Origin of the sequence: Nonomuraea sp. B5E05 (genome assembly GCF_039880665.1) — a bacterium.
GTDB lineage: Bacteria > Actinomycetota > Actinomycetes > Streptosporangiales > Streptosporangiaceae > Nonomuraea.
On record NZ_JBDPMJ010000028.1, the window covers coordinates 1 to 106,277 of the forward strand.

Consider the following 106,277-nt stretch of genomic DNA (forward strand, 5'->3'; position numbering starts at 1 on the left):
GAACGATTGACGCTCACGTTGTCGCCGGGCACGAACCAGGCCAACCCCAAGACCAGCCCTGAAGATCATGGACATCATCCATGTCGCCCATCAGGCCCTACGTGCTCAGAAAGAACGTCGTCCTACAGTCAGGGGCGATACGGCAGGTGCTGGACGAGCTGATCGCCACAGGTGAACTCCCCGCGGTCTGGAACCGGTAGCCGAGCAATACACGTCTTTCCGGCTCACGACGCATCTGCTGGCGGCCGGGATCGACATGCGGGCGAGCCGGCGCGAGGAAGCATTCCGACAGCTGGTCGAGGACTGGGTACGGAAGGGAGGGCCTGGCCTGGCTCCCTGGTTCGCGGTACGCCTGCGTGCTCTCGCCGGCAAGGTCAGCGGCACGACCCGAGAGTGGGTCACATCGGTGATACCGCAGCCGGAACGGGATTCCGAGGTGGACGGAGGGGCAGCCTCCGACCTGCCTGCGGAGGCCGAGTTGCGGCTGGTCCAATACGTAGCAGCGCACACTCGGTATGAGCGTCCAAACGTCGGCTCTGCCCTGGTCCAGTTGGCTGTGCCGCCTCATCCCGAAGCCGGGCAGAATGAACCTTGGAACTTGTGTGGATGGGAGTTCACGAGCCCTCATCATTTGCAGTTGAGCGACACAGTCTTCCACGGCGCCACTAACCCACAGCTGATAGGAGCCCCGAGGGTGGTCCCCTCCCTCAGCCTGAACAGCGGCGACCTCGCTGTGTCCGCCGACGAGGTTAGAAAGTGTTCATGAACGTCCTTCGCCGGAAAGGCGACGAGCCGCAGGCAGGACATCAGCAAGGTGCGTGATCCGCTCTCACATGAGCATCCGATCGAGTGATCTTGCTACCGCCCTTGCACCGCCGGGTCAATCGGCCAGTATCTGGTAGGTGCGGTTGGCGTTCTCGTGCAGGCCTAGTTGTGACGAACAGATCGTGAACCGACATCGGCAAGGCGAACGCAGTTGATCAGCTCTACGTCCGTCTCTTGCAGCCGCTTTCCGACCTTGGCCAGCGCCGGGCTATGTTGGTCGGGTGGGGACCTACGAGGATCTACCGGCGGAGCTGGTGACCGACCGGCTGCGGTTGCGGCGGTGGGTGCCGTCGGATGCCGAGGAGTATCGCAGGTTATGGCTTGAGCGGGATCCACGAGTGCCGCCGGCACGGCGGATCGACGCCGAGGGACGCCCGACGGTCGAGGACATCCGCGGCTGGCTCCTCGGCAATCCGCTGGCGGCGGATCCGGGGCTCGGGTTGCTGCCGATCGAGGTGCGAGACACCGGTGAGTTCATTGGGTACTGCGGATTGACCGTCGGTCAGGGATCTTTCGACGAACCTGAGATCGCGTACGAGCTGGCTCAACGAGCTCACGGTCATGGTTACGCGACAGAAGCCGCCCGTGCGGTCATGGAAGCCGCGACTCGAACAGGACGTCGACGACTCTGGGCGACCGTGTGGGAGTGGAACGCACCCTCGTTCCGTGTCCTCGAGAAGCTCGGTTTCCACCGGAGCGACCGCATCACCGAGGACGCCGAACGCGGCAACACGATCTGGATGACGCGCGTACTCGACCCGTGGTAGAGACGTGAGCACCGGCCGCGATCGGCTCCCCGAAGAGCACCCTTTTGGGTGATCTTGCTAACGCGGTTGCTGACAACGACCTCGAACAGCCTTGGACGCCGGTGGACAGGGATCTTGACGCACAGGCCACTGACCAGGGTTGGAGGGACGGCAGTGGACGCCGTTGGCACACAGGCGTATGAAGCGGGGCCGTTCGCGTATGGCCCGGGCACGCGGCCGGTGGTTGGGTGTGCGTACATGATCGACCATTCGACGAGCGACGAAGAGACGGGCCGGGTGCTGCGCGCACACGCCGAGAAGGCGGACCACAACGGTCGCGTGGCCCCCGAGAGCCTGCAGGCGGTCAGCGCGAGCGGGGTTTCGCGCTGGGTACGCCGCGGGCGTACGGGGGCGCCGGGGCCGGTGCGGAGACCATGGCCCGGCGCCTGGCCTCGCTGGGGCGGGCCTGCCCGTCCACGGCCTGGATCACCGGAACGGCGATGATCTTCCTCTCTCGCCGTGGGTCGATGGAGGTCCTCGGAAAACCAGCGGGAGCGTGAGGCGTTGGCCGATCATTGTGCGGAGGAGGTCTCGTGCGAAGAATGATCGCGTGCCTGTCCTTGGTGCTGCTCCTGTCCGCCTGCGGCGGGGACCATGAGGCCTCGCCCGGCGGGTCCCAGGGCGCCTCGTCGGACAGGTTCGAGGCGCGTGCTCGGGAGGTGGCGGAGCGCTGGCAGGGCTCGGCCGACGACCACGCCTGGCGCAGGGGGTTCGTCGCGCTGGAAGTCCTGAACCCGCACGGATGGAACCACGTTGGCCGCATCCCGGCCTGGGTGAACGCAAGCTCGCACAACGGCGCCTGGCGGCTGGCCGCCCAGCTGCCTGCCGATCCCCCGGGCGATGCCGACGTGCGATGGCCGGACGGCGAGGTCTCGCGGGTGCCGCTCATCTCGGCGGCGAGCGCGTACGCGGGGTTCAGCAAGCCGGCCGACCTCGTCGAAGAGGAGTGCCCGGCCAGGAGATGCCGCCCGCTTCGGGTGACCGGCGTGAAACTGGGCAAGGTCCCGCTGGAGACCAGTCGCGGCACGATCCAGGTGCCCGCCTGGAAGTTCACCGTAGAGGGGGTCGAGCAGAAGAAGATCCACGTGGCGGTAGACCCCTCGGCCGTCACCGCCCGTCCCGAACGGATACAGGGAGGCGTCGAAGAGGTGATGGCGTTCGACCTCGTCGCCGGCAAGCCTGAGGAGTTGCTTCTCCGCTACGGGTTCGGCGCCTGCGACACCGTTCACGGGCCGCGCGCTTACGAGACCGACCAACTGGTGGTGGTCGACATGGACGAGGAGGACTCCAGCTCTGGCAAGGCTTGCCCGGCGATTCTCCATACGGCGACGACCACCGTCACGCTCGCCCGGCCGCTCGGCGACCGCCTCGTACTTGACTCGGGGACGGGGCTGCCGGTGCTGCGGGGACTAGACAGGCACTGACGGCCCGGCGACCACATGCAGCCAGATCGGACAGTTCACTTCCGCTAAGTGGACGTATGCGTCCACTACGGTCCGGATCGTAGCTGAGCACAGGGAGACGCTGATGCGTGCGGTAGTGATTGAGCGGTTCGGTGGCCCGTCCGGGATGGCGGTACGTGAGGTCGCCGATCCGGTTCCAGCCGTTGGCCAGGTCCTGGTCAGGGCTGAGGCGATCGGGGTCGGCGGGGTCGATGCCGTGATCCGTCGCGGAACCCTCGGTGACTATGGGTTCGCCGAGGGACTGATTCCGGGCAGCGAGGTTGCCGGCGTGGTCACCGCGGTCGGGGACGGCATCGATCCGTCATGGCTCGGGCGGCGCGTATGGGCGTTCACCGGGACGAGCGGAGGCTACGCCGAGCAGGCCACGGCTCACATCGATGATGTCACCGCCCTCCCCGACGGGCTCTCGTCGGTCGACGCCGTAACGCTCGGCAGCGCGGGCCCCGTCGCACACTTCGCGCTTGCGCACGCACACTTCAACGCTGGTGACGCGGGGAACGGCTTCGGGAACTGGGTGCGACGCTCGTGCTCGACCGTGCGGGGCAAGGTGACCATGACGGACCGGGCACGTTCGACGTGATCATCGACATCGTCGGCGGGAACGACCTGCCTGCGTTCATCGACCGGCTCGCGCCCAACGGCCGCATGGTCGTCGTCGGCGTCGTCGCGGGGATGCCGCCGGCAGACTTCGGGATGCACCTCATGCGGTCCTTCCAGCAGTCACGCTCGTTCGCGACGTGCAGCCTCAATACGGTCCCCGTCGTCGCGCGCAACACCGTTCGCTCCGAGCAGTTCGACGCGGCCGCGAAGGGGCGCCTGCACCCTGTCGTACACGTGGTGTTGAAGCTCGATCAGGCTGCCGAGGCGCATCGTCAGATGGACAACGGAACCGTGTTCGGTCGTATCGTCCTCACCCCGTGACCGTGCCGATGACGCCGTGCACGATGTTTCGCGGCCGCTTCAGAAGCGAGTCGTCGCATCGACGAAGGCTTGGCGTCGTACGTCTTGTTCCGTCAGGCCGGAGACCGCGCTCAGGTTCGCGCCGGTCAGGTGTGCGCCGGTCAGGTTGGCGTTGGTCAGGTTCGCGCCGCTCAGGTCCGTGCCGCGTAGGTTCGCGCCGAGCAGGTCGGCGTTGGTCAGGTCCGCGCCGCGCAGGTCGGTGCTGAACAGGTTCGCGCTCCGCAAGTTCGCGCCGCTCAGATCCGCGCCGCTCAGGCCCGCGAGGCTCAGGTTCGCGCCGCTCAGATCCGCGCCGGGCAGGTCCGCGTCGTTCAGACCGGCGCTGGTCAGGTCCGCGCCGTCCAGGGTCGCGCCGCGCAGGTCGGCGCCGAGCAGGCTGGCGCTGGTCAGGTCCGCGTCGGTCAGGGTCGCCTCGGCGAGCTTCGCCTCGAACAGGCCCGCGTCGGTCAGCGTCGCCTCGGTGAGGTCCGCGTCGGTGAGGGTCGCCTCGGTGAGGTTCGCGTAGGTCATGTTCGTCGCGGTGAGGTCTGTGTCGGCGAGGTTCGCGTTGGTCAGGGTCGCTCTGGTGAGGTTCGCGTTGGCCAGGGTCGCGCCGGCCAGGTTCGTTCCGGCCAGGTTGGTCTGGGTCAGGTTCGCCTTCAGCAGGTCCGCGTTGGTCAGGGTCGCGTTGTTCAGGTCGCCGTCGCTCAGGTTCGCGCCGGCCAGTTTTGCACCGGACATGCGGATCTCCATCAGGTTGACGGCGCCGGCATCCAGCCGGACCTCCCGGCGGCCGACTGCGGTCAGCGCGGCCTGGATGTCAGTGGCCGGTCTCGCAGGGAGCTTCGCCGTACGTGCGGGGTCGTGTTCGCGGACGAACGCCGTCAGGACGTCGTAGACATTCTGATGGTCGCGGGGCGAATCCCTGGCGACGCGCTCGAGGGCGTAGACGCCCCCGAGCCGTACATCGAGCTTGTTGGAGCCGAGTTGGTCGACGGCTTTCGTGTAACGGTCGGTGAACTGTGCCTGGCGCGTGGTGTCGAGGGTCTGCGCGGTATACGACAGGCCTTGTGCGGTGAACACGACGCCGCCGATCACGACCAGCCCGGTCGCGGCCTGGATGAGGGTGTGCCTGGCGGCATTGACCGCTTCGACTCGCTCGCTCGCGGTCATCTCCCGCCGCTCGGCAGCGGTGAGGACGGCGCGCTCACCGGCCAGGCGGTGGGCTGCCGGGCCGAGCAGGAAGGCGATGACCAGGCAGGACGCTCCGGCCAGGGCGACTCCGGCGAGCGTCCATCGGGCCCAGTCCGGGAGGGATTGGGTCGCGGCCGCTACGGCGCCGGCCACGATCAGGGCCGCAACCGGAAGAAGCCAGAGGCGCCTCCGTGGAGGCGCTTGTGGCGCCTCGGCCTCTGCCGGCGGCGGCGTCTGCTCAGGCTCGGCGGCACGTGCTGCGGCGCGGGTGGCGCGGCGGGCTTTGGCCGCTGCCGCCGCAGCGATGATCTCCCGGGCCGGGACTCGGGGGTGGCTGCGCTTCATCCCTCAATTGCAGCGCTTCGTCGAGCCCGATGAAGCGCGCTATAGATCACGATTCCTCACCGGTCCGGCGCTAGGGGTTGTGGTGATCGATGTACCTTTGGCAGGATAGCTAGCGTTGCTAGAGTTGCGTCGTGTCCGTCATCAGAGAGCGCCGTGAACGTGAGCGCGCCCAACGCCATCAGCTGATCATCACAGCCGCCCGCGAACTCGCCGAGGCCGAAGGCTGGGAGGCGGTGACCACGCGAAGGCTCGCTGAGCGTGTCGAGTACAGCCAGCCGGTGCTCTACAGCCACTTCAGCGGCAAGGACGCCATCGTGCGCGCCGTCGCGATCGACGCCTTCGGCGAGCTCGCCGCCCACCTGCGCCGGGCCCGGTCGGCCGGCCCCGAGCCGCGGCAGGCCCTGCACGCCGTCTGCCGCGCCTACCTGGAGTTCGCCACCGAGCGGCCCGCCCTCTACCAGGCCATGTTCGTCATGCCGACCGACGTGAAGTTCGCGCACGCCGAGACGCCGCCCCCGCTGCGCGCCGCCTTCGGCGAATTCGTCGCCTGCTTCCGTCCGGACAACGCGCGACGCGAACTGTTCGCCGAGGTCATCTGGAGCGCGTTGCACGGCATGGCCGTCCTGGCGGACAGCGGCCGGATCCCTCCGGACGGTCAGGAGGAGCGCCTCGACTTCCTGGTCGCCCAGCTCGCCGACACCCCGAACTGACCGGCCCACGCCATGAAGGGCCACGGGAAGGCCGATGATTCACTGTGCCGCTCGACGATCTGCAGGACCGGCTGCCGGCGTGGTGTCTGGACCATCTCGGTGACCAGCCCGCCGAGGTGCTGTTCCGCCAACAGTCGATGTCGACGGTGTTCGGTCTCCGGCTGGCCGGCGGTGAAGACGTCGTGGTCAAGGCCCGCGGCGACGACGGCCGGGCGGGGTCATGTGTGACAGCGCAGGCCCGGCTGGCCGGGAACGGGTTTCCGTGCGCCGCCCGCTCACGCCGGTCGTCGGTGTCGGTGCCCTGGCCGTGCACGCGGAGGAGTTCCGCCCTGGGGAGAGGTGTTGCGCGGAGACGCGCCGGACATCGCCGTGCGCTACGCGGAGGTCTTCGCCCGGTCGCGTGGGCGGCCGGCCCGTGGCCGGCAGCCCACGCGACCGGGGGGAAGCACTCCACGGCTACCTGGCGCTATTCGCCGGGGTAGCGCACCCCGATTTGCTCGCGTATGGCGTCCATCGTGGCCATCACCGCGACCGACTGCTCGTGGGTCATCAGCGGACTCTCCACCTCGCCCTCAGCGATCAGTCGCTCGGCTTCCGCGGCCTGGTACTGCATGCCTCTGCCGGTCACCGGCTCGTCGAACCGTTCCAGCTCCTGCCCCGCCGCGTTCTTCACGGTGACCGCCGCAGGGAAGTACCAGACCGAGCCGATCTCGATCCGGCCCTCGGTCCCGAGCACCACGGCGGTGTTGGGGCCTCTGGTCTCCATGGAGGAGTACGTCGTCGAGACGGCATCGTTCTGGTGACGCATGACCGTCGCCACACAGACATCGACGCCGGTGTCCCTCAGGGTGCCGCGCCCGGTGACCTCCAGAGGATCGCCGAGGATGTCGTGGGCGAAGGACACCGGGTAGACGCCGACGTCCAGCAGGCAGCCGCCGGCGAGGTCGAGGTTGTTGAGCCGGTGGGCGGGGTCTGACGGGAGCCGCTGCGTGTGGTCCGCGTGCAGCGAACGGACCTCGCCCACGAGGCCGCGTTCGATGACCGACCTCACGTACGCCATATGGGGGAGGAAGCGCGTCCACATGGCCTCCATGACGAGGAGCCCTTTGCTGCGACCGAGCTCGAACACGGCGCGAGCTTCGGCGGCGTTGACGGTGAACGCCTTCTCGACCAGCACATGCTTGCCATTCTCGAGGGCGGCCGTCGCGTTGGCGGCGTGGAAGTTGTGCGGGGTCGCCACGTAGACGATGTCGACGTCAGGGTCGGCCACGAGCTCGTCGTACGAACCGTGAGCGTGCTCGATGCCCCACTTCTCGGCGAAGGCACGCGCGTTGTCCACCGACCGCGACCCGACCGCGGCGACGCGGTGGCCGTGCGCGACAAGGTCGCGGGTGAAGGCGTTGGCGATGCCCCCGGTCGCGAGGATGCCCCAGCCCACCTCGCCCTTGGACATGGGAGAAGGTCGTACGTCAGTCATGCGGTCTCTCTGTAGTCGAGGACGACCTGAAGGGCGTCCTGAGGCGTCTTGTCCAGCATGTCGAAGGCGTCCGACGCCCTCTTGGCGGGGAAGACGTGGGTGACGAGGTCGTCCAGGGCGAGCTTGCCGTCATGCGCCAGCGACAGGACCGTGCGCGACATGCGCAGGTCGCTCCAGCGGTGCTGGAGGTGCGCCGCCACCCCCGAGATCTGCGAGCAGATGATGGCGACCCGGTTGTGGTGGAACTCCTCACCCAGTTTCAGGGGAGTCGCCGGACCCTGGAAGAACCCGCTGGCGACCACGCGGGAGTTGTAGCCGACGGTGCGGACGGCTTCCTGGAGCGCCTGGTACGCGCCACTCATCTCTATCACGACGTCCGCTCCCCGGTTGTCGGTGGCGGCGCGAACCGCGGCGGCGACGTCGTCACTGGTCGGGTCCAGCGTCTTGTCGGCGCCGAGCCGCTCGGCGAGGGCGCGCCGCGTCGGAACCGGGTCGACGACCGTGACCCGCGCGCCGTTGAGGCGGGCCAGCTGGGCGACGATCTGGCCGGGTACGCCGGCTCCGAAAACGACCACCGACTCGCCGAGGTGGATGTCGGCGTCGAGGATCGCGTTGAAGGCGATCGCGCCGATCCGCCCGAAGACGCCCATCATCGGCTCGACGCCGGGCAGGAGCCTCTCCCTGGCGTACTCGACCGGGCGCACGACCGTCGACCGGTGTCCCCACGATCCCCAGACCAGCCTGCCGACCAGGTCCTCGTCGGTTGCGGATCCGACCGCGGCCACCCGGCCGACTTCTTCGTAACCCCAGGCGTCGATCGGGTAGGACATGGTCGAGCTGCCCGGGACGAACAGCTTGCGGGCCGGGTCCCACTCACTCGCCAGGTAGGGGTTCGTGCCCCGGTAGGCCGTCAGCTCGGTGCCGGCGGAGATCCCGGAGTACGCCGTCTCCAGCAGGACCTCCCCGGGACCCGGTGACGGGTCCTCGACCTCGATCACGTCGACCGTGCCTGGCGAGGAGAAACGTACAAGGTGTCCCACGGGCTTTCAGCTCCTCTTCAGTGTGGGTTGATCGGCGGCCAGGCGGAAGACGAGCGCCTGTTCGGGGTACAGCATGGGTCCCTGCAGCCCGACGGCCTCCAGCGCCCTGCCGGAGATGACGGGACGGTCGAGCCACCAGGAGGGTTGCCCGCTGCGGGTGCGCACGAGGGCGCCGGCCGAGAGCGGCACGGACTCGACGCGGTAGGACAAGTCCGGGTCCAGGGCCGGCAGCCTGATCCGGCCCGGCTGCGCGGCCGCGGACGTGTCGAGCGCCACGAAGGTGAAGAGTGCTCGCGTCCGGTCCCGGCTCACCACACCATGGGCCCAGTAGGCGTCGTCGGGGTAGTCGCAGTGCACCGCGGTGCCGCTGTGCAGCAGCTCGCGCTCCTGCTTGTACAGCGCCACCCACTCGCCGAGCTCCTCCAACTCCTCGGGAGAGGCGTTGCGCAGGTCCCACTCGATGCCGAAGTGGCCGAACAGGGCCGTGGCCGCCCGGAAGGCCAGGGAGTGCGTGCGGTCGGTCGTGTGGGCGGTCGGGGCGCCGACGTGGCTGCCGACCATCTCGGTCGGCAGCAGGAGACCGGTCCATCGCTGGATTCGCTGCCGTTCCAGCGGGTCGATGCAGTCGCTCGCCCACACCCGGTCGGTGCGCTGGAGCACCTCGAGGTCGACCCGGCCTCCGCCGGAGGAGCAGGACTCGATCTCGAGCCCGGGATGCCGACGGCGCAGCTCGTCCATCAGGGCGTACGCCGCCAGAGTCTGTGCGTGCACCTTCGCCTCGCCGGTACGGCGGTCGCCGGCTTCGACCAGGTCGCGGTTGTGGTCCCACTTGATGTAGTCGATCCGGTACTCAGCGATGAGCGCGCTGATCGACTCGAGCACGTGGTCGAAGGCGTCCGGAATGGCGAGGTTGAGCACGTGCTGGTGGCGGCCCGTGAGGGGGAGGCGTCCGTCGCCCGGTGCCAGGATCCACTCGGGATGCGCGCGGGCGAGCTCCGAGTCATCGTTGACCATCTCCGGCTCGAACCAGAGCCCGAACTGCATGCCCAGGCTCCGGACGGCCTCGGCCAGGGAGTGGAGGCCCTTCGGCCAGATGGCGGGATCGACCTGCCAGTCACCGAGCCCCTTCCGGTCATCACGGCGGCCGAGGAACCAGCCGTCGTCGAGGACGAAGCGTTCGGCTCCCACCTTGCTGCCAAGCGTCGCCAGTTCGATCAGAGTGTCCACATCGTGGTCGAAGTAGACCGCTTCCCAGGTGTTGAGGACGACGGGCCTCGGCGAGGCCGGATGGGTGGCCCGCGCCCGGAGATGCTGGTGGAAGGCGGCGGCGACCGCATCGAGCCCGTTGCCGTGGACGGCGTACAGCCAGGGTGTCGTGTAGGTGTTGCCAGGCTCGAGGGTCACCTCACCGGGAAGGAGGACCTCGCCGCCGCCGAGAAGGCGTAGCCCGTTGAGGCCGAGCTCCGCGAACGTGACGTGGTTGCCGCTCCAGGCGGTGTGAACGGCCCACACTTCTCCACGCCGGAAGCCGAAGTCGGTCGTTCCCGCCACGAGCAGGAAGCTCGCGTCGGAGCCCGTGCGGCCGCGGCGGCCCTCGCGTACGTGTGTGCCGGCGTGGAAGGGATGCCGCTGAGGGGAGCGCTCTCGCAGGTGGCGCCCGGTGAAGTCGAGAATCTCCTGCGCCTCAGCAGGGACCGGGAGCACCAGGCGCATGGCATCAACCGTGAAGGTCCCGCTCTCCGCGGTGTTGGTCAAGGCCGCCCGCAGGCGCGCGACTCCTTCGGCGGACAACTCGATGGTCGTCGTCAGGGCGAGTTGTACGGCCTCGTCGACCGCCCGGCTCACGAGCACCTGACCTTGGTCCGGCCGGCCGGACAGCTCGTGTCCCGTGGCGACGAACTGCGTGCTGAAGGCGGTCCCGTTCCGATGTCCCTCCAGGCCAGGGGTGCCCATCCAGCCGGCCGACTGCTCGGGCAGCACGGCGGGGTGCCGGTGCTGCCCGAGCAGTCCGTCCGCTCCGAACTGCGCCTCGCTCAGGGTGGCGAGGAACCGTTCGTGGGCGGGGTTGTCGTCCAGCCGCGCCCCCCAGTGCAGAACCCGCGGCACGCCCGAGCTGACGTCGACCACGAGGGACGTGGCCGCGGCGGTCAGCGTGTGAACCCGGACGGACCCGGCCGTCGACATACTCATGTGCGCTCCAGTTATAATTTCACTGCGAAACTATAAATGGACAGCATGCCACACGGATCGCCGGTGGACGACCCCCTGTTCCGGGGCGGTCGGACCAGGCCTCGGATCAGGAGGATCAATGCGCCCGGACCTGCCTGCCGCGTCGAAGGCGGTCGCCATCGACGTTCTCGTGCACGGTGCCCAATCCCGGGCCCAGCTCGCGAAGAAGACCGGTCTGTCGGCGCCGACGCTGACCCGCCTTGTGCGGCCGCTGCTCGAGGCGGGTGTCCTGGTGGAGTCCGAGTCCGTGCGCACGACCGGTCGCGGGCGGTCGTCGGTCCTCCTCGATGTCGTCGCTGACGACCACCGGTACGTCGGCGTGAAGCTCACCAGGGAGTCGATCTACGCGGTGCTCACGAACCTCCGGGCCGAGGTGCTGGCCAGCGAGACGTTGCCCGAGCCGTCGCTGAACGTGCCGGACGTCGTGTCCTCCGTCGCCGGCGTCGTCTCCCGGATGGAGGAGAAAGCCGGCCGGCCCGTGAGGGGCGTCGGCGTGACCGTGGGTGGCCGGGTGGCCAAGGGCGAGACCGTGGCTGACTCGCCGTTCCTGGACTGGCACGAGGTGCCGTTCCGTACGTTGCTCGCCGAGCGGGTCGACGCCCCATTGTTCCTGGCCAACGACGTGGTGGGTCTCACGATGGCGCAGCAGTGGTTCGGCTATGGGCGCACGTATCCGGACTTCGCCTTGCTGACGGTCGGTGCCGGTGTGGGGTACGGGCTCGTGATCAACCACGAACTCGTCCCGACCTTAGTCAGCCCGATCGGCCACCTGCCCGTCGATCCGCATGGGCCGCTGTGCCCCGCCGGCCATCGCGGCTGCATGACGGCCCTCGTGACCTCTGGTGCGATGGCCCACACCGTCTCCCTCGCGCGCGGGCGGCTCACCACCTACGACGAGGTGCTCGAGCTCGCCGAAGCCGGTGACCCGGCGGCTGCGCGCGTCGTCGCCGAGGCGGCACACGCTGTCGGCCGCGCGACGGCAGCCATCACCGCGCTGACCGGAGTCGACCGCATCATCCTGTCCGGAGAAGGCGTGCGGCTTGTCGAGATCGCGCCTGACAGCCTGCGCGCCGGCCGCGCCGAATACGCCGACGAGCAGGTCAGCGTGTTGGATCCGGTGATCCGGTCGATGGACTTCCTGGAATGGGCTCGGGGAGCGGCAGTAGTTGCGATCAAAGCCAGCTTTCCCTGAGGTTTGATGAGCGCCCTCTTGACTCCATAATTTCGCGATGAAATTATGTCGGCCCGGATCGCGTCCTATGTGACATAACAGGGCACGCTTACCGAGAGGCTCACGCATGCACATCCCACCCCTTAGGATTCTGGCCGCCGCCGCGGCGTGCCTTCTGGCGGCCGCGTGCACCGGAGGGGTTTCCCCCTCCTCCGACGACAACGACTCCAAGTCGCTCAAGTACCTCATCGAGGAGCCGGAGGACGCGGAAGCTCTGAAGGCCCTCAAGGAGACCATCGCTGGCTTCGAGAAGAAGTCGGGCATCGACGTGAAGGTCACCACGCTGCCCTTCGACAACATGCGCACGGTCCTGCAGACCCAGCTCCGTTCCGGTGAAGGGCCCGACGTGTTCAGCTGGGGCTCAGGGCCGAGCTTCGGCGGGGCGCTCGTCAAGGCCGGTCTGGTGCAGGATCTGACCGCCGCATACAAGAAGTACGACTGGAAAACCTTCGACTTCGCCAAGGAGCGAGTCACCTACGACGGGAAGGTCTACGGGATCCCGGGGGAGCTCGAGACCATCGGTCTCTTCTACAACAAGAAGATCTTCGCCGATCTCAGGCTCGCCCAGCCGCAGAACCTGGATGACCTCAAGAAGGCCGCGGAGAAGATCCGCGTGGCCGGCAAGGTGCCGATGGCTGTCGGCGACAAGGAAGCCTGGGAGGGCGGACACCTCCTCAGCATGGCCCTTTCGAGCGCGATCGGCGGGGACGGGATGGAGGCCCTGTTCAGCGGCAAGAAGTCCTGGGACTCCCCGGAGGTCACGGCGGCGCTGCAACTGTGGGCGGACTTCAACAAGGCGGGGTATCTTCCCAAGTCACCCACCTCGGTGGACTACGACACCTCGACCGCGATGTTCTTCTCCGGTGAAGCCGCCATGATCCCTACCGGCAGCTGGCTGGTCGGCGAAATCGACGACCAGGCGGACTTCGAGGTCGGGTACATCCCCTTCCCTGCACCCGATGGTCCCGGAATCTTCACCGGTGGCCTGGGCTCCGGGCCCTGGATCTCCGCGACCGCGTCGAACAAGGAAGCCGCGGAGAAGTTCCTCACCTTCCTCCAGTCCGAAGAGCACGGCCGCTGGACGGTCGAGAACCTGCACACGATCCCCCCGAGGCCCATGGACACCGCCGACCTCAACGTCTCGCCCTTGTTGACCCAGGTGCTGGACGACACCGCCAAGGTGGGCGCAGGCGGCGACTTCGGCCACAACATCGACGTGATGGTCTCCGACACTCTCAGTGAGGCGATGTACGACGGTGTGCAGGCTGTCCTCACCGGTCAGCAGACCGCTGAGGAAGTCGCCGCGAGTCTCAAGGCAGCGGCAGAGCAGTGAACACAGGCGCTTCGACCAAGGCGACAGCTCCAGCACCGACGACGGCGCCGGAACGGGGGACGCCGACCCGTCGCCGGCCCTGGCGAACCATCAAGGCGGACACTCCGCGCGTCACCCGCAGGGCGCAGGCGCGGCTGGGTGTCTTCATGGTGGCTCCGCTGATCGCCATGGTGGCAGTCTTTCTGCTGCTGCCCATGGCGAGCGCGATCTACTACGTCTTCGTCGACTTCAATGGCTTCGACCCCACCCCGCCATGGATCGGATTGTCCAACTTCACCGAGCTGGCGCAGGACCCGGACGTATGGGCCGCGTTCAAGAACAACGTCATCTGGATCGTCATCGGAACGTCCTCTCCCATCGTGTTCGGGCTGGGACTCGCCGTGCTGGTATGGAACGTCCGACGAGCGAGCGTGCTCTACCGGATCGCGTTCTTCCTGCCGTTCGTGCTGCCACAGGTGGCCGTCGGTGTCGTCTGGGGCTGGATCTACGAACCCTCGCGAGGCTGGCTCAACCGTGTCCTCGAGACGGTGGGGCTGGGGTCGCTCGCCAAGGGGTGGCTCGGTGACCCGGACACCGCGCTGTACGCCGTACTCGGCACCGCGATCTGGGCCACCGTCGGCTTCGTCTTCATCATCTTCCTGTCGGCGTTGCGGAACGTCGACATCGACCTCGTCGACGCCGCCCGCCTTGACGGGGCGAACGGCTTCCAGCGGCTGCGCCACATCATTCTTCCGCAGATCATGCCGGTGTTCCTCATGGTCACCACCATCACTCTGCTGGGTGGTTTCAGCGTCTTCGACATCATCTTCGTCATGACCGGCGGCGGTCCGGCCGGTGCCACGGAGGTGCTCGGGACCTACGCCTACAGCAGCGCATTCCAGCTCAACCGGATCTCCTACGGCACCACGCTCGCGCTGGTCATCACGGTGATATCCATCCCGTTCGCCGTCTGGATGAACCGGTTGCAACGCAAGCTCTCACTCCAAGGAATGGGCGCATGAGCTACCACTCCGCTGGATCCAGCACGCGCGGTCGCCTCCTGCTGACCGGCAAGCACCTTCTCCTGCTCGGCCTGTCCGCGCTGATGCTCTTCCCCCTGGTGTTGACGGTCTCCACGGCGCTGAAGACCGGCCACGACGTGAAGGTGAACCCCTTCGGTCTGTTCTCGTCGTTCTCCACCGAGAACATCGAGAAGGCCTGGACGGTCGGGGACTTCGGCAGCTACGTGGTCAACAGCTTCCTGCTGTCGGTGCCGAGCACGCTTCTCGTCGTGGTGCTCTCGACGATGGCCGGATACGCGTTCGCGCGACTGCCGTTCCCAGGGCGAAGCCTCCTGTTCTACCTGGTGGTCCTGGGCCTGCTCGTGCCGTTCTTCACTTACATGATCCCGCTGTACTTCCAGCTCCGCAGCATGGGACTGCTGGACAGCCTGCTCGGGGTCAACCTGGTGCTGGCCAGCACGGGCCTGTCATTCGGCACGTTCTTCATGCGCGCGTTCTTCTCCGACCTCCCTGTCGAGCTGGACCAGGCCGCGCGCATGGACGGTGCCTCCGAGTGGCAGATCTTCCTGAAGGTGATTCTCCCTCTGGTCAGTTCGGGAATCGGCGCACTCGCCGTGTTCACTTTCCTGCAGAACTGGAACAACTTTTTGGTGCCGCTGCTGTACATCCCCAGCGGTGAGTACCGGCCGCTGACGACGGGCCTGTACCTCTTCCTCGGGGGGCGCTCCATCGACATCGGGCCGCTGGCGGCGGGCACGCTGATCACCATTTTGCCCGTCGTAGTGCTCTTCGTCGCGATGCAGAAGCAGGTCACCCAGGGCTTCCTGTCCGGGGCCATCAAGGGCTGACCCGACCCCTCCCCATTCCTTCGAGCTAGGACGCAACGTGCACGACGTACTTGACCCGCGCGACCTCGTCCCCGACGAGGCCGAGCAGCTTGCCCTCAGCGGGTACCAGGTCGGTGGCCTGGGGGCCGCTGCCCGCGAAGCGGCGACCGAGGGCGACCTCGCCGGGCTGGCCGAGGTGCGGACGCGGTTGGCGGAGCTCGAACGGGACCCCGGCTGGGACTTCGAGGAGCCGGAAGACGACCGCGTGCTGCTGGAGCAGGCCGCCACAGTATCGCCGGTCGAAGCCGACCGAGAGCTACTGCCGGGCCGGATCCACGGTGCCTGGCTGGGCCGCGCGGTGGGCAACACGCTCGGCAAGCCGGTGGAAGGCCTGACCCGCGCCGAGATCGCGACCTACCTTCGCGCCGCGGGGCAGTGGCCGCAGACCGGGTACCTCCCCCTGCTGAACCCGTTGCCCGAAGGAGTCGGCGCGTTGCATCCGTCCGCGCCGGTCGCGACGGCCGGTCGCTTCGTCGACGTGCCCCGCGACGACGACATCGACTGGACGATTCTGGCCCTGCACGTCCTGGAGACACACGGAGTCGGCTTCACCACGGAGCAGGTCGCGGCCACGTGGCTGGACAGGGTGCCGTTCACCCAGACCTACACCGCCGAGCGGGCGGCGTACCGCAACCTGATCGGTGGTCTGCGCCCGCCCGCCACCGCGACCACCGACAATCCGTACCGGGAGTGGATCGGGGCGCTCATCCGGGGCGACGCCTTCGGCTACGTCTCGCCAGGCGATCCCGCGGGCGCGGCTCGCCTGGCGCTCGTGGACGCCCGGCTGAGCCACACGGCCAACGGCAAGTACGGCGAGATGTGGGCGGCCGCGCTCGTTGCCGCGGCGCTCGCCGTCGACAGCGTTCAGCAGGCTTTTCGCCACGCGCTGTCTGTGGTGCCGCCCCGGTCCAGGCTCCATTCCGCCCTCGCTCATGTGCTCTCGCTGCGTGAGCAGGGTGCCGGGCGAGAGGAGGCGCTTGACTGGGTGGACGAGGCACTGGGCGACTACCCCTGGGTGCACACGGTCAACAACGCGGCGCTCATCTCGATCGGCCTGCTGTGGGGTGGGCACTTCATGGACGCGATCGGCATCACCATCTCGGGCGGTCGTGACACCGACTCCAATGCCGCGACGGTCGGTAGCGTCTACGGTGCCTTGCACGGGCGGGACGGCATCCCGCCGGAGCTGGTCGGGACCACGCATGTTCACGTCCGAAGCGCCGTACGCGACTTCGACCGCATCACTATCGCCGAGTTGGCCGCCCGGACTGCGCGGCTCGCGAGCACATTCGCGCCGCAGTGAAAGCCGGATCGCCTATGTCGTCCGGATGTGCTCAGACCGTCAGGAGAGGTCGATGCGGCTCAGCTCACGCCGGGAGCGGACGCCGAGCTTGCGGAAGGCGCGGTAGAGATGGTGCTCGACCGTGCGCGGGCTGAGGAAGAGCTGTGCGGCTATCTCCCGGCTGGTGTCGCCGTCGGCTGCCAGGCGGACGACCTGGTGCTCTTGTGAGGTGAGCCGCTCCACGGGGTTGGCGGCCGTGGGCTCGGCTCGCGTCAGAGTCTCCCCGGTCGCGTGCAGTTCCGCCCGCGCCCGTTCGGCCCACGGCGTGGCGTGCAGCCGTTCGAAGACGGTCAGAGCCGAGCGCAGCGGCGCCCGGGCGTCGCTGCGCCGCTTGGCCCTTCGCAGCCATTCGCCGTAGAGCAGCCGGGTGCGTGCCTGTTCGAACGGCCGGCCCGCTTCCTCGTGTGCCTCGAGCGCGCGCAGGTAGTGGGCCTCGTCGTCGGTGACCAGGGCCCGGCAGCGGGCGCTCACCGCCTGTGCCCACCGCTGTTCTCCGGCGAGCGCCCATGCTTCCAGGCGGCGCAGGGGCTCGGCCGCCCGTTCGGGCTCGCCGAGCCGGACGGCCGCCTCCACCTGGTCGGCGCCGGCGCTGATCAGGCCGGAGGCGTGCCGCAGCGGGCCGCGGGCGGCCGCCTCCAGACGGTCGAGCGCCGCGGCATGGCGGCCCAGCCCGAGGTCGAGCAGGCTCAGCGCGGTGGTGCCCGCCATGCCGCCGGTGTTGGGCTCGTCCCCGGCCAGCCGGAGGCAGCGCTCCTCGTCGCCCTCGATGGCGGCGACCCGCGCCAGCACGGAGTTGAGCCTCGGTACGCGGTGCTCCAGCCCGATGTCGCGGACCAGCTGGACGGCTTCGGCGACGGACGCCTCGGCCTCGCGGTGCCGGCCCTCCTGCACCTGCACCCCGGCGAGGTCCTGGAGCACCTGCGGCAGCGCGCCGACGAGGCCGTGCCGGCGGCAGCGGGCCACCTCGGCCTGTGCCAGCTCCGTGGCGGCGGCGTCCGCGCCGATGATCATCGCGCAGAACGCGCCCCAGGCCATCGTCAGGACCTCGTCATCGGGCCGCCACCGGTGCGCGCCCGAAGGGAGGTCCCGCGCCGCTCGCCACGCGTCCGGCGCCGCCTGCCGCGCGCCGGCCACGAACTCCGCGAGCAACGGCAACCCCTGTGCGTAGTCCTCCCGCACGAGAGCCGCCATCCCGGACACCATCGGGTCGTGCCGCCCCAGCGCGCACAGCCGCTCGGCCGCGTCGAGAATGGCCTGCCGGTCGCCGCAGAACCACCCGTAACCGGCGCCGGCGCGCAACATCAGCGCGGCCTGCTCCGGGCCGGCGTCCGACGAACGTTCGACCAGCACCCGGGCCGCCAGCCGCCGTTCGCCCAGCTCGAACTCCACCGCCGCCCGTACCGGTGCCAGCACCGCCGGTGACTTCGGGCCGGCGACCAGCCACTCGGCCTGTCCGACCAGGTCCGCGGCCTGGGGGGCGTGTCCCGCGGACAGCGCCAGCCAGGCCGCCTCGCCCAGCCGGGCCGCCCGTACTCGCGGTTCCGGGGTGAGCTGCGCGGCCTGCTCGTACAGGCCGGCCGCGGCGGCGTACGCGGTGCGGCCGCGGGCGCGCTCAGCCGCGCGAGTGATCTCTTCGGCGACCTTCTCGTCCGGGGACGTCGTGGCGGCGGCGAGATGCCGGGCCCGGCAGTCGTCGTCGGTGGCCGCGCGCGCCAGTGCCTCGTGTACGAGGATCCGCTGCGCCAGCGGCGCTCCCTGGTATGCGGCGGTGCTGATCAGCGGATGCCGGAACGTCACGACCGCGGCGGTGACGTCGACCAGCCCGGCCTGCTCGGCCTCCGCCAGGTCGTCCAGGCCGACGCCCAACGTCTCGGCCGCGCTCAGCAGGGTGGGCAGATGCCCGCGCGCCTCGGCGGCGGCCGTCAGCATCATCAGGCGGGTCCTGTCCGGGAGGACGGCGATCCGCGACCGGTACGCGGCCAGCACCCGGTCCGGCACGGGCATCGGCCCGGCCGCGGAGTGGTAGGGCCGCTGGGCCGCCGAGAACTCCATCAACGCCAGCGGGTTGCCCGCCGACTCCTCGATCACCTGCTCCCGTACGGCCGGTGTGAGCCCCCGGTCCGCCAGCAACGATGCCGCGTCCGCCGGGGACAGGCGCGAGAGTGGCGTCTCGGGCAGCCCGGTCGCGGTGAAGCCATCCTCCCGCGCGGCGAACAGGATCGCCACACCCTCGGCGCTGAGGCGGCGGGCGGCGAAGCGCAGCGCGTCGGCGCTGGCCTGGTCGAGCCACTGCGCGTCGTCCACCAGGCAGAGCAGCGGGCCCTCCTCGGCCACCTCCGCGAGGAGGGTCAGCACGGCCAGCCCGGACAGGAACCGGTCCGGTGCTCCCTGCCGTCCGTCGTCCAGCGCGAGAACCGCGCGCAGCGCGTCGGCCTGAGGGCCGGGCAACGTGCCGATCCGGTCCTGCATGGGCCACAGGAACTGCACCAGGCCGGCGAAGGCCAGGTCGGCCTCGGCCTCGATGCCGGTGACCCGCAACGTCCGCAGGCCCGCTCGCTGCGCGTAGCCGGCGGCCCAGTCCAGGAGCGCGGATTTGCCGATCCCGGGCTCTCCGCGCAACACGTGGCCACCGCTGCGTCCGGCGCGCGCGGCATCGACGAGGGCCTGGATGGAGGCCTGCTCGACCGCCCTGCCGTACAGCACCAAGCGCCCCCGATCCGTACGTACGTACGCCGACCACCCGTACGTAATCACGGTAACCTTACCGATTCGGCCCGTAAGCGCTCGTTCCTACCGTCGAGGCATGAACGAACTGCTGCAACCTGTGACCGTAGGCCGGCTGGACCTGTCCAACCGCCTTCTCATGGCCCCGATGACCCGCAGCCGCGCCTTCCGCGACGGCCTGGTGGACGAGCTGACCGCGGAATACTACGGCCAGCGCGCCGGCGCCGGACTGATCATCACCGAGGGCACGCAGCCCTGCGTGCTCGGACAGGGGTACATCGACACGCCGGGCCTGCACACGCCGGAGCAGGCTGAGGCCTGGCGGCGGGTCACCGACGAGGTGCACCGGCGTGGTGGGCGGATCTTCGTGCAGCTCATGAACGCGGGGCGGATCGGGCACCCCTACCTGTACCCGGGAGGCGAGCTGCCGCTGGCGCCGTCGCCGGTCCCCTCCGGTGAGCGGCTCTACACCCCCGGCGGGCTGCTCGACCTGCCCACCCCGCGAGAGATGACCATGGAGGACATCGCCCGCGCCATCGAGGAGTTCGCGGCCTCGGCCAGGTACGCGATGGCCGCCGGGTTCGACGGGGTCGAGCTGCACGGGGCGAGCGGATACCTCATCCACCAGTTCCTGTCGGACAACACCAACCGGCGTACCGACGCCTACGGCGGATCTGTGGAGCGCCGCATCAGGTTCGCCGAGGAGGTCGTACGCGCGGTGAGCGACGCCATCGGCCCGGCCCGCACCGGGATCCGCGTCTCGCCCGGCATCACCTACAACGGCATGGACGAGAGCGACTCCGACGTGCTCTACACCGAGCTGGCCCGCGCGCTGGCTCCCTATGGTCTGGCCTACCTGCACGTCTCGGAGAACGACACGCGCGACATCACCAAGCTGCTACGCGCCGAGTGGCCGGGGACGCTCGTGCTCAACCCCCATCCCAGAGACGGTGACGGGGCCGCGACCGTCGAGGACGGGACGGATGCGCTGCGCTCCGGGCTCGCCGACGCGATCTCGTTCGGCAGGCTCTGGCTGGCCAACCCCGACCTGCACGTACGTGTCGCCGCCGGCGGACCGTACAACGAGGCCGACCCCGCCACCTTCTACGGCGGCGACCACCGCGGGTACACGGACTACCCGGCGCTCACCGCGTCGGTCGCCCCATGAGCGCGCACCCGGCGACCGGCGACCTCCGTCCCGCCGCCTCGCACCCGGCCCGCGGGATTCCTGGAGCGTGGCTGGCGATGATGGCCGGCCCGTTGTCCTTCGGGATCGCCGGGCCCAGCCTGATCCTGGCCGACACGGCGTACGACCTGGGTGTCACGATCGGCGCGGTGACCTGGATCGTCACCGCCTTCGGGTGGGCGATCGCGGTGGGGACCCCGCTGATGGCCGGCCTGCAGCGCCGCCGGGGCGCTCGTACGGCGCTGCTCGCGGGCGCCGCGCTCGTGCTGCTGGGCGCGGCGCTGGTGGTGGTGGCCCCGGCGCTGCCGTTCCTCGTGGCCGGTAGCGCGCTGCAGGGACTGGGCACCGCCGGCCTCACCACCATCGCGATGAGCATCGCCGGCTCGCCGCGCACGATGGGGCTGGTCGCGGCGTCGCTGGCGACAGTGGGGGCGGCCTCCCCGCTCGCCGGTGACGTGGTCGCGGGCACGCTCGGCTGGAGGGCTACGCTGGCGCTCCCGGCGCTCAGCGTGATCGCCGTGCCGCTCGTGTTGCGCCGGCGGCCGGTCACGCCGCTGTCCGGTACGACGTTCGACCTGGCCGGGGCCGTGCTGCTGACCGCTCTGGTCACGGCGCTGGTGTTCGTGCCGCACGCGTGGTTGCCCGCGGGCGGCGCGGCGGTGGCCGCCGGGGTGCTGCTCGCGCTGCGCCTGCGCGCCCGGCCGGACGGGTTCGTGCCGGTCGAGGTCGTGCGAACTCCGACGTTCCTGGTCGCGGCCGGGCTGGCGTTCCTGCTGGCGGTCGTCAACTTCGGGATGATGTACGCGCTGCCGCCGCTGTTCGTCCAGAACGCGGGCTGGAGCAGCGGGCAGGTGGGGCTGGCCATCACCTGGCCGCTGCTGTTCGGCGGCCTCGCGTCCTACCTGATGATCATGGTCACGGCCCGCAGCGGACTGATGGTTCCTGTCGTGGTGTTCGCCGCGCTGAGCGCGACGGGCGTGGTGCTGGCCGCCGTGAGCGGCGCCTGGGCTCTGCTCCTCGCCGCCCAGGCGCTGGCGTCACTCGCGGCGGCCTCCGGGCAGGGGGCTTTCGCGACCCGGGCCGCCGCGGCCGTGTCCGATGGGGAGCGGTCCACGGCCATGGGCCTGTTCAACCTGCTCTACCTGCTCGGCGCCGCCTTCGGCCCGGCCATCGCCACGCTGCTGGTCGGCTGACATCCCGAACGGGAGGGCACGCGGCGGCACGGTCAGTGCGGGTAGCGGTGCACGGTCTCCGGGTGGATGACGATGCGGACAAGGTCGCCGGACAGCATCACGGCGAGATCGTCGGCCCGGGTCGGGTCGTCGAGGTCCCAGTAGCGGGCGGCGAGGCGGGCACCGAGGTCGCGCGCCCCTTCGGCCTCCACCGTGGCGCGGCCGGCCACGGACACCCAGCGCTCGCGCTCACCCACCGGGGCCGCGACGACGATCGAGGCCCGGGGGTCGCGGCGCAGGCGCCGTACCTTCAGGGAGTCCGGCTCCGTGAAGAGCTGGATCGTCCCCTCCTCTGTGGCCTCGAACCACACGGGCCGGGGTTGTGGCGGCTGCGTTCCCCCGGCCACGGTCAGGAACCCGTGCAGGGGGCGTACGAGAAGTTCGAGGTCTTCGGCGGTCAGCCGGCTGGTGGCGGTGCTCATGGCGGGCCTTTCTGAATCGTGATGGTGGAGGGGTCAGGGCCGCCAGGCTCCCGATGCCGCGGCCCGTACGACGTAGTCCTCGAAGGTCCGGGGAGCGCGCCCCAGCACGGCGGCGACGTCGTCCGTCGGTTCAGCCAACTGCCCGCGTTCCATCAGGACGAACATCTCGGCGACGTGGCGGGCGTCGTCCACGCCCCAGCCCTCCTCGACCAGCGCCGCGGTGTACTCCGCGGGGGAGACCTGCTTGTAGGTGATGGGCAGCCCGGACGCCCGGGAGATCAGCTCGGCCGCCTCGGCGAAGGTCAGCGCGCGCGGCCCGGTCAGCTCGTAGGTCCGGCCGGCGTGCCGGCCGGGCTGGGCCAGCACCGCGGCCGCGGCGTCGGCGACGTCCTCCACGTCGATGAACGGCTCGGGGACCGCACCGGCCGGAAGTGCCAGCTCGCCGGCGACCAGCGGGGCGTGGAAGAGGTCCTCGTCGAAGTTCTGGTCGAAGTTCGACGCCCGCAGGATCGTCCATTCCAGCGCCGAGCCGCGTACGGCGTCCTCGGCCGAGCGCATGTCCAGCCCGAACGTGGACTCGCCCCAGGTGTCGGCGCCGCGCCCGGACAACAGGACCAGGCGCCGTACGCCGGCGGCCACGGCCCGCGCCACGAACTCGTGCACCGGTCCGGGCACGGGCGGAGGCACCACGTACGCGGCGGTGACGTCCTGCAGGGCCGGACCCCAGCCGCCGGGGTCGGACCAGTCGAAGCGCGTCGCGCTGGATCGTGAGGCGGTGCGCACCTGCGTGCCGTGGAGCCGCAACCGGGCGGCGACCCGCCGGCCGGTCTTGCCGGTGGCGCCGAGAACGAGGGTGGTGTCGTTGCTCATGACAACGATTCAACGGCGTCCGCTCGGACGAATCCATGGGTAAGAAGCCGGATCGCATGTGTCATCGTCTAACCTCGGTGAGGTGGACGCCTTCAGTGACCTCTTCCGCGGGATGCGGGCCCAGGGCTCGTTGTTCGGCAGTTCGGCCCTTTCGCCGCCCTGGGCGCTGCACTTCGTGGACGGCGCTCCGCTCACGTTGTGCACCGTTCTCGGCGGGGCGGGCTGGATCGTGCCGGAGCACCGCCCGCCCGAACAGCTCCGCGCCGGCGAGACGGTCATCGTACGGGGTCCCGAGCCGTTCACCTTCGTCGACGAGGTCGGCACCCGGGCCGAACCGATCGCGTGCGGCGAGCACTGCGCGACGCCCGAGCAGGGTGGGACCCGGCACCGGCTCGGCTGGAACGACAGTTGCGGCGACTCCGGTGACGGCGCGACGACATTGATCGTCGGCGCCTACCCGGTGCGCGGCGAGATCAGCCGCAGGCTGCTGGACGCGCTGCCCGTCGTGCTGCGCGTGGCCTCCGGCGGCGGGGCGGACGCCGTGCTCGACCATCTCGCCGCCGAGGTCGCCGCCGACACTCCGGGCCAGCAGGTGGTCCTGGACCGGTTGCTGGACTGGCTGCTGGTCTGCGCGCTGCGCGACTACTTCGACCGGCCCGGCGGCGGGTCGCCGGCCTGGTACACCGCCCAGCGGGACTCGGTGGTCGGCGACGCGCTGCGCCTGCTGCACGCCGAACCGGCGGCGCCCTGGACGGTCTCCTCGCTGGCCGACAGGGCCGGGGTGTCGCGTTCCACCCTGGCGAAGCGGTTCGCCGACCTGGTGGGCGAACCGCCGCTGACCTACCTCACCCGCTGGCGCATGACGCTCGCGGCGGACCTGCTGGCCGAGCGCGAGGCGGCGACCGTCGCCGAGGTCGCCCACGCCGTGGGCTACTCCGACGCGTTCGCGTTCAGCGCGGCGTTCAAGCGGACCCGAGGCGTCAGCCCGAGCGAGTTCCGGCGCACCGGCACGGTCGTTCCCGAGCCGGCCGGCCCGCCCCCGTGACCTGCGGTCGCCGAGCGCATGCTGACCGGCGATGTCGTCGACGTGCGGAACGTCATCACGTAGACGACCTCTTCAGGGCGGTCAGTCCACACGCGCCCAGAAGTCGTACGGGTCTCGCCCGGGGCGGAACCCGTGAGCCCGCGCCATGTCCGCCGCGTCCCGGAACCCGAGGGCGACGGCTGCGGGGTCGTGGGCGTCGCTGCCGAACGTGACCGCTTCCCCGCCTTCTTCGTGCCACCACGTGAGGATGGCCGAGTGCAGCGGAATGCGCGTGTTGATCTCGAGCGCCCTGCCCGACCGGGCGGTCATCCGCAGCGCGTGCCGGAACTCCTCTTCGAACATCGGCAGATCAAAGGGCCCGGCCTCCCGCGCCGGCCAGTAACGCAGCGGGTAGTCGATGTGGGCCAGCACGGAGAACGCGTCGCTGCCGGTGACGAGGCCGACGATCTCGGCCAGGTATTGCCGTATGACGTCGGCCGCGGCCCGGCGCTCGTACAGGCCCGGTGGTTCGGCGAAGCCGTCGCCGGCGGGGAGGCAGTGCAGGGAGCCGAGCACCCGGTCGAACGGTCCGGCTCCGAGCACCTTCGCGACGGCGGAGGCGTGCCAGTGGGGTTCGCCCAGTTCCAGGCCGCTCAGGATGCGAAGAGCCGGGAACCGTTCCCGGCACCGCTCGATCGCCTCCAGGTATCCGTTGGCGTCGAAGGCCGGAGGTGTCAGCAGCCCCTCCTGCGTGGCCAGGGTCGCGAGGTGGTCGTCCGGAGCGAGGGCATCAAGCGTGACCGTCCAGACCGTGTGGTCGACGTGCTCGGTGAAGGCGATCGCCGGCAGCCCGAGCTCCACCGCCCGCGTGCAGGAGCGCTCCATCGACCCTGACGGGGCGTCCCAGGACCACTCGCTGTGGGTGTGGCTGTCCGCAGGCAACATCGTGAATCTCACCGCTCTTTGACCCGTCACGTCCAGTGCCCACGGATTCAGCCGGGCGTTGATCTGGAGTCGTCCTGTTGGTCCGGCCCGGCCGCGGTCTCGTCGGTTATCGCCTTCAGCGCTCGTCGCAGTTGCGCGTAGGCGGGCTCGCCGATCGTGCCGGCGTGCCGGCGCTCGATGTCGGCGATGATCTCATCCGCGTGACGTTGCTCGTCGAGCCCGCGTTCGGTCGGCACCACGAGCTTCGCGCGGCGATCGGCCGGATCAGGCCGGCGCTCCACATAACCGAGCGCCTCCAGCTCGTCGACCAGCCGGCCGACGATCTGCTTGTGCCGGCCCGAGAGCCGCGCCAGCTCCGTCGCGCGGACGCCGCCCGCGTCGAGGTAGGCCAGGATCGCCCCGTGGCGCGGGCTCACCTCGCCGTGCCCCCTCTCCGCGAGCCGCGCGAAGACCTCCCGCTGCAACGAGAACAACAACCGCGCGGCGAGGATCCCCAGGTCGGGATCCTGCGTGATCATCCGGCTGCGTTCGCCTTCGGGAGCGTGCGTCACGCCCGTATAGTACCACTCTGTGCTAGTCACATCTTGTGATAGTCACATATCGGGACTATCGTGCATCCGAGACCCTGACCCGCACGGGCAGGGAACCCTTCGCGAAAGGACGGACGATGAGCCGCACAGTCCTCATCACCGGGGCGACCGGCAGCGTGTCGAGCGGACTGCTCGATGCCCTCCAAGGCTCCGCCCTCGCCCTCCGGGCGCTGGTCCGCGACCGGTCCAAGGCCGGCGCGCTGGAACGACGCGGCGTCGAGGTCGTCGTCGGGGACCTGGGCGACCCCAGCACACTGCCGCCCGCCTTCAAGGGGGTCAACGACCTGTGGCTGCTGACCGCGATGGACCCCCGAGCGCCCGAGAACAGCATGAACGCGGTGTGGGCCGCCCGCCAGGCCGGCGTGGAACGAGTCGTGCGCCTGTCGGCGATCGGCGCCGCCTACGACGCTCCCACCCGCAACGGGCGCCTGCACGCCCTGTCCGACCACGAACTGCAGGCGTCCGGCCTGCGCTGGACGATCCTGCGCCCGCACGCCTTCATGCAGAACCTGCTCTGGCAGGCCGGCCGCATCGCCCACGACGCGACCTTCTCCCTCAACATGGCGCACGGCCGGCTCGGCATGATCGACCTGCGTGACGTCGCCGACGTCGCCGCCCAGATCCTGCGCGCGGAGCCAGAACGCCACCACGGCAGGATCTACACGCCGTCCGGGCCCGAGACGCTGTCCTACGCCGAGGCGGCCGAACAACTCGGGCAGGTGCTCGGCAGGACGATCCACTACGTCGCCGCCGGCGCGGAAGACGCCCACGCCGGCATGGTCGCCGGCGGCATCCCCCACTGGCTCGCCGGCATGCTCGTCGAGTACGGGCAGGCGCTCGGCTCCGGCTTCGGCGACTTCACGACGACCGATGTCGAGGAAGTCGTCGGCCGCCCGCCCCGGCGCTTCGCCGACTTCGCCCGCGACCACGTGGCGGCGTTCGCCGCGTAGCGCGCCCAGGTGATCACGGGGCCCGCTGCGCGGCCTGCTTCACGTGAGCTCTGCCAGCACGGCTGCCACGGCGTCGTACGAGTCCCCGACCCCGCCGGGGTTGCCGAGACGGTGGCGCTCCAGCCGGACGGCCCCGAGGTGGCGAATCTCATAGATCAGCGACCGCCACACCGCCGCGGGGTACGCAGCCCTTCGGCGGCAGGAACGCCGTCGAGCAGGGTCTGCACCATGTAGTCCCTGCCGACGAACTCGTGCGTCCAGTCGGCCGCGATGACGCGTGGCATCAACGGGGCGATCTTCGCGAGGTGGGGCACCGTGGCGTACTCGTTGCGCATGAGCTCCCGCTCGGAGACGAACCGTGCGTGTGCGGCGTCGATGCCCGTGCGGGGTGCTCGCCGCCGTGGTGGCGCAGCCCTGTTCGGGGAGCCGGCACAGGTCATGGGGTGAGACGTGGCGCGGCTTGGAGGTCGTCATCGGGCGCCGCGGAAAATCGGGTGACATTTTGTGGCACTTGTCGGAATGTTGGGCGCGGTCGATGAGTTTTGTCGGTGGCGCAGGTCAATCTGTGTATGACCACAACTTCTTGTGAGACCCGAGGCTGGGATGCCAGCCGCGACGATGTCACTCCCGACAACCCCGATCGAGGTATCGTGCCCGGCCCACTGCTCGACTCACCCGCCACCTCCGCGACCGCCGTCAAGGGTCGCACCCCGCCCGTGATCCGGCTGCTGGTGCTGGCCACGTTCGTGGTCATCCTCAACGAGACGATCATGATCAACGCGATCCCGCAGTTGATGAGCGCGTTGCACATCACCGAGCAGACCGCGCAGTGGCTTTCGACCGCCTTCATGCTGACCATGGCCGCGGTGATCCCGATCACCGGATGGTTCCTGCAGCGGGTGTCCACCCGCAGCGCCTATACCGTCGCGATGGGCCTGTTCCTGGCCGGCACGGCGCTGGCCGCCGTCGCGCCGTCGTTCGAGGTGCTGCTTGCCGCCCGCATCATCCAGGCGTCCGGGACGGCCGTGATGATGCCGCTGCTGATGACCACGTTGATGCAGGTGGTGCCCGAGGAGGATAGGGGCCGGGTGATGGGCAACGTCAGCCTGGCCATCTCGGTGGCGCCCGCGATGGGCCCGACGGTCTCCGGGGTGATCCTCCAGTTCGGGTCGTGGCGGCTGCTGTTCGCCGTGGTGCTCCCCATCGCCGCCGTGGTCACGTGGAGCGGGTTGAGGCAGCTCAAGAACGTCGGGGAGCCCCGGTTCGGCACCGTCGACTGGCTGAGCGTGGTGACCGCGGCCGCGGGCTTCGGCGGGCTGGTCTACGGGCTCAGCCGGTTCGAGGGCGGTGACGTGCGCGTCGCGGCCGCGATCGTGGTCGCGGGCCTGGCGTCCATCGCCGTGTTCGTCGTCCGGCAGCTGTCGTTGCAGAAGCGGGGCGTGCCGCTGCTCGACCTGCGCACCCTGCGCCACCGCACCTACACGGTCGCACTGATCATGATGTCGGTGTCGTTCATGGCGATGCTCGGCTCGATGATCCTGCTGCCGCTCTACCTCCAGAACGTCCGCCAGCTCAGCGCCCTGGAGACCGGGCTTCTCGTCATGCCGGGCGGCCTGGCGATGGGGCTGCTCGGTCCGACCGTCGGCCGTCTGTTCGACCGGTTCGGCGGCCGGGTCCTGGTCATCCCCGGCGCGGTCGGGATCATGTTCGCGCTCATCGGCTTCACCCAGGTCACGATGACCATGCCGATCTGGCAGCTCCTCGGCCTGCACGCGCTGTTGATGGTGAGCCTGGCCGCGACCTTCACCCCGGTGTTCACCCTCGGCCTCGGCGCGGTTCCGCCGTCGCTCTACTCCCACGCCAGCTCGATCCTGAGCACGCTGCAGCAGGTCGCCGCCGCCATGGGGACCGCGCTTGTGATCACCGTGATGAGCGCGCGTGCCGAGGCCCTGCGGTCCGAGGGGGTCACGGAGGTGCTCGCCAACCTCGGCGGCATGCGGCTGGCCTTCATCATCGGCGCGGTGCTGTCCGTGCTCGTGGTGGTCACCGCCCTGCTTCTCCCGGCCCGAGCCGAGGCCCGAGACGAGGCCCGAGACGACAACGCCGGCGAGATCGAGGAGCCCAGCCGATCGCAGGCCTGAGCCGGGTGCCGGCCTGTTCCGCTGGCGTCCGGAGCGCCGTTACGACGTCGTCTTTTCGGGTTCTGGCTGTCGCACGTTCTGCCGGAACGTTTCGTGTCCTTCTGGTCGCTGGTGGCCGACTGCCTGAAGCCGGACGGGCGGGTGTTCTTCGTCGACGACAGTTACCGGACCGCCGACGAGCTGATCGAGGGCGAGCAGTCCGTGACCATCCAGCGCCGGCTCATGGACGGGACCGCCTACCTCTGGGCCGCTGTTCTGGGGAGCGGGAAAGCGGGCCTGACACCAGGAGAACTGTGCCGTCCGGGGAACCCGACGGGGTGACGCGCGGGGCGGGGCGTTCTTCGCGGGTACGCGGCGCGTCAGCGTTCGACCTGCGCGAGAAAGATCCGCCACGTCGACTTGGTGATGTCGGCGGCCTCGGCGCAGATCTCCTGTGCCTCGGCGCGTAGCGGCGGCGGGGGTGGTCAGACGGCCAGCGCGTCCAGGAGTGACTGCAGGCGGGCGGTCTCGCGGTCGGGGCGGACGAGGGTGAAGATGCTGCGGCTGGTGTTCAGCCATGGCACGTCGGCGACCACGATGTCCCGGCCGTGATCGCGCAGCGCGAGGTCGGGGACGAGCGCCGCGCCCAGCCCCGCCTCGGCCATGGCCAGTGTGATCTTGAAGTCGTCGGAGTGGCAGGTCACCCTCGGATGCAACCGCCAGCGCGCGAACACGCCGTCGAAGAAGGACGCGTCGCTGCTCGCCGGATGGTGCACGATCCACGGCAGGTCGACGAACTGCTCCACCCGGTACGGCGCCAGGTCGGGCCAGCCGCGCGGCAGGACGACCTTGTAGCGGTCCTCGGCGACCCACCGCCGGCCCAGCGATGACGGCCACGACAGGCCGGAGTTGCCCACCTGGTAGACGATGGCCGCGTCCAGTTCGCCGCCTGCGCCCAGGCGCGGGATGAGTTGTGAGGGTTCGGCCACGGAGAGCCGGATGGCGGCGCGGTCGGCGGGCTCCATGTCGCGCAGGACGCCGGTCAGCACGTCGGCGAAGCTCGGGAAGATGCCCAGGCGGATCTGCCGCTCGCTGTTCCTGTGCACCTCCTGGACGGTGGAGATCATGCGCTCTATGTCGATGAGCACGACCTCCGCGTGCCTGGCCAGCACCTCGGCGGCGCTGGTGGGCAGCACGCTGTGGGCGAAGCGCTCGAACAGCGTCACGCCCATCTCCCGCTCCAGGGCGGCCATCTGCTGGGAGACGGCGGAGGGGGTGTACCCGAGCCGGTTGGCGGCGGCCGCGAACGATCCCCGCTGCACGACCTCACGGAGAGTGCGCAGGTGCTCCGGCTTCAGCATCAGCAGCCCTTACCCTCAGAAGCGCTAAATGTCGTGTTTGTAGCACTTCCACCTGCAATTAGCTACTCCTACAGTGAGGCCCATCACATTTCCGACCCGCTGAGAGTCCCATGAGCATCCGCGTGTACCGCAACGCCGCCATCCGCACCGGAGCCGGCGAGAACCCGTTGGCCCAGGCCATGGCCGTGAAGGGCCAGACGTTGCTGGCCGTCGGCAGCGAGGCGGACGTGCGCGGGGCGGCGGGGCCGGGTGCGGAGCTGATCGACCTGGAGGGCGCCGCCGTCCTGCCCGGCCTCTACGACGCCCACATCCACACCGCCCAGTACGCCCTGAGCCTGGACGCGGTCGACCTGCGCGACGTGCGCTCCCTGGACGAGGCCCTGGCCAGGGTGGCCGCGCACGCCGCCCGGCTGCGACCGGGCGCCTGGTTGTTCGGCGGCCGCTGGAACAGCAACACCTGGGACCCGCCCGTCCAGCCGGACAGGTACGCCCTGGACTCGGTCTGCCCCAGCCTGCCGGTCGCGCTGCCCAGCGTCGACGGCCACACGGTCTGGGCCAACTCCGCGGCCCTGCGCCTGGTCGGCATCGACGCCGGCACCCCCGACCCGGTTGGCGGCGAGATCGTCAGGGACGCCGACGGGGAGCCGACCGGCATCCTGCGCGAGTCGGCGTCGTACCCGCTGCGCCACCTCATGGTCTCCGCCGACCTGACCGACCGGCTCCGCGCCGCCCAGGAGGAACTGCTCGGGCTCGGCCTGACCAGCGTGCACGACATCGACGGCGAGGACTGCCGGGCGGCCTACCTGGAGCTGCGCGAGACAGGCCGGCTGAAGCTGCGCGTGCACAAGGCGATCCCGGCGACCCACCTGGAGGCCGCCATCGAGGAGGGGCGCCGCACCGGGCAGGGCGACGACTGGATCCGCACGGGACCAGTGAAGATCTTCAGCGACGGCGCGCTCGGCTCGCACACCTGCCACATGAGCGAACCCTTCGCCGGCGATCAGGGCAACGCCGGCATCGCGGTCACGCCGTACGACGACCTCGTCAAGCTGTTCGGCAGGGCCGCGGGCGCAGGCATCGCGGTGGCCACGCACGCGATCGGCGACCGGGCCAACCGCCTGGTCATCGACGCCTACGAGGCCATCGGCCGCACGCCCGGCCTGCGGCACCGCATCGAGCACGCCCAGCACCTGCGGCCCGCGGACCTGGCGAGGATGGCCCGGCTGGGCATCGCCGCCTCCATGCAGCCCGTGCACTGCACCAGCGACATCGACCTGGTCGACTCGCTGCTGGCCGGTCACGGGGTGGCGTCCTACGCCTGGCGCGGGATGCTGAACGTCGGCGTCGCCCTGGCCTTCGGCTCCGACGCCCCCGTGGAGCATCCCAACCCGTTCGCCGCACTTCACGCCGCCGCCACCCGTACCCGCCCCGACGGCACGCCACCCGGCGGCTGGCAGCCCGAGCAGCGGCTGAGCATGGCCGAGGCCATCACCGCTCACACCCTGGGCGCGGCCTACGCGGCGGGCGAGGAAGAGCGCAAGGGCACGCTCGCACCCGGCAAGCTCGCCGACTTCATCGCGGTGGACACCGACCCCTACCGGGAGTCACCGGACGCGGTGCTGCGCACCAAGGTCATGACCACCGTCGTCGGCGGCGAAGTCCGCTGGCAGCGAAGCTGAAGGAGAACCCCCCAGTGAACACCCGGATCCGTACGTTGCTCGCTGCTGGTGCGCTGCTCGTCGCCGCCACGGCCTGCGGCGCCGAGCCCCTCGACTCCGGCGCGGAGGCCGAGCAGTCGGCCGCGCCCGTCGTGCTCGACCAGGCCCCCGCCGAGGACAAGGCGGCCGACGTGATCAACGCGATCACCCCGGACCAGGCGCTCGCCGCCAAGGTGCCCGCCCGGCTGAAGACCGACGGGTTGAAGGTCGTCTCCTCCCTCGGCTACCCGCCGATGGAGTTGTACGCCTCCGACGGCAAGACCGCGATCGGGCTCGACCCCTCGCTGACCCGGGCCATCGCGAGGAAGCTCGGCGTCAAGGTGACCATCACCGACGAGGAGTTCAACTCGCAGATCCCCGGCGTGCTCACCGGCCGCTACGACTTCGTCATCTCCTCGATGACCGACAACGCCGAACGCCAGGGCAAGCTCTCGTTCGTCGACTACGTACGGGCGGGCGCGGGACTCCTGGTCAAGAAGGGCAACCCGGCGGGCATCTCGGGGCCTGACGACCTGTGCGGCGAGACGGTCTCCGTCGTCGACAACGGCTCCTCGCTCGCGCTGGCCGAACAGTACGACGCCGACTGCGAGAAGGCCGGCAAGGGCGGCCTGACCATCCTGAAGTTCCCCGGCGACCAGGAGGCCCTGCTCCAGGTCGGCGGCGGTCGCGCGCAGGCCAGCATCACCGACTACGTGGTGACGACCTACAAGGCCGCCGACCCCAAGCTCGGCGTGGAGGGGATCGCGCTCGAAGGCACGGAGAGCCTGTGGGGCATCGGCATGAAGCCGGACGACAAGGAGTTGATCGAGTCCGTCAAGGGCGCACTGAACTCCCTCATTGAGAGCGGCGAGTACGGCAAGGTGCTCAAGGCGTGGAACCTGGAGAAGCTGGCCGTCGAGTCCGCCACGGTCAACGGCGGTAAGTGACCGTGCGGACCGAGCCGATCCCCGACGGGACGGGCACCCCCGTACCCGTCGCGCGCACCCTGCACTGGGGCCGCTGGGTGGGCGCCGCCGCCGCGCTGGCGGTCGCGGGCTGGCTGGCCTACCTGGTCGTCGTCAACCCTCGCCTCGACTGGAGCAAGGTCGCCGAATATCTGCTCGACGACCGCATCCTGGCCGGGGTCTGGGTCACCATCGAGATCTCGGTGGTGGCGACGGTTCTCGGGCTGGTGCTGGGCGTGCTGATCGCGATCATGCGGCTGTCGTACAACCCGGTGCTGAGCGGGCTGGCCGGCGGCTACATCTGGTTCTTCCGCGGCACGCCCGTCCTGGTGCAGCTCATCTTCTGGTACAACCTGGCCTACCTGTTCCCCGAGCTGGTGCTGAAGATCCCGTTCACCATGATCGGCCTCAAGTGGGACACCAACGAGGTGATGACCGGCTTCACCTCCGCCATGCTGGGCCTGGGGCTGAACCTGGCGGCCTATTTCGCCGAGACCGTGCGCGCCGGCATCCAGGCCGTCGACAAGGGGCAGACAGAGGCGGCGTACGCACTGGGCATGACCCCCGGCAAGCGGATGCGGGTCATCGTGCTCCCGCAGGCGCTGCGCATCATCATCCCGCCGACGGGCAACGAGTTCATCTCCATGCTGAAGACCACCTCGCTGGTGTACGTGGTCGCCGGGCACGACCTGATGACCAACGCCAGCCAGATCTACAAGGCCAACAACCTGATCATGGAGCTGCTGATCGTGGCGAGCCTGTGGTACATGCTCATGACCGCCGTGGCGACCTACCTGCAGGGGAGGCTGGAGCGCCGGTTCGGTTCCGACGCCGTACGTCTTGTCCGCGGCGGCGGCCTGGCGGCCAGGGTCCTGCCGAAGGCGGCGGCGTGACCGCGCCGGGGACGCAGGTTGTGCAGGCCACCGGCGTCCGGATGAGCTACGGCGACGTGCAGGTGCTCAACGGCGTGGACTTCACCGTGTCCGCGGGCGAGGTGAGCTGTGTCATCGGCCCGTCGGGGTCAGGCAAGTCCACGTTCCTGCGCTGCGTCAACGGTCTCGAGCCGGTGCTCGGCGGCAGCCTGCGGGTGCTCGGGGAGGAGGTCGGCCACACCCTGCGCGACGGCAGGTACCACCCCTGGACGCCCAAGGAGTTCGCCGCCTTCCGACGGAACATCGGCATGGTGTTCCAGCGCTTCAACCTGTTCGCCCACCAGAGTGCGCTGGAGAACGTGGCCTGCGGGCCCGTCCACGTGCTGGGCAGCCCGGCGGACAAGGCGCGAGGGCTGGCGATGGAGCACCTGGAGCGGGTGGGACTGGCCGACCACGCTCACAAGCGACCCCACCAGCTCTCGGGCGGCCAGCAGCAGCGGGTGGCCATCGCCAGGGCGCTGGCGATGAACCCGGCGCTGATGTTGTTCGACGAGCCGACGTCCGCCCTGGACCCGGAGCTGGTGGACGAGGTTCTGGAGGTCATGAAGGGGCTGGCCGCCGACGGGATGACGATGGTCGTGGTGACCCACGAGATCGCCTTCGCCAGGGAGGTCGGCGACTGGCTGACCTTCTTCGACGACGGCGTGGCCGTCGAGCGGGGCCGGCCCGGCGAGCTCGTGGCCGCTCCGGGCCAGGCGCGTACCAGAGCGTTCCTGTCCAGCGTGCTCGGCCCCAAGGAGGGCCTACGGTAGAGGGCGTCCGTCTGCACAGCGTCATGACCGTTTTAAGAGACGGCTATTTTTCTGCATAGAGATAAATGGCGGGCCGTGCGCGGACAAGGCCTTTTTTGTTCGTGCAGGGCCAGGGCGCAGACCTTGACACGGCGAATCTTCTAGAGGTTTTCTGGAGATATCGGCATTACGCCGCACGCGGGGTAGCGCCGTGAAAAGAATCCCGATCTTTTACGGGGATGTCCATGGCAACGTACGCGTACCGCTGTCTGGATTGCGGGCAATTCGAGGTGCGCCTGCCGATAGGGACCGCCGAGGCGGTCCGTGAGTGTCCGGTGTGCCGCTCTCCGGCCCGCCGCTTCTTCACCGTCCCGAACCTCACCCGGCTTTCCCCGGCGACGTCCGCCGCCCTGACCCGAGAGGAGCAGAGCAGGGAAGCGCCCGAGGTGGTCACGCGCGTGCCTCCGGGGCGGCGGTGGCAACCGCCGTCGCACCCGGCACTGTCGCGTCTTCCTCGGCCTTGAAACAGCCAGCAGACGTCGCGTTCGCCGGCGGCGTGGCATCCGGCGGACGCGACCACCCGTACTGACACGAGGAGGTGCCGGATATGGGAGCCGTCGGACTGCTTTACGTAGGGGCGGTACTCTTCCTCAACGGTCTGATGCTCCTGGGAAAGGTCGAACCGAAAGCGGCCGGAGTGTTCAACCTGTTCGTCGGAGCGCTGCAGGTGATCACGCCCACCGTGCTGGTCATCCTCAATCCCGCCGACGCGGCCGTGGTGCTCGGCGCGTCGGGCATCTACCTGTTCGGATTCACCTATCTCTATGTGGGCATCAACCTGCTCGGCGGCTTCGACAGCACAGGGGTCGGCTATTTCTCGCTCTTCGTGGCCGTCATGGCGCTCGGCTATTCCTTCGCCAACTTCCGGATCCTCGGCGATCCCGCCTTCGGCGTCATCTGGCTCTACTGGTCGTTCCTGTGGGCGCTGTTCTTCGTGCTGCTCGGACTGAAACGTACGCGGATCACGAGGTACACCGGCTGGGTCACGGCGATCCAGGGCTGGGTCACGGCGGCGATCCCCGCCTACATGACCCTGGCCGGCTACTGGCGCGACACCAGGCTCTTCGCGATCATCCTCGCCGTGTTCGGCGTGGTGGTGTTCGCCGGCCTGTGGCCGCTGACGCGGCACGGGGAGCCGGCCGGCGCGGCGCCCGACGAGGCGGAGGAGCGGTCGAGGCCGGAGGGCGAGCGCCGGCATCGCCCGCGATGGACCTGACGGAGCCCGCCGAGGCGGAAGAGAGGTGAGGCCCACGCCCAGCCAGGAAGGAGCCATCCGCGAGAAGAAGGGCATGCATCATGCCGAAGGTAATCTTCAAGATCGACCAGTCGAAGCCGATGCGCGACCAGGAGGTCCCGGGGCACAACCGCTGGCACCCGGACATTCCGGTGGTGGAGATGGTACGCCCCGGAGACGAGTTCCGGATGGAATGCCGGGAATGGACCGACGCCCAGATCGGCAACAACGACTCCGCGAACGACGTACGCGATGTCGACCTGACCCTCGCGCACATGCTGAGCGGGCCCATCGGGGTGGAGGGCGCCGAACCCGGAGACCTGCTCGTCGTGGACATCCTCGACCTCGGCCCGGTTCCCCAGCAGGTAGGGGAGGCGCCAGGACAGGGATGGGGGTACACCGGCGTCTTCGCCAAGGCGAACGGCGGCGGATTCCTGACCGACTACTTCCCCGACGCCTACAAGGCGATCTGGGATTTCCACGGTCAGGTCGCGACCTCCCGCCACCTGCCGGGGGTTCGCTTCACCGGCATCACCCACCCGGGACTGTTCGGCACGGCGCCATCGGCCGACCTGCTGAGCAGCTGGAACCGCCGGGAGCAGACGCTCATCGACACCGACCCGCAGCGCGTTCCGCCGCTCGGCCTGCCACCGCTGAGCGACAACGTCGTGGCCGGCACGGCGACCGGCGACGTGGCCCAGCGGATCGCCGCCGAAGGAGCGCGTACCGTGCCCGCCAGGGAGAACGGCGGCAACCACGACATCAAGAACTTCACCCGCGGAGCCCGGGTCTTCTACCCGGTCCACGTGCCCGACGCCAAGCTGTCGGGAGGTGACCTGCACTTCAGCCAGGGTGACGGGGAGATCACCTTCTGCGGGGCGATCGAGATGGGAGGTTACATCGACTTCCACGTCGACCTCATCAAGGGCGGCATGGAGAAGTACGGGGTCACCACCAATCCGCTCTTCATGCCGGGAAACGTGGAGCCGAGATATTCGGAGTTCCTGTCGTTCATCGGCATCTCGGTGGACCACGACACCGACACCAACTACTACCTCGACGCGACGGTGGCCTACCGCAGGGCCTGCCTCAACGCCGTCGAGTATCTCAAGAGGTGGGGTTACAGCGGCGAACAGGCCTATCTGCTCCTCGGCGCGGCACCGATCGAGGGGCGGGTCAGCGGGATCGTCGACATCCCGAACGCGTGCTGCTCGCTCTACCTGCCCACCGCGATCTTCGACTTCGACGTACGCCCGAACGCGAAAGGACCCGCCAGCCAGGATCGCGGGAAGTGCGCCGTGACGAGTTGACCGCCATGACGCGCGGGGGTGGCCTCCGGGATATCGCCCGGGGGCCGCTCCTTAATAATGCGGCAAAAATCGTACAAAGATTTCCCCGCATGGTGGCGGCCTGCCTCCGCCTGCGCCACGCGGCCGGATCGGCCGACGTGGAGGGCATTTCTCCTTCACGTGGACCGTTGCGAAGAAGGTCAACCCGGTGACTCTGCCACGGAAAGTCCGGTAAAAGGCGCGTTATCCTTCGGCGTATCCCCCAGAACAGTTGTGAGCGCTCTGCGCTGTGAAAGGTTGATCAATGCAAGACGACGCCGTGTGGGTCCGAGGCGTTACCGGCATTCAGTTGCACCACACCACCGACCTCCAGGACGCCACACGATTCCTGAGCAACGCGGCGATGGCGCTGCGGGCCGCGCACGTGCGCACCGGGGACGACCAGTATTCCGCCATCGCCGCACAGCTCAGCACCATGGTGGAAGAGACGCGGACGCTGGAGGGCGCGGCGCGCGCACGCATGCAAGGGCTGCACGCGTCCGACCCCGAGCGGTTCGTACGCTGCCGCGAAGGGCACGAGCCGTGGCCCGACGAGATCCAGGCGGGCTTCGTGCCGCGGCACACCTGCAGAGACCAGTGCCTCTACCACGACCACGACGTTCTCGACGCCATCATGCAGTGCACCTGCGGCCAGCCCCCGTGCCGCGCCTGCGCCATCGGCGGCGCTCCGTAGAAGCGGCGGCGGTCCGCTGACGCGCGAGCGGGCCCGCACAGGTTGAACGTGACCGTGAGGGATGCTTGCCTCGCCCACCGGTCTCATGAATATCGCTGCCGCCGCCGGGGGGCGTGCTGGTAGGGGTGTAGGCATGATCTTTATGACGCGGACGGTCAGAGTCGTCGTGCTGGCTCTGCTGGCCATCCCGATCACCGCTGTCCTCGCGACCCCGCATGCGGCGGCGGATGCCCGCAAGCGATCCCAGGCCGAGGCCGGCGCGCTCGCCCGCAAGATGCTGGCCCAGCTGAAGGTGTCCAAGCCCTTATCGATCCGCGGCTACAGCCACCGCCGCTTCCAGCCCCGATGGGAGAAGCACAAGGGCAGGTGCAACACTCGTGAGGTGGTTCTGGCGCGTGACGGCCGGCGCGTGCGCAAGAACGCGGCCTGCCATCCGGTCAAGGGTGTCTGGTACAGCCCGTACGACGGCAAGAAGCTGAAGAGCGAGAGGCTGGTCGACGTCGACCACGTCGTGCCGCTGGCGTACGCGTGGCGTTCGGGGGCGAGCAGGTGGAGCCCGGCGCGCAGGCGCGCGTTCGCCAACGACCTCAAGCGGCCCGAACTCGTCACGGTCAGCCACTCCGCCAACATCGCCAAGGGCGCCAAGGGCCCGCAGAGTTGGCGCCCGTCGCGCCGCGCCCACTGGTGCCGTTATGCCGTTTCCTGGATCACCGTGAAGCGCCACTACCGGCTTTTCGTCACGCGGAACGAGAAGGTGGCCCTGCTCAACATGCTCCGTAAGTGTTAATGCGGAAAAGGTGCGGGTGATGTGACACGAGGTGCGGATTGTGGCGAGGGTGCAGTTTGCCAACGGGTGTAGGCCGCACACCGACATCGCCACAATCCGCGGCTCTCGTGGGAATGGATTACCACCAGTCCCAGTCGTCGCCCCAGGGGCCGCCCCAGCCGCCCCACCAGCGCCTACGACGGCAACGACGGCGACGCCACCAACGGCGCCTACGGCCGCAGCCTCCTCCGTGCTGGAAGTCGAACGTCATTGTTCCTCCCCCGTTGATCGCATTCCTTAATTCGGACGCTAGCACTCATATCGCCATATTTCGGGGCATATCCGGCAATTTCAGGGATGCTTGACGGTGAATTCACTACGTAAAGGCCGCCGATCTCGCGTGGCCTGGGGGAGCCGCATGAACACCTGACCCGCCCTCTCAGGCGGAAGCGCGCCGCATGATCTCCTGTTCGGTGAGCGGGTCGGCAGGATGGTGACTCAGGCACTGAGGAGTGCGGACCAGCGTCTCGGGGATGCCGTCGCTCGCGGTGTAGAACTGCCCGACCTCCAGCCGCCCGACCCGGTCGGCCCGGCCGCCGCGGGCCCTGGCCAGCGTCTGGACCACGGAGATCTGCGTCGGGCTGTTCATCCTGCCGATGAACTGGGTGGTGGCGTTGCCGGCGATCTGGTTGTGCAGGCCGCGCGGCGCCTGCGTGGCGAAGACGAGGCCGAGGCCGTACTTACGGGCCTGCGACGCGAGGGTCAGCGTGCTGGCCAGCGCCTCGGTCCTGGGAGTGGCGGGCACGAGGGCCTGGGCCTCGTCCATCACGTACAGGCCGTTCAGCGGGCGGCCGCGCGCCGGGTTCCGCTTGATCCAGGAGAACAGGGCCATCTGGAGCTGGCCGACGAACCCGGGCCTCGCGTCCTCTTTAGCCCGATGAAGCTGATGACCGACACGCGGGCCCGTTTGCCCGCCGACGGGGTCAGCAGCTGCTCGGGGTCGGCCGGCTCGCCGTTGCCGGCGAAGAGCGGGTCGTTGATCGTCGCGGCGGTCAGGAGCTGCCCCAGCTCGGCGGCGATCTGGTCCGCCCGGTCGATCTGACTGACCTCCATCGGCAGGTCGGCGAGCATGCCCAGGAACGCGGTGAAGTCGCCGCCGCCCGAGCGCGCGAAGTGCTCGAGCGCCTGGCGGAGCACGGCCTTGCCCTTGCGCGCTGCTGAGGAGTTCGGTGCCGCTCGCCGGACGCCGGGCCCGCAACCACGTGTCGAACTCCGGATCCTGATCGGCGGCCATCCGGCGCAGCGCCTCGAACACGCGCAGGTCGTCACCGTGCAGCGTGAGCGCCTTCCCGCCGCAGTCCTTGAGGTGAGCCACCCTGGCCTGGGTCGCGGGACCGTCCGACCACGCCTGGTTGCGCAGCACGACGAAACACCGGTCGGGCGTCTCAGGGCCGATCCCCGACGCCTTGATGCCGTCGTTCAGCCGTTTGAGCGCCGCGATCGGATGCGGTGCCCCGATCATCCGGAACGTCCAGTGCCGCTGCTCCTCCGAGTCGGGGTCGAGTTCCTGGCGCAGCCGAGCGTGGAGGTTCGGCCTGCGGCCAGGCGGCGGGTCGACGGAGAAGGGGCGGCCGGACTCGCCCTGCTCCGTGATCCACGCGTTGAGTCCGGCGGCGAGCAGCGGGGGAGCGAGCTCGTCCTCGTGGTCGGGATCGTACGCGTCCGAGGTCTCCGCCTGCTCGCGCAGGCCGGCGAAGCGGGCGTCGAGCCGCGCGAGGTCCGTCTCGGAGACGGCGGGCGCGGCGCCGGCGACGGGCGCGACCGGGTGCTCCCCGGCGAGCGATCGTGCCGCGGTGTCCCCGGCGAGCGGCCGGCCCGGGTGGTTCCCGGTGGAGGAGGCGGCCGGGTGGTCCTGGTGGAAGCGCTCCAGCAGCGTGACCTTGCCCTCCACCCGGCACGTCTCGACGTGCGCGCTGATGCGCCGGAGCAGGGTCCTCGGCGTGAGACCCGGCGCGGTCGCGAACGCGGCCGGCGCGATCGGCCAGACAGGATCGGGCGGCGTGCCGCCCGCGTTCTCGAAGGCGACGGCGAAACGCCGTTCGACCAGGGTGCGGGCGAGGTCGGCGCTCGCGAGCGTGGTGAGGATGAGCGACGTCCTGAAGCGGTCCTGCACCGTGCCGATGGCTCGCTCCTTGATCAGGTTCCAGGATCTGGTCCACCGCGATGACGCTGGGGCCGGTCAGCGCGAGGATCGTGGACAGCTCGATCGCGATGTCGTGATGGGTCTTGCTCCCCTTGCCCATGCCCCACGCCTGGCGATCACCTTCCTCGGCCTCCCCCGTCGACGTCAGGTGATGGGAAGGTACGGGCCGAAATGGTCGGCGACGATATCCGCGATCGCCTCGGCGTCACGGGAGCCGTCGACCTCGAGCACGCGGATGCCGAGCCGGCGGGCGCCGCGGACGGCGTCGTCCGCGACCAGCTGGTCCCGGGCGAGGCGGTTGGCCTGCGCGCGGGCCGGGTCGCTGACGGCCTGGCCGAGCGCGCCGGCCCGGGGCAGCGTACGCACCTGGTGCCGGCGAAACTCGGGCGCGGGAACCATGACGATCATGCGCTGTGGAGAGTCGAGGAGGGGCGAGACGAGTTCGGGGCGGAGCCCCCAGCCTTCGGCGATGACGGGGCGCCCGGAGACGAGCCCGCGCAGGTCGTCGAGCGCCCAGGCGAACCGGTCAGGAAATCCGGCCAGGGTCGCCTTCGCCATGTCCTCCGGAGTGGTGTCGACCCACATGGCGTCGAGGTCGGGTTCGGTGACGGGCTCGCCGAGAGCGACGCGGCGGGCGATCCGGCGATCATTGTGGCCGCGGGCGTCGTGGTAGTCGTAGTGGTAGGCGGTGACGCCGTGTCGTGCGGCCAGGATCCGGGCCACGGTCGACTTGCCGGCCCACTGACCACCCCCGATCCACAACGCGCGACGCAACGTGCCGAAGGGGTCCCACGCTTCTTGCTCGGCCACCTGACATCCTCCTGAGTCCTCGAACCGTGCCGGTCCAAAGTCTCCACCGTCACGGCGCCGCGCGACGAGCCGTCCACCGGGGACGGCCGCGCATACGTGTTCGTCGCCCGCCGGCGGGCGTGACGGCTCCGTGTCACAGGTCGGCGGCGATGATCCGCTCGATGTTGCGCTCGGCGAGCGCGGTGATGGTGACGAACGGGTTGACGGTCGTGTTGCCCGGGATCAGCGCCCCGTCGATGACGTACAGGCCGGGATGCCCGTGCAGGCGGCCGTAGTTGTCCGTGGCCCTGTTGAGGACCGCGCCCCCGAGCGGGTGGTACGTGAGGTGGTCGCCCCAGATCTTGTACACGCCGAACAGGTCGGTACGGTAGATCGTCCCCTCCCTGGCGTTGATCCTGTCGAAGATCGTCTTGGCCATGTCGATGGAGGGCTGCTTCCACGCGGTCTGCCAGTCGAGCTCCACCCTGCCCGCCGCCCCGTTCCAGGTGAACTGCGCGCGGTGCGGATTATTGGTGATCGACAGGTAGAAGGACGCCCACGTCTCGATGCCGGTGGGCAGCGGTGCGACCTCCGCGAACGCGCCCCCGGCCGACCAGTTGTCGATGCCGCAGCAGGGGATGGCCGACTGGAGACTGCCGGTCGGGTCCCAGAGATGATTGGCCCGGCCGCACATGACGTTGCCGTTGTCGCCCCAGCCCTTGCCGATCTCGCCGTTCAGGCCGGGTAGGACGCCGGTGGCCTTCAGCCGTACCAGGAGTTTGCTGGTGCCGACGCTGCCGGCGGCGAAGAACACCTTGTCGGCGGTCACCGTCTTGGTCGCGGTGACGCCGCCGGCGGTGTCGAGCTGCTCGATGACGGCGGTGTACGCGCCGCCGGACCCCGGGGCGACCGAGGCGACCCGGTGCAGCGGGGAGATCGACACCCTGCCGGTGGCCGTGGCCTGGGCGAGATAGGTCCGCTGCAGCGACTTCTTGCCGTGGTTGTTGCCGTAGAGGATCTCGCCGGCCAGCGCGGACTTGGGCACGGTGCCGGCCGCCTCCTGCCGCATGTAGTCCCAGTCGTACACGTCGGGCACGAACACGAACGGGAACGACGAGCGCTGGGCGTGCTTGCGGCCCACGCGCGAATACTGGTAGCAGTCGGCCGACTCGAACCAGCCGGGGTCGATGGTGGCGACGCCGAGCCCGGCGTTGGCCCGCGGATAGTAGGTGGCGTACATCTCGTCGGGATTCACCGAGGGCAGCACGGCGGCGAAGTTCGCGCGTTTGGGCACGACCGCCATGCCGCCGTTGACGAGCGAGCCCCCGCCGACGCCGCGGCCCTGGTAGACCGTGATGCCGCCGAACTCCTCGGCGTCCAGGATGCCTGTGTAGCGGGGAATGTCCCGGTCGATGGGGAAGCCGAGGAAGTTGCTGAGCGGCGCCTTCGTCCTGGTCCGCAGCCAGTACGAGCGGTAGTCGGGCTCCCGCGTGTTGCAGAAGATCTTGCCGTCGGTTCCCGGGGTGTCCCAGGCCATGCCCATCTCGACCATGTGCACGTCGACGCCCGCCTGGGCGAGGCGGAGCGCGGCCACCGACCCGCCGTAGCCGGTGCCGATCACCAGGACGGCGACGCGGGCGCCGTCGGCGATCGGGGCGGACGCGGCGGCCGGCCGCGCGTGGACGCCCAGGGCGGCCAGCCCCAGGGCGGAGCCGGTCCCGGCGATGAATCCGCGGCGGGAGACGCTGGCACGGGCAGGCGGGTGTTCGTCCATGGATCCTCGCTGGGTGGGGTGCGACGAGGGCGGGTGGTGCTGGTCATCGGCCGGGGGCGGGGGTGCGGCCGCTGGGCAGGGTGCACACGGTGTCGAGCCCGAGGACGTGGTTGAGGCGGCCGAACGCCAGCCAGGAGCCCAGGCACATGGTCAGCTCCACGATCTCCAGCTGGCTGTAGTGCGCGGTCATCCGCGTCCAGAACGCGTCGTCGAGGCCGTGGTGGTCGAGGGCGTAACGTTCGGCGTACTCGGCGGCCAGGCGGGTGCGCTCGTCGAAGGCGGCGGTGGTGCGCCACTCGCTGACCGCGTCGGCGAACGACTCCTCGACCTTCTCCCCGTCCCGTTCCGTCCGCCAGTCGAGGCAGAAGGCACATCCGTTGAGCTGCGCGATCCGCAACCGCGCGGCCTCGAACTCGCGCAGCCCCAGGGTCGTGTGGGCGTAGACCGCCAGCGAGAACTTCGTGGCGGCCATCCCGATGCCGGGCACCATCTCGCCCCACACGTACTCGATGGCGTCCTTGCCCTCCGGAATGTCGATCTTCACGGCCGTCTCCTTCCCAGCTTGCCGGCGGGGGCGGGCCGCAGCGGCACGTCGAGCGCGTCGTAGAGCCCGGGTTCGGCGGCCACGAGCCAGTCGATGGCGCCCACCAGCCGGCCGGCCGCGGTGGCGTTGCCGCCGGCGGAGCGGTTGCCGTCCTCGTCGGTGGCCTCGATCGTGACCTCGATGCGCGGGCGGCCCTCGATGATCACGCGGTGCGCCCCGACGCCGTCGGGCGCGACCGGCCAGTCCGGCGCGCAGGAGGGGTGGATGCGGGTGACGTGCTCGACGACGATGCGGGGCACGCCGTCGACGACGCCCTGCACCTCGAAACGGACCGCCCCCTGGGTGCCCGTCTCGAAGTCGCCCATGGATCTGGTGGTCACCGTCGTGTCGAGAGGGCGCCGGTCCAGGGTCTCGCGGATCTCGTCGAGCTCGACGCCGAGTGCCCTGGCCATGAGCCGTACCTGTCCGCCCCACACCATGGACGGCACGGTGGGCGCGATCATCGGCGGCTCGTAGTCCAGGGGATGGCCCATGCCGACCAGGTGGCGGACGGCGTCGGGCTGGTCGTAGGTGGAGTAGTCGAAGATCTCCTGGCAGCGGATCGCGTCGACGGTGGTGGCGAGCCCGCTGAGGAGCAGCGGCAGCACGTCGTTGCCCCAGCCGGGGTCGACGCCGGAGACGAACAGCGAGCCTCCTCCGCCGGCGATGGCGGCCAGCACGGGCTCGCGCAACTCCGGCGGCGCGTTGCGCTGGTCGTAGAGGGCGTACAGGGACGGGGTGACGACCACGGCGCCGGCCCGGACGGCCCGGACGATGTCGGCCAGGGCGTCGTCGGGCCGGAGGTCGCCGGAGGCCGCGTAGACCACGGCCCTGGGGCGGGCCGCCAGCACGGCGTCGACGTCGCCGGTCGCCGTGACGCCCAGATCGTGGCCGAGTCCGGCGAGGTCGCCCGCGTCACAGCCGATCTTGGCGGGGTCGTGGACGAGCACGGCCGCGAGCTTGAGCGTCGGGTGGGCCTCGACGGCCCGGATGGCGGCGCGGCCGATGTTGCCGGTGCCCCAGACGATCGTGGACGTCATGGGCGGAGCGTAGCAAGCGCTTGGTTAAGTGTATAGGGCTCACTTCGCCACGCGGCAGAGGTACTCCGCGTGGGTGGGGCTGATGGGGTCGTGGGTGACGATCTCGAAGCCGGCCCGCTCGAGCAGGCCCTCCATGATCCAGGTGTACGTGGAGAACTCCTCGCGTACGTGTGCCTCGAAATCCGCCCTGGTGAACCCCTCGCCCTCGGCGCGCCCCGCGCTCTCGATCCAGTGACGCAGGTGGATGTCGGCGGCGTCAGGCGGGAAGCTGAAGATGACGTCCCGCAGGTGGAACGTGCCGCCAGGCCGGAGCATCGCGGCCGCGTTGCGCAGGGCCTGCTGCTTCCAAAAGTCCGGCAGCTGGTGGAGCGCGGATCCGGTGGTGACCACGTCGGCGGGGGCGTCGTGCGGGTGCGCGTAGTCGAGGAAGCCCGCCTGGTGCCAGTGGGGCTCGACCTCGAACCGCTCGGCACGCGCCTGGGCGTATTTCAGCATCTCCGCGGAGACGTCGACGCCGTGCGCCTCCGCCCCGCGCCGGGCCGCCTGCACGACGAGCGAGCCGGTTCCGCACGCCAGATCGACCAGGCGGGTGCCCTCCGTGACGCCCAGCCGGTCGAGCAGGGCGTCGTCGGCGGCGGGGTCGGTGCCCTGGTTCCTGTCGTACGCGGCGACGGCGTCCGGGCTGCCGAGATCGACGCCGACGGGTGCGTACTCGGGGAACCACCAGGCGGGGCGGGGGCGGCGAGTGTCATATCGTGGCATGTCTCTTATGTAGACAGCTGGACGATCCGATGGCAACGGCGCTCACGGGTCGGGGCTCACGGGTCGGGGCTTACGGGTCGGGGCTCACAGGTTGGGGCTCACAGGTCGGGGCTCAGGGGCGGTTTCGTGTGGCGGGCGGGAAGCCGCCACCATTGGTCGCCGACGACGGGGTGAACGGTATTCTTCACGTCTTTTCTCCCGATTCGCGTGGCGACGGCGATCTTGTCTTCCGTGTCGTACACGGTGCGGATGGTGGAGATCGACATTCCCGCCGCCTCGGCGAGCGCCCGCAGCCGGTACGGCTCCGGCCGTACGAATTCGCGTGCATATGCTGTGATAAGTCGTATTTGTCGTTGTATCTCGCGCCTCTGTGCGGCGAGTTCCCCGAGTCGCGCCAGCACCGGATCCTCGGCCGGCGATGCTCCTGCCGCCATCGTAAGCTCCCCGACCAGGGTGTTCCTCGCCTCGCTCGCGGCCGTCGCGCGTGCCGCATAGTCGGCGGGCTCCTCGTCCTCGCCCTTGACCGGCTCGGGGATCAGCACCTTCGCGAGTTCCTCGGTGATTTCCTTCATGCGTGGCATCCTGCGGCAGGTCGTGCGGAAAATGAAAAAACGTGCGGAACCTGCGGTATCGCTTGAGTGCCTTGACGTGCAACGTCCCCACATCCGCGTAGAAGAAATCTCTACCTCGGACTCGCACGTATGCCAATTTGAGGAGAAAAAGCGTCATTTCTCAGGCGAATCTTGTGTCACTCTCATGAATGACAGCGAGCGGCCTCTCTGTGCTCCCAGAAAGGCCGCTCTAGCGGTGTCAGTCCACATCTGTCAGGAAAGGAAACCGCTGTTATGAGATTAATCAGACGACGCCCTCAGCCGGAAGAGCCCGCTCCGGCCCGCGAGCCGGAGCGCATCCCGCAACGCTGGGTGCTGATCCTGATCACCGCCTTGCTGGGCGGGCTGACCGTCGGCGGCCTGTCCGGGTGGGCCGGGGCGGGGGTCGCCACGGCCGTCGGCCTCGTCGGGCTGCTGCACCGGATCATGAACTAGCCGCGTACGCCGCACAGCAGCCGGTTGTTGCCACGCTGCCACAGCGTGCCGATCTCCGTGAAGCCCGCCTCTTCGAGGGCCTTGACGTGATCCGACAGGAGGCGGGACTCCGAGCCGCGGTGGTCGGCCCCGGCGGTGGTGCGGGCCTCGTTGAGCTCGGCGAGGGCGGGGTCGGCCTCGATCGCGTCCCACCAGGCCCGCCATGCCTCCGGCCGGTTCTCGCCGAAGGTCCGTTCGGTCTCGCGCTCGTGCACGGCGTGCTCCAGGCGGGACAGCGCCGGCGTGGCGTCCTCGGTGTCCATGTGGTCGCCGTTGAGCAGCAGCCCGCCGGGACGCAGCACGGTCGCCAGTTCCGCGTAGACGTTCTTCAGCTCGGGGCCGGAGATCCAGTGCAGGGCCGTCGTGCTGACCGCGGCGTCGGCGGGTCCGTCGAGCTCGAGCAACTCCGTCCAGCCGGCCCTGCGCAAGTCCGCGGACACGAAGCGCAACCCCGGGTACGCGGCCCGTCCCAGCCCGATCAGCAGCGGATCGGCGTCGACGCAGACGACCCGGGCCTCGGGCAGCCGCTCCAGCAGCCGCGCCGACAACGAGCCGGGGCCGCAGCCGAGGTCGATGACCACCGGGTCGGGCCGCCCCAGGGCCTCCACGGCGTCGATCAGCACCGTGAACCGCTCCTCCCGGTCGGGAAGGTAGCCCTCCTGCTGGCGGTCCCAGCGCGCCATCCACTCCATGGCGGCATCGTGGGTGAGCATGAACGTCTCCTTGTGACCGTCGTCTAAGATTACAACGGTCACACGTTAACTCGCGAAGGTGTAACCGGTCAATTGGATTACAACAGTCACACGGACGGGGTGGTCCGGGTCACGGTGGCGCTCGTCAACGCCCTCACCCCCGGCGAACGACGAGGCCGCCCCTGCCCCGCTTCGGCCGATCCCGCGGCCGCCGCGGTCGAGGCCCTGCGTACGGTCTATCCGGCGTACCGCGAGGTCACCGCTGACGAGGGCGCCGAGCTGGCCGAGGTCGCGGCCCGCCTGCGCGAGGTCTTCGCCGCCGTCGCCGCGGACGACGCCGACACCGCGGCCACGCGGGTCAACACGCTGCTGGCGGAGACCGGCGCCCGGCCGGTGCTGGACAGGCACGACGGGGAGCCGTGGCACCTGCACTTCCACGGACACCGTGACACCCTGGCCGACGGCTGGGCGGCGAGCTGTGCCACGGGCCTGGCGATCGTGCTGGGCAGCGAGTTCGCCGACCGCCTCGGCGTCTGCACCGCGCCCCACTGCGACCGCGTCTATGTGGACGTGTCGCGCAACGGCACCCGCAGGTTCTGCTCCACCGCCTGCCAGAACCGCGTCAAGACGGCGGCCTTCAGGGCCAGGGGCAGATCGGGCTGAAGGGCGGCCCCCTGCTCCAGCTCCCCGGGGCGGCCGGGGAGCTGGAGCCCGTTCATCCGGAGGCCGGCCGTTCCGCCTCTTCGTGCGGCGCCGGATCGTGCGCCGCGAGACCGTCGAGGGCGCGCATGGCGGGCCTTCCTCAAATGAGGAGACGCTCGGCCCGCCGCGATGGTTCACGCGTTATGTCTCGCTTTTGAAACGTTCCCACGCCGACTGCCTGGTCATGCCGAGCGACGTGCCGATGCGTTCCCAGCTGACGTCCCTGGTGCGCAGGTGTGCCACCCAGTCGCGCAGGTTGTCGTCGACCTGTGCCTGCACGGCGACGATCTTGGGGAGATGGTCGAGGATCTGTTCGTCGGTCATGGACTCCCACAGGGGGAGTCGCGGCTCGGGTGACGGCTCGCGGCGGTCCTGCTCGATGATGTCGTTGCACAGGCCGACGCACTCGTCGCAGATGTGCACACCAGGTCCGGCGATGACCTTGCGCACGTCCGCGCTCTTCTTGTGGCAGAACGAGCAGCGGATCTTCTCTTTCCAGTCAGGCATGACCTGACAGTAGTTCGTCAGGCAACGCCTGACAAGCCTGACCGGCGATCCAGTTCGACCTGCGCCCGGATGATGGCCTGCCGCTCCTCGGTGATCTTGCCGCAGATCGCCACGTACGCGTCCAGCACCTTGGCGTACGACCGGCGCGCCTGGTCGAGTTGCTCGCGAAGGGCGCGAACGCGGTCGGCGTGGCCGTGCCGCTCCGCCTCGGCGAGCAGCGTGCGGGCCTCGTCCACGATGTCCGCCGCCCGCATCCTCGTGCGGCGGAGCAGGGCCGAGCATTCGTGCAGCTCTCCCAGCCGAGCCGAGGAGACGATGGACTCTGCGGCGTGCACGGCCGAACCGTCGCCCGTGCGCCTGCGGAGATCTGATGCCATGTCGCGCCACCTCCCGGTCAAGGATGCCTAACTGTAGACGCGCAACCCGGCCGAGAGGATCACTCGCGCCGCCGGGGGGTGCCTCAATGCTCCCCGCGGAGAGGTTTCTTCCTCCCGGAGGGAAAACCTCGTCCCTGAATACGATTCGGCGCGGGGAGAATGAGGCATTCGGCGGCCTTTGCCGGCACCAATTGGAGAAATGCCGCGAACCTCCGGTGTAAGCAAAAGACGGGGTTCAAGACCTCCGATCGCCCCCCGCGCGCAGGGCCGTTCGTCACATACTGAAACCGAACGGCGGCGCAACGTGAGGTAGTGGTGATGTCGGATACGGAGAACGGCGGCGACCCGGTCGACGTCAGCGTCGTCATCCCGGTGCACAACTGCCGGGCCTACCTCGACCGCTGCCTCACCGCGGCGCTCGTCCAGCGGGTGAAGAAGGAGTTGATCGTCGTCGACGACGGCTCCACCGACGGCAGCGGCGAGCTCCTCGACCTCTACGCCGCCTACCACCCGTCCAAGGTCAAGGTGGTCCACATCGAGGGCAGCGGCGGCGCGGGCCGGCCGCGCAACGTCGGGCTCGAGCACGCCACCGGCCGGTACGTCTTCTTCTGCGACGCCGACGACCACCTCGGACCCGAGGCGCTGGAACGCATGGTCGCCATGGCCGACAGGAACGACTCCGACATCGTGCTCGGCAAGATCGTGGGGCACGGCCGGAGGGCGCCCGTGTCGATGTTCCAGCAGAGCGCCGACCAGGTGGAGCTGGGCGACAGCTGCGTCTACAACAGCCTGTGCTGTTTCAAGCTCTTCAGAAGGGACATGCTCGATCGCCACCGGATCAGGTTCGGGGAGGGCATGCTCGTCGGCGAGGACATCCTCTTCACCGTCCACGCCTACTGCCACGCCGAGGTGATCTCCGTGGTGGCCGACTACGAGTGCTACCACCTGATGGCCAGGCCCGACGGCACCAGCATCATGCAGCAGGCGGGCAGCAGAGACCCGCTCGCCTGGCTGGCCATGATCAGGGAGCCGATGCGGATCATGACCGAGCACGTCGAGCCGGGTCCGCTCCGTGACCACCTGCTCCGCAGGCACTTCAGGCTCGACGTGTTCACCCAGCTCGGAGCCGTGTTCGTGGAGAGCGACGGCGTGCGCCGCAAGGACATCGCGCGCGAGGTGGCGGCGCTCTGCGACGAGTGGTACACGCCGGGCGTGCACGAGCGGCTCAACAGCATCGACCGGCAGCGGGCGACCGCGCTCGACGACATCGAGCGCCTCGTGCGCCTGGCCCGCATCGAGAGCGCCACCGTGCGGCGGCGGCTGACCGGGGTGTGCTGGGACGGCGACCACCTGGTGGTGACGGGCTCCGCCGGGCTGCACGGCATCGCCAGGGACCACGGTCTGGCCGTGGTGCTGCGCTCGCGGCACGACCCGGCCGCCGAGGTGGTCATCCCCGCCGAGCGCAAGGGCGGCGAGTTCACCGTGCGGGTGGACGTGTCCGCGCTCGCCTCCGGGATCTGGGACCTGCGGGTGGCGGTCGAGATCGAGGGGGCGCTGCGGTTCGGCCGGCTGGGTGCGGACCGCGAGATCGGCGTCAACCGGCCGATGCCCCGGATGATCGGCGGCGTCGTGGTCCTTCCCTACTTCACCAGGGACAACGGCAACCTCAGCATCGACGTCGGCGGCCACGTGGTCGTCGTGCCGGGCGGTGCGAGGCTCATCAGGACGCGGTGGGGTCTGGGGCAGCGGCTGCTCGTCGACGGCGAGATCAGCGTCGTCGACACCGCGCCCAGGGCGGCGGCGATCCGGCGGATCGTCTGGCGGGAGCGGCGCAGCGGGCGCGAGCGGGCCGAGCCGGTGACGGCGCTGCCCGGGGGCGGGTTCGCGGCCGGGCTGGCGGTGGGCCGGCTCGCTCCGGGCACCTGGGACGCGTACCTGGAGCTCGACCTGGGCGGGCCGGCCGCGCGGTTCAAGATCGAGGCGGGCGCGGGCACGGTCGTGGGACCGCGCAGGTGGTGGCGGGCGGCCCTGCTCAGGAGCGTGCGGCCGTACGCGACGCGGGGGCGGCTGAGCGCGGTGGTGCGGCGGTTGACGGCCCGGGCGGTCATCAGAAGAATCATCCGCTAATTGCCATCTATGTGCAGGTGCAAGACCATGTCCTAAAGTGGGAACGTTGGTCCGATCCCGCCTGGGAGGCAGTGCCGTGCACGTACCTGATGGCTTCTTCAACGCAGTGACGTCGATCTCGGCCGGAGTCGTCGCGGCCGCGGGGGTCGCGGTCTGCCTGCGGGGGGCACGGCGCGAGCTCGACGACAGGACCGCGCCCATGGCCGGGCTCGTCGCCGCGTTCGTCTTCGCCGTCCAGATGCTCAACTTCCCCGTCGCCGCGGGCACCAGCGGCCACCTGCTGGGCGGCGCGCTGGCAGCGATCCTCGTCGGGCCCTATACGGGCGTGTTGTGCATGGCCGTGGTCCTGCTCGTGCAGGGGGTGTTCTTCGCCGACGGAGGGCTGACGGCGCTCGGCGTCAACGTCACGCTCATGGGCCTCGTCACCGTGCTGGCCGGCTGGGGCGTCTTCAAACTGGTCACGGGGCTGGCCAGAGGCCAGGTGGTGGTGGCCGCGTTCCTGGCCGCGCTGGTCTCCGTGCCGGTCTCCGCGCTGGCGTTCACGCTGCTGTTCTGGATCGGCGGGACCGCGCCGATCGACGTGGGCACGGTGGCCGCCGCGATGGGCGGCGTGCACCTGCTGATCGGCATCGGCGAGGGCCTGATCACCGCCGCGACCGTCGGCGCCGTGCTCGCCGTGCGGCCCGACCTCGTGTACGGCGCCGGCGGCCTGGCCAAGCCGCTGGTCCTGCGCGGAGCCGACGGCGGTGACACCACCGTGGGCCAGCCCGAGCCGGCCGCGGCGGCCCCTGGCGCGCTCAGGCCGTTCCTGCTGGGCGGGGTCGGCGTGACGCTCGTGCTGGCCGGGCTCGTGTCGTTCTTCGCCTCCTCCTCGCCCGACGGGCTGGAGGCGGTCGCCGAGGACAAGGGCTTCATCGACCAGGCGGCCGACCACCTGTTCGGCTCGTGGGCGCTGGCCGACTACGGTGAGGTGGGCGGCATCCCCGTCGGCGTCGCCGGCGTCATCGGCGTCGGCCTGGTGCTGGTGCTCACCGGGGCGGTGGCCTACGCGGCGCGGAGCCGTAACCAGGTCAAGGTGTGACACATGGGTGCCGGGCATCATCACCAGCTCTATCTGCCAGGTGGCTCGGCGGTGCACCGGCTGCCGCCGCAGTGCAAGCTGCTGGCGGTCCTCGCCTTCGCCCTCGTCGTGGTGGCCACGCCGCGCGAGCGGTTCTGGGCCTTCGCCGCCTACGCGGCGCTGCTCGGCGGTGTCGCGCTGGCCGCGCGGGTGCCGGTGGCGCACCTGGCGCGGCGGATGGTGATCGAGGTGCCCTTCGTGCTGTTCGCCCTCCTCATTCCGGTCATCGGGCTGGGCGAGCGGATCACCGTGCTGGGGCTCTCGCTGAGCGTGCCCGGGCTCTGGGCGGCCTGGAACATCCTGGCCAAGGCGACGCTCGGCGTGGCCGCCTCGGTCCTGCTGGCGGCCACCACCGAGCCGCGGGAGGTGCTGATCGGGGCGCAGCGGCTCAGGTTGCCGAGCCTGCTGGTGCAGATCGCCATGTTCATGCTGAGATACCTGGACGTGATCATGGATGAGATGCGGCGGATGCGGGTGGCGCGGGAGTCTCGCGGGTTTGAGGCGCGAAATATCCGGCAGATCCCGGTGGTCGCCCGATCTGCCGGGGCGCTGTTCATCCGGTCGTACGAACGGGGGGAGCGGGTGCATCTCGCGATGCTCAGTCGGGGATACTCGGGGCGGATGCCGATGATTCGTGATATTTCGGCATCTGTAGGCCAGTGGGGCGCGGCACTCGCCCTGCCCGCCGCGGCCCTCGCAGTGTTGGGACTGTCCTTGTGAACTCTCTGGAAGTCAGGCAACTCGCCTATGCCTACCCCGACGGCACACAGGCGTTGTTCGGCGTCGACCTGTCGATCGCCCGCGGCGAGCGGGTGGCCCTGCTCGGCCCGAACGGCGCCGGCAAGACCACGCTCGTCATGCACCTCAACGGCATTCTCGCCGCCGGTCACGGCAGCGTCACCGTGGCGGGCACCCCCGTACGCAAAGACACCCTCGCCGAGGTCAGGCAGCGCGTCGGCCTGGTCTTCCAGGACCCGGACGACCAGCTCTTCATGCCCACGGTCAGGGACGACGTGGCCTTCGGCCCGGCGAACGCGGGCCTGCGGGGCGAAGACCTCGACCGCGTGGTCAAGGACGCGCTGGAGCGGGTCGGCATGCTGGACGCCGCCGACCGGCCGCCGCACCACCTGTCGTTCGGGCAACGACGCCGGGTGGCGGTCGCGACGGTGCTCGCCATGGAGCCGGAGATCCTCGTGCTCGACGAGCCCTCGTCCAACCTCGACCCGGCCGCCCGCAGGGAGCTGGCGGAGATCCTGCGCTCCCTGGACGTGACGGTGCTCATGGTCACGCACGACCTGCCGTACGCGCTGGAGTTGTGCGAGCGCGCGCTCATCCTCTCCGACGGGGTGATCGCCGCCGACGGTCCCACGCGTACGCTGCTCTCCGACGCCGAACTGCTGGCCAGGCACCGCCTGGAGCTCCCGTACGGCTTCGCCGTCCCTGTTGTGTGAGCTGGTTTGACGGTCGAAGCCCGTCTGTATCCGGCTCTTCGTAGTTTGTGCATGCCCGGTCTCCGGGGATGTCGAAGTACAGTGGCTCATCGAGGAGGGGCCAAATGAAGCTGCGGCTTGCACGACACGCCCTGGGCGATGCCGTGGTGGTGGCCGTTGAGGGTGAGCTCGACTTGTTCACCGCGCCGTTTCTGCGCGATGAGGTGCGTGACGCCATCAAACAGGACGGCGCCAGGCTCGTGCTCGACCTGCAGCAGCTGTCGTTCATGGATTCGAGCGGCCTGTCGGTGCTGATCGAGGCATGGCGGCTGGCGACGGGGGAGGGCGGTGGCGTGTCCCTTGCGGCGCCGCAGGCGCCGGTGGCGCGCATCCTCCGCACGACCGGCCTCGACCGGCGGATCAAGGTGTACGCCGACGTCGACACGGCTGTGGGAGCAATTTAGCGGCCCCGAGTAGAACTTCATTCGGTCGGCGCGTTAGGGTCCGGGATATGGACGTGAACGGATCTGCAGCAATCATCTCCGGCGGCGCCAGCGGCCTCGGCGAGGCCACCGCCCGCGAGCTGGCCCGGGCCGGCGCGACCGTGGTGGTCGCCGACCTCAACGAGGAGCGCGGCAAGGCCGTCGCCGACGAGATCGGCGGCGTCTTCGCCAGGACCGACGTGTCGGACGACGCCCAGGTGCAGGCGGCCGTGGACGCCGCCGTGGCGACCGGCAAGCCGCTGCGCGTCATCGTCAACAGCGCCGGCATCGGCTGGGCGGAGCGCACGGTCAACCGCGAAGGCAACCCGCACAACCCGGCCTCCTACCGCAAGGTCATCGAGGTCAACCTGATCGGCACGTTCAACCTCATGCGCATCGGCGCCGCCGCCGTCGCCAGGACCGAGCCGGCCGACGCCGACGGGCAGCGCGGCGTGGTGATCAACACGGCCTCCGTGGCGGCGCTTGAGGGGCAGACCGGGCAGCTGGCGTACTCCGCTTCCAAGGGCGGCATCGTGGGCATGACGGTGCCCGCCGCGCGCGACCTGGCCGCGATCGGCGTACGCGTCAACACGATCTGCCCCGGCATCATCGACACGCCCATCTACGGCTTCAACGACAACGCCGAGGCGTTCAAGGCCAAGCTGGTGGCGCCGGTGGTGTTCCCCAAGCGCATGGGCCAGGCCGGCGAGTTCGCGCACCTCGTGCGGTCGCTGATCGAGAACGACTACATGAACGCCGAGGTCATCCGCTTCGACGGCGGCATCCGCTTCCAGCCCAAGTAACCCCGTCGGAAGGGTTGTCATGTCTGACGAAGTGCTCGTCGAGGAGTCCGGGAACGTCGCGATCCTCACGATCAACCGGCCGAAGGCGCGCAACGCCGTCAACGGGGCGGTGGCGCGGGGGATCGCGGCCGCCCTGGACGAGCTGGACGCCCGTCCTGAAATTTCGGCGTACGTGCTGACCGGTGCCGGTGGCACCTTCTGCGCGGGGATGGACCTGAAGGGGTTCCTGTCCGGCGACTTCCCCGTGGTGGAAGGGCGCGGGTTCGGCGGGCTGACCGAGTCGCCGCCGAAGAAGCCGCTGGTGGCCGCGGTCGAGGGCTACGCGCTCGCGGGCGGGTTCGAGATGGCGCTGGCGTGCGACGTCATCGTGGCGTCGTCGGCGGCCACGTTCGGGCTGCCCGAGCCCAAGCGCGGGCTGGTCGCCGGCGCGGGCGGCATCATGCGCCTGCCCCGCAGGATCCCCTACCACGTGGCCATGGAGATCGCCCTGACCGGCGACCACTACCCGGCCTCCCGCCTGTACGAGCTCGGCCTGGTCAACCGCGTCACCGAGCCCGGCGCGGCGCTGGAGGGCGCACTCGAACTCGCCGGCAAGATCGCCGGCAACGCCCCGCTGGCACTCACCGCGACCAAGCAGGTGATCATCGAGTCGCAGGACTGGCCGCGCGAGGAGATGTTCAAGAAGCAGGGCGCGATCATCAACCCGGTGTTCGGCTCGAAGGACGCCATGGAGGGCGCCGCCGCCTTCGCGGAGAAGCGCGCGCCCCAGTGGAAGGGCGAATAGCCGCGCCCCTCCCGCGCCCCTCCCGCGCCCAGGGGACGGGAGGGGCCTCTTCAACGCGCGCGTAGCTCTTCCTGGTTACGGTAAAGAAAGAGGGCAACGACTCCGGGAGAGACGCATGAGCGACTATTCGGGTTCACGGTTCGATTCGGCCAGACGCGGCGCCGGCGCTCTCCTGTCCGGGGCGCTGAGCATGCTGATCGTCATGGTCGCCCTGCTCGCCGCGATGTGGATCCTCGAGGGCGTCGACGTCGTCCTCAACGGCTCGCTCGACCAGTACGGCATCGTCGGCTGGGACCCTGACGGCCTGGTCGGCATCCTGCTCGCGCCGTTCCTGCACGGCGGCTTCGGCCACCTCATGGCCAACTCGCTGCCCCTGCTGATCCTCGGTTTCCTGGCCGGGCTGCGGAACGTCGGGAAGTTCCTCTGGGCCAGCCTGATCATCATCCTGATCGGCGGCCTGGGCACCTGGGTGACCAGCCCCGGCGTGGTCACGATCGGGGCCAGCGGCCTGGTGTTCGGCTATTTCGGCTTCATCCTGGCGCGCGGCGTGTTCGACCGCAGGCTGCTCGACCTCGCCATCGCGATCGGCGTGGGCGTCGCCTACTGGGGCATCCTGGCCGGCCTGCTGCCCAACCAGCCGGGCATCTCCTGGCAGGGCCACCTGTTCGGGCTGATCGGCGGTGTGGTGGCCGCCTGGGTGCTGCGCCGCAAGCGCGAGATCACCGCGAGCCCTTACTGACGCGACCGCCCTCCCGCCCGGGCGAGCAGGGCAGGAGGGCGGTCGCGGCGCGGGTTAGAGGCGCTCGACGACGTGGTCGACGCAGACCGTCAGCGCCTCGATGTCGGCCGGGTCGATGGCCGGGAACATCGCGATGCGCAGCTGGTTGCGGCCGAGCTTGCGGTAGGGCTCGGTGTCGACGATGCCGTTGGCGCGTAGCACCTTGGCCACGGCGGCGGCGTCGACGTCGTCGGAGAAGTCGATCGTGCCGACCACCTGCGAGCGGAACTCGGGAGCGGCGAACGGCGTGGCGTAGGACGACTTCTCCGCCCACGTGTAGAGACGCGAGCTGGACTCGGCCGTCCGGGCGGTGGTCCAGGCCAGGCCGCCGTTGCCGTTCATCCAGTCGAGCTGCTCGGCCAGCAGGAACAGCGTGGCCACGGCCGGGGTGTTGTAGGTCTGGTCTTTCGCGGAGTTGTCGATCGCGACCGGCAGGCTGAAGAACTCCGGCACGTAGCGGCCGGAGGCGGCGATCTCCTCGACCCTGGCCAGGGCGCGCGGCGACATGATCGCGATCCACAGGCCGCCGTCGGAGGCGAAGCTCTTCTGCGGCGCGAAGTAGTAGATGTCGGTCTCGGCGAGGTCGACGGGCAGGCCGCCGGCGCCCGAGGTGGCGTCGACCAGCACCAGCGCGTCGCCGGAGCCCACGCGCTCGATCGGCATCGCGACGCCGGTCGAGGTCTCGTTGTGGGTGAGCGCGTAGGCGTCGACGCCGTCCTCGGCGACCGCGGCGGGGTGGGAGCCGACCTCGGAGGTGATGACGCTCGGCTCGCCCAGCCAGGGAGCCTTCTTCGTGACGGCGGCGAACTTCGAGGAGAACTCACCGAACGACAGGTGTTGTGACCGGTCACGGATCAGCCCGAAGGCGGCGATGTCCCAGAACGCGGTGGTGCCGCCGTTGCCGAGGACGACCTGGTAGCCCTCGGGCAGCGAGAACAGGTCGGCGAGCCCGGAGCGCACGCGGCCGACGAGGCCCTTGACCGGCTTCTGGCGGTGGGAGGTGCCCATGAGGCTCGCGCCGGAGGCGGCGAGCGCGGCCAGCTGCTCGGTGCGAACCTTCGATGGCCCGCAGCCGAAGCGGCCGTCGGCGGGCTTGATGTCAGCGGGAATCACGATGTCAGCCACGTAGTGGAGCCTACCGAGCGCCGGAGAATGCCCTGGACCGGGGCCCGGATAGTGAGACATGATGAACCCCCCTCATTGATCGTTCGTTAGCTGAGCACGACGGCGGCACCGGCTGGAGGAGCGCCCAGATGGCCGATCTGCGCAGTGTCATCGAGAGGTTGATCCGCCGGCGTGCGCTCCTGCGCGCCGATCCGCCCCTGCCGACCGTGCTGGTGGTCGGTGAGCAGGCGCTCGCGGCGGTCGACCGGCTCGCCAAGCCGTTCGAGACCGCCGTCCCCTACGCCCGCGTCACGGACGGCGCGCACGAGTCGGTGCTCGACCTGGTGAGCTCGCTGGCGGGCGACGAGGACCACACCGGCAAGGCCCGCACTGACCGTGGCCGCCTGGGCAAGCCGGTGGGCGGGTCGCTGCTGCCGCCGCCGCGTTTCCCGCTCGCGCAGTTCGTGTTGTGGGCACGGGACAGGCCGGACGGCCGCGTCCCCGATCCGCAGTCGCACACCGACTACCAGGCCTACAAGAAGCGCCTGAAGGACTGGCGGCGCGGCATGGCGGGTGGTGGCGGCGACGACGTCAAGACGTCGGCCGACTTCCTGGCGCGCGCCGCCACGACCTGGGTGCCGGTGGGCACCCTGGCCGTCTGGTGGGCCGGTGGCGCGGCCGACCTGGTCGGGGTCATCCCCTGGCTGCTCGGCCTCCTGGTGGCCCTGGGCGGCACCGCGGCACAGGGCATGTTGTCGATCAGAGGCTCGCTCTTCACCGGCTGGTTCAGCAGCGAGCCGAGCCTGAAGAGGCGGCGGTTCGAGCGGCTGCCCCAATACGCGTTGCGCCTGGCGGCCGCGCCGGACGACGACATCGAGGAGCTGCTGGTCCACGCCCTGATGCAGGACCTGCACGAGGCGTACAAGAAGTGGATCATTCCGTGGCCGAGCTGGGGGAGGGGCCAGTACTGCCTCCTGGTCCTCCAGATCACCGATCCCGGCGGCGCCAACGCGCGGTTCCTGCGGCTGATGGAGGAGATCACCAAGAAGACCGGCCTGTTCGTGCCGATGCTCGTGCTGGCGGCCGTGCCCGGCGGCGCGCCCCCGGCGCAGGCGGCGCCGAAGCCGCTGCGCGACCTGGAGAAGGCGGTCGCGCAGTGGCGTAACGCGGCCAGGCTGGGCGTTCCCGAGCTGCGGCTGACCGTCGAGGCGACGGCCGTGCCCGCGGAGCCGCAGGACGATCCGTCGCCGCCGCGCCGCAGGCGGGCCATGGCCTACTGGACGGTGATGGCGCTGCTGGTGGTCGTTCCGCTCTCGCTCGTCTATGTGATCCAGCGCGACAGGGAAGGGCACTGCGGCGGCCTGCCGTGGGTCGAGCGGATCGAGGAGGAATGCGTCGGCATCGTCAACGCGACGAGGGAAACGCCCGAGACCCTGTTCAACGGCGACGTGAAAACGCTGGTCAAGAAGATCGACGAGAACAACCGCTACGCGATCGACTCCGGCCGGTACATCAGCGTGGTCCTGTTCGGGGAGTTCTCGATCAAGAAGACGGCGCAGGACGACACCCGGCTCGCCGCCGCGGTCTCCGAGCTCACCGCGGTCGAGGAATATCAGCGTACGGTCACCAGCACCCCCCGGTTACACGTGCTGATCGCGAACGCGGGCGACAACTTCGACCACGGGCGCAGGACGGCCCAGCTCATCATCGACATGGCCGCGCAGGACCGGCACGTGATGGGGGTGGTGGGACTGCCGCGCAGCGTGGCCGGTATCAGCGAGGCGATCAGGGAGCTGCACCTGGCGAAGATCCCGATGGTGTCGAGCACGGCGACGGCGGACCGGTTCGGCTACATCAGTAACCCCGGGCTGCCCGACCAGCCGGGCGAGCCCTCCCCCTACTACTTCCAGGTGGGGCCGACCAACGTCCGCCAGGCGGCGTTGGGCGCCCGGTTCGCCCGGCGGACCCTCCTGAAGGGCGTGGACGAACCGGCCGCGGTCATCGTCGAGGACCGCTCGCAGGGTGACGTGTACACCCTGAACCTGGCGGACGACTTCGAGAAGGCCCTGACGGACGAGGGCGCCGACGTGGAGCGGATCTCGTACACGGTCCAGCAGGGCGGCATCTCCTCGGCGGCGGGGAAGGCGTGCGCGCTCGACCCCGACGTCCTCGTCTACGCCGGGCGGGCGTCCGAGTTCCGCGCCTTCCTGACGGCGGTCGAGGGCAACGCCTGCGGCGAGGTGAAGGTGATCGCGGGCGACGACGTCGTCAAGGTGGTGTCCGACCACGGCGACGAGATCGCGAACACGAAGCAGGCCGAGGTCTACTACCTGGCGCTGGCGCACAGGGCGTTGTGGCCGCGCTCGTCGGCCACCGCGTTCGTCAGCAAGCTGCAGGACAAGGGGCACCCGACGGCCTCCGACGACAACCTCATCCTCACCTACGACGCCGCCGACGTGGTCTACCGCGCCGCCAACGCCGCCTACCAGGCGGCCGGCATGGCGGGAGGGGAGGGGGACGTGCAGTTGCCGAGCCGGGGCGACATCCTCTACCGGCTGGCCAGGACGTCGGGGAACGCCTCCTGGGCCGGATCGGGCGGGGTGGTGGGATTCGACCTCACGGAGCGGCACACGCCCATCGACAAGGCCATCGCGATCATGAAGGTGGAGAAGTCGGAATGGGGCTACAGCCGCCCCGTGAAGCGCTGCGGTCGGCTGGACACGAACGAACCGCCCACGAAGGACCCCTTGTGCGTGGACCTGCCGGACAAGTGACCTGAAGTACGGCTGCCGCAGTCCGCGCGGCAGCCGTACGGACCGTGGTCAGTAGTTGCCGATCACCTCGTCGGCGCCCGGCACGTCGCTGAGTGGGCGCGACGAGGGCCCCGTGTAGGTGGCGCTCGGGCGGACGAGCCTGCCCGTCTTCTTCTGCTCCAGGATGTGCGCGGCCCAGCCGGCCGTGCGGGCGCAGGTGAACATCGAGGTGAACATGTGGGAGGGCACCTCGGCGAAGTCCAGCACCACGGCCGCCCAATATTCCACGTTGGTGGCGAGCACCCGGTCGGGCTTGCGTGCGTGCAGCTCGTCGAGCGCGGCCTGCTCCAGCGCCACGGCGACCTCGTAGCGGGGGGCGTCCAGCTCCTGGGCGGTGCGGCGCAGCACGCGGGCGCGCGGGTCCTCGGCGCGGTAGACGCGGTGGCCGAAGCCCATGAGCCGGTTGCCCTTGTCGAGCTCGCTCTGGACGTACTTCTTGGCGTCGCCGAGCTGCTCGACGCCCTCGATCATGTGCAGCACGCGGGCCGGGGCCCCGCCGTGCAGCGGGCCGGACATGGCGCCGACCGCACCGGAGAGCGCGGCGGCAACGTCGGCGCCGGTGGAGGCGATGACGCGGGCGGTGAACGTGGAAGCGTTCATGCCGTGCTCGGCCGCCGAGGTCCAGTAAGCGTCGATGGCCTTGACGTGCTTGGGATCAGGCTCACCGCGCCAGCGGATCATGAAACGCTCGACGATGGTCTTGGCCTCGTCCACCCGGCTCTGCGGCACCATCGGCAGGCCCAGGCCGCGCGCGGACTGCGCGACGAAGGAGAGTGCCATCACGGAGGCGCGGGCGAGCTGGTCGCGTGCCTCCTGGTCGCTGACGTCGAGCAGAGGCTTGAAGCCATAGGCGGGAGCCAGCATGGCCAGCGCGCTCTGCACGTCGACGCGGATGTCACCCGAGTGGACGGGAATGGGATAGGGCTCCGCCGGCGGCAGGCCCGGCTGGAACTTGTTGTCGACCAGCAGGCCCCAAACGTGCCCGAACGGGACACGGCCCACCAGGTCCTCGATGTCGACGCCCCGGTAACGAAGGGCGCCCCCTTCTTTGTCCGGTTCCGCGATCTCGGTCTCGAAAGCCACGACGCCTTCGAGGCCGGGTTTGAAGTCGGACATGCTTGGCCGCCTCCCTTTCTTGCCATGTCACGGCAATGCTCTGCTTACGGTCGTGGCCGCTTCGGGGCTCGTTGGCTTCGTGGCCTCGCTCTCTCGCCCCGAGCTCCACCGCTCTGTTGATGTCGAGATACCGGCGGGTCAATTTAACCCCCTCCCAGCTCACGGTCGGTCTCGGGACCCGCCGTAAGGCCAAAGGCGCTGGTGGGAGGGTCGCGTGGGATCCTCAGGAGGAGCGCGCAAGAATATCGTCCTGTGGATGCCACCCCGCGCCCGCCCGTACTGGCCGGGCTACGCCGCACGTACGAAGGCGAGCCGCTGCTCGAGTCCGATGTCGCGCCCGACCCGATCGCGCAGTTCACCGTCTGGTTCCAGAACGCGCTCGACGCCGGGCTGCCCGAGCCCAACGCGATGATCCTGGCCACCGCCTCCGCGGGCGGCCGGCCGAGCGCCAGGACGGTCCTGCTGAAGGGCTACGACGAACGCGGCTTCGTCTTCTACACCAACTACGAGTCCCGCAAGGGCCGCGACCTGACCGAGAACGCCCGCGCGTCCCTGCTGTTCCCCTGGCACCCCATACGCCGCCAGGTGCGGGTCGAGGGCACCGTGACCCGGATCCCGCACGAGGAGTCGGCCGCATACTTCCGGTCCCGCCCGTACGGCTCGCGCATCGGCGCGTGGGCCTCGCGGCAGTCGGCGGTCGTGCGCTCCAGGGAGGAGCTGGACGCCCGCTACGAGGAGCTGGCGGCACGCTGGCCGGAGGATCCGCCGGTGCCCGACTTCTGGGGAGGTTTCCGGGTGGTCCCGGTGGAGGTGGAGTTCTGGCAGGGGCAGCTCGACCGGATGCACGACCGGCTCCGCTACCGGCGCACGCCACCCCGGTGGGTTCTGGAGAGACTGGCCCCTTAAGGTTCCCTAAGTGGCATTCGGGGAGCTGGTCAAACGTCATGTGGTGGACACCCGGCCGCTGGGCGTGCCGGCCTACCGGCGGATCTGGCTCGGCCAGACCGTCTCGCACGTCGGCGTCGGCGCGACCGTCGTGGCCGTCGGCCAGCAGGTGTGGGAGCTGACCCACTCCTCGTTCCACGTGGGGCTGCTCGGCATGGCCAACTTCGTGCCGCTGATCGTCTTCGGCCTGTGGGGCGGGGCGGTGGCCGACGCCGTCGACCGGCGCAAGCTGCTCATCGTCGGCTCGGTCATCGCCTGGGCGGCGACCCTGCTCATCCTCGTGCAGGCGCTGCTCGACCTGCGCGACCTCTGGCTCATCTTCGCCGCGGTCGCGCTCAACGCCACCGGGTTCGCGATCACCGGGCCGACCAGGGGCGCGATCATCCCCCGGATCCTCGACCGCGAGCTGGTGCCGGCCGCCAACGCGCTCAACTCGCTGGTGTACAGCATCGGCGCCGTGGCGGGCCCGATGGTCGGCGCGATGGTGCTGACGTCGGCAGGGTTCGCCGCGGCGTACGCGGTCGACGCCCTGCTGTTCGCGGGGAGCCTCTACGCGGCGCTCAGGCTGCCCTCACTGCCTCCGCTGGGCGAAGTGACCCGTCCGGGTGCCAGGGCCGTCCTGGAGGGCCTCAGCTTCATCGCCAGGAGCCCGGTGCTGCTGATGTCGTTCGTCGTCGACATCATCGCGATGGTGTTCGCCATGCCGCGGGCCCTCTTCCCCGAGCTGACCGCCGACCGGTTCGGCGGCTCCATGATCGCGCTCGGCTGGATGACCTCGGCCATGGCCATCGGGTCCGTCGCCGGCGCGCTGTTCTCCGGCTGGGTGGGCCGGGTCTCGCGGCAGGGGGTGGCCCTCGTCGTCGTCATCGCCGTGTGGGGGCTCGCCGTCGCGGCCGCCGGGCTCGTGCACGAGCTCTGGCTGGTGGTCACGTTCATGGCCGTCGGAGGGGTGGCCGACGTGATCTCGTCGGTGTGGCGGCAGTCCATCCTGCAGTTGTACGCGCCCGACGAGATGCGGGGGCGGCTGCAGGGCGCGTTCATGGTGGTGGTGGCCGGCGGGCCGCGCCTGGGCGAGCTGCGGGCCGGGGCCACCGCGGCGGCGTTCGGGCTGAGCGGCGCCTGGGTGGGCGGCGGCATCGCCTGCATGGTGACCGTGCTGGTCGTCGGGCTGTCGGTGGCGGGCTTCAGGAACTTCCGCGCCCAGCAGACCGCCCAGGACACCGGTAAGGCGGCGCCGGGCACCGACCAGACGGCGCCGGAGACCGGCTAGGCGGCACCCGGAGACCGTTTCAGGCGCCCAGGACGCCGGTCAGGCGGCGCCGGCCGCGGCCCGCAGGTCCGCCAGGAAACCCTCGTACGCGTCGTCCCTGTCGGGCGCGCGCAGCACCGCCGACGGATGGACGGTGGCCACCGCGAGCGCGTCGCCGAGCGGCACCGGCTCGCCCCGGCGCCTGGTCACCCGGAACTCCCGGCCCAGCAGCGCCCTGGCCGCCGTCGCGCCGAGCACCACGACCACCCTGGGGCGTACCACGGCCAGTTCGGCGTCGAGCCACGGCCGGCACGCGTCGATCTCGGCGGCCGTCGGCTTCTGGTGGATCCGCCGCTTGCCCCTCGGCGTGAAGGAGAAGTGTTTGACGGCGTTGGTGAGGTAGACGGAGTCCCGCTCGATCCCGGCTTCCTGCAGCCCTCTGTCCAGGACGCGGCCCGCAGGGCCCACGAAGGGGTGGCCCTGCCGGTCCTCCTGGTCGCCCGGCTCCTCGCCGACCAGCATGAACGCCGCCCGCCTCGGCCCCTCGCCGAACACGGTCCGGGTGGCGGCGCGATAGAGGCCGCAGCCCTCGCAGCGGGCCGCGGCCTCGCGCAGGGCCTCGAGGTCGAGCCGCTCGGGAAGGAACCGGGCAGCTCCGGTGTTGCCGTCCATAACCATCGTCGGTCGTTCTCCCAATAGGCTTCTCGTGATTCCTGTGCCCGCTGCGGACGGGCCCAGTCCCCGCCACGACCGGCGTAGCATTCAGTTGGGAGGACTGCCTTGACCGCACACGGCCTGATCGACACCACGGAGATGTATCTCCGCACGATTTACGAGCTCGAGGAGGAGGGCATCGTCCCGCTCCGTGCCCGCATCGCGGAGCGCCTCCAGCAGAGCGGCCCCACCGTGAGCCAGACCGTCGCGCGCATGGAGCGTGACGGCCTCGTTCGCGTCGAGGGCGACCGGCACCTGTCCATGACCGAGCTGGGGCGCACGCTGGCCACCCGGGTGATGCGCAAGCACCGCCTCGCCGAGTGCCTGCTCACCCAGGTGATCGGGCTCCCGTGGGAAGAGGTGCACATCGAGGCGTGCCGCTGGGAGCACGTCATGTCGGAGTCGGTGGAGTCGCGCCTGGTGACGCTGCTCGACAACCCCACGGTCTGCCCGCACGGCAACCCCATCCCGGGGCTGGGCGAGCTGGGCGCCAGAGAGGCATCCGAGTCCGGCGACAGCGCGCTGACCACGATGTGCGATGTCGCGGGGACCAGGGAGACGCCCGTCGTCATCCGCCGAATTAGCGAACAAGTGCAAAGCGATCCCGCTGTGATGCTTAAACTCAAGCAAGTTGGGATACAACCCGGACGCGAGGTGACGCTCGCGGCGAGCGACGATGGTGTGCGGGTGACAGGTGACGGTGACAGTGACGACACTCCCGCGGAGCTTCCGCGTGATGTCGCCGCGCACGTTTTTGTCTCCAAGCGCTGACGCGCGCGCGGCTGCTTGGTTGAATCCCACCTGGGAGGCCCTCCACTCTCCCCTGGCCAAGACTGTTGCAGGAGCGCCCGTGGTCCGCTTTGCAGACACGCCACCCCGAGAGGTGGTCGCCGGATGAAGCGATGGGGGGATCTGTCACAGGAAACGGCTGATCACCTTGGCGCCGGGTCCGTGCTCGACCACGCTGAGATGGCGGTGGTCGTCACCGACCGTTTCAGCAACCTGCTCTACTGGAACCCGTTCGCCGAGAAGCTCTTCGGCCACACGGTCGCGACGTCGGCGCGTGACACCTCCGTCCTGTCCCTCGGGATCATGGAGAAGGACCACCCGCTCGCCATCGAGCTGGCCAAGCACGTGCTCAAGGGCGGCGTGTGGGAGGGCACGTTCGACGTCAGGCGCGGCGACGGCACCATCGTCTACGTCCGCGCCCAGGCCGTGCCGCTGCGCCACGAGTCGGGCTCTGTGACGGGCATCGTCATCCTCGCCCGCGAGGCGCTGCGCAGCAACGAGCGCGAGAAGGACCGGTTCGGGCTGCTGGAGCGCATCGGCGAGCGGCTGGCCGGCTCCCTCTACGTCGAAGAGACACTCAAGCGCGTGGCCGAGATGCTGGTCCCGCAGTTCGCCGACCACTGCTTCATCGAGTTGACGGAGGGCGACCGGCTCGTCCGCCGGGTCTCGCAGCACGTGCAGGGGTGGGCGCCTCCGTTGGGCACATGGAAGCCGGTGGGCGCGGAGATCCGCTACCCCTCCGGCCACTACGCCGACACCGCGCTGCGCCGCCAGGAGACCATCCTGGTCGAAGACTTCTCCAACAGCAGTTTCCCCGCCCCCACCGAGAGCAGCGCGCGGTTGTGCGGCGAGATCGGCATGACCTCGGCCATCGTCGCCCCCCTGACGGTGCGCGGCGAGACGCTGGGGCTGATGTACCTCGGCCTGTCCAACCTGACCGACCGGCGCAGCCCTCACTACGACGCCTTCGACCGTGATTTCGTGGGCGCCATCGCCACCAGGGTCGCGCTCGCGATCGACAACGCGCTGCTGTTCGAGGAGGAGCGCCACACCGCGGAGTCGTTCCAGAAACACCTGCTGCCCAGGGCGTTGCCGCAGCTCGACGGCCTGCAGATCGCGGTGCGCTACTATCCTGCTGCCCCGCTGGCCTCCCACGGGCAGGGCATCCAGACCCAGGTGGGCGGCGACTGGTACGACGTGATCCCGCTGTCGGCCGGCCGCGTCGGCATCGTGATCGGCGACGTCGAGGGCAGGGGCGCCAAGGCGGCGGCCGTCATGGGGCAGCTCAGGGCCGCCCTGCGGGCGTTCGCGCAGGACGACAAGTCGCCCGCCGACATCCTGGCCAGGCTCGACGAGTGGACCCGCATCATCGCCACGCCCGAGCAGGACGACAGCGGCGCCGACATCAGCATCCCGCCCATCGTGACCTGCCAATACCTCGTCTACGACGCCTGGTCGCGCCAGCTGTCCTTCGCCAACGCCGGCCACGCGCCGCCGCTGCTGCTCGTCGACGGCCAGTGCGTGGAGCTCGACATCGAGGAGGTCGGCCAGCCGCTCGGGGTGCGCGCCAAGGGCCTGCACGCCGACCTGGTCTACAAGGAGGAGACCCGCACGCTCCCGCCGGGTGCGGCGCTGCTCCTCTACACCGACGGCCTCGTCGACCGCCGCCCCGGCCGCGACGGGCATCCGCCGAGCGAGGAGGAAACGCTCGGGGTGCTCTGCGAGGCGCTGACCAAGGTGTCCGGAGCCGAGGCCGAGCGCATCGCCGACGTCGCCACGGTCGCGGTGCCCGGCGAGATCGACGACGACATGGCGATCCTCGTGGTCCGCTCCAGCGACGTCGATCTCGACGTCGAGGAGCGCACGTTCCCCGCCCAGCCCATCATGGTGGGCGATGCGCGGCGCATGGCGTCGGAGGCGTTCGCGGGCTGGAACGTCCCTGAGGAGCGCGCTGAGCTGGCCTGTCTGCTCGTCTCCGAGGTCGTGACCAACGTCGTGCTGCACGCTGCCACCTCCAGCGTGCCGCGCAGGGAGCTGGTCGTGGAGGGCCCGCCGCTGCCGTTCGAGGAGTCGTGGGACGTGCCGGGTCTCGACGACGAGGTGGTCGGCGACAAGGAGTTCACGCTGCGGCTGCGAAGGGGCGAGGAGTCGGTCTGGGTCGAGGTGTTCGACCAGGACCTCCGCCTGCCCCGCATCCGCAGCGCGGGCGAGAACGACGAGGGCGGGCGCGGCCTTTACCTGGTCGATCAGCTGGCCAGACGCTGGGGGTCGCGACCTACCAGGGAAGGCAAAGCCGTCTGGTTCGAGATTCCCACGCGCAGCAGGTGAGTGATTCACTGGGCGAATGGAGCTGGCCTTCGAACGACGGGGCGCCGGCGCGCCGCTGATCCTCATCCACGGCATCGGTCACCACTGGCAGGCGTGGACGCCGGTGATCGACAGGCTGGCCGCCGCCCGCACGGTGATCGCGCTCGACCTGCCCGGCTTCGGCGCCTCGCCGGGGCTGCCCGAGGGCATCCCCTACACCGCCGAGTCGCTGGCCGACGCGGTCGAGTCGTTCTGCGCGCTGCTCGGCGTGCGCGAGCCGCACGTGGCGGGCAACTCGCTCGGCGGCTACATCGCGCTCGAGCTGGCCTCGCGCGGCGTCGTACGCACGGCCACCGCGTTGTCGCCGGCGGGTTTCTGGTCGCGTGCTGAGCTGGTCTACTGCCAGTCGGTGCTGCGTGCCCTGCGGGCCTCGGCCAGGGCGATGCCGCAGGGGCAGGTCGTCAGGACGGCGGAGAACCCGGTGCTGCGGGCCGTGTCGGCCGGCGTGCTGGTCGCCCATCCGTCGCGGCTGTCGCCGACGGCGCTGATCGCGGCCACGCAGGCGCTGGGCCGGGCGAGCGGCTTCGACGAGACGCTGGAGTCGTTCTCCGGGCTGATGCCGCCCGCGCCGCCGAAGTCGCCCATCTCGATCGCGTGGGGCGAGCACGACCGGCTCCTGCTGCGCCGCCAGGCGGTGCGGGCGGCCCGCTGGTCGGGGCAGCGGGTCAAGCTGCTGAAGGGGTGTGGCCATGTGCCGATGAGCGACGACCCCGGCCTCGTGGCCCGCGTCATCCTGGAGGCGTAAGGAACTACACCTTGGTCTGGCCCCAGACGAGCAGCATGGCGATGATGAAGACGATCATGACGCCGGCGTAGCCGACCGGCCCCAGGCGGAACGCCCGGCGCACGCGGTTGAGGCCCCACGCGACCAGCAGTGCCAGGAAGACCAGGAGGATCAGGCCGCCGTCCATGTCGTCCAGTATGCGGCGTGGACGGGCTTCCCGCGCGGTGACAGGTCAGAATCCGAAGGACCGGCCGATGATCTCCTTCATGATCTCGGTGGTGCCGCCGTAGATGGTCTGGACCCGGCTGTCCATCCAGGCCTTGGCGACGGGATATTCCGTCATGTAGCCGTACCCGCCGTGAAGCTGGAGGCACCGGTCGATGACCTTGGTCTGCACCTCGGTGGTCCACCACTTGGCCTTGGCCGCGTCGACCGCGGTGAGCTGCCCGGCGTTGAGCGCGCGGATGCACTGGTCGACGTAGTGGCGGGCGATCTCCGTCTCGGTGGCCAGCTCCGCGAGGACGAACCTGGTGTTCTGGAACGACCCGATGCTCCGCCCGAACGCCTGGCGGGTCCTGCAGTATTCGATGGTCTGCTCCAGTACGCCCTCCGCCGCGGCCACCGCCGCCACGGCGATCGACAGGCGCTCCTGCGGCAGGTTGTTCATGAGCTGGACGAAGCCTTCGCCGTCGTTCGGCCCGAGGCGGTTGGCGACGGGCACGCGTACGTTGTCGAAGAAGAGCTCGGCGGTGTCCTGTGCCTTCATGCCGATCTTGTCGAGGTTGCGTCCGCGCTCGAACCCCTCCATCCCCCGCTCCACGACGACCAGAGTGGTGCCCCTGGCTCCGGCCTCCGGGTCGGTCTTGGCCACCACGACCACGAGGTCGGCGTTGATGCCGTTGGTGATGAACGTCTTCTGGCCGTTGACGACGTAGTGGTCGCCCTCGCGGATGGCCGTGGTCCTGATGCCCTGCAGGTCGCTGCCCGCCCCGGGCTCGCTCATCGCGATGGCGGTGATCAGCTCGCCGCTCACGAAGCCGGGCAGCCACCGCCGCCGCTGCTCGTCGTCGGTCAGATCCACCAGGTACGGCGCCACGACGTCGTTGTGCAGCGAGAAGCCGAGCCCGGTGGCGTTGTTCCTCATGAGCTCCTCGACGATCACCGCGTTGTAGCGGAAGTCCCGGATCCCGGAGCCGCCGTGCTCCTCCGGCACCGAGAAGCCGAACATGCCGAGCTCGCCGGCCTTCTTCCAGACCTCGCGGGGGACCACGCCGTCCTGCTCCCATCGAGCGTGGTGCGGCACGACCTCGCGGGCCATGAACGCGCGCACGGTCTCGCGGAAGAGGAGGTGCTCCTCGTCGAAGAGGTCTCGCTGCATCAGTCGCCTCCGGAATAGAATTCTGTTACTGCGAGGTATACCCCTTTTCCCGGTACGGCGGGAGCCGCGGACACGGGTTCATCACAAGTGGTCGGAGATGGTGGGTTCGGTATGTAGAGCGGGTGTTTTCGACTCTAAGATCTACCGTCGGCGTATTTGTGGCTGATCGGAGTCTCCCGTGAGTCGATGGCGCAAGGCGTTGATCGCCGCATCGGTCGGCGCGGCCGCTTCCACCGCGTTCGTCGTGACCTCCTCCATCCCCGGCCAGGCAGAGACCTCGCTGGTGGCCACCTACCGGTGCGAGGGCGGGATCGCCGGTGCCGGAGTCGACATCGAGGCCACGATCACGCCGCAGATCGAGGCCGGCGGGCTGATGAACGTCCGCTGGGGCATCTCGTACAAGGGCAATCCGAGGTTCGGCTCGCCCGGGTTCTTCCCCGCGGGCTCCTCCCTCGACCTCGAAGGCGTCGTGGACATCAGCGGCGCCTGGGTCGGCCAGTTACGGCCGAGGGGCGGCCAGGAGCAGGGCGAGCTGGTGCCGGGCGAGTTCCTCGAACTGCCCGAAGGGTTGTCCGACCAGGGATCCATCGGGCGTTCCGGAACGGTCCGCTTCAAGCCCGGCGCTCTGACCGTCAGGTTCACGCCCGCCGAGGGCGAGGTGATGGTCAACAACAACGCGTCGGACATCACGTACGAGGGTGGCTGGAGGCGGATCACCACTGCGGAGGAGTTCGGCGACCACCTCTACGACCTGCACAGGACCAGAGCGCAAGAGGCCAAAGCCAAGCTCGACTTCACCGGCACGAAGGTCGCCTACATCGCCAGGCGCGAGCGTGACCTCGGTAAGATCAGGGTGATTCTCGACGGCAACGTCGTCACCGATCCGCTGGTCGAGCCGGGGAAGGACCGCAGCGGGAGCCCGATGACGGGCACTGCCTCCAAGGAGGTCCTCTGGGAGTCGCCGCAGCTCGCCTACGGGCCGCACACTCTGGAGATCATCAACACCGAGGAGAAGGTCGCCTACGTTGACGCGTTCAGGGTGACGGTCAGCGACATCACCGAGCCGCCGGACCACGACCAGGCCACATGCAAGCTTCAGGGTGACCCCGGAGCCATCGATGTCACCGTGCCCGGCCCGACGCAGGACCCGACGGACCCTCCCACGGAGGATCCTGACGAGGACCCGACGGACGACCCGGACGACCCGGATGACGACCCCAGTGACGAGCCGACCGACGAGGACAGCACGCCTCCGGAGGGCGACTCCATCGGCGGCGATCACGTGGCCGTGGTTCCCACGGGTTCCAGTTCGAGCTCGTCCACGCCGAAGAGCAGCTCAAGCCCGACCGCGACCCGGTACTACCGGGCCCAGGTGCCCAAGACGCCCAAGGGCGGTGTCGACAGCGGTGAGGCTCCGGCGACCGCCGAAGGGCCGCCGCTCGGGCTCATGACCAGCGGAGCCGTGCTGATGGCGGGAAGCGTCGGTGGCGGCGTGCTGCTGCGCAGGCGCAGGGCCGCGCACGCGGGAGGAGCGCGCCGATGACCGAGGGGACGACGCCGATGCAGCGCGCGCTGCCCGGCCTGCTGATCGCCGGCTCGCTCGGCGGGGTGGGCATCGTCATGGTGACGCTGCTCTCGCTGGCTCCGCCCGTGGACGACGGCTCGGGGCCGCTCGCGGCGCCGGTGGCCGCGCAGGAGACGCCGACGGAGGCCCCGACGAAGGCGCCGGCGGGGAACGCGGGCGCGTTCGTGTTACCGGCCACCGTGGGGCCCGGGGGCAAGGACGTGCCCCTGACGCCGGCCCGCCTGGACGCGCCGCCCCCGCTGGCCGCCGCACCGGTGGTGCCCGCCATCCCGAAGGCCAAGAAGAAGACCACCACCAAGGTACGGCCGACCCGCATCAAGATCCCCAAGATCAAGGTCAACGCCTCGATCCGGTCCGTCACCCTGGACAAGCAGGGCAAACTCGGCACCCCGCCGCTGAGCAAGGCGGGCCTGACCGGCTGGTACCGCCACTCGCCCCTGCCCGGCGAGCTCGGCCCCTCGATCATCAACGGCCACGTGAGCACCCGCCGGGGCCCTGCCGTCTTCGACCGCCTGCGCGAACTGGCCAAGGGCGACCAGATCTACGTGTACCGCTCGGACGGCAAGGTCACCCGCTTCACGGTCAGCGGGATCGAGCAGGCCAGCAAGAACTCGTTCCCGACCAAGCGGGTGTACGGGAACACCACCGACTCCCAGATCCGGCTCATCACGTGTGGCGGGGTCTACAACAAGACAACCCACCACTACACGGACAACATCATCGTGTACGCGACGTTGTCCAAGAAGAAGGGCTGACCGGCCGATTTCTGGGTTTACGGGAAAGTTGACAGGGACAGTTCGTAGGATCTCAACCTAACCGTGACCAACGGCTGGAATTCTGGCACAACTGTTGATACTGCGCTGAAATGGAGCTGGAAGTGCTGACGTCCAAGGCGCGGCGCCGCCTCGCCCTCAAGACATCCGCTATGGCCGTTCTAGGCGCAGGGATCTTCGGCGCGATACCTGTGATGGCTGCGGTGGCTGCACCGGCTCCCGTGGCTTACACCTGCGGCAACTCGGCCGTCACCTTCACCATGGAGCTGAAGACGCCCACGACGGCCAGGCCCAGCGCGCCGGTGACAGTGACCTGGGACATCCGCCAGCCGACCTCGGGCTACCTGTCGGCAACCGCCGAGGCCACTCCGACCAGCAGTGTTGTGGCGCAGGGAACCATAAGCCCCAGCGGATCGCCGATTCCGTCATCTCAGGTGGTCGCCAGTGCCTCCGCCGCGCCGGCGACGACGATCAGCGCCAACTCTCCCGTGCCCATCCCGACGATGACCATGGTCGTCACGCCCACCGCCTCCGGAACGGTGGCTCTCAGGGGCGGTGGTTTCTCGGTCAGGGTCAACGACGCCACCTACCACTGCCAGCCGGGCGCCTCTGGCGGTCCTTCCGTGAACCTGGTCGTAGGCACCGGCACCCCGACCAACAGCCCCACGAGCACCCCCACGAAGTCGCCGACCCCGACCCCTTCCAGCCCCAAGCCCACGACGACCAGGACCCACACGGTGACCATCACGCCGTCGTCGGAGTCCGAGCCCACCAGGAAGTCCCAGACTCCCAAGGCCGGGGCCGACACCGGGGCCGGTGGCACCATGGGCCCTGACGGCCGGCTGTTCATCCTCACCGGTGGCGCGCTGATCGTCGCCGCGGCCGGAGGCGGGCTTCTCATGCGTCGCCGTAACGCCGCCCGGGGCTGACGGGGATGTCCGGCTACTACCCGTACGGTGGCGGCGCTCCCGTACCGCCGCCTGAGGACAAGGGGGGCGCGGCGCTCAGGACCGTGCTGATCGTGGCGGCCATCGCCGGTGTGGTGACCGTGGTGGCCGGGTTGCTGATCGTGTTCAGGTCCCCCGACGAGTACGGCCTGGCCAGCAACCGGGACACCCTGGCTCTTGAGGCGCAGCCCAAGCCGTCGGGGCAGCCCGAGCAGGCGTTGTTCCAGGGCGGGCCCGACGTGCCGCCGCCGTTGCCGCAGATCAAGGCGGCGCCTCCCATGCTGCCGTCCACGCCCATGCGGCTGGTGATCAAACGGCTGGGCATCAACGCGCCGATCAGGTCGGTGGGCCTGGCCAAGAACGGCACGATCCAGGTTCCGCCGCCGAACAACGCCAACCTGGTCGGGTGGTACCGGAACATGTCGACGCCGGGTGAGGCGGGACCGGCCGTCCTGCTGGGGCACAAGGACACCAAGACGAGCCCTGCGGTGTTCAACCGGCTGCCGGAGCTCAAGCACGGCGACACCATCGAGGTCAAGCGCCAGGACAAGACCACGGCGGTGTTCACGGTCGGCGGCGTGGAGCAGGCCAGCAAGAAGACGTTCCCGACCCAGCGCGTCTACGGCAGCCAGGAGAACGCCCAACTGCACCTGATCACGTGCGGCGGCACCTATGATCGTCGCACCGGGCACTACACCGACAACGTCATCGTCTACGCGACGATGACGAGCTCCTATCGAAGCTGAGCGCGGAGGCTGGGCATGGGCTGGATGGCGAAGCGACGACTGCGTACAGGCCCCACGGCGGTGCTGCCCGCGAAGCTGGATCCGGCGAAGCTGCTGCGCATCGTGCAGCTGGCCGATCCCGGCGCGCGGAAGGACGGCGACGACATCGTGGCGACCGACGTGCGGGTGTGCGCGCCGGTCGAGGCGGCGGCCGAGCTGACGGGCGGCGTGCTGGAGAAGGCGTGGGCGGTGCGGGTGGCGGCCGAGGGTCCGCTGCCGATCGACTTCTTCGACCGCTACCTCGCCGAGGGGCTGGCCTTCCGGTTGAAGGGGCTGGCGGTGTGCCGGGGCGAGGTGAGCGATCCGGCCGACGAGGCGGAGGGCGGTCCCGCCGTCATCCTCCCGGTACGCCCGACGCCCGAGGAACTGGCCCCGTTTCTGGAGCCGGAGGACGAGGAGTTCACGTTCACGGCGGGCGACATCAAGGCCGTGCTCGTGCCGCAGAAGGGTGGCCCGCCCGCGGCGGCGGAGCTGCTGCCGTTCGCCACCGAGCTGACGGCGATCGAGCTGCGCGGCGGGGAGCCGGAGAAGCTGGGCGCGCTCGCCCTTGAGCTGTCCGAGGCGCTGAACGGCCTGGCCGTCGACCGGTGGCGGTTCAGGATCGACGCGGCGGAGGACCTCGTACCGCCTGCGGAATGACCCTAGAACGTCGTTCTGTTGTAGTGTGCACCTAGTAACCGAATATTGCTCGGTTTCCAGGAGGCACTGTGGCAGAGGCGTACATCGTCGGGGCGGTCCGCACCCCCGTCGGCAAGAAGAAGGGCGGCCTGTCCACCGTCCACCCCACTGACCTGGCCGCGCACACGCTGAAGGCGTTGATCGAGCGCACCGGCGTCGACCCCGCGGCGGTCGAGGACGTCATCATGGGGTGCGTCATGCAGTTCGGCCCACAGAGCATGGATATCGCGCGCAACGCCTGGCTGTCGGCGGGCCTGCCGGAGACCACCGCCGGAGTCACCATCGACCGGCAGTGCGGCTCCTCGCAGCAGTCCATCCACTTCGCCGCCCAGGGCGTCCTGTCGGGCACCCAGGACCTGGTCGTGGCGGCCGGCGTCGAGTCGATGAGCATCGTGCCCATGGGCGCCTCGATCACGGCCGCGCTGGAGAAGGGCATGCCGTTCCCGTTCGGCGAGATGTGGGTCGAGCGCTACGGCAAGCAGGAGATCTCGCAGTTCCGCGGTGCGGAGCTGATGTGCGAGAAGTGGGGTTACACGCGCGAGGTCCTGGAGCAGTACGCGTTCGAGTCGCACCAGCGTGCCGCCAAGGCCATCGCGAACGGCCACTTCAAGGACCAGATCGCCCCCGTGAACGGCGTCGAGGACGACGAGGGTCCGCGGCCCGACACCACCCTGGAGAAGATGGCCGGGCTGAAGACGCTGAAGGAGGGCGGGCAGATCACCGCCGCCACCTCCTCGCAGATCTCCGACGGCTCGGGGGCGGTGCTGATCGCCTCCGAGCAGGCGGTGAGGGAGCACGGCCTGACCCCGCGCGCCCGCATCCACCAGCTCGCGCTCATGGGCGACGATCCGGTCTACATGCTGACCGCGCCGATCCCCGCCACGCAGCGGGCGCTGAAGAAGGCCGGCATGTCCATCGGCGACATCGACGTCGTCGAGATCAACGAGGCGTTCGCGCCGGTGCCGCTGGCGTGGATGCAAGAACTCGACGCCGACCCGGCCAAGGTCAACCCCAACGGCGGCGCCATCGCGCTCGGCCACCCGCTGGGCGGCACGGGAGCGATCCTCATGACCAAGCTCCTGCACGAGCTGGAGCGCACGGGCGGCCGCTACGGGCTGCAGACGATGTGCGAGGGCGGCGGCCAGGCCAACGTCACCATCATCGAACGCCTCTGAGCGAAAAGGGTGCGAGCGCCGCCTCCAGGCGTACGGGGGAGGCGGCGCTCGCTCTTCACTACCATCCCTGGTAGTTGTCCTCGGTCAGCGGCCCTTCGACGGCACGCGCCTCGGCGGCGCGATCGGGCGCTGCGGCATCTTCGGCATCTGCCGGGGCATGGGCAGTTGGGGCCGGCCCTTCTTCTTGTTGCTTGCGCGAACTCGCATAAGTTAGCTCCTTTACGTAACTCTCGACGCGGCTCGGAGGCCGGTCGGCAAGCTCAGCTGCCGCGTCTGGACGGACTGGCGGTCATGGCTGGCTGCTGCGCGGGCCGCGGGAGGCCCGGCGAATCACAGGTAAAGGCGCATGGCGAAGACACTACGAGCTCAGTGAGGGGCCGCGCAACCGAATAAGCCACCCCAGACGGGCGGGCAAGTACGTGATGTACTTGACGTACTTCATGCTGTGAGGCATCATGAAGACCTGCTCATGGGAGGTGTCGCGCGTGAGCGCCGTTCATTTCGACAGCTACACAGAGGCTCGTGCCCATCTCAAAATGCTCCTGGACGCGGCTGAAGGCGGGCGCGTGGCGACGGTGCGCCGTGAAGCGACCACAACCGCGCTCGTGGACGTCGAGAGACTGCGCCACTATCTCGCTGCGGTCACTCCGTCCGGTGCCCAAGCAGTGCCAGAGGCCGGTGGCTGGTCGATCTTCATCCCAGGGCTGCCCGTAGCGGCCGATGGCCGGACCTTCGAGGAGGCCGTAACGGAGATGATCGATGCGTTGCGTGAATACGCCGATGACTGGCAGGACCACCTGCTGGATGCGCCGAACCATCGTGAGAACTGGGGGCTTGTGCAGTTGATCAGCCTCAGTGATGACGACCAGTTGCGTGAATGGCTGGTGGGGAAGGGCCGGTGACCTGGCCTCAACCCACTCGAGAGTGCCACGATCGGTTCTGTCAGATCGAGGGCTGGCGTCTCGTACGAAACGCTCGCGGACGAACGGCGACCCATCACGTCACCTACGAACTAGATCTTGCTGATGGTCGGATCTTGCGCACGCGGATTTCCCATCCGGTGGATCGAAGCTCCTACGGCCAGAGCATCTGGCGTCACATCCTCCGTGACCAGCTGCAGGTGGATGAGCCGACGTTCTGGGCCTGCGTCAAACGTGGTGTGGTCCCTGATCGTGGACAACCGGAGCCGCCCTCGAACGCCCTGCCTGCCGAGGTTGTTCACCTGCTCATTTCCAAGGTGGGTCTGGACGAGACCGACGTTGCGACGATGACGAAGGAGGACGCCGTCGCCAGACTGCAGAAATACTGGATCGAAGGCGTCTGAGGTCAGTGCCGGTTGACTAGTCCTTCGGGAGGAGGCTGCCGAGGGGGCCCAGGTCGAGGTTCAGGTCGGACGGCTCCAGGTCGAAACGCTCGCAGAGCTCCTCCATGGCCTCCTCCAGCCGCATCAGCGTCATGCCGAGCTGTTCGATCTGCTCGTCGGACAGATCGCCTTGCTCCATCCTCCGTACGGACTGCCGCTCGACGAGCTGGCGCAGCAGCTCGACCAGCGTGAGCACGAGCCGGGACAGGTCACGCTCCACCGCCTCCGCGTCGGTGTCGATCCGCAGCCGCGGTTTCCTGGCCTGGCGGGCGGGCTCGGCGGGGTCACTCGTCATCGCGGATCGAGGTGATCAGTGCGTGGATGGAGATGCGTACGAGGTCGATGTCGGCGATCGACAGGACGAGGTCGCCGCTCACCACGACGCCGCCGGCGAGCAGCCGGTCGAGCAGGTCGACCAGCGCCACCCGCTCGGCGGGCAGCCGGCCCTCCTCGGCGAGCATGGCGCCACGAGGCTCCGGGTACGTCATGCTTCACCCCCTTCGTCCAGCGCGGCGAACGAGTACGGCGCCCACGGGCCGGTCAGCTCCAGCTCGCCGCCCTCGCCGCGCAACTCCTCCACCGTCCGTACGAACTCCGCGTGCCGCTCCTCGTCGACGAGGTAGGCGCCGTTGAGGATCATCCACTCCTTGCGCCCGGAGAGCTGCGGGTCCTGGGCCCGGTGGCGGCGGCCGGCGACCGCGACGGAGGCCAGCCGGTCGTGGACCCGCTCGGCCCGGACGCTCGCCCGCCGCCACGCCTCCTCCCTGTTGCGCAGCCCCGCCTGGCGTTTGCGCAGGTACGCCGCTCCCGGGCCGGACGCGGCGCCACCACCCTCCTGCGCGGCGGCGGGCTCGGCCTGCTCCGCCGGGTCGGCGTACACCTTCACCCCCCACTCCTGGCGGCCGGTGATGCGGTCGAGCGCGTGGCAGAAGTCGTCGTGCCGGTCCTGCAGCAGGCCGGCGACCTGCTCGTCGCCGCTGTAGACGGTGACCAGCCGCACGGGTACGGCGGGCACCGTCACCGCCACCGCCTCGACCACGTGGTGGTGCGCCCTGGCGGTCGCGTCGAGCCAGTCCAGGTCCTCCATGGACCGCTGCAGCGGTTCTTCCCCGAAGTCGGCCAGCGGCACGGTGCTCACGTACGCGACCAGCCCGGAACGGGTGATCGCCCGCACCGGCGTGCCCGCCACCCCTGTCAGGCCTTCGGGGGAGGGTGCGCCGGAGTCGCGCGCGACCACGTACAGGTACGTGCCTGCGTCACCCGTCATCTCTTCTCCTTCCGGCACGACGCCGCGGCTCCACGTCTTCCTCCTCCTCGACATGGCCCTCGAGGGCGGGCGGGGCGGAGCCGCCCTCCTCCAGGGCGGCGAGCCTCCTGCGCAGCCGGCGGTTCTCCTCCTCCAGGCCGCGGTCCTTCCCGGTCAGCCAGGGGTCGTGCTCCCACCAGTCGATGCCCATCTCCTTGGCGGTGTCGACCGAGGCGACCACCAGCCGCAGCTTGATCGTCAGCAGTTCGATGTCGAGGAGGTTGACCCGGATGTCGCCCGCGATGACCACACCTCTGTCGAGCACCCGCTCCAGGATGTCGCCCAGGTTGGCGGGCTCCCGCCCGCCGCCCGTCGAGGACGGGTAGGCGCGGCCCGCCGGGCGGGCCGGCTCCATCATCATCCGCCCTCCCCCTGGTCGCCGCTGGCCCGCCGGTAGCGGCGCACCCTCCGGTACGACTGCAGCTCGCCGTCCGCGTCCAGCTCGGCCTGGTAGAGGGCGAGCACGTCACCCGAGGACGGGATGCGGCGGTCCTCCACGACTTCGACGCCCACCACCCAGCCGTCACCTTCCGGCCTGACCAGCGTGATCCCTTCGGACTCCCGGCCGGTCAGCTCGACGATGTGGCGCAGCCCCGCCGCGCCGGCGCTGGACGCCGACAGGCTCCTCGCGCGGGAGCGGGCCGGCGGCTCCTCGTCGTGAGGGGCCTCCTCGTCCGGCTCCTCCTCGGCCCGCTGGTCCTCGATGGGTTCCTGCGGCTCGGCGTCCTGCTCGGCAGGGCGTCGTGCGCGGACCCTTCGCTGGGCGGGCACACGATCACCTCCTTCCTTCCCCGGGCGGGCCGGTCAGCCTGGCGAGGATCTCCTCCATGGCCTGGGCGGCCTCGTCCTCCGACATGCGCCCCTCGTTCCTGGCCTCCTCGATCGCTTCGAGCTCCCGCCGCACCACGGCCGGATCGTGCAGCTCCCGATCGACCTGCTCCTGGATCAGCTCACCCAGCCTGATCACGCCGCGCACGGGCGCGAGCGGCCAGGTGAACAACGAGCTGATCAGCCCCATCAGCCGCCACCGGAGCCCTGCGCCACGATGAAGTCGTACGCGGCCAGCGGCCCGAGCAGGCGCAGCTCGACCCTGCCCGACCAGCGCTCCTCGATCTGGCCCAGCGCCTGTTCCAGCTCGCCCTCGCGCGCCGTCTCGACGAGGACCGCGAGGTGCACGGCGTCCAGCTCGTGGCTCGGGTCGCGCAGCGAGGTGAGCGTGGAGACCGGGGTGACCGCGTCGAGCACCGCCTGCGTGTCGGCCTCCCGCTTCGCGTTGACGGCCTGGTCGACGATCTCGCCGATGCGGATCCGCGCGTCCCTGGTCGCCTCCTCGGGCTGGTCCTTGATCTGTTCACGCAGATCGGCCAGCTGAGGGTGCTCCTCCATGATCTCGGTGAGCACGGCCCGCTCGACGTAGCGGCCCTTGACGACGTACTGGGCCCGGCCCTCCAGCTCGTCGAGCGCCGCGTGGAACTCGTCGTGGTGCGGCGCGAGCAGCTCCTCCACGACCGCCTCCGGGTTCGTCACGACCGCGCCGAACCGTACGGGCAGCACCGGCACCTCGGCGGCGGTGGCGTCCAGCAGTCCCTCGTGGGCCATGAGATCGTCGGGCGTGCCCAGCGGCCGGTCCAGCCGCAGCTCGCTGACCAGCGCGGCGATGTCGCCATGCCGGACCACCGTCACCTTCGCCGACGGGCCGCCGACGCCACCGCCGGCGTCGGCGGACACCTCGACGTCCGCTGGGACGATGCCGTAGACGTACGTGCCGACGCGGGTCCCGCTCTTCTGAGCGTCTCTCTTGCGCCGTTCGGTCGCCTCGGAGGTCGACATGTCAGTCACCACCCTTCCGCCGTCGGGCGGGCTGCCGTTCCTGATCGTCCTCCGACTCGCCGACCAGGCCTCCCAGCTTGTCGGCAGCGGATTCGAGCACTCCCTGGACCGCGTCCTTGCCCTTGTCGGCGACCATGCCCTTCTTCATGTTCTGCATGAGCTCGGGCAGTCCCTGGCCGCCGGACTCCGACAGGTCCAGCCGGTTCACCGCCTCGGCGTAGCGCAGATAGGTGTCGACGCTGGCGACGACGATCCGCGCGTCGATGGTCAACAATTCGATGCCGACAAGCGAGACCCTGACGTAGGCGTCGATGACCAGCCCTTTGTCCAGAATGCTGTCGATAACGTCGGCCAGGCCCGTCGCGGTGGGGCGTTGCGCCACCCCACCTGAGGCCGGCTGCACTGTCATATTGCCCTCCTTGTGATCCGCGGATGGGGGGACGGCTCAGCCGCCGCTGCGGCTCGCGGCCCTGCGGCGTACCGGAGCCCGCCGGGCGCGGGGGCGCTCCTCTTCCTCGGGCTCCTCTTCGGGCTCTTCCTCGGGTTCCTCTTCCTCTTCCTCTTCCTCTTCCTCTTCGTATTCGTCTTCGGGTTCGCCCTTCTCGGGCTCTTCTTCCTCCTCTTCGTACTCGTCTTCGGGTTCGCCCTTCTCGGGCTCCTCTTCCTCCTCGTACTCGTCCTCGGGCTCGCCCTTCTCCGGCTCTTCCTCCTCCTGCTCGCCGGCGGCCTCCTGCTCCTCCTGGACGGCCGTGTCGTGGTCCTTGACCACCTCGCTGTCGCGGATCTCGCCGCGCCAGCCGCCTTCGGCGATCTCGTCCGGGTGCAGCATGACCTGGCTCATGACGTGCCGGGCGAAGTGCTTGAGCTCCAGCCGTACGCGGCGGCCCTGGGCCCGCCAGAGGTTGCCGGTGCCCTCGAAGAAACCCTTGGGGTGGTATTCGAGGGTGACCATGACCCTGGTGAGGTCGGGGGTGAGCTCGTGGAAGCTCACCGCGCCGTCGACGTACCCCTTCGCGCCCTCCGAACGCCAGATGATGCGCTCGTCCGGCACCTGTTCGCGGATCGTGGACTTCCACTCGCGGTGCGACCAGAAGATCTGCGCCTTCCAGGTGAGCTTCTCGTCGGACTCCTGGTTGACCGCCTCGACCTTCTTCATGAAGCTCGGGAAGTCCTGGAACTGCGTCCACTGGTTGTAGACGATCCGGAGCGGGGCGCCGACGTCGATGGTCTCGACGATGTTGGTCAGCTTGAGCTTCTTGTCGCCCTGGCCCTTGCCGCCCTTGCCCAGCTTGCCGACCAGGCCCTTGAAGGCGCCCTTGGCCGCGCCGGCCACGGCCGAGCCGCCGACCGACTTGTCGGAGCCGGTGACCGCGCCGAGCAGGTTGCCGCCGCCGCCCTCCGCGAAGTCGGACAGCCGTCCGGTCACGCCCTCGACCTTGTTCGTCACGGACGACAGCGCGTAATGCGTCGCGGCCTGGCCGAGCTTGCGCAGCCCGGACTTGATCGGGTTGCCTCCGCCGGACACCTGCTCACCTGCCTGTTTCGCCTGCTCGCCTGCCTGTTTCACCTTCTGGCCGGCCATCTCCGCCGCTCTGCCAGGGCCTTCGCGTACGGCCTTGCCTGCCTTGCCCGCGGCTCCGCGGAGCGGCTGTGCCTTCGTCGCCTCGGTCATCGCGCTCACCCCGCCGATCTCGTCGCGGGCGCGGGACGCTTGCGACCGGTGCCCGGCTTATGGGCCCGCGTGCCCTGGGCCGGCACGCCCTGCTGGGGACGGGCCCTGCGGGCGCGGGGCGGCTCGGGCTCCTCCTCCGGCTCGGAGGTCTCCTGCGCGTCCTCCGGCTCGGAAGCCTCGTCCGCGGGTTCGGAGGCCTCGTCCTCGTACTCGTCTTCCTCGTCTTCGGCGTGCTCATCCCGGGGCTCTTCGGGCTCTTCCTCGGCCTGGTCGCCGCTCTGGAGGGATTCGGTCCGCTCCTGGAGCTTCTCGGTGAGGGAGTTGATCTGCCGGGTGGCGGCGGCCATGACGGCCGCCTTGCCGATGTCCATGAACTGGCCGCGCAGCCGGCTGGTCAGCTCGTCGATCTCCGGCGAGGACCCAAGGATCTTGCCTCCCTGCGCCAGCAGCCCGCCGTCGCCCTTGCGGTATTTGCCGGCGACGCTCGCCGCGGCGAGCATGGCGGCAGTGCGCAGTTTGTGACGCCGGCCGAGGTAGTAGCCCGCGGCGAGAGCCAACGCCACTTTGGCCTTATCACTCATGGCATGCGCTCCTTTGTCCTCTCGGGGTGACCGGTACGTGGGCCGGACGGTCCCCCCGTGCCCGAGAAGGGGATAAGGAAACGCATATCCATACAAAACGGGCATTTTCCCGAATTAGGGTCGGTTTACGGAGGAGGCAGTGGCGTCGGGATGGTCTTCTGCACCTGCTGGTACACCACCGACGTGCGGAACCCGACGATCTCCTTGCGCTTGCTCAGGCTGTCCAGCAGGAACGCGTGCAGGTGGTCGAGGTCCTGTACCGCCACGTGCAGCAGGAAGTCATCGCCCCCGGCCAGCACGAACACGCTGAGCACCTCCGGCATGCCGGCCGCCGACGCCTTGAACTCGTTGATCACCGCCCTGCTCAACGGCCGCACCTGAACCGACACCATGGCCTGGACGCCGCGGTTGAGCGCCGCCGGGTCGATGTCGGCGTGGTAGCCGCGGATGACGCCGCGGCGGGTGAGCGCCCTGACCCTCTCCAGGCACGTCGAGGGCGCGATGCCGAGCTGGCGCGCCAGCTCCCTGTTGGACTGCCGCGCGTCAGCCTGCAGCAGCCGTACGATCGCCGAGTCGAGTTCGTCCATGACCCCGATGGTTCCACCGCCAGAACCTCAGCGCCCTCCGCCCGCCGCCCTCCGCCCGGGGGTGACCAGGCCCGACTCGTACGCGTACACGACGAGCTGGGCGCGGTCACGGGCGCCGAGTTTCGTCATGGCCCGGCTGACGTGCGTCTTGGCGGTGAGGTGACTGATCGTCAGGTGTTCGGCGATCTCCTCGTTGGACAGGCCGGCGGCGACCAGCGTCATGATCTCGCGCTCCCGGCCGGTGAGCGCGTCCAGTTGGGGCGGTGCGACCGGTCGCGGCGGCGTGGCGACGAACTGCTCGATCAGCCCGCGCGTCACGGCCGGAGCGAGCAGCGCGTCGCCCCTGGCGGCCACCCTGACGGCCTGGATGAGCTCGGCGGGCTCGATGTCCTTGACCAGGAAGCCGCCGGCTCCCGCGCGCAGCGCCGCGAAGACGTACTCGTCGAGCGCGTAGTTGGTGAGCATCACCACGTGAACGGCCGCGAGCGCGGGGTCGGCGGCGATCCGCCGGGTCGCCGCGATGCCGTCGAGCAGCGGCATCCTGATGTCGATCAGCGCCACGTCGGGCAGCGCCGCACGGGCCAGCTCGACCGCCCGCGCCCCGTCGCCGGCCTCGGCGACCACCGTGACGTCGGGCTCGGCGTCGAGCATCGCCTTGAACCCGCCCCTGATCAGCGGCTGGTCGTCGGCGAGCAGCACGCGGATCACGCCGGACCCGCCAGCGGCAGCTCGGTCTCGACCCGGAACCCGCCGCCCGGCCTGGGGCCCGCCGCCAGGGAGCCTCCTGCCGTCACCGCGCGTTCCCGCATGCCGATCAGCCCCATCCCGTGCCCCGGCCTCCCGTCCACCGGCTCCCCGTCGTCCGTCACCCGGAGCGTGACCGTGTCGCGGCCATATTCGGCGATCACGCTGGTGGCGGGCGTGCCCGCGTGTTTGAGCACGTTCGTCAGCGCCTCCTGCACGATGCGGTACGCGGCCAGGTCGGCCCCGGCGGCCAGCGGCCTGGGCTCGCCCAGCACCTCGTACGTGACCGGCAGCCCGGCCCGCCGCGCCCGTTCGACCAGCGCCGGCAGCCGGGCCGGCCCGAGATCACCCTGGTCGTCGACCCGGCGCAGCACCCCCAGCGTGGCGCGCAGCTCCCGCATGGCGTCCTGGCTCGACGCCCTGATCGCCGCCAGCGCGTCGCCCGCCGGCGCGGGGTCGCCCTTGGCGAGCAGGTGCGTGGCGGCGCCGGCCTGGACGTTGATGACGGAGATGGTGTGCGTGAGCGTGTCGTGCAGTTCCTGCGCGATCCACAACCGTTCCTCGCCGGCCCTGCGCAGCGCCGCCTCCTCGCGGGTCCGCTCCGCCTCGGCCGCGCGGAGCTCGACCTCGCGCAGGTAGGCCCGGTGGGTCGCCACCATCTGCCCGATGACGATGACCGCGGCCAGGAACCCGGCGGTCCACCACACGCCGTCGAACACCGCGTAGGCGCCGTGCGGCACCGCGACGGCGAGGTAGAGGGCCGCGTCGAAGGCCACCGCCACGACCACGCCCTCCAGCAGGCGGCCCAGGGCGACCACGGTGTAGACGGCCAGCAGCACGGGCGCGGCGGCGAAGATGCCCGGATAGAGCAGCGCGTAGTAGGCCACGCAGGCCGCCGCCGAGGCCACGGCCACGGTGACCGGACGCGCCAGCCGCCAGGCCAGGGGCAGCGCGGTGGCCAGCAGCAGCGCGCAGCCCAGCACGTCGAGCGCGCGCTGCTCGCCGGTCCTGGCCACGGCCAGGCTGCCCGCGACGAGCCCGGCGGCCAAGGCCACGGAGACGGCCGCGTCCGTCGTCCACCTGGTCATCCCGTCACGCTAGCCGAGCCTCGCGCGGCCGGCGGCCCGGCGTACTTCCCTCGCAGTACGCGGGCGCCGCCGCGGGCGTGAAGCCTTCCCCGGCAGTACGCGGAATGCCTTCGCCGGCAGGACGATTTCCCCGCCACGCGTCGCCAGCGTTGACGGCATGACGAGAAACGTTCCCACACCCTGGACGCGCCGCCTGCAAATCCTCACCGCCGCGGCGTCGGCCGTCTTCACCGCGGGCACCGCGCTGCAGAACTTCGTGATCATCAATCTGGAGATGATCGAGCACAGCATGCGCCTGGCGGGCCTGAGCACCGCCGAGGCGGCCGCCGCGGCGCCCGGCCTGCTGGCGTTCCTGCGCGCCGTGGGAGTCGCGTTCATCGCCGGCAACGCGCTGGGCCTGCTGGCGCTGCGCGGCTGGACCTGGGTGTTCTGGGTCGTGCTCGCGGTGAACCTGGGTCAGGCCGCAGGGCCGTTCGGGATGATCCCGCCGGAGGTCTATCAGGCCAGCCTGGACCTGTACGGCCCGGCGGGCATCCTGCCGACGGCGGTCACCGATGGCGGGGCGGCGATCCTGGTGATCGTGCTGCTGATCTCCCTGGCGGTGTTCCGCCGGCCATGGGCGCGTTCGTCGTACGAAAAGGCGCGATAGACGCCGGCGAGCCGGGCAGTACTCCTACCACAGGACGGCCCAACGCCGGGAGGTTCCATGACCGAGCACGCCAAGTACGCGGAGTCCAGAGAGGTCGGCGAGCAGGCGCGCGAGACGGAGTGGACGCGGCCCAGCTTCGCCAAGCAGCTCTTCCTCGGAGACTTCCGGCTGGACCTGGTGCATCCGGTGCCCTCGCTGCCCGGCGACGCGGTCAGGCGGGGGGAGGAGTTCGTCCGGGCGATGCGCCGCTTCCTGGACACGGAGGTCGACCCCGCGCTCATCGAGCGGACCGCGCAGGTGCCCGACGAGGTGGTCAAGGGGCTGGCGCAGCTCGGCGCGTTCGGGATGACGATCGGCAAGGAGTACGGCGGGCTCGGGCTGCCGTACCTGTACTACTGCCGCACGCTCATGCTCGTCGGCTCGTACTGCCCCGCGCTGGCCACGCTGCTGTCGGCGCACCAGTCGATCGGGGTGCCGCAGCCGCTCAAGCTGTTCGGCACCGAGGAGCAGAAGCGCGAGTTCCTGCCGAGGTGCGCGAGAGGCGAGATCTCGGCGTTCCTGCTGACCGAGCCCGACGTCGGCTCCGACCCGGCCCGCCTGTCGACCACGGCCGTGCGCGACGGCGACGACTACGTGCTCGACGGCGTCAAGTTGTGGACGACGAACGGCGTCGTCGCCGACCTCCTCGTGGTCATGGCGAGGACCGGCAAGAAGATCAGCGCGTTCGTGGTCGAGGCCGACTCGCCGGGCATCACGGTCCGGCGGCGCAACGGCTTCATGGGCCTGCGCGGCATCGAGAACGGCGTAACCGAGTTCTCCCAGGTCAGGGTGCCGGCGAAGAACCTGATCGGCAAGGAGGGCCAGGGCCTCAAGATCGCCCTTACCACGCTGAACACCGGCCGGCTGTCGTTGCCCGCGACGTGCGCGGGCAACACCAAGTGGGCCGTCAAGATCGCCCGCGAGTGGGGCAGCGAGCGCGTGCAGTGGGGGCGCAAGGTCGGCAGGCACGAGGCGGTGGCCACGAAGATCGCCTTCATCGCGGCCACCGCGTACGCGCTCGAAGCCGTCTGCGAGCTCACCAGCCGCATGGCCGACGACCAGCGCAACGACATCAGGATCGAGGCGGCGCTGGCCAAGCTGTTCGCCTCCGAGCTGTCGTACCAGGCGCTCGACGAGCTGGTCCAGATGAGGGGCGGGCGCGGCTACGAGACCGCCGAGTCGCTGGTCGCCCGCGGCGAACGAGGCGTGCCCGCCGAGCAGATGTTGCGCGACTCCCGGATCAACCGCATCTTCGAGGGCTCGTCGGAGATCATGCACCTGATGATCACGCGGGAGGCGGTGGACGCCCACCTGTCGGCCGCCGGCGAGCTGATCAACCCTGACGCCTCCCGCCAGGAACGTGCCCAGGCCCTGCGCCGGGCCGGCCGCTTCTACGCCACGTGGTTGCCGACGCTGGTGGCCGGCACCGGCAACCTGCCCACCGCGTACGCCGGCTTCGGCCCGCTCTCCGCGCACCTGCGCTTCGTGGAGCGGACCAGCAGGAAGCTGGCCCGCTCCACCTTCTATGGCATGTCCCGCTGGCAGGGCGGTCTGGAGCACAAGCAGGCCTTCCTCGGCCGGATCGTGGACATCGGGGCCGAGCTGTTCGCCATGACGGCCGCCTGTGTCAAGGCGGAAGAGGACTCCAAGGACCTGGGGCAGCGCCCGTACGAGCTCGCCGACACCTTCTGCCACCAGGCGCGGCACCGCGTCGACGCGCTGTTCGACCGGCTCTGGGACAACAGCGACCACCAGGACGCGCGGCTGGCCGGATACGTGCTCGACGGCCGCTACGACTTCCTGGAGGAGGGCGTGCTGGACCCGTCCATCGACGGGCCGTGGATCGGTGCGCCGGAGGGCGGGGAGAACGTACGGAGAAAAATCCTCTGACATCCGGTCTAGACCGGATGGGAGCTTTCTCGGGTCTGAGTGTTGCCGAACTGATACGAGCCGGTATAGACCGGTTGTCGAACGCAGGCTTACAGTGACGCGAACGCGTCGAGCTGTGGCTCGCGCGCCCCCCAACCCCTGGGCGGGGTCCGTTGGCTGGTACGGACCAGCGTCACCCGTCCGACGAGAAGGCGGTATCTCCAGTGAAGATGAAGCTTGCGGGCGGCGCCGCTCTCGGCCTCGCCACGGTGCTGGTCCTGTCCAGTTGCGGATCCGGCGGCGGCGCCCAGGAGTCGGGCGACGGTCAGGTCACGCTGAAGATGGTCGCCGCCGACTACGGCGACGGCCCCGGCAAGCCGAACTCGGGCGAGACGTTCTGGAAGGGCGTCGTCGACGAGTTCGAGGCCGCCAACCCCACCATCAAGGTCGACGTCCAGGTCATCAACTGGAACCAGATCGACAAGCAGGTCGCCACCATGATCCAGAACGGTCAGGTGCCCGACATCCTGCAGACCGGCGACTATTCCGGCTTCGTCAAGGAGGGCCTGCTCCACAAGGTGGACGAGGTGCTCTCGCCGAACGTCTCCGGCGACATGCTGCAGAAGTTCGCCGAGTTCGGCAAGGTCGACGGGACGCAGTACGGCATCCCGTTCGTCTCCTCCGCCCGCGCCCTGTTCTACAACAAGGACCTCTTCGACAAGGCCGGCATCGAGGAGCCGCCGAAGACGTGGGACGAGCTCAAGGCCGCCGCGGGCAAGCTCAAGGAGGCCGGCGTCACCCAGCCATTCGGCCTGCCGCTCGGCCAGGAGGAGGCCCAGGCCGAGTCGTTCCTGTGGATGCTCGGCAACGGCGGCGGCTACACCGACGCCTCCGGCAAGTGGGTCATCGACTCGCCGCAGAACGTCGAGACCTTCACCTACATGAAGGGCCTGGTCGAAGCTGGCCTGACCACCCCCAACCCGGGCACCAAGGACCGCAAGACGGTCTGGGAGGACTTCGGGGCCGGCAAGGTCGGCATGGTCAACGGCGGCCCCATGTCCATCCCGATCTTCGACGCCGCCGGGCTGAAGAACTACGGCGTCGTCCCGATCCCCGGCAGGACCGGCCCGCTCGACACCACGCTCGGCGTCATGGACTGGATCATGGCGTTCAACAAGAACGGCCACGCCGCCGAGATCAAGAAGTTCTTCGACTTCTTCTACACCGGCAACGCCGCCCAGAAGATCTCCGAGACGTACAAACTGCTGCCCGTCACCAACGGCGGCATCGAGAAGCTGTCGGGCGACGAGAAGCTCAAACCGTTCCTCGACGCGCTGCCGAACGCCAGCTTCTACCCGTTCCAGGACCCCAAGTGGGCCGTGGTGAACCCGGCGATCAAGCAGACCATCGGCGGGGCCGTCAAGGACGACCCGGCCAAGGTCCTCGGCGAGCTCCAGAAGACGGCCGAGGCGGCGGGCTAGCACATGAAGAGGATGCGCGCCCTGGAGCCCCTCGCGTGGGTCGGGCCCGCCGTGCTGCTCATCGCGCTGGTCGTGCTCTGGCCCGTGATCGAGATGATCAGGTCGTCGTTCCTCAAGATCAGCCGGTTCGGCATCGTCCAGGGGGGCAACGGCCTGGCGAACTACGAGAAGCTGGTCGGCGAGAAGGACTTCGCCGACATCATGGTCCGCAGCGTGGTCTGGGTGGTCGCGGTCGTCGTGCTCACCGTGCTGATCTCGCTGGCCCTGGCCCAGCTGTTCAACCAGCACTTCCCGCTGCGCAAGATCGCCCGATGGGCGCTGATCGCGCCCTGGGCCGCGTCGGTGCTGATGACGGCGATCATCTTCAAGTGGATGCTCGACCCCGAGGTCGGCGTGATCAACCAGATCCGCGTGAAACTCGGGCTGATCGACGCGATGGGCGGAGCGGCGGCAGACCAGCTCGGCGACGCCTCCTCCGCCATGCCGTGGCTGGTGTTCGTCGCGGTGTTCGTGTCGGTGCCGTTCACCACGTACGCGCTGCTGGCCGGCCTGGCGACGATCCCGTCCGACGTCTACGAGGCGGCCACGATGGACGGCGCGGGCCGGCTGCGGACGTACTGGTCGATCACGCTGCCGCTGCTGCGCCCCGCGCTCACCGTGGCGGCCCTGATCAACGTCATGAACGTCTTCAACAGCTTCCCGATCATCTGGGCCATGACCCACGGGCAGCCCGGCTATTCGACGGCCACCTCCACGATCTTCATGTTCATCCTCAAAAGCTCTGACATCGGAGAATCGGCGGCCATGTCCGTGGTCAACTTCGGCATGGTGATCGTGCTGACCGTGATCTTCCTCAAGGTCTCCCGCTGGAACAAGGAGGTCACGTGATGGCCGTCAACACCATGCCGCCGCGGACCAGGCCCCGCTCCCACGTCCGCCCCGATCGCGGAGCGGCGCGCCGCATGCCGAAGCTGAAGACCGTGATCGTCGCGGCCGCCGCGTACGTCATCTCGTTCCTGTTCCTGTTCCCGTACGTGGTGATGCTGCTCACCTCGCTGCGCTCCCAGGACTCGCTGCGCGAGGTGTCGTTCTGGCCCGAGGAATGGGTGTGGTCCAACCTCACCAACTTCTGGACCAGCGGCCTGGCAGGCAACCTGTGGGTGACGCTGAAGGTGGCCGCGGGCTCGACGGTGCTCGTGCTGCTGGTGGCGCTGCCCGCGGCCTACTATTCGGCCCGGCACAGGTTCAGGGGGCGTACGGCGTTCCTGATCCTCGTGCTGATCACCCAGATGTTCCAGCCCACCGCCATGCTGGTCGGCATCTACCGGGAGTTCTTCCAGTTCGGGCTGGTCGACTCGATCTGGTCGCTGATCCTCGTCAACGGCGGCTTCAACCTGGCGTTCGCGGTGTGGATCCTGAACGCGTACTTCGCCTCGATCCCACGCGAGCTGGAGGAGGCCGCCTTCATCGACGGCAACGGGCGGTTCGGCGCGTTGTTCAGGATCACCCTGCCGCTGGCCCTGCCGGGCGTCATCACAGCGCTGATCTTCACGTTCATCGCCGCGTGGAACGAGTTCGTGGTCGCGCTGACCCTCACCACGACCCCGGAGAACCAGCCGCTGACCGTGGCGCTCAACTCGTTCATCGGCCAGTATCAGGTCGACTGGCAGAACCTGTTCGCCGGCTCCGTGATCGCCACCATCCCCGTGATCATCCTCTTCGCGCTGATCGAACGGAAGGTGGTCGGCGGGCTGACCGCCGGGTCCATCAAGTGACGCGCGGCCCGGCCGCCACGCGCGGCAGGGCTCGCCGTCACTGCTTGGGCTTGGGCACCCGCGCCACGCAGAACACCGTCTGGCCGAACGGCGGGCGGACGAAACGCTCGATGAAGCGGGTCAGCGGGACCACCGTGCGGTCGTAGACCTTGACCAGGCGCGGGTCGGGATAGCCGACGCCGCCCCGGCGCACGGCCGCCCACCAGGCGATGCCGCCCAGGAAGTTGATCGGCTTGAGCACTTCGACGTCGAGCCCGGCCTTGGCGACCGCGGTGCCCAGCGTCTTGGGCGTGTAACGCTGGACGTGCCCCACCTTGCGGTCGAAGTCACCATAAAGCTGCATGTAGCCGGGCACCCAGATGATGATCCGCCCGCCGGGCAGCGTCACGCGGGCCAGCGAGCGCAGCGCCTCGGCGTCGTCCTCGATGTGCTCGAGGACGTTCATCATGACGACGGTGTCGACCTTGTTCTCCAGCGGGATGTCGGTGGGCAGCCCGAACTGCAGGACATCGATCTCGTCACGGCCCGCGAAACGCTTCTCCAACTGCTCGACGCAGTAGGGGTCGAAGTCGCTCACGACGAGCCGGTCGAGCCGCGGCAGGAACTGCTCGGCGAAGTGGCCGAGCCCGGAGCCGATCTCCAGCATCGAACGCCCGACATGCGGGGCGACCATGTCGAACTCGTACTGCCGATAGTTCTTGGCCTCGTCCCCACCTAGGTGGTTCTCCAGGGCCTCGTCACCGGCCGCCGGTTGTACTACACGGTCATACCCAGAAGACATGATCCCGTTCCTTCTAGGGGCTGATGGATTGCCCGAGTCTAATGCCCCGATCAACGGCCACGTTCACCTGAACAGCGAAACACCCTTCCGCGCGCCGCCCGGATGCGATGGAATCTGAGCCGCCATGGACGACGACGAGGCGATCGCGCGCTCGCTCACCGGTGACCTGGCCGCCTACGAAGCGCTGGTCACGCGCTACAGCGCGCTCGCCCACCGTACCGCCGTCATGCTGGGCGCGGGCGACGAAGCGCAGGACGTCGTGCAGGAGGCGTTCGTCAAGGCGTACCGGCACCTGGCGAGTTTCCGCAGGGACGCGCCGTTCCGCCCGTGGTTGCTGCGCATCGTCGCCAACGAGACGCACACCCTGACCCGGTCGCGAGGGCGCAGGGGAGAGTTGGCGCTCCGGCTCGGGGCGATCGCCGACGCGGCGGCGCCCGACGACCCCGAGGGCGCCGCCGTCGCCGCCGACCGGCGCACCCGGCTCCTCGCGGCGGTGCGCGATCTCCCGGAACGGGAACGCCAGGCCGTCGTCTGCCGGTATTTCTTACAGCTGACCGAGGCGGAGACCGCGCAGGTGCTCGGCTGGCCCGTCGGCACCGTCAAGTCCAGCACCCACCGCGGGCTGGCCCGGCTGAGGAAGGGGGTGGGCAATGAACTCGCCTGAGCCGTACGACGACCTCGAGGCCGAACTGCTGGCGCTCGGCGACCTCATCGACGTCCCCGGCCTGCCTCACTCCGACGTCGCGGCCGCCGTACGCGCCCGCCTCGAACCCACCCCCGAACCGCGCGCTCCCGAACCACCCGCCCTGGACCGACCCGCCGAGGAGCTCTCCGGCTCCAGGACACCCGCAATGGGGACCCCAGGTTCCGCGACCCACGCCTTCGCACCGCCTGAGAAGGAGAAGCCCCAGGGGGAGGAATCCCATGGCGAGAGGCCTGACGCGGAGAACTCCGAGGAGGAGAAGCCCTCGGGGGAGAGGTCCGACGGGGAGAAGTCCGAGGCAGAGGTGTCCTTCGGCGGGACGTCCGGCGGGGGAGCCCCCGGAGGCGACAAGAGCCCCCGTGAGGTGGCGGGCCGGCGGGACAGCGGTCGGCGGGGGGCGGCGGGACGTGGACGGCGGACCGCGGGGAGAAGGCGGGCGCGGTGGAAGGTCGTGGCCGCCGCCGTCGTGGCCGTCCTCGCCGTCACCGCCGCCACCCCCCAAGGTCGCGCCGCCGTGGCGGCGATCCTGCGCTTCGCCGGGGTCGAGGTGGAGATCGGTGACACCCCGCCCGAGCCGGTCACCACCCGGACGTCCCTGCCCGCCGAGCGGACGGTGTCCCTCGCCGATATCCCCGAGCTGGTGGACTTCGCGGTCAGGATTCCGGCCAGGCTCGGGGAACCGCGGCGCGTCACGGTCGCCGACCACGGCAGGGTGGTGTCGATGTTCTGGCCGGGCGGTGTGCGGCTCGACCAGTTCAGCGGCGCGGTGGGGCCGTACTTCTACAAGCAGCTCGGCCCGCCGTGGCCCGACCACGTCATGGTGGGCACGTACAGCGCCTGGTGGCTGCCCGGGGAGCACCCCCTCGGCTACATCAGGCGCCAGGACGGCACCCACGTGCCCCTGCGCCAGGCGGCCTCCACCCTCGTCTGGCAGCGGGGAACGCTCAACTACCGGCTCGAAGGCGCCGGCGACGTGGACGAGGCGGTCGCCGTCGCCAGGTCACTCGGGTGAGGGCGAGCTCGTCAGCCACTCGTCCACGCCCTGCAGCAGCTCCTTGCGCACCGCCTCAGGAGCCGTCGACGACCGTACGGACTGCCGCGCCAGCTCGGCCACCTCGGCGTCGCTGAAGCCGTGCACGTCCCTGGCCAGTTCGTACTGGCGCAGCAGCCGCGTGCCGAACAGCAGCGGGTCGTCGGCTCCCAGGGCGATGGGCACCCCCGCGTCGAACAGCCGGCGCAACGGCACGTCCGCGTCCCGCTCGGCCACCCCGAGCCCCACGTTCGACGAGGGGCAGATCTCGCAGCAGATCTGCCGGTCGGCCAGCCGCTGCATCAGCCACTCGTCGTCGGCCGCCCGCACCCCGTGGCCGACGCGGTCGGCCCCCAGGTCGTCGACGCACTGGGCCACGCTGCGCGGCCCCATCAGCTCGCCGCCGTGCGGCACGGCCAGCAGCCCGCCGCGTTTGGCGATCCTGAACGCCCGCTCGAAGTCGCGCGCCGCCCCCCGCCGCTCGTCGTTGGACAGCCCGAACCCGACCACCTTGCCGGCGTACTGGATGGCGAGCCTGGCCAGCGTGTTCGCGTCGAGCGGATGCCGGATCCTGTTGGCCGCCACGATCACGGCGATCCCGATCCCGGCGTGCTCGGCCGCCCGGTCCGCCGCGTCGAGCATCAGCTCGAGCGTGGCCGTCAGCCCGCCGAACCGCGGCGCGTAACCCGACGGGTCGACCTGGATCTCCAGCCACCGCGACCCGGCCGCCACCTCGTCCTCAGCGGTCTCGGCCAGCAGCCGGTAGACATGCTCCGGCCGGGTGAGCACGGACCGCGCGATGTCGTACAGCCGCTGGAACCTGAACCACCCGCGCTCGTCGGTGGCCCGCAGCTTCGGCGGCCAGTCCTGCTCCAGCGCGTCGGGCAGGTGCAGGCCCTGCTCCCTGGCCAGCTCGATCAGCGTCGAGTGGCGCATCGATCCGGTGAAGTGCAGGTGGAGATGGGCCTTGGGAAGCGCGTGCAGGGGCCTTGGCATCCGCATATTTTGCCACCAGGGCCGAAAGGATCGCGGCAGGAGTCTGCGGGAACACGCGGTACGGGGGAGACCTCACGGGGGATCATCGAGGAATGATCCCCGAGGCTCGGGCCGGCAGGCAGGGATGGCGCACGGCGCTGGCGGCGCTGGCGTTCGCGGCGACGGCCCTCATCATCTACGGTCTCTTCTCCTCAGGGTTCGGCCGTCCCCCGCGGGCCGCCGTGGAGACCCCGCAGCCCGTTCCCGCACCGTCCCCAGCCGACGACCGCCCGCCCGCGACCGCGGCCGGAGAGGGGGTGACCGCGGCGGAGGGCCGCACGCCCACGCCCGCGGCGGAGGACCGGGCCGCGGCGGCGGCGGCCGTTCCTGCCAGGCGTGCCGTGGTGCCCGCGCTCGCGGTGATCTCCGACGACCTCTGGCTCACCTACCTGCCCGCGGGGCTGGCGCGCTCCGGCGGCGGAGCGATCGGGCAGGAGCCGGGCGTCGAGGGCCGCTGGGCCAGGTGGAGCGCGGGCGGGGACTTCGTCGAGGCCCGGGTCGAGCAGGGCGCCGTGGCGGCCGGCTGGGCGCGCTACCGCGAGCGGGTCGCCGTGCTGAACGCCCGCGCCATCACCGTACGGGGGAGGCCCGCCGTGGTGGGCGAGCATCTGAAGGGCGGCCGGATGATCGCCTGGCTGGAACGGGCGGGCACCGGTGCGTGGGTCAGGGTCAGCGACTCTCTTGCCGGTGAACTGGTCACTATTGCGACCTCGATCAGGGCTCCTGTAGGAGACTAGGAGCCTTTGCCCGGCATATGCACTCACGTCATGGGGGGTTGGTCAATGCGGCGTACGGCAGCCGTGCTCCTCGTGTGCGGGCTCATGCCGGGGCTGGCCGCCTGCGACGCCCTCGCCGGCCAGGCGCCGCCGACGGACACCGGCACCGACGCGGACAGCCGGCCGGCGTTCTCGGCGTCGCCGCACCCCGAACCGGATACCCAGCGCCGGACCATCGCGCTGGCCTGCGGCTCGACCGAGGTGCACTTTCCCGCCTCGCCCGCCGGCCTGGCACGGGCGGGCTCGTTCGGCCGCCTCGAATCACTCCGGCGCCGGACCAAGGTCAGGGGTCTGACCTGGCTGCGGGACGACGAGCGCCTGTACGTCGGCGTGGTGTGCGGCGTGCGCACCGCCGAGCAGTTCGTGACGCTGGTGCCCAGGTCGACGCTGAGCGCGTACTGGGGCAGGCCGGCGCTGCACTGGACCACGCGCAACGGCCTGCGCAACTTCATGTGGCTGGAGCGGCCGGGCACCGCCATCTACATCGGCGCGACACCCGGCCTCGCCGCCGAGATCAGGCCCCTCGCCTCCGAGATCGCGCAGAGCGTGGCCCAGTGAACGGTGGCCTCAGCGGGCCTCGGCCAGCAGCTTGCCCAGTCGGCTGACACCCTCGACGAGGTCGTCGTCGCCCAGCGCGTAGGACAACCGGAAATATCCCGGGGTGCCGAACGCCTCACCGGGCACCACCGCGACCTCGGCCTCCTCCAGGATCAGCTCGGCCAGCTCGCCGGACGACGCGGGCCTCTGGCCGCGCAACTCCCTGCCGAGCAGCTCCTTTACAGAGGGGTACGCGTAGAACGCCCCCTTTGGTTCCGGGCACAACACGCCCGGGATCTCGTTGAGCATCCGAACCATCGTCTGGCGGCGCCGGTCGAACGCCGCACGCATCTCCGTCACCGCGGACAGATCTCCCGAAACCGCGGCCAGCGCGGCCATCTGGGCGACGTTCGAGACGTTGGAGGTGGCGTGCGACTGCAGGTTGGTCGCCGCCTTGACCACGTCGGACGGGCCGATCAGCCAGCCCACGCGCCAGCCGGTCATCGCGTACGTCTTGGCCACGCCGTTGAGGATCACGACCTGGTCGCCCAGCTCGGGGACGGCCGTGGCGATGCTGGTGAACTCGGCGCCGCCGTACACGAGGTGCTCGTAGATCTCGTCGGTGACGACCCACAGCCCGTGCTCGGCGGCCCAGCGGCCGATCGCCACCGTCTCCTCGCGCGAGTGGACGGCGCCCGTCGGGTTGGACGGCGAGACGAACAGCAGCGCCTTCGTCCGCTCGGTGCGCGCCGCCTCGAGCTGCTCGACGCTCGCGAGATAGCCGGTGGACTCGTCGGTCACGACGCTGACCTGGGTGCCCCCGGCCAGCTTGATCGCCTCGGGGTAGGTCGTCCAGTAGGGGGCCACGACGAGGACCTCGTCACCGGGGTCGAGCAGCGTCGCGAACGCCTGATAGACGGCCTGCTTGCCGCCGTTGGTGACCAGCACCTGCGACGCCTCGGCCTGGTAGCCGGAGTCGCGCCGCGTCTTGTCGGCGATGGCCTGCTTGAGCTCGGGCAGCCCGCCGGCCGGCGTGTACTTGTGGAAGCGCGGGTCGCGGGCCGCCTCGATCGCCGCCTCGACGATGTAGCCGGGCGTCGGGAAATCGGGCTCGCCCGCACCGAAGCCGATGACGGGACGTCCGGCCGCCTTCATGGCCTTGGCCTTGGCGTCGACGGCCAGCGTGGCCGACTCGGAGATCGCGGAAATTCTCGCTGAGATGCGGGATCGAGTGGACATGCGTCCATGCTCCCACGGGGCACTTCGCAGGCCACACGCCCGCGTGACCTGGGCCATCAGGATCTGGTTCGACGTGGCAGGCATTCCCCCGTATGCTTTCGCGTGGTCCTTCCGCCGCATGTCGGCGAGCGGTTCGGTCCAGGCAGTGAGTCGATCAGGGTAGTCTGGTCGATGACATAGGGCACTGGCGCAATTGGTAGCGCACCGGTCTCCAAAACCGGCGGTTGGGGGTTCGAGTCCCTCGTGCCCTGCGAGTGCGGTCCGCGCAATAATGGGCGTGTAAGCGCGCCGCAAAACTGCGTTGGATACGACTGATTCAGGTGAGGACTGTGGCGATCGACACGCGCGGCGAGACCGCAGGCAAGCCGGGTGGCGAAAAGAAGACACGCACTTCACCTGCCCTTTTCTATCGGCAGGTCGTCAACGAGCTCCGTAAGGTCATCTGGCCGACACGCAAGGATCTCGTCACCTATACGACGGTCGTTCTGATATTCGTTCTGATCATGGTTGCGATCGTTTACGGGCTCGACAGCGGCCTGGGATGGCTGGTTCTGCGGATCTTCGGCGGAGCCTGACCGAGCCCCCGGCCGGTGTCGTCTGACGGAGTCGCCATTCGATACGAGAGCAAACGACAAGACGAAAGAGGAAGAGTCACCGTGTCCGAGTCTTCAGTTCCGGCCGAGGAGCCCCGCGGCGAGTGGGGCGACGAGCTGGAAGAGGCTGCCGAGGAGGCCGCCGAGTCGGCCGTCTCCGAGGCCGAGGTCGCGGAGAGCGACGAGGCAGCCGATGCCGAGGCTTCCGCCGTCGAGGACGATGCTGCTCTTCTTCCTGACGTCGATCCGGTCGAGGAGTTCAAGAGCTCCCTGCGCGGCCTGCCCGGCGAGTGGTACGTCATCCACTCCTACGCCGGCTACGAGAACCGCGTGAAGTCCAACATCGAGAGCCGCAACGTCTCGCTCAACATGGAGGACTACATCTACCAGGTCGAGGTGCCGACGCACACCGTCCAGGAGTTCAAGAGCGGCAAGAAGGTGCCGGTCAAGGAGCGCGTGCTGCCCGGCTACGTGCTGGTGCGCATGGAGCTGACCGACGAGTCCTGGGCCGCCGTCCGTAACACGCCCGGTGTGACCGGCTTCGTGGGCCTGTCCAACAAGCCCAGCCCGCTCAGCCTCGACGAGGTCGCCAAGCTGCTGGCGCCGGAGCCGACCGAGGAGAGCAAGAAGGCCGCGGCCAAGACGACCACGGGCCCGACCGTCGAGTTCGAGATCGGCGAGTCGGTCACGGTCATGGACGGCCCCTTCGCCACGCTGCCCGCCTCGGTGAGCGAGATCAGCCCCGAGTCGCAGAAGCTCAAGGTGCTCGTCTCGATCTTCGGCCGCGAGACTCCCGTCGAGCTCTCGTTCAACCAGGTCTCGAAGATCTAGGACGATCACCTACACTTAGACGTTCGGCTGGCCGCCCTGTCGCGAGGGGTGGCCTTCCGACATGTCAGGGCTGCATCCGCAGTCCGGCAAGCATCGCAATCAGGACCCGGAGAAGGACACATGCCTCCGAAGAAGAAAATCGCCGCACTCGTCAAGGTGCAACTGCCGGCCGGTCAGGCCACCCCGGCGCCGCCCGTGGGCACCGCCCTCGGTCCCCACGGCGTCAACATCATGGACTTCGTCAAGCAGTACAACGCTGCCACCGAGGCCCAGCGGGGCAACATCATCCCCGTTGAGATCACCATTTTCGAAGACCGCAGCTTCTCCTTCATCACGAAGACGCCGCCGGCGCCCGAGCTGATCAAGAAGGCTCTCGGTCTCGACAAGGGCAGCGCGGTCCCGCACCGTGACAAGGTCGGCAAGCTGAGCCGCGAGCAGCTGCGCAGCATCGCCGAGACCAAGATGCCCGACCTCAACGCCAACGACGTCGAGGCGGCCGAGAAGATCATCGCCGGCACCGCCCGGTCGATGGGCATCACGATCGCCGACTGACACCTTTTTCCCGTTCGTGGGAGGGCCCAGCGGGCCCGCAGACCACTCAGGAGTCACAAGACATGAAGCGCAGCAAGGCGTACAAAGACGCAGCCGCCAAGGTCGACAGCGACAAGCTCTACTCGCCCGCCGACGCCGCGAAGCTGGCCAAGGAGACGTCGCCCACCAAGTTCGAGGGCACCGTCGAGGTCGCACTGCGGCTGGGCGTCGACCCTCGTAAGGCCGACCAGATCGTGCGCGGCACGGTCAACCTCCCGCACGGCACCGGTAAGACCGCCCGGGTCCTGGTCTTCGCGACCGGTGACCGTGCCGAGGCAGCCCGCGAGGCGGGCGCCGACATCGTCGGCGCCGACGAGCTGATCGACGAGATCTCCAAGGGCAACCGGCTCAACGAGTTCGACGCCGTCGTGGCCACGCCCGACCTGATGGGCAAGGTCGGCCGCCTGGGCCGTGTGCTCGGCCCGCGTGGCCTCATGCCCAACCCCAAGACCGGCACCGTGACGCCCGACGTCGCCAAGGCCGTCACGGAGATCAAGGGCGGCAAGATCGAGTTCCGCACCGACCGGCAGGCCAATCTGCACTTCGTCATCGGCAAGACGTCGTTCGACGAGCGTCAGCTCATCGAAAACTACGCCGCCGCCCTTGACGAGGTGATGCGTCTCAAGCCGTCGGCGGCCAAGGGTCGCTACCTGAAGAAGGTCACCTTCTCCACGACGATGGGCCCCGGCGTTCCCGTCGACCCCAACGTCACCCGCGGCCTCACCGCCGACCTGGAGGCCTGACCTTCCGCATTTTCTCGCCGAAGAGCCTCGCCCTTGTTCAGGGCGGGGCTCTTTCGTTGTCGCCGCCGTCTCGGGTTTTCCCGAAGCTGCGAGGTTCGTGCGAGTTGCACCGTCGGGTTCGGGGCGGGGGCCGTCGAGGCGTGGGGTGCCGGGCGGCGGGGCACCACTTGTGAAGGAGATGTGTGAGGGCTGTGAGGGTTAACCCTGGGTTTTCCCTTATTTGTCCGGGGAAGGCGCCACGGCGGCGGAACTTAAACGTAAGGTCAAAACATGCTGAAGCGCATAAGTCTCTCCGCGGCCGGCGCCGCGCTCGTCGTGGCAGCGGTCGCCGGTTGTGGATCGAACGCCCAGCCCATCCAGGTCAACCTGGCCGCCTCGGAGGTCCTCTCGCAGGCCGCGCAGAAGACCGCGGAGGTGACCAGCTACACCGTCGACGCCGTCGTCAACGTGACGCATCCCCAGGAGGGGACCGGCAAGGTGCAGGGTCGCATGCTCTACCAGAGCAAGCCCCAGCTCGCCGTCGACCTCACCCTGGACACCGCCGACATGGGAGGCAGGAGTCTGCCGGGCGGCGCGCGCGCCGTGCTCCAGGGCGACACCGTCTACGTCAAGGTCGAGGCGCTCAACGACCTCGTGGGCGCCACCAAGCCGTGGATCAAGGTCCCGCTCAGCGGGATGGCCGACTCCAACCAGGTCAACCAGATGCTCACCCAGATCCAGCAGTTCGACCTGGGTAACATGACCAAGCTCATCACGGCCTCGCAGGACGTGAAGTCGGTCGGCAACGAGAGCGTCAACAGCGAGGACACCACCCACTACAGCGGCACCTTCCCGGTCGACGCGGCCGTCCAGCAGCTTCCCGCCGACAAGCAGGAGCACGCCAGGACGGGCCTGGCGGAGCTGAAGGACGTCAAGTTCGACATCTGGGTGGCCGCCGACGGCCTGCCGCGCAAGCTGACCCTGAACGGCTCGAAGGAGGGCGGCACGCTCGACGCCACCCTGTTCTTCAAGGGGTTCAACGAGCCGGTCGCCATCGAGGCGCCGCCCGCGGACCAGGTGGGTGAGCTGCCCAAGGGCAAGACCAGCTGAGAACGATTTGGAAACTCGGCGGCCAGCACGTAGTCTGGTCGTTGCCGAAGACCGCCGGTCGTCGTCAGGTGCCTCAAAGCCTGGCGACCGAAGGATCCACATCATGTGGACGGCCCGCGCAGGTGTGATACGAGTTTCCCACATGGTGTGATCCGTGTGCGTGAGCCCCGTGCGCCCTGCGCTCGGGGCTGTTCTCATGTCAGGGGCCTTCGCCGGTGGCACATCTGGAAGGAGGCCCATGGCGAGGGCGGATAAGGCGACAGCGGTTGCCGAGCTCAAGAACGAGTTCGAGGGCAGCGCTGCCGCCGTTCTGACCGAGTACCGCGGTCTCACCGTCGCCCAGCTCAAGGAGCTGCGCACCTCTCTCGGTGAGAATGCGAAGTTCGCCGTGGCGAAGAACACCCTGACCAAGATCGCGGCCGACGAGGCCGGTCTCGCGGGCCTCGACAGCCTGCTCACCGGTCCGACCGCGATCGCCTTCGTCAACGGCGACGTTGTCGAGGCGGCCAAGGGTCTGCGTGACTTCGCCAAGGCCAATCCCCTTCTGGTGATCAAGGGCGGCGTCCTTGACGGCAAGACGCTTGACGCCACCGAGATCACCAAGCTTGCCGACCTCGAGTCCCGCGAGGTCCTCCTCGCGAAGCTGGCCGGCGCCATGAAGGCGAAGCAGAGCGCTGCTGCCGCGATGTTCGCCGCGCTGCCGACCAACATGGCCCAGCTGGCCGACGCCCTGCGCGCGAAGCGCGAAGAGGCCGGCGAGTAACACGGGGGTTGCCGCAACTCCGCGGTCCCGTTCCTAGTTCTCAGCACGTCCTAACGTAAGGAAAGCATCATGGCGAAGCTCAGCACCGACGAGCTGCTCGACGCGTTCAAGGAGATGACCCTCCTCGAGCTGTCCGAGTTCGTGAAGCAGTTCGAAGAGGTCTTCGACGTCAAGGCCGCCGCGCCCGTCGCGGTCGCCGCCGCCCCCGCCGCCGGTGGCGCCGGCGCCGAGGCCCCCGCTGCCGAGGAGCAGGACGAGTTCGACGTCGTCCTCGAGGCCGCCGGTGACAAGAAGATCCAGGTCATCAAGGAGATCCGCGCCCTGACGTCCCTGGGCCTCAAGGAGGCCAAGGACCTGGTCGACGGCGCTCCCAAGCCCGTGTTCGACGGCAAGGTCAACAAGGAGCAGGCGGAGAAGGCCAAGGCTGCCCTCGAGGGTGCCGGCGCCACCGTCACCGTGAAGTAACTTTCCCCCTTCACGCTTGCTCTTCGGAAAGAGGCGGCTGCACCCTGGTGCCGGGTGCGTCCGCCTCTTTTCGCGTTCGCGGGGGTGCCCCCGCCGACCGGACCCGCGTGACGGCGCCGGTGTCCATGTAGTCCCTGGTGTGGACGATCTCCCCGCCCACGTCGACGACGGCGTCCTGCTCCACCACCACGACCTCCGGGTCGTCGGTACGCCGCAGGGCACGCCGGCGCACCTCTCGCACCGCGAAGGGCATCCGGTCCCACATGCCGCGGTAGCCCGTACGAACCTCCTCGCGTCCCCTGAACGGCGGCAGCCCGCCGAACGGGAACTCGTACGGACCGGTCTCCGCGTAGAGGACGGCCAGCTCGTCCGGGGACTTGTGCAGCATGTGCTACCCCGGGCCGAGAGGCGGCGCAGGACCGAAGGGCGGATCCTCGACGCGGCCAGGGCGTTGTTCGCCGAAGTCGGCTACGAGCGCGCCACGATCAGGGCCATAGCCAGGTCGGCCGAGGTCGACCCCGCCCTCGTGATGCAATATTTCGGCAGCAAGCAGGAGCTCTTCCAGCAGTCGGTGCGCGTGGCGGCGGCCTCCGACACGGATGAGGGCGCGGAGGACGTGGTCGAGCGGCTGCTCGGCGCTCTCGGCGTGAAGCTGGGCGAGATGCCGCAGGGCTCGCTGGCCATGATGCGGTCGATGCTCACGCACCCCGAGGCCGCCGCGTCGGCGCGGCAGGTGCTGGGCGCGCAGATCGACCGGCTCGCGGAGTCCATACCCGGCGAGGACGCGCGGCTGCGCGCCGCGCTGATCACGACGGTCATGGTCGGCGTGACCGTGGGCAACCAGCTGCTCGAGCTCGACGAGCTGCGCGGGGTGCCGCCGGAGGAGATCGCCCGGCTGCTCCGTCCCAGCTTGCGCGCGCTTACTGGACCCGACGTCTCATAACCGGCCCGTAACAAGTTGCCGGATCGGGTTCACATCAGGCGGATCGCCGTTACCGTGGGGCCACATCCCCCGGAATGCCGAGGTGGCCAGTGGGCGTCGAAGTCGTGGTCGACGGGTTGACCAAGTCGTTCGGCCGGCAGGTCATCTGGGAGGACGTCTCCCTCACCCTCCCGCCCGGCGAGATCTCCGTGCTGCTCGGCCCCTCGGGCACCGGCAAGTCGGTCTTCCTCAAGTCCCTCGTCGGCCTGCTCAGGCCCGACCGCGGCCACATCTGGATCGACGGCTACGACCTGGCCCGCTGCGACGAGGGCAGGCTCTACGAGCTGCGCAGGCTGTTCGGCGTGTTGTTCCAGGACGGCGCCCTGTTCGGCTCGCTCAGCCTCTACGACAACATCGCCTTCCCGCTGCGCGAGCACACGAGGAAGTCCGAGAGCCAGATCCGCGCGGTCGTGATGGAGAAGATGGAGCTCGTCGGGCTGCTCGGCGCCGAGTCGAAGCTGCCGGGGGAGATCTCCGGCGGCATGCGCAAGCGGGCGGGGCTGGCCAGGGCGCTGGTGCTGGACCCTGAGATCATCCTGTTCGACGAACCCGACTCCGGCCTCGACCCCGTGCGCACCGCGTACCTCAACCAGCTCATCGTCGATCTCAACGCCGAGATCGAGGCGACGTTCCTGATCGTGACCCACGACATCAACACCGCCCGCACGGTCCCCGACAACATCGGCCTGCTCTTCAGGCGCGAGCTGGTCATGTTCGGCCCGCGCGAGATGTTGTTGTCGAGCGACGAGCCGGTGGTGCGCCAGTTCCTCAACGCCAGGAAGCACGGGCCGATCGGCATGTCCGAGGAGAAGGACGTCTCGGAGCTGGAGGCCGAGGCGCTGCTGGGGCACGACCCCGGCGCGCTGCCCCCGATCCCGCCGCAGCTTATGCCGAGCGACAACTCGATCCGCCACAGCCAGCGGCCGCCCGGCACGTGGCTGGCGGCCAACGGCGTGATCCCGCCGCAGGGCTCGTTCGTGGACGAGCGCGGCCGCAACTGGCTGGAGGAGTATCCACGCCTGGTCAACTCCCACCTCCACGGCGCCAGATAGCGCACAGGCGGCGGGGCGACCACTCGACAGGCGATGTGCGTCGCCGATGCCTCAGCGGGGCTCTCAGGCCCGGCCAGGGGCATTCACGGGTTTTCGGCTGACTCGTTATGAGCTGGTGAAATGCCGCCTCGGTTGGTTGAGGGGCCCCACGCGCGCGTGCCGGGTTATGATCCCGGCGACCGGCCGTGGAAGGGGTGAGCGTGTCGTGGCAGGGCTCGCGGTTCGGCCCGCTCGCATCCTCATCGCGGCACTCGGCGGGGTGCTGGTGGCGCTCATGGGCACGGGCGTGTGGCTCGCCGCGCAAACGCGCGACGAGCAGGCCAGGGCGGACGACAAGCAGGCCGCGCTCGAGGCGGCGAGCACCCACGCGATCGACTTGATCTCGCTCGGCCACCGCACCGTCGACGACGACATGAAGCGCATCCTCGACACCTCCACCGGACCGGCAAGGGCCGAATACGAGGCCGACGCCGGCAAGCTCCGGTCGACCACCGTCGCGAACAAGGTCGTCCAGCACGGCGTCCTGCGCGCGGCCGGGCTGGTTTCGATGACGGGAGCCGTCGCGAAGGTGCTGGTCGTGGCCGACGTGGAGATCCGCTGGGACGGCTCGGACAACCCGCCGCAGGAGCGGTACTACCGGTGGTCGATGGACGTCACCAGGACCGGCGGCACCTGGCTGGTGTCGAAGGTGGTGCAGGTCACATGAGGATCTTCACGATCGCGCTGCTCGGCTTCCTCGTGGCCGTGGCGGGGGTGCTGGTCCCGGTGATGTGGCTCGACCTGCGCTCCCTGCGCGCCGCAGACGAGGCCGCGGCGGAGGCGCTGTCCGCCGCCAAGAGGGTGGCGCCTGACCTGCTCTCGTACGACTACCGGACGGTGGAGAAGGATCTGGCGCGCGCGAAGGAGCACACCACGGGGGAACTGACCACCTACTACGGGCAGCTGGCAACGAGCCTGGCGTCCAGGGCGAAGGCCCAGAGGATCATCCAGACCGTGTCCGTGGCGGGGGCCGGCGTCGAGCGGGCAGAACCCGACCGGGTGGAGGTTCTGCTCGTCGTGAACACGGGTACGGTCAAGGAGGTTTCCGGCAAGGACGGGCCCCAGCAAGGGTTCACTCAGAACCGGGCAAGGTTGGTGATGGTTCGGCAAGAGTCCCGATGGCTGGTGGCCGATCTGTCGACCCTGCTCGGGACCGCCTGACGCTCCGGCGCGCCGCGTCCGTCAATTGTTATCAAAAAAGAGGTTTAGGGCGGTCAATGCCAGGGGTACCTCAGTCACAGCTACACCGGTTGCCGGCATGGGTTCGGCCCTCGGTGTGACAGAGCGTTAACCGCCCCCGTTCGCGGGTATCGTCTTGGGCCTGGCGGTAGGCGATCGGTCACACAGGGGAGAAAACCCTGCGTCCGGGCCCCTAGTCGGCTAAAAGTCGCGCTTGTGGGCTTGACGTATCCGCCTGAACGGGCGATGCTGCGACCAACGTGGAGCATGCAGCGAGAGTGAAGTGGACAGGCGTGTGCCGTTCGGCTACACTGCCCCTTTGCGCTGCCCTTTGACGACCCGTGATGCTTGCTCACGTTGCGAGGTTGTCTGGCGTGCGTGTAGTCAGTCCGCCGCGAGCCCTCGGAAGGACATCTGTTGGCAGCCTCGCGCAACGCCTCCGCCGTACCCGCTGGTCCCCGTCGCGTGTCATTTTCGCGCATCCAGGAGCCTCTCGAAGTTCCTGACCTTCTCGCTCTGCAGACCGAGTCGTTCGACTGGCTGCTCGGCAACGAGAAGTGGAAGGCCCGGGTAGAGGCGGCTCGCCAGGCCGGGCGCAGGGACGTCCCGACCCAGTCGGGTCTCGAAGAGATCTTCGAAGAGATCAGTCCGATCGAGGACTTCTCGGGGACCATGTCCTTGTCGTTCCGCGACCACCGGTTCGAGCCGCCGAAGTACTCCGTAGACGAGTGCAAAGACAAGGACATGACCTTCTCCGCCCCGATGTTCGTGACGGCGGAGTTCATCAATAACACCACCGGTGAGATCAAGAGCCAGACGGTGTTCATGGGCGACTTCCCGCTCATGACGCCGAAGGGCACGTTCATCATCAACGGCACCGAGCGTGTCGTGGTCTCGCAGCTGGTCCGTTCGCCCGGCGTCTACTTCGAACGTAACGTCGACAAGACGTCCGACAAGGATCTGTACGGCTGCAAGGTCATCCCGTCCCGGGGTGCCTGGCTGGAGTTCGAGATCGACAAGCGCGACAGCGTC

113 protein-coding genes, 1 tRNA gene and 1 pseudogene are annotated in these 106,277 nt (G+C 69.6%); 70 read left to right on the top strand and 45 right to left on the bottom strand.

The genetic code is table 11. The features are described 5' to 3' along the window. Window positions 1-1,046 precede the first annotated feature (1,046 nt). From ABGB01_RS36975 to ABGB01_RS36990, 4 genes are all read left to right on the top strand, one after another. A complete protein-coding gene (locus ABGB01_RS36975; RefSeq protein ID WP_347778226.1) occupies window positions 1,047-1,592 on the top strand; it encodes a GNAT family N-acetyltransferase in 546 nt (181 codons plus the stop codon). Window positions 1,593-2,164: 572 nt separating this feature from the next. Beyond that, complete coding sequence (locus ABGB01_RS36980; RefSeq protein WP_347778227.1) at window positions 2,165-3,055, top strand: hypothetical protein; 891 nt, start codon at window positions 2,165-2,167, stop codon at window positions 3,053-3,055. 103 nt (window positions 3,056-3,158) lie between these two features. Next, a complete protein-coding gene (locus ABGB01_RS36985) occupies window positions 3,159-3,674 on the top strand; it encodes an alcohol dehydrogenase catalytic domain-containing protein (RefSeq protein WP_347778228.1) in 516 nt (171 codons plus the stop codon). After that, complete coding sequence (locus ABGB01_RS36990) at window positions 3,620-4,015, top strand: zinc-binding dehydrogenase (RefSeq protein ID WP_347778229.1); 396 nt, start codon at window positions 3,620-3,622, stop codon at window positions 4,013-4,015. Before ABGB01_RS36985 ends, ABGB01_RS36990 begins: the two co-directional genes overlap by 55 nt. A 39-nt stretch (window positions 4,016-4,054) precedes the next feature. On the opposite strand, the gene ABGB01_RS36995 is transcribed toward ABGB01_RS36990, so the two are convergent. Beyond that, on the bottom strand, window positions 4,055-5,572 hold the full coding sequence (locus ABGB01_RS36995) for a pentapeptide repeat-containing protein (RefSeq protein WP_347778230.1): 1,518 nt from the start codon (window positions 5,570-5,572) through the stop codon (window positions 4,055-4,057). Between the two features lie 131 nt (window positions 5,573-5,703). On the opposite strand from ABGB01_RS36995, the gene ABGB01_RS37000 reads away from it, so the two are divergent. After that, a complete protein-coding gene (locus tag ABGB01_RS37000; RefSeq protein ID WP_347778231.1) occupies window positions 5,704-6,282 on the top strand; it encodes a TetR/AcrR family transcriptional regulator in 579 nt (192 codons plus the stop codon). A gap of 466 nt (window positions 6,283-6,748) precedes the next feature. Here the strand turns inward: ABGB01_RS37000 and ABGB01_RS37005 are convergent, their stop codons facing one another. The 3 genes from ABGB01_RS37005 to ABGB01_RS37015 are packed head-to-tail and all read right to left on the bottom strand — an operon-like array spanning window position 6,749 to window position 10,989. Beyond that, window positions 6,749-7,759 carry a Gfo/Idh/MocA family oxidoreductase gene (locus ABGB01_RS37005; protein ID WP_347778232.1) on the bottom strand — a complete coding sequence of 337 codons (1,011 nt, stop codon included), beginning with the start codon at window positions 7,757-7,759 and terminating at the stop codon, window positions 6,749-6,751. Beyond that, a complete protein-coding gene (locus ABGB01_RS37010) occupies window positions 7,756-8,799 on the bottom strand; it encodes a zinc-binding alcohol dehydrogenase (protein WP_347778233.1) in 1,044 nt (347 codons plus the stop codon). Before ABGB01_RS37010 ends, ABGB01_RS37005 begins: the two co-directional genes overlap by 4 nt. A 6-nt stretch (window positions 8,800-8,805) precedes the next feature. After that, a complete protein-coding gene (locus tag ABGB01_RS37015) occupies window positions 8,806-10,989 on the bottom strand; it encodes an alpha-galactosidase (protein WP_347778234.1) in 2,184 nt (727 codons plus the stop codon). Between the two features lie 118 nt (window positions 10,990-11,107). Between ABGB01_RS37015 and ABGB01_RS37020 the strand changes: the two genes are divergently transcribed. The 5 genes from ABGB01_RS37020 (at window position 11,108) to ABGB01_RS37040 (ending at window position 16,783) form a co-directional block, all read left to right on the top strand. Continuing rightward, window positions 11,108-12,220, top strand: coding sequence for an ROK family transcriptional regulator (locus ABGB01_RS37020; RefSeq protein WP_347778235.1), 1,113 nt, complete (start codon window positions 11,108-11,110; stop codon window positions 12,218-12,220). 106 nt (window positions 12,221-12,326) lie between these two features. Next, complete coding sequence (locus ABGB01_RS37025; protein ID WP_347616884.1) at window positions 12,327-13,592, top strand: extracellular solute-binding protein; 1,266 nt, start codon at window positions 12,327-12,329, stop codon at window positions 13,590-13,592. Window positions 13,593-13,738: 146 nt separating this feature from the next. Continuing rightward, window positions 13,739-14,593: a sugar ABC transporter permease gene (locus ABGB01_RS37030; RefSeq protein WP_347616883.1), complete on the top strand. Its 855-nt coding sequence runs from the start codon at window positions 13,739-13,741 to the stop codon at window positions 14,591-14,593. Beyond that, entirely contained in the window at window positions 14,590-15,441 is an 852-nt protein-coding gene (locus ABGB01_RS37035) for a carbohydrate ABC transporter permease (RefSeq protein WP_347616882.1), read from the top strand. The genes ABGB01_RS37030 and ABGB01_RS37035 overlap by 4 nt, the downstream gene beginning before the upstream one ends. Before the next feature lie 37 nt (window positions 15,442-15,478). Next, window positions 15,479-16,783, top strand: a complete 1,305-nt coding sequence (locus ABGB01_RS37040; RefSeq protein ID WP_347778236.1) for an ADP-ribosylglycohydrolase family protein — start codon at window positions 15,479-15,481, stop codon at window positions 16,781-16,783. A gap of 39 nt (window positions 16,784-16,822) precedes the next feature. Here the strand turns inward: ABGB01_RS37040 and ABGB01_RS37045 are convergent, their stop codons facing one another. Continuing rightward, window positions 16,823-19,576 (bottom strand): LuxR C-terminal-related transcriptional regulator, encoded by a 2,754-nt coding sequence (locus tag ABGB01_RS37045; protein ID WP_347778237.1) that lies wholly within the window; start codon window positions 19,574-19,576, stop codon window positions 16,823-16,825. A 49-nt stretch (window positions 19,577-19,625) separates the two neighbouring features. Between ABGB01_RS37045 and ABGB01_RS37050 the strand changes: the two genes are divergently transcribed. Both ABGB01_RS37050 and ABGB01_RS37055 read left to right on the top strand, forming a co-directional pair. Continuing rightward, a complete protein-coding gene (locus ABGB01_RS37050) occupies window positions 19,626-20,714 on the top strand; it encodes an alkene reductase (RefSeq protein WP_347778238.1) in 1,089 nt (362 codons plus the stop codon). Next, window positions 20,711-21,925, top strand: coding sequence for an MFS transporter (locus ABGB01_RS37055; protein WP_347778239.1), 1,215 nt, complete (start codon window positions 20,711-20,713; stop codon window positions 21,923-21,925). The genes ABGB01_RS37050 and ABGB01_RS37055 overlap by 4 nt, the downstream gene beginning before the upstream one ends. 32 nt (window positions 21,926-21,957) lie before the next feature. Here ABGB01_RS37055 and ABGB01_RS37060 read toward each other — a convergent pair whose 3' ends face one another. Further along, complete coding sequence (locus tag ABGB01_RS37060; protein WP_347778240.1) at window positions 21,958-22,386, bottom strand: pyridoxamine 5'-phosphate oxidase family protein; 429 nt, start codon at window positions 22,384-22,386, stop codon at window positions 21,958-21,960. A 33-nt stretch (window positions 22,387-22,419) separates the two neighbouring features. Then, a complete protein-coding gene (locus ABGB01_RS37065) occupies window positions 22,420-23,256 on the bottom strand; it encodes an NAD(P)H-binding protein (protein WP_347778241.1) in 837 nt (278 codons plus the stop codon). A gap of 82 nt (window positions 23,257-23,338) precedes the next feature. Between ABGB01_RS37065 and ABGB01_RS37070 the strand changes: the two genes are divergently transcribed. Beyond that, entirely contained in the window at window positions 23,339-24,301 is a 963-nt protein-coding gene (locus ABGB01_RS37070) for an AraC family transcriptional regulator (RefSeq protein WP_347778242.1), read from the top strand. 81 nt (window positions 24,302-24,382) lie between these two features. On the opposite strand, the gene ABGB01_RS37075 is transcribed toward ABGB01_RS37070, so the two are convergent. Next, complete coding sequence (locus ABGB01_RS37075; protein WP_347778243.1) at window positions 24,383-25,237, bottom strand: PHP domain-containing protein; 855 nt, start codon at window positions 25,235-25,237, stop codon at window positions 24,383-24,385. Between the two features lie 35 nt (window positions 25,238-25,272). After that, a complete protein-coding gene (locus ABGB01_RS37080; protein ID WP_347778244.1) occupies window positions 25,273-25,776 on the bottom strand; it encodes a MarR family transcriptional regulator in 504 nt (167 codons plus the stop codon). A 116-nt stretch (window positions 25,777-25,892) separates the two neighbouring features. Here ABGB01_RS37080 and ABGB01_RS37085 point away from each other — a divergent pair, with 116 nt between their 5' ends. After that, window positions 25,893-26,765, top strand: coding sequence for an SDR family oxidoreductase (locus ABGB01_RS37085; protein ID WP_347778245.1), 873 nt, complete (start codon window positions 25,893-25,895; stop codon window positions 26,763-26,765). A 39-nt stretch (window positions 26,766-26,804) separates the two neighbouring features. Here ABGB01_RS37085 and ABGB01_RS37090 read toward each other — a convergent pair whose 3' ends face one another. Together ABGB01_RS37090 and ABGB01_RS37095 are read right to left on the bottom strand one after the other, a co-directional pair. Beyond that, window positions 26,805-26,936, bottom strand: a complete 132-nt coding sequence (locus ABGB01_RS37090; protein WP_347778246.1) for a hypothetical protein — start codon at window positions 26,934-26,936, stop codon at window positions 26,805-26,807. After that, the gene (locus tag ABGB01_RS37095; protein WP_347778247.1) at window positions 26,921-27,100 is read right to left on the bottom strand and encodes a hypothetical protein; all 180 of its coding nucleotides are present in this window, start codon (window positions 27,098-27,100) and stop codon (window positions 26,921-26,923) included. The genes ABGB01_RS37090 and ABGB01_RS37095 overlap by 16 nt, the downstream gene beginning before the upstream one ends. A 315-nt stretch (window positions 27,101-27,415) precedes the next feature. Here ABGB01_RS37095 and ABGB01_RS37100 point away from each other — a divergent pair, with 315 nt between their 5' ends. Together ABGB01_RS37100 and ABGB01_RS37105 are read left to right on the top strand one after the other, a co-directional pair. Then, complete coding sequence (locus ABGB01_RS37100; protein WP_347778248.1) at window positions 27,416-28,906, top strand: MDR family MFS transporter; 1,491 nt, start codon at window positions 27,416-27,418, stop codon at window positions 28,904-28,906. Window positions 28,907-28,999: 93 nt separating this feature from the next. Beyond that, window positions 29,000-29,227 (top strand): hypothetical protein, encoded by a 228-nt coding sequence (locus tag ABGB01_RS37105; RefSeq protein ID WP_347778249.1) that lies wholly within the window; start codon window positions 29,000-29,002, stop codon window positions 29,225-29,227. Window positions 29,228-29,370: 143 nt separating this feature from the next. Here ABGB01_RS37105 and ABGB01_RS37110 read toward each other — a convergent pair whose 3' ends face one another. Further along, complete coding sequence (locus ABGB01_RS37110) at window positions 29,371-30,246, bottom strand: LysR family transcriptional regulator (protein ID WP_347778250.1); 876 nt, start codon at window positions 30,244-30,246, stop codon at window positions 29,371-29,373. A 110-nt stretch (window positions 30,247-30,356) separates the two neighbouring features. Here ABGB01_RS37110 and ABGB01_RS37115 point away from each other — a divergent pair, with 110 nt between their 5' ends. The 8 genes from ABGB01_RS37115 (at window position 30,357) to ABGB01_RS37150 (ending at window position 38,674) form a co-directional block, all read left to right on the top strand. Next, window positions 30,357-31,925, top strand: coding sequence for an amidohydrolase (locus tag ABGB01_RS37115; protein ID WP_347778251.1), 1,569 nt, complete (start codon window positions 30,357-30,359; stop codon window positions 31,923-31,925). Window positions 31,926-31,939: 14 nt separating this feature from the next. Then, window positions 31,940-32,890, top strand: a complete 951-nt coding sequence (locus tag ABGB01_RS37120; protein WP_347778252.1) for an ABC transporter substrate-binding protein — start codon at window positions 31,940-31,942, stop codon at window positions 32,888-32,890. Then, on the top strand, window positions 32,887-33,801 hold the full coding sequence (locus ABGB01_RS37125; RefSeq protein WP_347778253.1) for an amino acid ABC transporter permease: 915 nt from the start codon (window positions 32,887-32,889) through the stop codon (window positions 33,799-33,801). The genes ABGB01_RS37120 and ABGB01_RS37125 overlap by 4 nt, the downstream gene beginning before the upstream one ends. Before the next feature lie 41 nt (window positions 33,802-33,842). Next, window positions 33,843-34,592 carry an amino acid ABC transporter ATP-binding protein gene (locus ABGB01_RS37130; RefSeq protein ID WP_347778329.1) on the top strand — a complete coding sequence of 250 codons (750 nt, stop codon included), beginning with the start codon at window positions 33,843-33,845 and terminating at the stop codon, window positions 34,590-34,592. A 586-nt stretch (window positions 34,593-35,178) separates the two neighbouring features. Next, a complete protein-coding gene (locus ABGB01_RS37135; RefSeq protein ID WP_347778254.1) occupies window positions 35,179-35,847 on the top strand; it encodes an AmiS/UreI family transporter in 669 nt (222 codons plus the stop codon). A gap of 80 nt (window positions 35,848-35,927) precedes the next feature. After that, window positions 35,928-37,175 (top strand): formamidase, encoded by a 1,248-nt coding sequence (fmdA, locus tag ABGB01_RS37140; RefSeq protein ID WP_347778255.1) that lies wholly within the window; start codon window positions 35,928-35,930, stop codon window positions 37,173-37,175. A gap of 283 nt (window positions 37,176-37,458) precedes the next feature. Beyond that, window positions 37,459-37,887, top strand: a complete 429-nt coding sequence (locus tag ABGB01_RS37145) for a hypothetical protein (RefSeq protein ID WP_347778256.1) — start codon at window positions 37,459-37,461, stop codon at window positions 37,885-37,887. Window positions 37,888-38,020: 133 nt separating this feature from the next. Then, on the top strand, window positions 38,021-38,674 hold the full coding sequence (locus ABGB01_RS37150) for an HNH endonuclease family protein (protein ID WP_347778257.1): 654 nt from the start codon (window positions 38,021-38,023) through the stop codon (window positions 38,672-38,674). A 418-nt stretch (window positions 38,675-39,092) separates the two neighbouring features. On the opposite strand, the gene ABGB01_RS37155 is transcribed toward ABGB01_RS37150, so the two are convergent. From ABGB01_RS37155 to ABGB01_RS37185, 7 genes are all read right to left on the bottom strand, one after another. Next, window positions 39,093-40,826, bottom strand: coding sequence for a hypothetical protein (locus ABGB01_RS37155; protein WP_347778258.1), 1,734 nt, complete (start codon window positions 40,824-40,826; stop codon window positions 39,093-39,095). A gap of 174 nt (window positions 40,827-41,000) precedes the next feature. Continuing rightward, window positions 41,001-41,666: a hypothetical protein gene (locus ABGB01_RS37160; protein ID WP_347778259.1), complete on the bottom strand. Its 666-nt coding sequence runs from the start codon at window positions 41,664-41,666 to the stop codon at window positions 41,001-41,003. A 133-nt stretch (window positions 41,667-41,799) separates the two neighbouring features. Then, window positions 41,800-43,419 carry a GMC oxidoreductase gene (locus ABGB01_RS37165; RefSeq protein ID WP_347778260.1) on the bottom strand — a complete coding sequence of 540 codons (1,620 nt, stop codon included), beginning with the start codon at window positions 43,417-43,419 and terminating at the stop codon, window positions 41,800-41,802. Between the two features lie 43 nt (window positions 43,420-43,462). Beyond that, on the bottom strand, window positions 43,463-43,963 hold the full coding sequence (locus tag ABGB01_RS37170; RefSeq protein WP_347778261.1) for a carboxymuconolactone decarboxylase family protein: 501 nt from the start codon (window positions 43,961-43,963) through the stop codon (window positions 43,463-43,465). After that, window positions 43,960-45,042 (bottom strand): dihydrodipicolinate reductase, encoded by a 1,083-nt coding sequence (locus ABGB01_RS37175; protein ID WP_347778262.1) that lies wholly within the window; start codon window positions 45,040-45,042, stop codon window positions 43,960-43,962. Before ABGB01_RS37175 ends, ABGB01_RS37170 begins: the two co-directional genes overlap by 4 nt. Before the next feature lie 39 nt (window positions 45,043-45,081). Further along, window positions 45,082-45,804, bottom strand: coding sequence for a class I SAM-dependent methyltransferase (locus tag ABGB01_RS37180; RefSeq protein WP_347778263.1), 723 nt, complete (start codon window positions 45,802-45,804; stop codon window positions 45,082-45,084). Window positions 45,805-45,902: 98 nt separating this feature from the next. Beyond that, a complete protein-coding gene (locus tag ABGB01_RS37185; protein ID WP_347778264.1) occupies window positions 45,903-46,376 on the bottom strand; it encodes a hypothetical protein in 474 nt (157 codons plus the stop codon). A gap of 273 nt (window positions 46,377-46,649) precedes the next feature. Between ABGB01_RS37185 and ABGB01_RS37190 the strand changes: the two genes are divergently transcribed. After that, on the top strand, window positions 46,650-46,850 hold the full coding sequence (locus ABGB01_RS37190) for a hypothetical protein (RefSeq protein ID WP_347778265.1): 201 nt from the start codon (window positions 46,650-46,652) through the stop codon (window positions 46,848-46,850). Here ABGB01_RS37190 and ABGB01_RS37195 read toward each other — a convergent pair. After that, the gene (locus ABGB01_RS37195) at window positions 46,847-47,602 is read right to left on the bottom strand and encodes a class I SAM-dependent methyltransferase (RefSeq protein ID WP_347778266.1); all 756 of its coding nucleotides are present in this window, start codon (window positions 47,600-47,602) and stop codon (window positions 46,847-46,849) included. The two genes, ABGB01_RS37190 and ABGB01_RS37195, sit on opposite strands and share 4 nt — an antisense overlap. A gap of 72 nt (window positions 47,603-47,674) precedes the next feature. Between ABGB01_RS37195 and ABGB01_RS37200 the strand changes: the two genes are divergently transcribed. After that, the gene (locus tag ABGB01_RS37200; protein ID WP_347778267.1) at window positions 47,675-48,244 is read left to right on the top strand and encodes a CGNR zinc finger domain-containing protein; all 570 of its coding nucleotides are present in this window, start codon (window positions 47,675-47,677) and stop codon (window positions 48,242-48,244) included. A 180-nt stretch (window positions 48,245-48,424) separates the two neighbouring features. On the opposite strand, the gene ABGB01_RS37205 is transcribed toward ABGB01_RS37200, so the two are convergent. Together ABGB01_RS37205 and ABGB01_RS37210 are read right to left on the bottom strand one after the other, a co-directional pair. Further along, window positions 48,425-48,790, bottom strand: a complete 366-nt coding sequence (locus ABGB01_RS37205; protein ID WP_347778268.1) for a ClpX C4-type zinc finger protein — start codon at window positions 48,788-48,790, stop codon at window positions 48,425-48,427. Between the two features lie 17 nt (window positions 48,791-48,807). Continuing rightward, window positions 48,808-49,167, bottom strand: a complete 360-nt coding sequence (locus tag ABGB01_RS37210; protein WP_347778269.1) for a hypothetical protein — start codon at window positions 49,165-49,167, stop codon at window positions 48,808-48,810. 318 nt (window positions 49,168-49,485) lie between these two features. Between ABGB01_RS37210 and ABGB01_RS37215 the strand changes: the two genes are divergently transcribed. From ABGB01_RS37215 to ABGB01_RS37250, 8 genes are all read left to right on the top strand, one after another. Next, the gene (locus ABGB01_RS37215) at window positions 49,486-51,294 is read left to right on the top strand and encodes a glycosyltransferase family 2 protein (protein ID WP_347778270.1); all 1,809 of its coding nucleotides are present in this window, start codon (window positions 49,486-49,488) and stop codon (window positions 51,292-51,294) included. 76 nt (window positions 51,295-51,370) lie between these two features. Continuing rightward, window positions 51,371-52,375 carry an energy-coupling factor ABC transporter permease gene (locus ABGB01_RS37220; RefSeq protein WP_347778271.1) on the top strand — a complete coding sequence of 335 codons (1,005 nt, stop codon included), beginning with the start codon at window positions 51,371-51,373 and terminating at the stop codon, window positions 52,373-52,375. Between the two features lie 3 nt (window positions 52,376-52,378). Then, window positions 52,379-53,134 (top strand): cobalt ECF transporter T component CbiQ, encoded by a 756-nt coding sequence (cbiQ, locus tag ABGB01_RS37225; protein WP_347778272.1) that lies wholly within the window; start codon window positions 52,379-52,381, stop codon window positions 53,132-53,134. Beyond that, window positions 53,131-53,865, top strand: coding sequence for an ABC transporter ATP-binding protein (locus ABGB01_RS37230; protein ID WP_347778273.1), 735 nt, complete (start codon window positions 53,131-53,133; stop codon window positions 53,863-53,865). The genes cbiQ and ABGB01_RS37230 overlap by 4 nt, the downstream gene beginning before the upstream one ends. A 104-nt stretch (window positions 53,866-53,969) precedes the next feature. After that, entirely contained in the window at window positions 53,970-54,308 is a 339-nt protein-coding gene (locus tag ABGB01_RS37235) for an STAS domain-containing protein (RefSeq protein WP_347616849.1), read from the top strand. 47 nt (window positions 54,309-54,355) lie between these two features. Continuing rightward, on the top strand, window positions 54,356-55,129 hold the full coding sequence (locus tag ABGB01_RS37240; RefSeq protein WP_347778274.1) for an SDR family NAD(P)-dependent oxidoreductase: 774 nt from the start codon (window positions 54,356-54,358) through the stop codon (window positions 55,127-55,129). Window positions 55,130-55,148: 19 nt separating this feature from the next. Then, a complete protein-coding gene (locus ABGB01_RS37245; protein WP_347778275.1) occupies window positions 55,149-55,913 on the top strand; it encodes a crotonase/enoyl-CoA hydratase family protein in 765 nt (254 codons plus the stop codon). A 115-nt stretch (window positions 55,914-56,028) separates the two neighbouring features. Beyond that, a complete protein-coding gene (locus ABGB01_RS37250) occupies window positions 56,029-56,652 on the top strand; it encodes a rhomboid family intramembrane serine protease (protein ID WP_347778276.1) in 624 nt (207 codons plus the stop codon). Between the two features lie 54 nt (window positions 56,653-56,706). Here ABGB01_RS37250 and serC read toward each other — a convergent pair whose 3' ends face one another. After that, window positions 56,707-57,816: a phosphoserine transaminase gene (gene serC, locus ABGB01_RS37255; protein ID WP_347778277.1), complete on the bottom strand. Its 1,110-nt coding sequence runs from the start codon at window positions 57,814-57,816 to the stop codon at window positions 56,707-56,709. 128 nt (window positions 57,817-57,944) lie between these two features. Here serC and ABGB01_RS37260 point away from each other — a divergent pair, with 128 nt between their 5' ends. Beyond that, window positions 57,945-60,569 carry a hypothetical protein gene (locus ABGB01_RS37260; RefSeq protein WP_347778278.1) on the top strand — a complete coding sequence of 875 codons (2,625 nt, stop codon included), beginning with the start codon at window positions 57,945-57,947 and terminating at the stop codon, window positions 60,567-60,569. Window positions 60,570-60,617: 48 nt separating this feature from the next. On the opposite strand, the gene ABGB01_RS37265 is transcribed toward ABGB01_RS37260, so the two are convergent. Further along, window positions 60,618-61,724, bottom strand: coding sequence for a citrate synthase 2 (locus ABGB01_RS37265; protein ID WP_347616843.1), 1,107 nt, complete (start codon window positions 61,722-61,724; stop codon window positions 60,618-60,620). A 252-nt stretch (window positions 61,725-61,976) separates the two neighbouring features. Here ABGB01_RS37265 and pdxH point away from each other — a divergent pair, with 252 nt between their 5' ends. Both pdxH and ABGB01_RS37275 read left to right on the top strand, forming a co-directional pair. Then, on the top strand, window positions 61,977-62,630 hold the full coding sequence (gene pdxH / locus ABGB01_RS37270; protein ID WP_347778279.1) for a pyridoxamine 5'-phosphate oxidase: 654 nt from the start codon (window positions 61,977-61,979) through the stop codon (window positions 62,628-62,630). A gap of 10 nt (window positions 62,631-62,640) precedes the next feature. Continuing rightward, complete coding sequence (locus tag ABGB01_RS37275; protein WP_347778280.1) at window positions 62,641-63,939, top strand: MFS transporter; 1,299 nt, start codon at window positions 62,641-62,643, stop codon at window positions 63,937-63,939. 39 nt (window positions 63,940-63,978) lie between these two features. On the opposite strand, the gene ABGB01_RS37280 is transcribed toward ABGB01_RS37275, so the two are convergent. Then, on the bottom strand, window positions 63,979-64,590 hold the full coding sequence (locus ABGB01_RS37280) for a UdgX family uracil-DNA binding protein (RefSeq protein WP_347778281.1): 612 nt from the start codon (window positions 64,588-64,590) through the stop codon (window positions 63,979-63,981). Window positions 64,591-64,698: 108 nt separating this feature from the next. On the opposite strand from ABGB01_RS37280, the gene ABGB01_RS37285 reads away from it, so the two are divergent. The 3 genes from ABGB01_RS37285 to ABGB01_RS37295 all read left to right on the top strand — a co-directional run bounded on the left by ABGB01_RS37285 (window position 64,699) and on the right by ABGB01_RS37295 (window position 68,533). After that, complete coding sequence (locus ABGB01_RS37285; protein ID WP_347778282.1) at window positions 64,699-65,403, top strand: metal-dependent transcriptional regulator; 705 nt, start codon at window positions 64,699-64,701, stop codon at window positions 65,401-65,403. Between the two features lie 123 nt (window positions 65,404-65,526). After that, the gene (locus ABGB01_RS37290; protein ID WP_347778283.1) at window positions 65,527-67,749 is read left to right on the top strand and encodes a SpoIIE family protein phosphatase; all 2,223 of its coding nucleotides are present in this window, start codon (window positions 65,527-65,529) and stop codon (window positions 67,747-67,749) included. A gap of 16 nt (window positions 67,750-67,765) precedes the next feature. Beyond that, window positions 67,766-68,533: an alpha/beta fold hydrolase gene (locus tag ABGB01_RS37295; RefSeq protein WP_347778284.1), complete on the top strand. Its 768-nt coding sequence runs from the start codon at window positions 67,766-67,768 to the stop codon at window positions 68,531-68,533. Between the two features lie 4 nt (window positions 68,534-68,537). Here the strand turns inward: ABGB01_RS37295 and ABGB01_RS37300 are convergent, their stop codons facing one another. Further along, the gene (locus tag ABGB01_RS37300) at window positions 68,538-68,699 is read right to left on the bottom strand and encodes a hypothetical protein (protein ID WP_165977497.1); all 162 of its coding nucleotides are present in this window, start codon (window positions 68,697-68,699) and stop codon (window positions 68,538-68,540) included. A 45-nt stretch (window positions 68,700-68,744) separates the two neighbouring features. Beyond that, on the bottom strand, window positions 68,745-69,890 hold the full coding sequence (locus ABGB01_RS37305) for an acyl-CoA dehydrogenase family protein (protein ID WP_347778285.1): 1,146 nt from the start codon (window positions 69,888-69,890) through the stop codon (window positions 68,745-68,747). Window positions 69,891-70,068: 178 nt separating this feature from the next. Between ABGB01_RS37305 and ABGB01_RS37310 the strand changes: the two genes are divergently transcribed. From ABGB01_RS37310 to ABGB01_RS37335, 6 genes are all read left to right on the top strand, one after another. Then, a complete protein-coding gene (locus ABGB01_RS37310) occupies window positions 70,069-71,433 on the top strand; it encodes a hypothetical protein (protein ID WP_347778286.1) in 1,365 nt (454 codons plus the stop codon). Continuing rightward, window positions 71,430-72,230 (top strand): class F sortase, encoded by an 801-nt coding sequence (locus tag ABGB01_RS37315; protein WP_347778287.1) that lies wholly within the window; start codon window positions 71,430-71,432, stop codon window positions 72,228-72,230. The genes ABGB01_RS37310 and ABGB01_RS37315 overlap by 4 nt, the downstream gene beginning before the upstream one ends. Window positions 72,231-72,751: 521 nt before the next feature. Beyond that, the gene (locus tag ABGB01_RS37320) at window positions 72,752-73,177 is read left to right on the top strand and encodes a hypothetical protein (protein ID WP_347778288.1); all 426 of its coding nucleotides are present in this window, start codon (window positions 72,752-72,754) and stop codon (window positions 73,175-73,177) included. Window positions 73,178-73,182: 5 nt separating this feature from the next. Further along, window positions 73,183-73,941: a class F sortase gene (locus ABGB01_RS37325; RefSeq protein ID WP_347778289.1), complete on the top strand. Its 759-nt coding sequence runs from the start codon at window positions 73,183-73,185 to the stop codon at window positions 73,939-73,941. A 24-nt stretch (window positions 73,942-73,965) separates the two neighbouring features. Beyond that, window positions 73,966-74,619, top strand: a complete 654-nt coding sequence (locus ABGB01_RS37330; protein ID WP_347778290.1) for a hypothetical protein — start codon at window positions 73,966-73,968, stop codon at window positions 74,617-74,619. A gap of 68 nt (window positions 74,620-74,687) precedes the next feature. Then, window positions 74,688-75,833 carry an acetyl-CoA C-acetyltransferase gene (locus ABGB01_RS37335; protein ID WP_347778291.1) on the top strand — a complete coding sequence of 382 codons (1,146 nt, stop codon included), beginning with the start codon at window positions 74,688-74,690 and terminating at the stop codon, window positions 75,831-75,833. Between the two features lie 84 nt (window positions 75,834-75,917). Here ABGB01_RS37335 and ABGB01_RS37340 read toward each other — a convergent pair whose 3' ends face one another. Then, window positions 75,918-76,040 (bottom strand): hypothetical protein, encoded by a 123-nt coding sequence (locus ABGB01_RS37340; protein WP_281283696.1) that lies wholly within the window; start codon window positions 76,038-76,040, stop codon window positions 75,918-75,920. Between the two features lie 278 nt (window positions 76,041-76,318). Between ABGB01_RS37340 and ABGB01_RS37345 the strand changes: the two genes are divergently transcribed. Together ABGB01_RS37345 and ABGB01_RS37350 are read left to right on the top strand one after the other, a co-directional pair. Further along, on the top strand, window positions 76,319-76,735 hold the full coding sequence (locus ABGB01_RS37345; RefSeq protein ID WP_347616827.1) for a prevent-host-death protein: 417 nt from the start codon (window positions 76,319-76,321) through the stop codon (window positions 76,733-76,735). Window positions 76,736-76,869: 134 nt separating this feature from the next. Next, a complete protein-coding gene (locus tag ABGB01_RS37350; RefSeq protein ID WP_347616826.1) occupies window positions 76,870-77,157 on the top strand; it encodes a hypothetical protein in 288 nt (95 codons plus the stop codon). 16 nt (window positions 77,158-77,173) lie between these two features. Here ABGB01_RS37350 and ABGB01_RS37355 read toward each other — a convergent pair whose 3' ends face one another. The 13 genes from ABGB01_RS37355 to ABGB01_RS37415 form a co-directional block, all read right to left on the bottom strand. After that, window positions 77,174-77,491, bottom strand: a complete 318-nt coding sequence (locus ABGB01_RS37355) for a gas vesicle protein K (RefSeq protein WP_347650534.1) — start codon at window positions 77,489-77,491, stop codon at window positions 77,174-77,176. Further along, window positions 77,481-77,684 (bottom strand): gas vesicle protein, encoded by a 204-nt coding sequence (locus ABGB01_RS37360; protein WP_220446751.1) that lies wholly within the window; start codon window positions 77,682-77,684, stop codon window positions 77,481-77,483. Before ABGB01_RS37360 ends, ABGB01_RS37355 begins: the two co-directional genes overlap by 11 nt. Continuing rightward, window positions 77,681-78,463: a GvpL/GvpF family gas vesicle protein gene (locus ABGB01_RS37365; protein ID WP_347778292.1), complete on the bottom strand. Its 783-nt coding sequence runs from the start codon at window positions 78,461-78,463 to the stop codon at window positions 77,681-77,683. Before ABGB01_RS37365 ends, ABGB01_RS37360 begins: the two co-directional genes overlap by 4 nt. Continuing rightward, on the bottom strand, window positions 78,453-78,860 hold the full coding sequence (gene gvpJ / locus ABGB01_RS37370; RefSeq protein WP_347778331.1) for a gas vesicle protein GvpJ: 408 nt from the start codon (window positions 78,858-78,860) through the stop codon (window positions 78,453-78,455). Before gvpJ (ABGB01_RS37370) ends, ABGB01_RS37365 begins: the two co-directional genes overlap by 11 nt. Next, window positions 78,860-79,273, bottom strand: coding sequence for a gas vesicle protein GvpO (gvpO, locus tag ABGB01_RS37375; RefSeq protein WP_347778293.1), 414 nt, complete (start codon window positions 79,271-79,273; stop codon window positions 78,860-78,862). The genes gvpJ (ABGB01_RS37370) and gvpO overlap by 1 nt, the downstream gene beginning before the upstream one ends. Before the next feature lie 4 nt (window positions 79,274-79,277). Further along, window positions 79,278-79,520, bottom strand: coding sequence for a gas vesicle protein GvpG (locus tag ABGB01_RS37380; protein WP_347616821.1), 243 nt, complete (start codon window positions 79,518-79,520; stop codon window positions 79,278-79,280). Next, window positions 79,520-80,332, bottom strand: a complete 813-nt coding sequence (locus ABGB01_RS37385) for a GvpL/GvpF family gas vesicle protein (RefSeq protein ID WP_347778294.1) — start codon at window positions 80,330-80,332, stop codon at window positions 79,520-79,522. Before ABGB01_RS37385 ends, ABGB01_RS37380 begins: the two co-directional genes overlap by 1 nt. Window position 80,333: 1 nt before the next feature. Continuing rightward, on the bottom strand, window positions 80,334-80,741 hold the full coding sequence (gene gvpJ, locus ABGB01_RS37390; protein ID WP_347616819.1) for a gas vesicle protein GvpJ: 408 nt from the start codon (window positions 80,739-80,741) through the stop codon (window positions 80,334-80,336). Between the two features lie 36 nt (window positions 80,742-80,777). Continuing rightward, window positions 80,778-82,004, bottom strand: a complete 1,227-nt coding sequence (locus ABGB01_RS37395) for an SRPBCC family protein (RefSeq protein WP_347778295.1) — start codon at window positions 82,002-82,004, stop codon at window positions 80,778-80,780. A 5-nt stretch (window positions 82,005-82,009) separates the two neighbouring features. Beyond that, a complete protein-coding gene (locus tag ABGB01_RS37400) occupies window positions 82,010-82,585 on the bottom strand; it encodes a hypothetical protein (protein ID WP_347778296.1) in 576 nt (191 codons plus the stop codon). A 125-nt stretch (window positions 82,586-82,710) separates the two neighbouring features. Continuing rightward, window positions 82,711-83,172 carry an Lrp/AsnC family transcriptional regulator gene (locus ABGB01_RS37405; RefSeq protein ID WP_347778297.1) on the bottom strand — a complete coding sequence of 154 codons (462 nt, stop codon included), beginning with the start codon at window positions 83,170-83,172 and terminating at the stop codon, window positions 82,711-82,713. A 27-nt stretch (window positions 83,173-83,199) separates the two neighbouring features. Continuing rightward, entirely contained in the window at window positions 83,200-83,880 is a 681-nt protein-coding gene (locus tag ABGB01_RS37410; protein WP_347778298.1) for a response regulator transcription factor, read from the bottom strand. After that, a complete protein-coding gene (locus ABGB01_RS37415) occupies window positions 83,877-85,004 on the bottom strand; it encodes a sensor histidine kinase (protein ID WP_347778299.1) in 1,128 nt (375 codons plus the stop codon). The genes ABGB01_RS37410 and ABGB01_RS37415 overlap by 4 nt, the downstream gene beginning before the upstream one ends. Window positions 85,005-85,161: 157 nt before the next feature. On the opposite strand from ABGB01_RS37415, the gene ABGB01_RS37420 reads away from it, so the two are divergent. From ABGB01_RS37420 to ABGB01_RS37440, 5 genes are all read left to right on the top strand, one after another. Continuing rightward, complete coding sequence (locus ABGB01_RS37420; RefSeq protein ID WP_347778300.1) at window positions 85,162-85,653, top strand: hypothetical protein; 492 nt, start codon at window positions 85,162-85,164, stop codon at window positions 85,651-85,653. A 57-nt stretch (window positions 85,654-85,710) separates the two neighbouring features. Further along, window positions 85,711-87,582: an acyl-CoA dehydrogenase family protein gene (locus tag ABGB01_RS37425; protein WP_347778301.1), complete on the top strand. Its 1,872-nt coding sequence runs from the start codon at window positions 85,711-85,713 to the stop codon at window positions 87,580-87,582. A 209-nt stretch (window positions 87,583-87,791) separates the two neighbouring features. Further along, the gene (locus ABGB01_RS37430; protein ID WP_347778332.1) at window positions 87,792-89,042 is read left to right on the top strand and encodes an extracellular solute-binding protein; all 1,251 of its coding nucleotides are present in this window, start codon (window positions 87,792-87,794) and stop codon (window positions 89,040-89,042) included. Between the two features lie 3 nt (window positions 89,043-89,045). Continuing rightward, window positions 89,046-89,930, top strand: a complete 885-nt coding sequence (locus ABGB01_RS37435) for a sugar ABC transporter permease (RefSeq protein ID WP_347778303.1) — start codon at window positions 89,046-89,048, stop codon at window positions 89,928-89,930. Continuing rightward, window positions 89,930-90,817, top strand: coding sequence for a carbohydrate ABC transporter permease (locus ABGB01_RS37440; protein WP_347778305.1), 888 nt, complete (start codon window positions 89,930-89,932; stop codon window positions 90,815-90,817). The genes ABGB01_RS37435 and ABGB01_RS37440 overlap by 1 nt, the downstream gene beginning before the upstream one ends. A 37-nt stretch (window positions 90,818-90,854) precedes the next feature. Here the strand turns inward: ABGB01_RS37440 and ABGB01_RS37445 are convergent, their stop codons facing one another. Further along, a complete protein-coding gene (locus ABGB01_RS37445) occupies window positions 90,855-91,598 on the bottom strand; it encodes a methyltransferase domain-containing protein (RefSeq protein WP_132637921.1) in 744 nt (247 codons plus the stop codon). A 124-nt stretch (window positions 91,599-91,722) separates the two neighbouring features. Here ABGB01_RS37445 and ABGB01_RS37450 point away from each other — a divergent pair, with 124 nt between their 5' ends. Both ABGB01_RS37450 and ABGB01_RS37455 read left to right on the top strand, forming a co-directional pair. After that, window positions 91,723-92,262 (top strand): RNA polymerase sigma factor, encoded by a 540-nt coding sequence (locus tag ABGB01_RS37450; RefSeq protein ID WP_347778307.1) that lies wholly within the window; start codon window positions 91,723-91,725, stop codon window positions 92,260-92,262. Then, on the top strand, window positions 92,249-93,313 hold the full coding sequence (locus tag ABGB01_RS37455) for a hypothetical protein (protein ID WP_347778309.1): 1,065 nt from the start codon (window positions 92,249-92,251) through the stop codon (window positions 93,311-93,313). Before ABGB01_RS37450 ends, ABGB01_RS37455 begins: the two co-directional genes overlap by 14 nt. Here the strand turns inward: ABGB01_RS37455 and ABGB01_RS37460 are convergent. Next, complete coding sequence (locus tag ABGB01_RS37460; RefSeq protein WP_347778311.1) at window positions 93,302-94,327, bottom strand: adenosine deaminase; 1,026 nt, start codon at window positions 94,325-94,327, stop codon at window positions 93,302-93,304. The two genes, ABGB01_RS37455 and ABGB01_RS37460, sit on opposite strands and share 12 nt — an antisense overlap. A gap of 92 nt (window positions 94,328-94,419) precedes the next feature. Between ABGB01_RS37460 and ABGB01_RS37465 the strand changes: the two genes are divergently transcribed. Together ABGB01_RS37465 and ABGB01_RS37470 are read left to right on the top strand one after the other, a co-directional pair. After that, window positions 94,420-95,103 carry a hypothetical protein gene (locus tag ABGB01_RS37465; protein WP_347778312.1) on the top strand — a complete coding sequence of 228 codons (684 nt, stop codon included), beginning with the start codon at window positions 94,420-94,422 and terminating at the stop codon, window positions 95,101-95,103. Window positions 95,104-95,148: 45 nt separating this feature from the next. Continuing rightward, complete coding sequence (locus ABGB01_RS37470; protein ID WP_347778314.1) at window positions 95,149-95,700, top strand: hypothetical protein; 552 nt, start codon at window positions 95,149-95,151, stop codon at window positions 95,698-95,700. Between the two features lie 9 nt (window positions 95,701-95,709). Here the strand turns inward: ABGB01_RS37470 and ABGB01_RS37475 are convergent, their stop codons facing one another. Continuing rightward, on the bottom strand, window positions 95,710-96,918 hold the full coding sequence (locus tag ABGB01_RS37475; protein WP_347778315.1) for a pyridoxal phosphate-dependent aminotransferase: 1,209 nt from the start codon (window positions 96,916-96,918) through the stop codon (window positions 95,710-95,712). A gap of 178 nt (window positions 96,919-97,096) precedes the next feature. Here ABGB01_RS37475 and ABGB01_RS37480 point away from each other — a divergent pair. From ABGB01_RS37480 to rplL, 8 genes are all read left to right on the top strand, one after another. Next, window positions 97,097-97,169, top strand: a tRNA-Trp gene (locus ABGB01_RS37480). A 78-nt stretch (window positions 97,170-97,247) separates the two neighbouring features. Then, a complete protein-coding gene (secE, locus tag ABGB01_RS37485; protein ID WP_347778317.1) occupies window positions 97,248-97,493 on the top strand; it encodes a preprotein translocase subunit SecE in 246 nt (81 codons plus the stop codon). A gap of 81 nt (window positions 97,494-97,574) precedes the next feature. Next, a complete protein-coding gene (gene nusG / locus ABGB01_RS37490) occupies window positions 97,575-98,342 on the top strand; it encodes a transcription termination/antitermination protein NusG (protein WP_347778319.1) in 768 nt (255 codons plus the stop codon). A gap of 120 nt (window positions 98,343-98,462) precedes the next feature. Continuing rightward, window positions 98,463-98,894, top strand: a complete 432-nt coding sequence (gene rplK / locus ABGB01_RS37495) for a 50S ribosomal protein L11 (RefSeq protein WP_132335276.1) — start codon at window positions 98,463-98,465, stop codon at window positions 98,892-98,894. A 62-nt stretch (window positions 98,895-98,956) separates the two neighbouring features. After that, window positions 98,957-99,676 carry a 50S ribosomal protein L1 gene (rplA, locus tag ABGB01_RS37500; protein WP_347778321.1) on the top strand — a complete coding sequence of 240 codons (720 nt, stop codon included), beginning with the start codon at window positions 98,957-98,959 and terminating at the stop codon, window positions 99,674-99,676. Window positions 99,677-99,946: 270 nt separating this feature from the next. Further along, window positions 99,947-100,765: an LppX_LprAFG lipoprotein gene (locus tag ABGB01_RS37505; RefSeq protein ID WP_347778323.1), complete on the top strand. Its 819-nt coding sequence runs from the start codon at window positions 99,947-99,949 to the stop codon at window positions 100,763-100,765. A 238-nt stretch (window positions 100,766-101,003) separates the two neighbouring features. Then, a complete protein-coding gene (gene rplJ, locus ABGB01_RS37510; RefSeq protein ID WP_132518409.1) occupies window positions 101,004-101,528 on the top strand; it encodes a 50S ribosomal protein L10 in 525 nt (174 codons plus the stop codon). 69 nt (window positions 101,529-101,597) lie between these two features. Continuing rightward, complete coding sequence (rplL, locus tag ABGB01_RS37515) at window positions 101,598-101,993, top strand: 50S ribosomal protein L7/L12 (protein ID WP_132518411.1); 396 nt, start codon at window positions 101,598-101,600, stop codon at window positions 101,991-101,993. A gap of 10 nt (window positions 101,994-102,003) precedes the next feature. Here rplL and ABGB01_RS37520 read toward each other — a convergent pair whose 3' ends face one another. After that, window positions 102,004-102,381 carry a hypothetical protein gene (locus ABGB01_RS37520; RefSeq protein WP_347778324.1) on the bottom strand — a complete coding sequence of 126 codons (378 nt, stop codon included), beginning with the start codon at window positions 102,379-102,381 and terminating at the stop codon, window positions 102,004-102,006. Between ABGB01_RS37520 and ABGB01_RS37525 the strand changes: the two genes are divergently transcribed. The 5 genes and pseudogenes from ABGB01_RS37525 to ABGB01_RS37545 all read left to right on the top strand — a co-directional run. After that, window positions 102,373-102,936: a TetR family transcriptional regulator gene (locus ABGB01_RS37525; protein ID WP_347778325.1), complete on the top strand. Its 564-nt coding sequence runs from the start codon at window positions 102,373-102,375 to the stop codon at window positions 102,934-102,936. The two genes, ABGB01_RS37520 and ABGB01_RS37525, sit on opposite strands and share 9 nt — an antisense overlap. 89 nt (window positions 102,937-103,025) lie before the next feature. Further along, window positions 103,026-104,027, top strand: a complete 1,002-nt coding sequence (locus tag ABGB01_RS37530) for an ABC transporter ATP-binding protein (protein ID WP_347616797.1) — start codon at window positions 103,026-103,028, stop codon at window positions 104,025-104,027. 205 nt (window positions 104,028-104,232) lie between these two features. Next, window positions 104,233-104,733, top strand: a complete 501-nt coding sequence (locus ABGB01_RS37535; protein WP_347778326.1) for a hypothetical protein — start codon at window positions 104,233-104,235, stop codon at window positions 104,731-104,733. Next, window positions 104,730-105,227 carry a hypothetical protein gene (locus ABGB01_RS37540; RefSeq protein WP_347778327.1) on the top strand — a complete coding sequence of 166 codons (498 nt, stop codon included), beginning with the start codon at window positions 104,730-104,732 and terminating at the stop codon, window positions 105,225-105,227. The genes ABGB01_RS37535 and ABGB01_RS37540 overlap by 4 nt, the downstream gene beginning before the upstream one ends. Before the next feature lie 435 nt (window positions 105,228-105,662). Then, window positions 105,663-106,277: pseudogene (locus ABGB01_RS37545) on the top strand (DNA-directed RNA polymerase subunit beta); the annotation flags it as partial.

Bases quoted from the DNA above. Each gene is read 5' to 3' on its own strand.
- ABGB01_RS36985 (WP_347778228.1), top strand. From the start codon at position 3,159: ATGCGTGCGGTAGTGATTGAGCGGTTCGGTGGCCCGTCCGGGATGGCG.
- ABGB01_RS36995 (WP_347778230.1), bottom strand. From the start codon at position 5,572: ATGAAGCGCAGCCACCCCCGAGTCCCGGCCCGGGAGATCATCGCTGCG.
- ABGB01_RS37005 (WP_347778232.1), bottom strand. From the start codon at position 7,759: ATGACTGACGTACGACCTTCTCCCATGTCCAAGGGCGAGGTGGGCTGG.
- ABGB01_RS37015 (WP_347778234.1), bottom strand. From the start codon at position 10,989: ATGAGTATGTCGACGGCCGGGTCCGTCCGGGTTCACACGCTGACCGCC.
- ABGB01_RS37020 (WP_347778235.1), top strand. From the start codon at position 11,108: ATGCGCCCGGACCTGCCTGCCGCGTCGAAGGCGGTCGCCATCGACGTT.
- ABGB01_RS37025 (WP_347616884.1), top strand. From the start codon at position 12,327: ATGCACATCCCACCCCTTAGGATTCTGGCCGCCGCCGCGGCGTGCCTT.
- ABGB01_RS37030 (WP_347616883.1), top strand. From the start codon at position 13,739: ATGGTGGCTCCGCTGATCGCCATGGTGGCAGTCTTTCTGCTGCTGCCC.
- ABGB01_RS37035 (WP_347616882.1), top strand. From the start codon at position 14,590: ATGAGCTACCACTCCGCTGGATCCAGCACGCGCGGTCGCCTCCTGCTG.
- ABGB01_RS37050 (WP_347778238.1), top strand. From the start codon at position 19,626: ATGAACGAACTGCTGCAACCTGTGACCGTAGGCCGGCTGGACCTGTCC.
- ABGB01_RS37055 (WP_347778239.1), top strand. From the start codon at position 20,711: ATGAGCGCGCACCCGGCGACCGGCGACCTCCGTCCCGCCGCCTCGCAC.
- ABGB01_RS37060 (WP_347778240.1), bottom strand. From the start codon at position 22,386: ATGAGCACCGCCACCAGCCGGCTGACCGCCGAAGACCTCGAACTTCTC.
- ABGB01_RS37065 (WP_347778241.1), bottom strand. From the start codon at position 23,256: ATGAGCAACGACACCACCCTCGTTCTCGGCGCCACCGGCAAGACCGGC.
- ABGB01_RS37085 (WP_347778245.1), top strand. From the start codon at position 25,893: ATGAGCCGCACAGTCCTCATCACCGGGGCGACCGGCAGCGTGTCGAGC.
- ABGB01_RS37095 (WP_347778247.1), bottom strand. From the start codon at position 27,100: ATGCGCAACGAGTACGCCACGGTGCCCCACCTCGCGAAGATCGCCCCG.
- ABGB01_RS37110 (WP_347778250.1), bottom strand. From the start codon at position 30,246: ATGCTGAAGCCGGAGCACCTGCGCACTCTCCGTGAGGTCGTGCAGCGG.
- ABGB01_RS37115 (WP_347778251.1), top strand. From the start codon at position 30,357: ATGAGCATCCGCGTGTACCGCAACGCCGCCATCCGCACCGGAGCCGGC.
- ABGB01_RS37130 (WP_347778329.1), top strand. From the start codon at position 33,843: ATGAGCTACGGCGACGTGCAGGTGCTCAACGGCGTGGACTTCACCGTG.
- ABGB01_RS37135 (WP_347778254.1), top strand. From the start codon at position 35,179: ATGGGAGCCGTCGGACTGCTTTACGTAGGGGCGGTACTCTTCCTCAAC.
- fmdA (WP_347778255.1), top strand. From the start codon at position 35,928: ATGCCGAAGGTAATCTTCAAGATCGACCAGTCGAAGCCGATGCGCGAC.
- ABGB01_RS37145 (WP_347778256.1), top strand. From the start codon at position 37,459: ATGCAAGACGACGCCGTGTGGGTCCGAGGCGTTACCGGCATTCAGTTG.
- ABGB01_RS37150 (WP_347778257.1), top strand. From the start codon at position 38,021: ATGATCTTTATGACGCGGACGGTCAGAGTCGTCGTGCTGGCTCTGCTG.
- ABGB01_RS37165 (WP_347778260.1), bottom strand. From the start codon at position 43,419: ATGGACGAACACCCGCCTGCCCGTGCCAGCGTCTCCCGCCGCGGATTC.
- ABGB01_RS37175 (WP_347778262.1), bottom strand. From the start codon at position 45,042: ATGACGTCCACGATCGTCTGGGGCACCGGCAACATCGGCCGCGCCGCC.
- ABGB01_RS37180 (WP_347778263.1), bottom strand. From the start codon at position 45,804: ATGCCACGATATGACACTCGCCGCCCCCGCCCCGCCTGGTGGTTCCCC.
- ABGB01_RS37185 (WP_347778264.1), bottom strand. From the start codon at position 46,376: ATGAAGGAAATCACCGAGGAACTCGCGAAGGTGCTGATCCCCGAGCCG.
- ABGB01_RS37190 (WP_347778265.1), top strand. From the start codon at position 46,650: ATGAGATTAATCAGACGACGCCCTCAGCCGGAAGAGCCCGCTCCGGCC.
- ABGB01_RS37195 (WP_347778266.1), bottom strand. From the start codon at position 47,602: ATGCTCACCCACGATGCCGCCATGGAGTGGATGGCGCGCTGGGACCGC.
- ABGB01_RS37205 (WP_347778268.1), bottom strand. From the start codon at position 48,790: ATGCCTGACTGGAAAGAGAAGATCCGCTGCTCGTTCTGCCACAAGAAG.
- ABGB01_RS37210 (WP_347778269.1), bottom strand. From the start codon at position 49,167: ATGGCATCAGATCTCCGCAGGCGCACGGGCGACGGTTCGGCCGTGCAC.
- ABGB01_RS37215 (WP_347778270.1), top strand. From the start codon at position 49,486: ATGTCGGATACGGAGAACGGCGGCGACCCGGTCGACGTCAGCGTCGTC.
- cbiQ (WP_347778272.1), top strand. From the start codon at position 52,379: ATGGGTGCCGGGCATCATCACCAGCTCTATCTGCCAGGTGGCTCGGCG.
- ABGB01_RS37235 (WP_347616849.1), top strand. From the start codon at position 53,970: ATGAAGCTGCGGCTTGCACGACACGCCCTGGGCGATGCCGTGGTGGTG.
- ABGB01_RS37240 (WP_347778274.1), top strand. From the start codon at position 54,356: ATGGACGTGAACGGATCTGCAGCAATCATCTCCGGCGGCGCCAGCGGC.
- ABGB01_RS37245 (WP_347778275.1), top strand. From the start codon at position 55,149: ATGTCTGACGAAGTGCTCGTCGAGGAGTCCGGGAACGTCGCGATCCTC.
- ABGB01_RS37250 (WP_347778276.1), top strand. From the start codon at position 56,029: ATGAGCGACTATTCGGGTTCACGGTTCGATTCGGCCAGACGCGGCGCC.
- ABGB01_RS37260 (WP_347778278.1), top strand. From the start codon at position 57,945: ATGGCCGATCTGCGCAGTGTCATCGAGAGGTTGATCCGCCGGCGTGCG.
- ABGB01_RS37265 (WP_347616843.1), bottom strand. From the start codon at position 61,724: ATGTCCGACTTCAAACCCGGCCTCGAAGGCGTCGTGGCTTTCGAGACC.
- ABGB01_RS37280 (WP_347778281.1), bottom strand. From the start codon at position 64,590: ATGGACGGCAACACCGGAGCTGCCCGGTTCCTTCCCGAGCGGCTCGAC.
- ABGB01_RS37290 (WP_347778283.1), top strand. From the start codon at position 65,527: ATGAAGCGATGGGGGGATCTGTCACAGGAAACGGCTGATCACCTTGGC.
- ABGB01_RS37295 (WP_347778284.1), top strand. From the start codon at position 67,766: ATGGAGCTGGCCTTCGAACGACGGGGCGCCGGCGCGCCGCTGATCCTC.
- ABGB01_RS37300 (WP_165977497.1), bottom strand. From the start codon at position 68,699: ATGGACGGCGGCCTGATCCTCCTGGTCTTCCTGGCACTGCTGGTCGCG.
- ABGB01_RS37305 (WP_347778285.1), bottom strand. From the start codon at position 69,890: ATGCAGCGAGACCTCTTCGACGAGGAGCACCTCCTCTTCCGCGAGACC.
- ABGB01_RS37315 (WP_347778287.1), top strand. From the start codon at position 71,430: ATGACCGAGGGGACGACGCCGATGCAGCGCGCGCTGCCCGGCCTGCTG.
- ABGB01_RS37320 (WP_347778288.1), top strand. From the start codon at position 72,752: ATGACCATGGTCGTCACGCCCACCGCCTCCGGAACGGTGGCTCTCAGG.
- ABGB01_RS37325 (WP_347778289.1), top strand. From the start codon at position 73,183: ATGTCCGGCTACTACCCGTACGGTGGCGGCGCTCCCGTACCGCCGCCT.
- ABGB01_RS37330 (WP_347778290.1), top strand. From the start codon at position 73,966: ATGGCGAAGCGACGACTGCGTACAGGCCCCACGGCGGTGCTGCCCGCG.
- ABGB01_RS37340 (WP_281283696.1), bottom strand. From the start codon at position 76,040: ATGCGAGTTCGCGCAAGCAACAAGAAGAAGGGCCGGCCCCAACTGCCC.
- ABGB01_RS37355 (WP_347650534.1), bottom strand. From the start codon at position 77,491: ATGACGAGTGACCCCGCCGAGCCCGCCCGCCAGGCCAGGAAACCGCGG.
- ABGB01_RS37360 (WP_220446751.1), bottom strand. From the start codon at position 77,684: ATGACGTACCCGGAGCCTCGTGGCGCCATGCTCGCCGAGGAGGGCCGG.
- ABGB01_RS37365 (WP_347778292.1), bottom strand. From the start codon at position 78,463: ATGACGGGTGACGCAGGCACGTACCTGTACGTGGTCGCGCGCGACTCC.
- gvpJ (WP_347778331.1), bottom strand. From the start codon at position 78,860: ATGATGGAGCCGGCCCGCCCGGCGGGCCGCGCCTACCCGTCCTCGACG.
- ABGB01_RS37380 (WP_347616821.1), bottom strand. From the start codon at position 79,520: ATGGGGCTGATCAGCTCGTTGTTCACCTGGCCGCTCGCGCCCGTGCGC.
- ABGB01_RS37385 (WP_347778294.1), bottom strand. From the start codon at position 80,332: ATGTCGACCTCCGAGGCGACCGAACGGCGCAAGAGAGACGCTCAGAAG.
- gvpJ (WP_347616819.1), bottom strand. From the start codon at position 80,741: ATGACAGTGCAGCCGGCCTCAGGTGGGGTGGCGCAACGCCCCACCGCG.
- ABGB01_RS37395 (WP_347778295.1), bottom strand. From the start codon at position 82,004: ATGACCGAGGCGACGAAGGCACAGCCGCTCCGCGGAGCCGCGGGCAAG.
- ABGB01_RS37400 (WP_347778296.1), bottom strand. From the start codon at position 82,585: ATGAGTGATAAGGCCAAAGTGGCGTTGGCTCTCGCCGCGGGCTACTAC.
- ABGB01_RS37405 (WP_347778297.1), bottom strand. From the start codon at position 83,172: ATGGACGAACTCGACTCGGCGATCGTACGGCTGCTGCAGGCTGACGCG.
- ABGB01_RS37415 (WP_347778299.1), bottom strand. From the start codon at position 85,004: ATGACCAGGTGGACGACGGACGCGGCCGTCTCCGTGGCCTTGGCCGCC.
- ABGB01_RS37420 (WP_347778300.1), top strand. From the start codon at position 85,162: ATGACGAGAAACGTTCCCACACCCTGGACGCGCCGCCTGCAAATCCTC.
- ABGB01_RS37425 (WP_347778301.1), top strand. From the start codon at position 85,711: ATGACCGAGCACGCCAAGTACGCGGAGTCCAGAGAGGTCGGCGAGCAG.
- ABGB01_RS37430 (WP_347778332.1), top strand. From the start codon at position 87,792: ATGAAGCTTGCGGGCGGCGCCGCTCTCGGCCTCGCCACGGTGCTGGTC.
- ABGB01_RS37435 (WP_347778303.1), top strand. From the start codon at position 89,046: ATGAAGAGGATGCGCGCCCTGGAGCCCCTCGCGTGGGTCGGGCCCGCC.
- ABGB01_RS37440 (WP_347778305.1), top strand. From the start codon at position 89,930: ATGGCCGTCAACACCATGCCGCCGCGGACCAGGCCCCGCTCCCACGTC.
- ABGB01_RS37445 (WP_132637921.1), bottom strand. From the start codon at position 91,598: ATGTCTTCTGGGTATGACCGTGTAGTACAACCGGCGGCCGGTGACGAG.
- ABGB01_RS37450 (WP_347778307.1), top strand. From the start codon at position 91,723: ATGGACGACGACGAGGCGATCGCGCGCTCGCTCACCGGTGACCTGGCC.
- ABGB01_RS37455 (WP_347778309.1), top strand. From the start codon at position 92,249: ATGAACTCGCCTGAGCCGTACGACGACCTCGAGGCCGAACTGCTGGCG.
- ABGB01_RS37460 (WP_347778311.1), bottom strand. From the start codon at position 94,327: ATGCCAAGGCCCCTGCACGCGCTTCCCAAGGCCCATCTCCACCTGCAC.
- ABGB01_RS37465 (WP_347778312.1), top strand. From the start codon at position 94,420: ATGATCCCCGAGGCTCGGGCCGGCAGGCAGGGATGGCGCACGGCGCTG.
- ABGB01_RS37470 (WP_347778314.1), top strand. From the start codon at position 95,149: ATGCGGCGTACGGCAGCCGTGCTCCTCGTGTGCGGGCTCATGCCGGGG.
- ABGB01_RS37475 (WP_347778315.1), bottom strand. From the start codon at position 96,918: ATGTCCACTCGATCCCGCATCTCAGCGAGAATTTCCGCGATCTCCGAG.
- rplK (WP_132335276.1), top strand. From the start codon at position 98,463: ATGCCTCCGAAGAAGAAAATCGCCGCACTCGTCAAGGTGCAACTGCCG.
- rplA (WP_347778321.1), top strand. From the start codon at position 98,957: ATGAAGCGCAGCAAGGCGTACAAAGACGCAGCCGCCAAGGTCGACAGC.
- ABGB01_RS37505 (WP_347778323.1), top strand. From the start codon at position 99,947: ATGCTGAAGCGCATAAGTCTCTCCGCGGCCGGCGCCGCGCTCGTCGTG.
- rplJ (WP_132518409.1), top strand. From the start codon at position 101,004: ATGGCGAGGGCGGATAAGGCGACAGCGGTTGCCGAGCTCAAGAACGAG.
- rplL (WP_132518411.1), top strand. From the start codon at position 101,598: ATGGCGAAGCTCAGCACCGACGAGCTGCTCGACGCGTTCAAGGAGATG.
- ABGB01_RS37520 (WP_347778324.1), bottom strand. From the start codon at position 102,381: ATGCTGCACAAGTCCCCGGACGAGCTGGCCGTCCTCTACGCGGAGACC.
- ABGB01_RS37540 (WP_347778327.1), top strand. From the start codon at position 104,730: ATGAGGATCTTCACGATCGCGCTGCTCGGCTTCCTCGTGGCCGTGGCG.